The organism is Pedobacter chinensis, from assembly GCF_003339865.1.
GTDB classification, from domain to species: Bacteria; Bacteroidota; Bacteroidia; order Sphingobacteriales; family Sphingobacteriaceae; genus Pedobacter; species Pedobacter chinensis.
The window spans coordinates 1-115343 of the sequence record NZ_QPKV01000006.1 but is presented as its reverse complement, the minus strand read 5'-3'; the positions used below and the strand labels follow the sequence as shown (position 1 = coordinate 115343).

At 35.8% G+C, this 115343-nt stretch carries 110 protein-coding genes (1 of these 110 running past the window's edge); 58 read left to right on the top strand and 52 right to left on the bottom strand.

Translation table 11 applies throughout. The features are described 5' to 3' along the window. The 5 genes from DU508_RS14780 to DU508_RS14760 all read left to right on the top strand — a co-directional run. Nucleotides 1-591 carry the 3' end of a M28 family metallopeptidase gene (locus DU508_RS14780; RefSeq protein WP_115403585.1) on the top strand. The gene continues 759 nt to the left of window position 1, outside the view, so 591 of the gene's 1350 nt are visible here — the last part of the coding sequence; the start codon falls outside the window, past its left edge; it ends in the stop codon at nt 589-591. A 47-nt stretch (nt 592-638) separates the two neighbouring features. Then, nucleotides 639-1112 (top strand): TspO/MBR family protein, encoded by a 474-nt coding sequence (locus DU508_RS14775; protein ID WP_115403584.1) that lies wholly within the window; start codon nt 639-641, stop codon nt 1110-1112. 49 nt (nt 1113-1161) lie between these two features. Further along, entirely contained in the window at nt 1162-3459 is a 2298-nt protein-coding gene (locus DU508_RS14770; RefSeq protein ID WP_233509604.1) for a patatin-like phospholipase family protein, read from the top strand. Further along, nucleotides 3456-3986: a hypothetical protein gene (locus tag DU508_RS14765; protein ID WP_115403583.1), complete on the top strand. Its 531-nt coding sequence runs from the start codon at nt 3456-3458 to the stop codon at nt 3984-3986. The genes DU508_RS14770 and DU508_RS14765 overlap by 4 nt, the downstream gene beginning before the upstream one ends. Nucleotides 3987-4065: 79 nt before the next feature. Beyond that, nucleotides 4066-4980 carry a Ppx/GppA phosphatase family protein gene (locus DU508_RS14760; protein WP_115403582.1) on the top strand — a complete coding sequence of 305 codons (915 nt, stop codon included), beginning with the start codon at nt 4066-4068 and terminating at the stop codon, nt 4978-4980. On the opposite strand, the gene DU508_RS14755 is transcribed toward DU508_RS14760, so the two are convergent. The 10 genes from DU508_RS14755 to DU508_RS14710 form a co-directional block, all read right to left on the bottom strand. Further along, the gene (locus DU508_RS14755) at nt 4975-5661 is read right to left on the bottom strand and encodes a carboxypeptidase-like regulatory domain-containing protein (protein ID WP_115403581.1); all 687 of its coding nucleotides are present in this window, start codon (nt 5659-5661) and stop codon (nt 4975-4977) included. The genes DU508_RS14760 and DU508_RS14755 overlap by 6 nt on opposite strands. A 386-nt stretch (nt 5662-6047) precedes the next feature. Further along, nucleotides 6048-6617, bottom strand: coding sequence for a Maf family protein (locus tag DU508_RS14750; protein WP_115403580.1), 570 nt, complete (start codon nt 6615-6617; stop codon nt 6048-6050). Between the two features lie 84 nt (nt 6618-6701). Further along, a complete protein-coding gene (locus tag DU508_RS14745; RefSeq protein ID WP_115403579.1) occupies nt 6702-7091 on the bottom strand; it encodes a hypothetical protein in 390 nt (129 codons plus the stop codon). Between the two features lie 95 nt (nt 7092-7186). After that, on the bottom strand, nt 7187-8017 hold the full coding sequence (locus tag DU508_RS14740; protein ID WP_115403578.1) for a universal stress protein: 831 nt from the start codon (nt 8015-8017) through the stop codon (nt 7187-7189). 266 nt (nt 8018-8283) lie between these two features. Further along, nucleotides 8284-8811 (bottom strand): KdsC family phosphatase, encoded by a 528-nt coding sequence (locus DU508_RS14735; protein WP_115403577.1) that lies wholly within the window; start codon nt 8809-8811, stop codon nt 8284-8286. Between the two features lie 73 nt (nt 8812-8884). Next, nucleotides 8885-9127, bottom strand: a complete 243-nt coding sequence (gene iscX / locus DU508_RS14730; RefSeq protein ID WP_115403576.1) for a Fe-S cluster assembly protein IscX — start codon at nt 9125-9127, stop codon at nt 8885-8887. A gap of 105 nt (nt 9128-9232) precedes the next feature. Then, nucleotides 9233-9565, bottom strand: coding sequence for a 2Fe-2S iron-sulfur cluster-binding protein (locus tag DU508_RS14725; protein WP_039476720.1), 333 nt, complete (start codon nt 9563-9565; stop codon nt 9233-9235). A gap of 40 nt (nt 9566-9605) precedes the next feature. After that, the gene (locus tag DU508_RS14720) at nt 9606-10370 is read right to left on the bottom strand and encodes a Rossmann-like and DUF2520 domain-containing protein (protein WP_115403912.1); all 765 of its coding nucleotides are present in this window, start codon (nt 10368-10370) and stop codon (nt 9606-9608) included. A gap of 86 nt (nt 10371-10456) precedes the next feature. Then, nucleotides 10457-12922 (bottom strand): heme lyase CcmF/NrfE family subunit, encoded by a 2466-nt coding sequence (locus DU508_RS14715; RefSeq protein ID WP_115403575.1) that lies wholly within the window; start codon nt 12920-12922, stop codon nt 10457-10459. A 5-nt stretch (nt 12923-12927) separates the two neighbouring features. Next, nucleotides 12928-13362: a cytochrome c maturation protein CcmE domain-containing protein gene (locus DU508_RS14710; RefSeq protein ID WP_115403574.1), complete on the bottom strand. Its 435-nt coding sequence runs from the start codon at nt 13360-13362 to the stop codon at nt 12928-12930. A 394-nt stretch (nt 13363-13756) separates the two neighbouring features. Here DU508_RS14710 and DU508_RS14705 point away from each other — a divergent pair, with 394 nt between their 5' ends. Next, nucleotides 13757-15364 carry a Na+/H+ antiporter gene (locus DU508_RS14705; protein ID WP_115403573.1) on the top strand — a complete coding sequence of 536 codons (1608 nt, stop codon included), beginning with the start codon at nt 13757-13759 and terminating at the stop codon, nt 15362-15364. Nucleotides 15365-15972: 608 nt separating this feature from the next. Here DU508_RS14705 and DU508_RS14695 read toward each other — a convergent pair. From DU508_RS14695 to DU508_RS14680, 4 genes are all read right to left on the bottom strand, one after another. Continuing rightward, nucleotides 15973-17394 (bottom strand): Glu/Leu/Phe/Val family dehydrogenase, encoded by a 1422-nt coding sequence (locus tag DU508_RS14695; RefSeq protein ID WP_115403571.1) that lies wholly within the window; start codon nt 17392-17394, stop codon nt 15973-15975. Nucleotides 17395-17527: 133 nt separating this feature from the next. Beyond that, nucleotides 17528-17746, bottom strand: a complete 219-nt coding sequence (locus DU508_RS14690; protein ID WP_199562722.1) for a CcmD family protein — start codon at nt 17744-17746, stop codon at nt 17528-17530. Between the two features lies 1 nt (nt 17747). Next, nucleotides 17748-18410, bottom strand: a complete 663-nt coding sequence (gene ccsA / locus DU508_RS14685) for a cytochrome c biogenesis protein CcsA (RefSeq protein ID WP_115403570.1) — start codon at nt 18408-18410, stop codon at nt 17748-17750. Nucleotides 18411-18487: 77 nt separating this feature from the next. Further along, a complete protein-coding gene (locus DU508_RS14680) occupies nt 18488-19153 on the bottom strand; it encodes a heme exporter protein CcmB (RefSeq protein ID WP_115403910.1) in 666 nt (221 codons plus the stop codon). A 586-nt stretch (nt 19154-19739) separates the two neighbouring features. Here DU508_RS14680 and DU508_RS14670 point away from each other — a divergent pair. Further along, nucleotides 19740-20219, top strand: a complete 480-nt coding sequence (locus DU508_RS14670) for a methylated-DNA--[protein]-cysteine S-methyltransferase (protein WP_115403909.1) — start codon at nt 19740-19742, stop codon at nt 20217-20219. Nucleotide 20220: 1 nt separating this feature from the next. Then, nucleotides 20221-20613, top strand: a complete 393-nt coding sequence (locus tag DU508_RS14665; protein WP_115403568.1) for a cupin domain-containing protein — start codon at nt 20221-20223, stop codon at nt 20611-20613. Nucleotides 20614-20790: 177 nt separating this feature from the next. Here DU508_RS14665 and DU508_RS14660 read toward each other — a convergent pair whose 3' ends face one another. The 4 genes from DU508_RS14660 to DU508_RS14645 form a co-directional block, all read right to left on the bottom strand. Then, nucleotides 20791-21201 carry a hypothetical protein gene (locus DU508_RS14660; protein WP_115403567.1) on the bottom strand — a complete coding sequence of 137 codons (411 nt, stop codon included), beginning with the start codon at nt 21199-21201 and terminating at the stop codon, nt 20791-20793. A gap of 219 nt (nt 21202-21420) precedes the next feature. After that, entirely contained in the window at nt 21421-21756 is a 336-nt protein-coding gene (gene gldC, locus DU508_RS14655; RefSeq protein ID WP_115403566.1) for a gliding motility protein GldC, read from the bottom strand. A 102-nt stretch (nt 21757-21858) separates the two neighbouring features. Continuing rightward, nucleotides 21859-22131 carry a hypothetical protein gene (locus DU508_RS14650; RefSeq protein ID WP_115403565.1) on the bottom strand — a complete coding sequence of 91 codons (273 nt, stop codon included), beginning with the start codon at nt 22129-22131 and terminating at the stop codon, nt 21859-21861. After that, nucleotides 22131-23477: a DEAD/DEAH box helicase gene (locus DU508_RS14645; protein WP_115403564.1), complete on the bottom strand. Its 1347-nt coding sequence runs from the start codon at nt 23475-23477 to the stop codon at nt 22131-22133. Before DU508_RS14645 ends, DU508_RS14650 begins: the two co-directional genes overlap by 1 nt. A 340-nt stretch (nt 23478-23817) precedes the next feature. Here DU508_RS14645 and DU508_RS14640 point away from each other — a divergent pair, with 340 nt between their 5' ends. The 6 genes from DU508_RS14640 (at nt 23818) to DU508_RS14615 (ending at nt 27567) form a co-directional block, all read left to right on the top strand. Beyond that, the gene (locus tag DU508_RS14640; RefSeq protein ID WP_115403563.1) at nt 23818-25152 is read left to right on the top strand and encodes a dihydroorotase; all 1335 of its coding nucleotides are present in this window, start codon (nt 23818-23820) and stop codon (nt 25150-25152) included. A gap of 34 nt (nt 25153-25186) precedes the next feature. Continuing rightward, nucleotides 25187-25450 carry a DUF2281 domain-containing protein gene (locus DU508_RS14635; protein ID WP_115403562.1) on the top strand — a complete coding sequence of 88 codons (264 nt, stop codon included), beginning with the start codon at nt 25187-25189 and terminating at the stop codon, nt 25448-25450. A gap of 2 nt (nt 25451-25452) precedes the next feature. Next, nucleotides 25453-25836 carry a type II toxin-antitoxin system VapC family toxin gene (locus DU508_RS14630; protein WP_199562721.1) on the top strand — a complete coding sequence of 128 codons (384 nt, stop codon included), beginning with the start codon at nt 25453-25455 and terminating at the stop codon, nt 25834-25836. Nucleotides 25837-25969: 133 nt separating this feature from the next. Next, a complete protein-coding gene (locus tag DU508_RS14625; RefSeq protein WP_115403560.1) occupies nt 25970-26167 on the top strand; it encodes a DUF2683 family protein in 198 nt (65 codons plus the stop codon). Nucleotides 26168-26235: 68 nt separating this feature from the next. Continuing rightward, a complete protein-coding gene (locus tag DU508_RS14620) occupies nt 26236-26496 on the top strand; it encodes a Txe/YoeB family addiction module toxin (protein ID WP_115403559.1) in 261 nt (86 codons plus the stop codon). 3 nt (nt 26497-26499) lie between these two features. Continuing rightward, complete coding sequence (locus DU508_RS14615) at nt 26500-27567, top strand: DUF3810 domain-containing protein (protein WP_115403558.1); 1068 nt, start codon at nt 26500-26502, stop codon at nt 27565-27567. Nucleotides 27568-28234: 667 nt separating this feature from the next. Here DU508_RS14615 and DU508_RS14605 read toward each other — a convergent pair. Both DU508_RS14605 and miaE read right to left on the bottom strand, forming a co-directional pair. Beyond that, a complete protein-coding gene (locus DU508_RS14605) occupies nt 28235-28879 on the bottom strand; it encodes a DUF362 domain-containing protein (protein ID WP_158542182.1) in 645 nt (214 codons plus the stop codon). Between the two features lie 189 nt (nt 28880-29068). Then, on the bottom strand, nt 29069-29650 hold the full coding sequence (gene miaE / locus DU508_RS14600) for a tRNA-(ms[2]io[6]A)-hydroxylase (protein WP_115403555.1): 582 nt from the start codon (nt 29648-29650) through the stop codon (nt 29069-29071). 161 nt (nt 29651-29811) lie between these two features. Here miaE and DU508_RS14595 point away from each other — a divergent pair, with 161 nt between their 5' ends. From DU508_RS14595 to DU508_RS14585, 3 genes are all read left to right on the top strand, one after another. Further along, the gene (locus DU508_RS14595) at nt 29812-31035 is read left to right on the top strand and encodes a glycosyltransferase (RefSeq protein ID WP_115403554.1); all 1224 of its coding nucleotides are present in this window, start codon (nt 29812-29814) and stop codon (nt 31033-31035) included. Nucleotides 31036-31405: 370 nt separating this feature from the next. Further along, on the top strand, nt 31406-33262 hold the full coding sequence (gene dnaK, locus DU508_RS14590) for a molecular chaperone DnaK (protein WP_115403553.1): 1857 nt from the start codon (nt 31406-31408) through the stop codon (nt 33260-33262). Nucleotides 33263-33616: 354 nt separating this feature from the next. Continuing rightward, nucleotides 33617-34648: an Atu2307/SP_0267 family LLM class monooxygenase gene (locus DU508_RS14585; protein ID WP_115403552.1), complete on the top strand. Its 1032-nt coding sequence runs from the start codon at nt 33617-33619 to the stop codon at nt 34646-34648. Nucleotide 34649: 1 nt separating this feature from the next. Here DU508_RS14585 and DU508_RS14580 read toward each other — a convergent pair whose 3' ends face one another. Further along, nucleotides 34650-35093, bottom strand: a complete 444-nt coding sequence (locus DU508_RS14580) for a DUF4395 domain-containing protein (RefSeq protein ID WP_115403551.1) — start codon at nt 35091-35093, stop codon at nt 34650-34652. A 156-nt stretch (nt 35094-35249) separates the two neighbouring features. On the opposite strand from DU508_RS14580, the gene DU508_RS14575 reads away from it, so the two are divergent. From DU508_RS14575 to DU508_RS14560, 4 genes are all read left to right on the top strand, one after another. Further along, nucleotides 35250-37625, top strand: coding sequence for a DUF2339 domain-containing protein (locus DU508_RS14575; RefSeq protein ID WP_115403550.1), 2376 nt, complete (start codon nt 35250-35252; stop codon nt 37623-37625). Next, nucleotides 37615-38835 (top strand): DUF3999 family protein, encoded by a 1221-nt coding sequence (locus DU508_RS14570; RefSeq protein WP_147273637.1) that lies wholly within the window; start codon nt 37615-37617, stop codon nt 38833-38835. The genes DU508_RS14575 and DU508_RS14570 overlap by 11 nt, the downstream gene beginning before the upstream one ends. 170 nt (nt 38836-39005) lie before the next feature. Continuing rightward, a complete protein-coding gene (locus tag DU508_RS14565) occupies nt 39006-39359 on the top strand; it encodes a hypothetical protein (protein WP_115403548.1) in 354 nt (117 codons plus the stop codon). Nucleotides 39360-39385: 26 nt separating this feature from the next. Beyond that, entirely contained in the window at nt 39386-40342 is a 957-nt protein-coding gene (locus DU508_RS14560) for a zinc dependent phospholipase C family protein (protein ID WP_115403547.1), read from the top strand. Between the two features lie 106 nt (nt 40343-40448). On the opposite strand, the gene DU508_RS14555 is transcribed toward DU508_RS14560, so the two are convergent. The 10 genes from DU508_RS14555 to DU508_RS14505 form a co-directional block, all read right to left on the bottom strand. Further along, complete coding sequence (locus DU508_RS14555; RefSeq protein WP_115403546.1) at nt 40449-41135, bottom strand: DedA family protein; 687 nt, start codon at nt 41133-41135, stop codon at nt 40449-40451. A gap of 75 nt (nt 41136-41210) precedes the next feature. Beyond that, on the bottom strand, nt 41211-41912 hold the full coding sequence (locus DU508_RS14550; RefSeq protein WP_115403545.1) for a DUF4397 domain-containing protein: 702 nt from the start codon (nt 41910-41912) through the stop codon (nt 41211-41213). Between the two features lie 60 nt (nt 41913-41972). Beyond that, complete coding sequence (locus DU508_RS14545; RefSeq protein WP_115403544.1) at nt 41973-42644, bottom strand: DUF4397 domain-containing protein; 672 nt, start codon at nt 42642-42644, stop codon at nt 41973-41975. An 82-nt stretch (nt 42645-42726) separates the two neighbouring features. Continuing rightward, the gene (dnaN, locus tag DU508_RS14540) at nt 42727-43851 is read right to left on the bottom strand and encodes a DNA polymerase III subunit beta (protein WP_115403543.1); all 1125 of its coding nucleotides are present in this window, start codon (nt 43849-43851) and stop codon (nt 42727-42729) included. Nucleotides 43852-43884: 33 nt separating this feature from the next. Beyond that, nucleotides 43885-45570 (bottom strand): gliding motility-associated ABC transporter substrate-binding protein GldG, encoded by a 1686-nt coding sequence (gene gldG, locus DU508_RS14535; RefSeq protein ID WP_199562720.1) that lies wholly within the window; start codon nt 45568-45570, stop codon nt 43885-43887. Beyond that, nucleotides 45570-46295 carry a gliding motility-associated ABC transporter permease subunit GldF gene (gene gldF / locus DU508_RS14530; RefSeq protein ID WP_115403542.1) on the bottom strand — a complete coding sequence of 242 codons (726 nt, stop codon included), beginning with the start codon at nt 46293-46295 and terminating at the stop codon, nt 45570-45572. The genes gldG and gldF overlap by 1 nt, the downstream gene beginning before the upstream one ends. Nucleotides 46296-46336: 41 nt before the next feature. Continuing rightward, entirely contained in the window at nt 46337-47110 is a 774-nt protein-coding gene (locus DU508_RS14525; RefSeq protein WP_115403541.1) for a hypothetical protein, read from the bottom strand. 504 nt (nt 47111-47614) lie between these two features. Next, the gene (locus tag DU508_RS14515) at nt 47615-48157 is read right to left on the bottom strand and encodes a hypothetical protein (RefSeq protein ID WP_115403539.1); all 543 of its coding nucleotides are present in this window, start codon (nt 48155-48157) and stop codon (nt 47615-47617) included. Between the two features lie 3 nt (nt 48158-48160). After that, nucleotides 48161-48868: an ATP-binding cassette domain-containing protein gene (locus tag DU508_RS14510; protein ID WP_115403538.1), complete on the bottom strand. Its 708-nt coding sequence runs from the start codon at nt 48866-48868 to the stop codon at nt 48161-48163. A 138-nt stretch (nt 48869-49006) separates the two neighbouring features. Then, the gene (locus DU508_RS14505) at nt 49007-49927 is read right to left on the bottom strand and encodes a glycerophosphodiester phosphodiesterase family protein (RefSeq protein ID WP_115403537.1); all 921 of its coding nucleotides are present in this window, start codon (nt 49925-49927) and stop codon (nt 49007-49009) included. 570 nt (nt 49928-50497) lie between these two features. Between DU508_RS14505 and DU508_RS14495 the strand changes: the two genes are divergently transcribed. The 5 genes from DU508_RS14495 (at nt 50498) to DU508_RS14475 (ending at nt 55875) form a co-directional block, all read left to right on the top strand. After that, on the top strand, nt 50498-51979 hold the full coding sequence (locus DU508_RS14495; RefSeq protein WP_115403535.1) for a glycine--tRNA ligase: 1482 nt from the start codon (nt 50498-50500) through the stop codon (nt 51977-51979). A 166-nt stretch (nt 51980-52145) separates the two neighbouring features. Next, nucleotides 52146-52829 (top strand): 2'-5' RNA ligase family protein, encoded by a 684-nt coding sequence (locus DU508_RS14490; RefSeq protein ID WP_115403534.1) that lies wholly within the window; start codon nt 52146-52148, stop codon nt 52827-52829. Between the two features lie 868 nt (nt 52830-53697). Beyond that, complete coding sequence (locus DU508_RS14485) at nt 53698-54528, top strand: ThuA domain-containing protein (RefSeq protein ID WP_115403533.1); 831 nt, start codon at nt 53698-53700, stop codon at nt 54526-54528. Between the two features lie 91 nt (nt 54529-54619). Next, nucleotides 54620-55024: a helix-turn-helix transcriptional regulator gene (locus DU508_RS14480; RefSeq protein ID WP_115403532.1), complete on the top strand. Its 405-nt coding sequence runs from the start codon at nt 54620-54622 to the stop codon at nt 55022-55024. Between the two features lie 86 nt (nt 55025-55110). Continuing rightward, entirely contained in the window at nt 55111-55875 is a 765-nt protein-coding gene (locus tag DU508_RS14475; RefSeq protein WP_115403531.1) for an SDR family NAD(P)-dependent oxidoreductase, read from the top strand. A gap of 69 nt (nt 55876-55944) precedes the next feature. On the opposite strand, the gene DU508_RS14470 is transcribed toward DU508_RS14475, so the two are convergent. Then, complete coding sequence (locus tag DU508_RS14470) at nt 55945-57141, bottom strand: C40 family peptidase (RefSeq protein ID WP_115403530.1); 1197 nt, start codon at nt 57139-57141, stop codon at nt 55945-55947. 275 nt (nt 57142-57416) lie between these two features. Between DU508_RS14470 and DU508_RS14465 the strand changes: the two genes are divergently transcribed. The 8 genes from DU508_RS14465 to DU508_RS14430 all read left to right on the top strand — a co-directional run bounded on the left by DU508_RS14465 (nt 57417) and on the right by DU508_RS14430 (nt 65155). Continuing rightward, nucleotides 57417-58106 carry a CAP domain-containing protein gene (locus DU508_RS14465; RefSeq protein ID WP_115403529.1) on the top strand — a complete coding sequence of 230 codons (690 nt, stop codon included), beginning with the start codon at nt 57417-57419 and terminating at the stop codon, nt 58104-58106. A gap of 242 nt (nt 58107-58348) precedes the next feature. Next, a complete protein-coding gene (locus DU508_RS14460; protein WP_115403528.1) occupies nt 58349-60277 on the top strand; it encodes an LTA synthase family protein in 1929 nt (642 codons plus the stop codon). 75 nt (nt 60278-60352) lie between these two features. Continuing rightward, entirely contained in the window at nt 60353-60853 is a 501-nt protein-coding gene (locus DU508_RS14455) for a GtrA family protein (RefSeq protein WP_115403527.1), read from the top strand. A gap of 239 nt (nt 60854-61092) precedes the next feature. Further along, entirely contained in the window at nt 61093-62871 is a 1779-nt protein-coding gene (locus DU508_RS14450) for an aromatic amino acid hydroxylase (RefSeq protein ID WP_115403526.1), read from the top strand. Between the two features lie 28 nt (nt 62872-62899). Beyond that, nucleotides 62900-63142, top strand: a complete 243-nt coding sequence (locus DU508_RS14445) for a hypothetical protein (RefSeq protein WP_115403525.1) — start codon at nt 62900-62902, stop codon at nt 63140-63142. Continuing rightward, nucleotides 63132-63509, top strand: a complete 378-nt coding sequence (locus DU508_RS14440) for a type II toxin-antitoxin system VapC family toxin (protein ID WP_115403524.1) — start codon at nt 63132-63134, stop codon at nt 63507-63509. Before DU508_RS14445 ends, DU508_RS14440 begins: the two co-directional genes overlap by 11 nt. A 90-nt stretch (nt 63510-63599) precedes the next feature. After that, complete coding sequence (locus DU508_RS14435) at nt 63600-64301, top strand: SDR family oxidoreductase (RefSeq protein ID WP_115403523.1); 702 nt, start codon at nt 63600-63602, stop codon at nt 64299-64301. Nucleotides 64302-64606: 305 nt separating this feature from the next. After that, a complete protein-coding gene (locus DU508_RS14430) occupies nt 64607-65155 on the top strand; it encodes a C40 family peptidase (protein ID WP_115403522.1) in 549 nt (182 codons plus the stop codon). A gap of 4 nt (nt 65156-65159) precedes the next feature. Here DU508_RS14430 and DU508_RS14425 read toward each other — a convergent pair whose 3' ends face one another. Continuing rightward, nucleotides 65160-65765 (bottom strand): YdeI/OmpD-associated family protein, encoded by a 606-nt coding sequence (locus tag DU508_RS14425; RefSeq protein WP_115403521.1) that lies wholly within the window; start codon nt 65763-65765, stop codon nt 65160-65162. A 24-nt stretch (nt 65766-65789) separates the two neighbouring features. Further along, a complete protein-coding gene (locus tag DU508_RS14420; protein WP_115403520.1) occupies nt 65790-66677 on the bottom strand; it encodes a flavin reductase family protein in 888 nt (295 codons plus the stop codon). Nucleotides 66678-66925: 248 nt separating this feature from the next. On the opposite strand from DU508_RS14420, the gene DU508_RS23865 reads away from it, so the two are divergent. Further along, nucleotides 66926-67081, top strand: coding sequence for a hypothetical protein (locus tag DU508_RS23865; RefSeq protein ID WP_158542181.1), 156 nt, complete (start codon nt 66926-66928; stop codon nt 67079-67081). A gap of 8 nt (nt 67082-67089) precedes the next feature. On the opposite strand, the gene DU508_RS14415 is transcribed toward DU508_RS23865, so the two are convergent. After that, the gene (locus DU508_RS14415; RefSeq protein WP_115403519.1) at nt 67090-68085 is read right to left on the bottom strand and encodes a fumarylacetoacetate hydrolase family protein; all 996 of its coding nucleotides are present in this window, start codon (nt 68083-68085) and stop codon (nt 67090-67092) included. Between the two features lie 320 nt (nt 68086-68405). Between DU508_RS14415 and DU508_RS14410 the strand changes: the two genes are divergently transcribed. Both DU508_RS14410 and hppD read left to right on the top strand, forming a co-directional pair. Then, nucleotides 68406-69572 (top strand): homogentisate 1,2-dioxygenase, encoded by a 1167-nt coding sequence (locus tag DU508_RS14410; protein ID WP_115403518.1) that lies wholly within the window; start codon nt 68406-68408, stop codon nt 69570-69572. A 416-nt stretch (nt 69573-69988) separates the two neighbouring features. Further along, on the top strand, nt 69989-71119 hold the full coding sequence (hppD, locus tag DU508_RS14405) for a 4-hydroxyphenylpyruvate dioxygenase (protein ID WP_115403517.1): 1131 nt from the start codon (nt 69989-69991) through the stop codon (nt 71117-71119). Between the two features lie 210 nt (nt 71120-71329). Here hppD and DU508_RS14400 read toward each other — a convergent pair whose 3' ends face one another. From DU508_RS14400 to DU508_RS14380, 5 genes are all read right to left on the bottom strand, one after another. Further along, nucleotides 71330-71638, bottom strand: coding sequence for a helix-turn-helix domain-containing protein (locus DU508_RS14400; RefSeq protein ID WP_115403516.1), 309 nt, complete (start codon nt 71636-71638; stop codon nt 71330-71332). Further along, complete coding sequence (locus tag DU508_RS14395) at nt 71619-71966, bottom strand: type II toxin-antitoxin system RelE/ParE family toxin (protein ID WP_115403515.1); 348 nt, start codon at nt 71964-71966, stop codon at nt 71619-71621. Before DU508_RS14395 ends, DU508_RS14400 begins: the two co-directional genes overlap by 20 nt. 383 nt (nt 71967-72349) lie before the next feature. After that, nucleotides 72350-72868, bottom strand: a complete 519-nt coding sequence (locus DU508_RS14390; RefSeq protein WP_115403514.1) for a DsbA family protein — start codon at nt 72866-72868, stop codon at nt 72350-72352. 5 nt (nt 72869-72873) lie between these two features. After that, nucleotides 72874-73335, bottom strand: coding sequence for a redoxin domain-containing protein (locus DU508_RS14385; protein ID WP_115403513.1), 462 nt, complete (start codon nt 73333-73335; stop codon nt 72874-72876). 77 nt (nt 73336-73412) lie between these two features. Then, entirely contained in the window at nt 73413-74330 is a 918-nt protein-coding gene (locus tag DU508_RS14380) for a DUF58 domain-containing protein (RefSeq protein WP_115403512.1), read from the bottom strand. An 80-nt stretch (nt 74331-74410) separates the two neighbouring features. On the opposite strand from DU508_RS14380, the gene DU508_RS14375 reads away from it, so the two are divergent. Then, complete coding sequence (locus DU508_RS14375) at nt 74411-74842, top strand: hypothetical protein (RefSeq protein ID WP_115403511.1); 432 nt, start codon at nt 74411-74413, stop codon at nt 74840-74842. Between the two features lie 74 nt (nt 74843-74916). Here the strand turns inward: DU508_RS14375 and DU508_RS14370 are convergent, their stop codons facing one another. The 3 genes from DU508_RS14370 to dnaE form a co-directional block, all read right to left on the bottom strand. Then, the gene (locus DU508_RS14370; RefSeq protein ID WP_115403510.1) at nt 74917-76125 is read right to left on the bottom strand and encodes a PQQ-dependent sugar dehydrogenase; all 1209 of its coding nucleotides are present in this window, start codon (nt 76123-76125) and stop codon (nt 74917-74919) included. A gap of 149 nt (nt 76126-76274) precedes the next feature. Next, nucleotides 76275-76595 carry a thioredoxin gene (gene trxA, locus DU508_RS14365; protein WP_047797638.1) on the bottom strand — a complete coding sequence of 107 codons (321 nt, stop codon included), beginning with the start codon at nt 76593-76595 and terminating at the stop codon, nt 76275-76277. 157 nt (nt 76596-76752) lie between these two features. Beyond that, a complete protein-coding gene (dnaE, locus tag DU508_RS14360; protein WP_115403509.1) occupies nt 76753-81186 on the bottom strand; it encodes a DNA polymerase III subunit alpha in 4434 nt (1477 codons plus the stop codon). Between the two features lie 469 nt (nt 81187-81655). Here dnaE and mdh point away from each other — a divergent pair, with 469 nt between their 5' ends. The 9 genes from mdh (at nt 81656) to DU508_RS14315 (ending at nt 88520) form a co-directional block, all read left to right on the top strand. Next, the gene (gene mdh, locus DU508_RS14355; protein ID WP_115403508.1) at nt 81656-82594 is read left to right on the top strand and encodes a malate dehydrogenase; all 939 of its coding nucleotides are present in this window, start codon (nt 81656-81658) and stop codon (nt 82592-82594) included. Between the two features lie 82 nt (nt 82595-82676). Next, nucleotides 82677-83102 (top strand): aspartyl protease family protein, encoded by a 426-nt coding sequence (locus DU508_RS14350; RefSeq protein ID WP_115403507.1) that lies wholly within the window; start codon nt 82677-82679, stop codon nt 83100-83102. Between the two features lie 64 nt (nt 83103-83166). Next, complete coding sequence (locus DU508_RS14345; protein WP_115403506.1) at nt 83167-83607, top strand: hypothetical protein; 441 nt, start codon at nt 83167-83169, stop codon at nt 83605-83607. Then, nucleotides 83588-83986 (top strand): group III truncated hemoglobin, encoded by a 399-nt coding sequence (locus DU508_RS14340; RefSeq protein ID WP_233509597.1) that lies wholly within the window; start codon nt 83588-83590, stop codon nt 83984-83986. Before DU508_RS14345 ends, DU508_RS14340 begins: the two co-directional genes overlap by 20 nt. A gap of 58 nt (nt 83987-84044) precedes the next feature. After that, nucleotides 84045-84581: an SRPBCC family protein gene (locus tag DU508_RS14335; RefSeq protein WP_115403504.1), complete on the top strand. Its 537-nt coding sequence runs from the start codon at nt 84045-84047 to the stop codon at nt 84579-84581. A 276-nt stretch (nt 84582-84857) separates the two neighbouring features. Beyond that, nucleotides 84858-85535 (top strand): response regulator transcription factor, encoded by a 678-nt coding sequence (locus DU508_RS14330; protein WP_115403503.1) that lies wholly within the window; start codon nt 84858-84860, stop codon nt 85533-85535. Beyond that, nucleotides 85535-86884, top strand: a complete 1350-nt coding sequence (locus DU508_RS14325; protein ID WP_115403502.1) for a sensor histidine kinase — start codon at nt 85535-85537, stop codon at nt 86882-86884. The genes DU508_RS14330 and DU508_RS14325 overlap by 1 nt, the downstream gene beginning before the upstream one ends. Nucleotides 86885-87070: 186 nt before the next feature. Further along, a complete protein-coding gene (locus DU508_RS14320) occupies nt 87071-87568 on the top strand; it encodes a hypothetical protein (protein ID WP_115403501.1) in 498 nt (165 codons plus the stop codon). Between the two features lie 25 nt (nt 87569-87593). Next, nucleotides 87594-88520, top strand: coding sequence for a bestrophin family protein (locus DU508_RS14315; protein WP_115403500.1), 927 nt, complete (start codon nt 87594-87596; stop codon nt 88518-88520). An 89-nt stretch (nt 88521-88609) separates the two neighbouring features. Here the strand turns inward: DU508_RS14315 and DU508_RS14310 are convergent, their stop codons facing one another. Continuing rightward, complete coding sequence (locus DU508_RS14310) at nt 88610-89830, bottom strand: ABC transporter permease (RefSeq protein ID WP_115403499.1); 1221 nt, start codon at nt 89828-89830, stop codon at nt 88610-88612. Between the two features lie 425 nt (nt 89831-90255). Here DU508_RS14310 and DU508_RS14305 point away from each other — a divergent pair, with 425 nt between their 5' ends. Both DU508_RS14305 and DU508_RS14300 read left to right on the top strand, forming a co-directional pair. Further along, the gene (locus tag DU508_RS14305) at nt 90256-91527 is read left to right on the top strand and encodes an exo-beta-N-acetylmuramidase NamZ family protein (protein ID WP_115403907.1); all 1272 of its coding nucleotides are present in this window, start codon (nt 90256-90258) and stop codon (nt 91525-91527) included. Between the two features lie 184 nt (nt 91528-91711). Next, nucleotides 91712-91918: a hypothetical protein gene (locus DU508_RS14300; protein WP_115403498.1), complete on the top strand. Its 207-nt coding sequence runs from the start codon at nt 91712-91714 to the stop codon at nt 91916-91918. A 39-nt stretch (nt 91919-91957) separates the two neighbouring features. On the opposite strand, the gene DU508_RS14295 is transcribed toward DU508_RS14300, so the two are convergent. Then, complete coding sequence (locus DU508_RS14295; RefSeq protein ID WP_115403497.1) at nt 91958-93805, bottom strand: PAS domain-containing sensor histidine kinase; 1848 nt, start codon at nt 93803-93805, stop codon at nt 91958-91960. Nucleotides 93806-93828: 23 nt separating this feature from the next. Further along, a complete protein-coding gene (locus DU508_RS14290) occupies nt 93829-94875 on the bottom strand; it encodes a DNA topoisomerase IB (protein WP_115403496.1) in 1047 nt (348 codons plus the stop codon). A gap of 88 nt (nt 94876-94963) precedes the next feature. Between DU508_RS14290 and fmt the strand changes: the two genes are divergently transcribed. After that, entirely contained in the window at nt 94964-95872 is a 909-nt protein-coding gene (gene fmt / locus DU508_RS14285) for a methionyl-tRNA formyltransferase (protein ID WP_115403495.1), read from the top strand. A gap of 44 nt (nt 95873-95916) precedes the next feature. Here fmt and DU508_RS14280 read toward each other — a convergent pair whose 3' ends face one another. The 3 genes from DU508_RS14280 to DU508_RS14270 form a co-directional block, all read right to left on the bottom strand. Beyond that, nucleotides 95917-96666, bottom strand: coding sequence for a hypothetical protein (locus tag DU508_RS14280; protein ID WP_115403494.1), 750 nt, complete (start codon nt 96664-96666; stop codon nt 95917-95919). A 209-nt stretch (nt 96667-96875) separates the two neighbouring features. Beyond that, a complete protein-coding gene (locus DU508_RS14275; protein WP_115403493.1) occupies nt 96876-97718 on the bottom strand; it encodes an aminotransferase class IV in 843 nt (280 codons plus the stop codon). Nucleotides 97719-97721: 3 nt separating this feature from the next. Continuing rightward, nucleotides 97722-98750 (bottom strand): RluA family pseudouridine synthase, encoded by a 1029-nt coding sequence (locus tag DU508_RS14270; RefSeq protein WP_115403492.1) that lies wholly within the window; start codon nt 98748-98750, stop codon nt 97722-97724. Between the two features lie 101 nt (nt 98751-98851). Here DU508_RS14270 and DU508_RS14265 point away from each other — a divergent pair, with 101 nt between their 5' ends. Together DU508_RS14265 and DU508_RS14260 are read left to right on the top strand one after the other, a co-directional pair. Continuing rightward, nucleotides 98852-99883, top strand: a complete 1032-nt coding sequence (locus DU508_RS14265; RefSeq protein ID WP_115403491.1) for a DUF6588 family protein — start codon at nt 98852-98854, stop codon at nt 99881-99883. Between the two features lie 242 nt (nt 99884-100125). Further along, entirely contained in the window at nt 100126-101004 is an 879-nt protein-coding gene (locus DU508_RS14260; RefSeq protein WP_115403490.1) for a 1-aminocyclopropane-1-carboxylate deaminase/D-cysteine desulfhydrase, read from the top strand. 91 nt (nt 101005-101095) lie between these two features. Here the strand turns inward: DU508_RS14260 and DU508_RS14255 are convergent, their stop codons facing one another. The 3 genes from DU508_RS14255 to DU508_RS14245 all read right to left on the bottom strand — a co-directional run bounded on the left by DU508_RS14255 (nt 101096) and on the right by DU508_RS14245 (nt 106472). Further along, complete coding sequence (locus DU508_RS14255) at nt 101096-101557, bottom strand: SusF/SusE family outer membrane protein (RefSeq protein ID WP_115403489.1); 462 nt, start codon at nt 101555-101557, stop codon at nt 101096-101098. Nucleotides 101558-101694: 137 nt separating this feature from the next. After that, nucleotides 101695-103407 (bottom strand): RagB/SusD family nutrient uptake outer membrane protein, encoded by a 1713-nt coding sequence (locus DU508_RS14250; RefSeq protein ID WP_115403488.1) that lies wholly within the window; start codon nt 103405-103407, stop codon nt 101695-101697. Nucleotides 103408-103424: 17 nt separating this feature from the next. Further along, nucleotides 103425-106472 (bottom strand): SusC/RagA family TonB-linked outer membrane protein, encoded by a 3048-nt coding sequence (locus tag DU508_RS14245; RefSeq protein WP_199562719.1) that lies wholly within the window; start codon nt 106470-106472, stop codon nt 103425-103427. Between the two features lie 363 nt (nt 106473-106835). Here DU508_RS14245 and DU508_RS14240 point away from each other — a divergent pair, with 363 nt between their 5' ends. From DU508_RS14240 to DU508_RS14215, 6 genes are all read left to right on the top strand, one after another. Next, nucleotides 106836-110804: a hybrid sensor histidine kinase/response regulator transcription factor gene (locus tag DU508_RS14240; RefSeq protein WP_115403487.1), complete on the top strand. Its 3969-nt coding sequence runs from the start codon at nt 106836-106838 to the stop codon at nt 110802-110804. A 548-nt stretch (nt 110805-111352) separates the two neighbouring features. Continuing rightward, entirely contained in the window at nt 111353-112198 is an 846-nt protein-coding gene (locus DU508_RS14235) for an RteC domain-containing protein (protein WP_034735056.1), read from the top strand. 250 nt (nt 112199-112448) lie between these two features. Continuing rightward, nucleotides 112449-112802: a helix-turn-helix domain-containing protein gene (locus tag DU508_RS14230; protein ID WP_013632656.1), complete on the top strand. Its 354-nt coding sequence runs from the start codon at nt 112449-112451 to the stop codon at nt 112800-112802. Between the two features lie 12 nt (nt 112803-112814). Beyond that, nucleotides 112815-113123, top strand: coding sequence for a helix-turn-helix domain-containing protein (locus DU508_RS14225; RefSeq protein ID WP_002978404.1), 309 nt, complete (start codon nt 112815-112817; stop codon nt 113121-113123). Between the two features lie 85 nt (nt 113124-113208). Next, nucleotides 113209-114669, top strand: coding sequence for a DUF3945 domain-containing protein (locus tag DU508_RS14220; protein ID WP_115403486.1), 1461 nt, complete (start codon nt 113209-113211; stop codon nt 114667-114669). Between the two features lie 6 nt (nt 114670-114675). Next, nucleotides 114676-115305 (top strand): toprim domain-containing protein, encoded by a 630-nt coding sequence (locus DU508_RS14215; RefSeq protein WP_449415923.1) that lies wholly within the window; start codon nt 114676-114678, stop codon nt 115303-115305. Nucleotides 115306-115343 lie beyond the last annotated feature (38 nt).

The window sequence follows — 115343 nt, the reverse complement described above, 5'->3', positions numbered from 1 at the left end:
TTCGGTTTAGAAAACGATGGAAAAAGCCGTCAGTTAGCGCGTTATGTTAAAGAAATCGGAGAACGATATGTAGATCAGCTTGAAGTGAAACTAATTTACAGAAACGACAGATTTTTGCGTGGCGGCGATCATACTCCATTTGTAGAAAATGGCTTTACAGCTGTGAGAATTACAGAAATGAATGAAAATTTCGAACATCAGCATCAGGATTTGAGAACTGAAAAAGGCGTTCGCTATGGGGATTTGCAGGAGTTTATGGATTTTGAATATCTGCGTAAAAATACTGCAGTGAACATTGCCGTTTTAGCAAACCTTGCAAAGGCGCCTTCTGCTCCTACCGATGTTAAAATTGATGTTAAAAATTTAAGTAATTCTTCTCTATTGTACTGGAAAGCACCAATTAATGGATCTGTTAAGGGTTACTATGTTTTAATGCGTGAAACCATCAGCCCCGTTTGGGAGAAGAAATTTTTTACAACTGCCACGGAATTGAGGATTCCTTATAGTAAGGATAACTACTTGTTCGCAGTACAAAGTGTTGGGAAGGATGATCATGAAAGTTTACCTGTTGTTCCTGGCATCGGGCGTTAGTAAAAACATTTAGGTTTTGCCATTGTTTACCCTCAAAAATTAGTACAATGAAATTTAAACCTTTAGCATTCATTATCAACATTGCGATTACCTTAGGCATTGGTGCGTTGGGCGGATGGGCAACCGCTCAATCTGTTAAAACATGGTATCCTACACTGAATAAGCCTTCTTTTAATCCGCCAAATTGGTTATTTGCTCCAGTCTGGACAACCATATACATTTTAATTGGCATTTCAGCATATTTAATCTGGATAAAACGAGATCAAATTATCCATTTCCCAAGAACTTGTGCAATCTACTTCATTCAGCTGGTTTTGAACCTGGCCTGGTCGTTCATATTCTTCTACCTCCATGAAATTGGTTTCGCATTAGCTGAAATTATCCTGCTGCTCATTGTCGTTATAATCAATGCTGTAACGTTCTACCGAATTGACAAATGGGCGGGTTTGCTCTTCATTCCATATATTATCTGGGTAAGTTTTGCATCATTTTTAACTTATAACATATTCATATTGAACTAATTTTAAAAGAAAACACTATTTTAGAAGAGTGGTAACTTTTAAAAGATTTTTGCTGATACTGTTCGTTTTGTGCTGTACCAAACTGCATGCGCAAAAGGTTGGGCTTGTGCTTAGTGGAGGTGGCGCTAAAGGTCTTTCACATGTTGGCACATTGAAGGCTCTTGAAGAAAATCATATCCCTATAGATTACATTACGGGAACCTCAATGGGTGGTATTGTTGGAGCAATGTATGCCGCAGGTTACTCGCCAGCTCAAATTGAAGAAATAGCTTTGAGCAAAGAATTTCAGAACTGGGTAAATGGTCGTTATACCAGCGATTACACTTATTATTTTCAGAAAAATGCGCCAAATGCATCCATGTTAACTGCAAAAGTTGCTATAGATACTGGCTTTCATTTTAGTTTTCGGTCAAACCTGATCAATGATATTCCGCTGAATTTTGCTTTTCTGGAACTGTTCTCTCAAGCCTCAGCAGTTTCAAAAGATAATTTCGATAACTTATTTGTTCCTTTCAGGTGTATGGTTGCTGATGTGCTTTCGCAAAAAAGCATCACGGTAAGCAAAGGGAGTTTAGCCGAAGCTGTCCGGGCAACAATGACTGTTCCCATTATTTATCGTCCGATCAAATTAGATGGCAAATATGTTTTTGATGGTGGTTTATATAATAATTTCCCTGCAGATGTAATGGAAAAAGAATTTAAACCTGATTATGTAATCGGTGCCAATGTTTCTTCAAAAATTTATAATGAATATCCAAAAAACATCGATGATCGCCTGATGAACCGTTTTTTGGTTTATATGTTTTTATCTAAATCCGATTCAACGATGATTGGTAAAAACGGTGTTTATATTCAACCCGATTTAGGCGATTACAGCGTTACAAATTTTACCCCTGTTGAAGATTTAATAAAAAAAGGTTACAATGCAACAATGGCAGATATGCCAAGAATCAAAGAATTGATTAAAAGAAGGGTTGATCCGGTTGAATTGGAAAAGAAACGGGCTCAGTTTAATGCTAAAAAACCAGATCTGAAGTTCAGTAATATCATTGTATCTGGTGTAAATAGTCAGCAGAAAAAATATGTCGAACGTCTTTTCAAAAGTGATAAACCGACTTTTAACCTTCAGGATATTAAGCGTGGTTATTACAAATTGGTTGCCGATCAAACTTTTGAAACCGTTTATCCTAAAATATCTTATCAGGCCGTAACCGATAGTTACACCTTTGAAGTAGTTGCGCAACCTAAAAAAAGTTTCAAACTGGCTTTGGGAGGAAATATATCTACAAGGCCCATCAGCAATGTGTTTTTGGGCGCAGAGTATAATTACTTAAACAGAAAGGCTTATACCTTGGGAACAAGTTTTTATTCGGGCAGGTTTTACGAATCTGTGCAGATTAATGGCAGAGTAGATTATCCCACCAAACTACCACTTTTTTTGGCAGCAGAGTTAACTTACAATCACTGGAACTTCTATAATACCAGTAAAATTTTTATTGAAAATCCCAGGCCAATATATATAGAACAATCTGACCGGAAAATAGACCTGATGATGGGGGTTCCTTTGAATTATAATACCAAAATCGTCCTTCATTCCAGTTTCATTAATAACAACGACCGCTACAGTCCCAATAATACTTTTTCAGTAGGCGATTTATTAGACCAAACCATTTTTAATGGTTTCAGGGGTTCTGTAAACTTCGAGAAAAACTCCTTAAACAGAAAGCAATACGCCACAAGCGGACAAAGTTTTTCACTGAGTTTAAATTATACTACAGGAAGAGAAAATTATAATCCGGGAAATATTTTCCGAAACACACTTGGTTTTGTTAAAATACCGGGGAGCAGTAACCTGAGGCAATGGGGAACAATCAAACTTACTCAGGAAAATTACTTTTTGCACGTTAATAAGTATACTTTAGGGTATATTATGGAAGGTGTGATCTCCAATCAGCCCTTATTTAATAACTATTACTCAACACTATTGGTTTCTCCTGCATTTTATCCCTTGCAAGATAGCAGATCGCTCTTTCTTGATAAATTCAGGGCAACAACTTATGCGGCAGGCGGAATCAAAAATGTTTATAATTTTAAGAGAAATTTGGATTTTAGACTCGAAGGTTATTTATTTTTGCCTCACAAAGAGTTCGAGCTAAATAATTTTCAAGATGTAGATTATGCCAAAGCTATAAGCAAAATACGATATGCAGGCACCGCAGGCCTGGTTTATCACACGCCTGTTGGTCCTGTAAGCTTAAGTTATAATTTATATAATGATGCAGTTAAAAGAAATGGTGTATTATTGCACATCGGTTATTTAATTTACAATAAACGTTCTATCGAATGAAACGAATCTTCCTATTGCTATCGCTATGTTTAATCGGTTTTGTTGGTTCGGCTCAAACCGCATCGATTAATAATTTTCTGGTAAAAGAAAATCTGCTAAAAAACAACAAGCTTGCTATAATTGCGGCCGATTCATCAAATGTGCCGAATGAAAACATCAACGGAACATATACTTTCAGTGTGAGCGGTTTCACTCAGATTTTAAAATTTAATGATGGAATTGCTGTTTTGCCATTGCCAATAGATAAATCTACTTTTGTTTACATTAAGCACCAAAACGACTCTGGCACGCATAGTAAACTGGTTTATGTTTACAAGAAAGATACTGATTTAACTCCGTATGCCATTAATAGTTTATGGTTGTTCATCATTCCTATTGCTTTGGTAATTATCGCTTTTGCCTTTAGAAAACTGATCATTTTTGTTATAATTGCCTTTTTAGTGTTTGTTTATTTTAATCATAGCAGCGGACTGAATATTGGTACATTCTTCGAAAGTATATTCGATGGACTGAAAAATTTGTTTTGATTATTAGAATTGATCGCCTTCTTTTTAAACACTGTTTTATTTAAGATTTAGATTGCATCAATTCAATTATTAACTAAGTATGCGTATTGCTGTCATTGATTTAGGAACCAATACTTTTCATTTACTGATCGCAGAGATAGTAGACCAGCGCTTTGAAATTATTTACAAAACAAATGTTCCGGTTAAACTCGGCGAAGGACGAATTAATGAAAACATCATTATTCCTGCAGCTTTTGAAAGAGGGATAAAATGCCTGGAAAATTTCGCTCAAACCATTAATGAGTATGAAGTTGATCATATCAAAGCTACAGCAACTTCGGCAATTCGCAGCGCTCAAAACGGAACAGATTTCGTGGCTGTAGTGAAGGAAAAAACAGGATTAACTATCGAAATTATTAATGGCAACGAAGAGGCTGAACTCATTTACCTGGGTGTTAAATTAAGCGGAGCTATTCAGGATCGTTCCCTTATTATAGATATAGGCGGTGGCAGTGTGGAATTTATCCTCTGTGATACTGAAAAGTTAATCTGGAAGAAAAGTTACAATATTGGTGCAGCCCGGTTATTACAACAGTTTTTCAAATCAGATCCGATTAATGATATTGATAAGAATGCCATCCTTAATCACATTCAAACTCAATTGAGTGATCTTTTTGAGAAATGTGAAGAATATCAACCCAAAATTTTAATAGGTTCCGCTGGTGCATTCGAAACTTTTGCAGAACTCATCATTAACAAACAAAATGATCATGTTGATATTAAAAATGTTAAAACCTATCACTTCAATTTTGATGAATACATTGCTACTTCAATTGAACTTTTAAATAAAGATTATACAGAAAGAGCAGCAATGCCCGGAATGATTCCACTTAGGATAGATATGATTGTGATGGCTACGCTGATAACCAATTATGTACTGGGCAGATTGAAATTAAATAAACTCTCTTTATCTACCTACGATTTGAAAATGGGCTCACTTGCCGGCTTTTTATAATTTCGCATCATTCTTTTTTGGTGTATAGATCATTTTGCCCATGATCATGGAATCCTGTTTTTCTAAAATCAAATCCTGTTGCTTTTCTGCCGAATAATTTATGGGCATTTCAGCAGAGTATCTTATACTTTTAACTGAAAGTGCTTTATTTTTAATATCAATTCCATTAGTAAATCTGATTTCGTATTTACCATCCTGATCTGTTACTGCATAATACCGGGTATTCAGAATAACCAATCTTATGCCTTCTAAAGGCTTTTTATCAGCATCCAAAATGCGCCCTGTAATTTTCTTAATTTTAAATGGTTTTTTCTCGTCTGATTTAAGTTTCTTTGAAACCGTTGTAACAACAGATGGCTTTATTGCCTGAGCACTTGCACTTTGAGCGAAAATACTTACTCCAATGGCTAATACCCCCAAATACTTCATCCAGTTCCTATTTGCTGGTGCAATAACCAAATGATAATTTAACTGGGTTAATTGATTTTGTGTCAGTCTTCCACAAATTTCTGATGATGAGCTGGCAAGCGTTTTAATAATTTCGGCATTGCTGTAACCAGTAAAATCAATCACACATTTATTGCATGCCTGGCAGAAATTAAACCCTTCCCTTTTATCCATTTCATCCCAATTCTGAGAACAAGGTTCAGCAATTGTAATTTGTGCTTGTGAATTTTTCATTGTTGTATGTTTGGTTACATGATGAGAAAGACTTGATAATTCCACAAACGATTTAAAAAAACCATTAGATTTTATAGATAAGATTGCTTCACTCTAATACATAACCCTATCCTTCGGTTCGCAATGACGCTCATTTTTTCGTCTTTGCGAGGAGGCACGACGAAGCAATCTCTCCCGAAAATAGCTTTATAAGATTATTAAATTGAGGTTAATAACCTGAGTTCGAGATTATTTTTGAAATTTATAATAATAAGAAAAACCCTGAAATAATAGCGTAGCTTTCTTGAATTCCAATAAAAACTTAAAAAAAATGAAAAATTTAAGGTAACGACCGCCCTAACCCAAAAAATAATTTAAACGTTCCTTATAAGGATTTTATTCTCGATTTATCGGGTTAATAACTTTATAAGTTCATTATACAACTTTTCCGTTGGCAATCCCATCACATTAGTGTATGAGCCTTCTATTCGTTGCACAACCACAATTCCCCACCAATCTTGCACACCGTAACTCCCGGCTTTATCAAAAGGTTTGTAATGATCTATATAAAAATCAATTTCTTCGCTCGAAACCGATTTACAATAAACCTCGGTACGATCGAAAAAGGAATGCATTTCATTTCCTTTAACAATTGTTACTCCGGTATAAACCTCGTGTTTGTTACCTGATAATTTAGCAAGCATTTCCTGCGCATGAGCCCTGTCTTGCGGCTTTCCTAAAATCTCACCATTAAGCGCTACAATGGTATCAGCAGTGATCACAATTTCATGATCAGCAGTAAAAGCTTTAGCTTTTTTTTCGGAAATGTAAACCGCAATTTCTGCAGGACCTAAATCTTCAGGATAGCTTTCATCAACATCTTTGAGTTCAACTTTAAAATTTAATCCCATAAGCGTTAACAGCTCTTGTCTACGCGGAGATTTGGAAGCCAGTATAATTGGTATATTGTTTAGCATGAAGATTAATCCAATGATTTGAAAGCGCTAAAATAACAAAAGCGACCAATAAGCCGCTTTTGTTATTTGTTTTCTTGTTAAAAATTAGTTGTTTCCACCACGTTCCTGCATCCGTTTTTGCATTTCAGCACGTTGCTCATCTTGCCAGGTTTTATACAATTTTTTCTGATCTTCAGTTAGAACAGCATTTACCTTTTCATCGCTATCAGTGCGAAATTTTTGCATTTTTTCTCTCATTGCATCCCTGTCGCCACCTTGTGCTTCATCACGCATTTTTTTCATGGCATCTGCCTGTTCTGTAAAAACAACGGTTAATTTGGTTTTCTGCTCATCGCTCAACTTCAATTTTTCATCTAACTGTTTAACTCTGTCTTCAGGTTTAAGCATCGCACCACCACGGCCACCACCTTGCTGCGCATTTGCATAAGTTATTACTGAGAATAACAACGCACAAATCATCATTAATTTTTTCATGTTTTTATTGTTTGAAATTTTAGACTCATTTGAGTAAAAGCCCGATCAAAAGTTTAACAGGCAGATGTAACTTCGTTGTTGCAAATTAAATTCAACTAATCTTTCAATAGTAAAACAGGAACATGTGATTTGATGGTTAATTTTTGTGAAACGCTTTCATGAAGCAAACTTTCAAAAAAACTGTATTTCTTAGGAAGAGCAATAATGAGTTGGGCTCCTTCCGATTTAGCAAACTTAACAATGCCTTTTATGGTGTCGGGATGGCTGGAATAGTGATAAGTTGGAGAAAAATCTTTAAGCATATCATGCAGGAAATGTTCTTCCTCGGAATTTACTTTATGTCCGGCATCAATGTTCAATACCTGTAGGTTTAAAGAATGTTTGCTTAAAATATTCTTCAAAGCCTGCATCGGAATCACCTCTTTGACTTTCTTAAAATCACAAGCCAGAACTGCCTTTCTAATTGATTCATAATGCGCCTTTGGCGGTACAACCAAAACAGGCACAGGACTTGATTTGGAGATTTTAATCGCATTAGAACCTATGTCACTTTCCTCTTTTGCCTTTTTACCATTGCTCCCTATAATAATTAAATCGATCTTTTCTCTGTTGATCCGATCAATTATTGATCTTAAGATGGTTTGCCTGGTTAATGAAATTTCTATATCTGCATCAGCATTAATTTCCAAAAGTTTAAGCTTCAGTTTTTCCAATGCTTTGTTTCTTCTGGAAATTTCATCGGCAATATGCTCCTCAGTTGTAATGACCATATCAGGAGTTGGTAAAATGCTTTCATATTCAGATACATAATAGGCATTTAACAAAATTATTTTTGAGTTAGCCATTGCATAACTCAACCTCGCGGCATATTTAGCAGCATGTTCTGCTGTTTTGGAGAAATCGACTGGTACAAGATAAGTGCTCATTTACTAAAATAATATTTTTTCTGACAATATAATTAATCAATCGATTGATTAATTATATTGTAAATTTCGTTTATTATAAGGTATATAGCAAATTTTTATGTCTGAAGAATATAATTTTATGGGCAATAAAAAGATGTTGTTGGGTGATCAGCCCCTCAAACAGATGCTGAAATAAATTCAGCATGAAGACTTCCCTATCTAAACACCATCCGCTTTCCGTTCGTTTCAGGTCAGGATGATGATTATGTTAACGCATTTTAGCGCCCTTACTTACCAGAATCTGCAGCATTTGGATTTTCATCATGCCATCTTCCCTGCACTTTCATTACCTTTTCGATAATATCACGAACAGCAGTTTTGCCTCCATTGTAAGGAGAAATGAATGCTGAAATGGCTTTGATTTCTTCAACGGCATCCGCAGGGCATGTTGGTAGCCCAACCAGTTTCATTACTTTTAAATCAGGGATATCATCGCCCATATAAAGCACCTCTCCAGCAGTAATGTTTTTATCTAAAAGATATTGATTGAAGATAGATACCTTATCTCCTGCAGCTAAAAACACATCAGTTATGCCAAGGTTAAAAAAACGTTTCCCCATGGCAATACCATCTCCGCCAGAAATGATACAGATGTTATATCCTCTTTTAACGGCCAATTGCATGGCATACCCATCCTTAATATTAAAAGTGCGTAACGATTGACCATTGTCTGTAACCTGAACAGAGCCATCAGTTAATACACCATCAACATCAAAAATGAATGTGGTTATATCTTTTAGTTTTTGGAGAAACATACTTTAGTTTGGAATTGGAAGTTGAGAGTTTGGAGCCGACTTACGACTAAAAACTCCCGAACTCAAGACTGAATTACTGATTATCTCTCCATTCGTAAACCCATGCCGATTGGATTTGCTCCAAATGCCCTTCATTACTCTCTTCGCGGGTACCTTTGAAGTTCGGCAATGCCAATACCCATTCGAGTAAATCGGTAAAGCGAATCCGGTAGATTTTGGCTTCGCCAAATTCATCGCCAAATTTTTCATATAAAGATATTGCGATATCTTCATAATCATTCCAGTAGAAAGGTAAAGCAAATTTATCGTTATTCATGTTGTTAGTTGTTGTTTTGGTTAATTGTTTGAATTGGTGTTAATCGGTTAACTGTTATACATGGTTAATCGACTCTGGAATAAAGACTCTAGACTCAGGACTAAACTAGTGTCCCATAAACCCAGATTGATCTGGAATGGTCACTTCAATATCGCCATTGATTACTACACACTGGCAACCTAAACGAGACGTGATCTTTGGGCGAACAGCTCTGTCGATAAAATCTTCTTCTTTATCAGAGATTTCTTCGATATTATCCATGCCCTTGGTAACGTAAACATGACAGGTACTGCAACCGCAAACACCACCGCAGTTATGCTGAAGTTCAATCCCATTATCCAGGCAAACATCTAAAACAGATTCTCCGGCGGCTATAGGTAATTCTACAGGTTCGTGATCTGCTTCTTCAAAATTTATTTTTAGTTTAAAAATGCTCATAATTATTTTGCAAAAGTAAGAAGCAAAAGCGGTAATTATGCTATTTCAGCGTTAATTTTATGCTATTGCTCAATGTTTGATAAATGTTCTGCAATTCAGGCAGGTTTTCCAACATTCCCAAATGCTTATTCATGGTACTTTCATCCGCTCTCATTGCCGGGCCAGTTTGTACATTTTCAGGCAAATTAGCCATTACCTTATCGGCTGTTTCAGCAATTAATGGCCTGATGATGTTAAAATCCAAACCGTTTTGATCAAGTATTTGATTGGCCAAAGCATACAAATGATTAGGAAAATTACAGGCAAAAACAGCCGCAAGATGCAATACTTTCCGTTTCTTACCATCCATTTCATAAACCTGATTGCTTAATTCAGATGCCAGTTGTTTCAATATATCCAACTGATTTTCATCCGTCGCTTCAATGCAAAGCGGGATATTGTTAAATGAAACTTCTTTAGCCTTAGAAAATGTTTGGAGTGGATAAAATACCCCAGCTTGCTTTACATGGGCAGAAAGAACCTTAACATCGGTTGTTCCTGATGTATGAACCACCAAACCCTTTACTTTCTTTAAAGAAATGGCTATACTTTCAATAGCATCATCCTTAACAGAAATAATATATAAATCTGCTGTTTGGTTGACTTGCGACAAATCATCAATCGCTTCAGCTTCTATCTGATCGGCAAGTGATTTCGCATTTATTAAATTCGGGCTATAAACCTGCGCCACATTTTCTCCCTTGGCCTTTAAAGCTTTGGCCAAATGTGTTGCTACGTTTCCCGAACCTAATAAAACAATTTTCATCCGTTTATAATTTGTTATGAAGCTATCATGATTTTGATAATTATTGTCCTGTGGGTTTTGAAAAAAAATCATGATGGTTTCATGATCTATGCTACTTTCGCTTCTTTTCTTCTCCTAAAAATAGAGAGTAAGAAACCCACAACCATTACGATTGTACCAGCCCAATATAAATTGATGAAAGGAAATTCAATTGCTTTGAAAACAACCCAATCTTTTGCTTGCTGAGGTTTTTCAAAAATTTGAAGTTCAACTTTTTTCTCATCAGGCAAAACTTTAGAGAAACGGAATTTCAAATCCAGTTCTTCCACTTTACGGGCAAAATCGAAAGTGTTGTTCCCTTTAATTAAAAACATTGGTTCTGCTTTGTAAATTTTACCGGCAGAATTAATTTCCAAAGGCAAACCTACTGCATAATCACCTTGTGCCAGCACTAAATCTTTAGCAACTGGTTTATTGTTTAAAGCCTGTACAGTTACTATTCCACTTGAAGTATGAATGGTATCGCCTACAGAAACTTTTACTATTCTTGGTGCTTTATAGTTTTCATCATCAGAATGACCTTCGTGATCATCGTGTGATTCTTTCTTTATTGCAGCACTGGTAATGTGTGTGTACACATCATAAGTTAGATAGTGTTTGGTATCAGGAGAAGCAATTAAGCCCATTTTCTCGTTATCCTGTACGTGCGGATGTAAGTTGAAATCTTCCTTAACCTTACCTTCTTTATCTAAAACCTTAAAATTAAGCGTATAAATGGTGTTTGGCGCTTTAGTTGTATCACTTACATAAGTTACCGTATACTTACCCATTTGCTTGGGTTCGTTTTTGTATAACATGATGTTTTCGCCCGGTTTTTCTGTTTTCTCGAAATCTTTAACCGGAATGAAATTATTTGCATTAATAGAAAGTGGCTTATTGGTTGCCGCAGAAATTAAGGCGCCTAAAATCAAGAAAGCAAAGCCGATGTGGGCAATTGCCGAACCTGCTAATTTTGCTTTTCCACCAAAAGCCTGATATAATATGGTGGCATTTGAAAGTACAGCGAACAAACAGCTAAACGTAATTAAAATGTACATGGTATTGGTATAAATGTCTGCAACATATACCAAACCAGCCGTTAAAACGATAGAAAATAAAATGACCGAAATTAAGCTGCTGTAAAATTTACGCGGATCAGTTCTTTTATATTTTAAATATTGAGAAAACCCCGAAATTAAAGTGATTAATACTGCGAAAGGTGCCTGCCATTTATTGTAATATTTCACTGCATCAATTGGTGGCGAGAAATTAGTACCAAATGCTTTGTTAAATACCGGAACTGATGTTGAAAAAATCACCTGAATACAGGCAATGGTTACCACTAATGCACCAATAAACATCCAAAATTCACGCGAATAAGTCTCTTCATCTTTTGTAGTGATTGGCAGTTCTTTCCATCTTAAAATAACCAAAACAATAGCAATGGCAGCAAAAACAACGTTGTATAATATTAAATGACCAAACATTCCCATATCGGTAAATGAGTGGACAGATGTATCGCCCAAAATTCCGCTTCTGGTTAAAAAAGATGCGTAAAGCACCAGTAAAAAACTTAAAAAAACAAGTGCTATTGCAGTAAAATAAGCATGGCCGGTGTTTTTATAAGCGATCATTACGTGTACAGCACCAATTAAGGTTAGCCAAGGAATCAATGATGCGTTTTCAACAGGATCCCAAGCCCAGAAACCACCAAAATTCAGTGCTTCATAAGCCCAGAAAGAGCCCATGATGATACCCGTTCCTAGAACCATTACAGCAAAAAGCGTCCATGGCAGAGCAGGTTTAATCCAATCTTTGTATCGTTTTTGCCATAAAGCCGCAACTCCATAAGCAAAGGGAACAACCATGCTGGCAAAACCCAAGAATAAAGTTGGTGGATGAATAACCATCCAATAATTTTGTAATAACGGATTTAATCCTCTTCCATCAGTAATGAAAGTTAAATATTTTGCAAAGTTTTCGGGATTTGCGAAGACAACAGGAGCCATTGCTTTTAAATCAACTGCATCTCTTAATAAGATAAAAGGAGAACTTCCGATGCGTTCGCCGAAAATTTCAACCCCCAACATCATGGAGGTTAAAAAAACCTGAGAAAAAGCGACAACAGTCATTACCGGGCGTTCCCAGGTTTTAGCTTTCCATATTAATAATGTGCCTAAAAGCGATTGCCAGAAAGCCCACAACCAGAAACTACCTTCCTGTCCTTCCCAAAATGCAGAAACGATATAATAAATGGGAAGTTCTTTTGAGGAGTGGAAATAAACGTAATTATATTCGTTGTAGTGACCAAGAATAAGGTAAAATAGCGTAATACCAATACCGACAATACTTGCCCAGTTAACTAAAAACCCAATTCTGCCGAGATTTCTCCAGGATTTATCGTTTAAATTTTTCTCGCGACTGGCATAAAAATACGCTATTGTTGAAAGTAACGATGCACTAAACGCCAACACAATAAAAAACTGTCCGATTTTACCCGGTAACAGATTTTCGCCTACAAATTGAATGTCCATTAAAATTAGTTATATTTTTTCTCGCCGTACTTACCCACTGTATCCACTTTGCCATCTTTATTAACTTCAACCAGGTTGTCATTATATTTAGATGGGCACTTCATTAAAATTTTCGACGCATAGAATTTGTCCTGATCCATTTTACCGATAAGAACAAGCTTTTCAGATTTTTCAAAATCCTGTGGTTTGGTTCCGTTATAAATTACTTCGCGAACCTCGCCTTTTTCATCTTTCATGTGGAAAGAGAAATGATTGGCATCTTTTACAGCATCATAATACATGCCCATTGATTTTTCCCAATACCCCATCACATGCTCCTCTTTTTTAGATTCAGCAGCTTCTTTAAAATTTGAATAAGTATCGGTATTTGCATTTAAGCTAAACAAGATTCCCACAGAAATTGCAATGGTAATCAATCCAATTATTGCACTTTTTTTCATTTTATATGTTGTTGTAAAAGCTGGCAACAAAGATAGAAAAATCGGCTTAGCGAACATTCATTAACAATTTTCTTGTCTTTATATTGACAATTAGCTGATTATTGAAAAGTCTTATTGAAAGCGGTTTTAAACACTGAACCTTTATTCACAATAAGAAGATCTCATTGCTATTTATAAACAACAGGCTTAACCAAATCAATTAACTCATTTATTTTAGTACTTACTTAAAAATTAAAGCAAACAGACATCAAAGGAAATGAATAACGAAAGGCAGTTAAGATCACTGAGTAGTTTAGGATGATAAGCAAGCATATTACTGACCGTTATTAATATTTAGATAGTTTTTTGAGTGATATTTTACATCTTTATTCATCTTTATTAAAAATTGAGTAAAATGCTGCATGACAATCTAATTTTAATTCTCATATTACTGCTGGGCGTAACGTTACTGGTAATGGTTGGACAGAAATTAAAAATCTCTTATCCAATATTTCTTGTCCTGGCGGGTCTAATTATTGGGTTCATTCCAGGTACGCCACATATCAAAATAGATCCGAATATTGTTTTCCTATTATTTTTACCACCATTGCTTTATGAGGCGGCATGGTTCACATCATGGAAAGATTTTTGGGAGTATAAAGGAGCCATATTTTTAATGGCCGTAGGATTGGTTTTTATTACATCAGTGGCTGTTGCTTATGCTTCAGTTGCTTTTATACCGGGCTTCACTTTAGCACTCGGATTTTTATTAGGCGGAATTATCTCTCCGCCTGATGCTGTAGCCGCAGCCGCAGTGCTGAAGGGAATGAAAGTCCCAAAAATGGTAAGTTCACTTCTGGAAGGTGAAAGCCTGGTAAATGATGCATCAAGTTTAATTGTATTTAAATTCGCATTGGTTAGTGTATTGACAGGCACATTCGTGATTCAGGATGCAGCTGTTGATTTTGTTTCAGTAGCTGGTTGCGGTATTTTAATTGGTGTAGCGGTTGGGGGTATATTCTATGCGATACACCGTTGGCTACCCACAACTGAAAATATCGATACTGTATTAACATTACTAACTCCTTACTTTATGTACATTGTTGCTGAACATTTCGAGGCTTCAGGTGTAATGGCCGTGGTTTCAGGAGGTTTATTGTTATCAAGCCAATCACATGTGATTTTAACCTCAAATTCGAGAATTAAAACCGTTTCAGTTTGGTCTGCCCTTACGTTTATGCTTAATGGGGTTGTATTTATATTAATTGGCTTGGCATTACCGGATATTGTTGGCGATCTTGGCCCAGATTATCCCATACTAAAAGCGATAGGTTATGGCGTTGGCATAAGCATATTGGCTTTTCTGGTTCGTTTTGTATGGCTATTTTCTACCGCCAGGATAACCAGTTTCTTTAATAAAAAAACAAGATTACGCTATCAGGATATGACCTGGCATTCATCTGTTGTAATTGTTTACGCGGGCATGCGGGGTGTGGTATCATTGGCAGCAGCACTTTCAATTCCGGTTATGATTTCTGAACAAGTACATTTCCCTTTAAGAAATTTGATATTGTTCATCACTTTTGTAGTGATTTTTGTCACATTGGTTATTCAGGGCTTTACTTTACCACTTGTGATTAAATTATTGAAAATACCAGAGCCAAAACATAAACTTTCTGAGCAGGAACAGGCCAATCAAATCAAACTGAGATTAATTGATCTTTCTTTAGATAAACTGAAGACAGATTATCAGCATCAATGTACTCATAATGAGTTAATGGTTAATTTAAAGGCTGAACTTCAACATTCATTGATGGAGAAAAAAGATACATTAAAGGCTTTTAAAAATGGAGAGATTGATAAAGGTGAATTAAAAGCTTATCATGAAATCATGCTGAATTTAATTCATATTCAGCGTGATGAATTGCATCATCTTAAGAGTAACAAAAATTATGATGATGATATTATCAGAAAAGAAGAATGGAGACTTGATTTGGAAGAGTTAAGCATTACTTCTATCTAATCCGTTCTTGTAAGAGTATTCCTGATTTTTCTCGCAATGATAACAGCGAAAGCTTTAAGTTTTCTGCCTGCGCGGAAACGGACATTAGTGTATTACTTTTGGGCCAAGCCAACCTGCGCAGCAAGCTTAAAGACCTATAAAAACATAACTGATGCTGAAAAAGTAAGAGCCCTTTGGCGGTAAGGAAGTTCAGGGAACACTGCCAAATGACACAAATAAGATGTCCACGAAGCAGAGAAAAACCACTTCTTGCGTGACGAGCGTAATTAGCGTTATAGCCACGATGATAATATTAAACACTTTGCTAAACAACCCATTGTACCTAAACCCGATTGCAGTGGAAATACTTTTTAAATAGCAGCAACCTTGAATATCCTGTCATGCTGAGGCACGAAGCATCTGCAACCGATGAAACAAATGCTTCGTGCCTCAGTACAACAGAAGTTGTTTTGAAAAGATTGCAACGAAAAGCGGGGCCAGCCCTACCCTACAAAACACAGAACCGAACATTTCAAAAACAAAAAAATCCTTGCAAATTATACATCTGCAAGGATTTTTTTATGGTAAGGAGAAGCCCTAAACCTTTCGCCTTTCTGCCCTCTACCTTATTAAGGCCAAACGCCTAAGTTCATATAAGAAACTGCGATTTTATCAATTGAATTAACAAAAGCAGCTGTTCTTAATGTTTTTGTGCCAGGTTTTTGCATTCTGGTTTCACGAATTTCATGATAAGAATGAATCATGGTATCTTCTAAACCAGAGTTTACCAATTCTATTTCTGATGCACCTTTAACAATCATTAAGCGATGCTCAGGAAGGATGGTTTTACCGGTTAAGTTTTCTAAAGTGGCGATCAGATTAGCGTTTGAATTAGCCGCATAGCGGTTTTCCATACGTCCGAAAGCTACGTGAGAAAGATTTTTCAACCATTCGAAATAAGAAACGGTAACACCACCAGCATTGCAATACATATCTGGAATAATGATTCCACCCATTTCAGTGAAAATTGCTTCGGCTTCCGGAGTAGTTGGACCATTCGCACCTTCTGCAATAATTTTTGCTTTTACGTTACGGATGTTATGCTCTGTAAATTGATTTTCTAACGCTGCTGGGACTAAGATATCGCAATCTTGCTCTAATCCTTCCATTGAGTTTTTAAAATCTATAGCACCTGCAAAACCTAAAATTGACCCTGTGTTTTTACGATGAGCAAAAACCTCATCAACATTTAAGCCGTTTGCATTGTAAATTGCTCCTTCGTATTCGCACAAACCAACAATGGTTGCACCAAACTCAGCTAAGAATTTCGCCGAGTGATAACCTACATTACCTAAACCCTGAACAATTACTCTTTTACCATCTAAACCAGCAGTTAAGCCGATTTTCTGCATATCTTCTGCAACACCTACGCATTCGCGAACGGCATAAGCAACGCCACGACCAGTAGCTTCCTTACGACCACGGATACCGTGTAAAGCAATTGGCTTACCTGTAACACAGCCTAAAGCATCCAGCTGACCAGGATTCATAGTCATGTATGTATCAGCAATCCAACTCATTTCGCGTTCACCCGAACCATAATCAGGTGCAGGAACATCGATACCAGGGCCAATAAAGTTTTTCTTAATTAATTCTGTAGTATAACGACGGGTAATGGTTTCTAACTCGGCAACACTATATTGTTTGGTGTTAATTTTGATACCACCCTTTGCGCCCCCGAAAGGAACATTAACGATAGCACACTTGTATGTCATTAAAGCTGCAAGTGCCATAACTTCATCTTCGTTAACCATTTCGCTATAACGAATACCACCTTTGGTTGGGCTCATGTGATGCGAATGCTCTACCCGCCAGGCATCAATTACTTCGAAACCATTTCCACGGCGAATTGGGAATTGGAAACGATAAACACTGTTACACGCTTTAATCTGGTTCAATAAACCTTCCGGATGATTTGTAAATTGAGCCGCACTGTCAAAGTTCTTGCATACATCAGCAAAAAACTTGTTCTCGTCTGCTAGATTAGCCATTATTTATTTTTTATGAATTTAGTATGCCGCAAAATTGCCTAAAAAAACCGCATATATCCAAATGAAAAAACACTTAGTGTAAAGCCAACACCTATTGAAAATGTTTTAAAAAATGGCTCTAAACGATTTAAACTTAGTTTTTATGCTCATTTTCTTTTTCGATTTTTTTTAATCTTTTATCTATTGAGAAAAGGTAGGCCAGCAAACCAATCAAAATGATCACAATACAAACCACAACAAGGTAAATTTTACCATTACTGCGTAGTGCATCGGCCATTTCCACACCGTTGTCTTGCGCAAATAATTGCATGGTGGCAAGCATTAATATCAGCGAAAAAAATATCTTCTTCATGTTAGTGATGTTGTTGTTTGTTTTCTAATGAACGTAATCTAAAACGAATGGTGTAAACCCAGTAACCAATTAATATCCAGCCTAAACATGCCGGATAAAACACCATGCGCATACGGCTATCTAAATCATAACTATTAAAACCTGGATTACCACCATTGCCCGGGTGTAAAGAATCTTTTAAACGCGGCAGAACGAAAAGTAATACCACCATCATCGGGAAAGCGAAAATGTTATAGATAGCTGAAATTTTAGCTCTTTTTTGTTCTTCATCTATCGCATTGCGAAGAATTAAATAGGCAAAATAAAGTAATACAGAAATGGCCGCAAAGTTTTGTTTTGGATCAAAACTCCAGAATTGACCCCAGGTATATTTAGCCCAAAATGCGCCCGTAACCAATCCTAACAGACCGAAAATAATACCGGTATTTACACTTTCAACCGCTTTTATATCATCAATTTCACTTTTTGTGCTTAATGATTTTACACTATAAAAAACAGAAATGGAAAACAACACAATCATTGCAAACCACATGGGCACATGGAAATACAAATTTCGTATCGTTTCATTTAAAATCGGCAAACGAGGAACACCTAATAATAATCCTGCAATTGCAGTATAAATTACCAGAACTGAACCTAAAATTTTCCACCAGGTTTTATTCATACATATATAATTTTGAATGAGTGAATGTTATACATATTGCCTGTTCAAATCACTCATTCTATAATTCACTCATTAATTTAATCGCGCCAAAGGTAAGGAAATAACAATAACGACGTAGCTACAGTAAGTACATTTACCACCAGGAGCATTCCAATTTCATCATAACTATTCTCCCATGGTAAGCCATCAACAGCATTTTTTGCTAATTTAATTAAAAGTATAAGTACTGGAATTATGATTGGGAAACTTAAAATCGCCATTAACATTCCGCCGTTCCCTGCTTTACTTGCAATAGCAGAAACCATGGTAAAAACGGTTGAAAAACTAATGCTTCCCATTATAACTGCAACGTAATAAAGCAATAAATCTGGGGGTGTAAAAGAATCGAAAACGAGGGTATAAAAACCTAATGCTATGGTGGTTAATACCAGCATGAGTAGAGTGTTATAAACTGTTTTAGAGATTAATACTGCAGCAGGACTGGCTAAAACATAACTATATAATTGTTGTCCTTTGGTTTCCTGAAGAAAGCTTTTAGATACTCCGTTGATTGATGCGAACAACATGATTATCCAAAACAAAGCATTCCAGGTTAACTTATCGCCAAGACTTACAAACGAAAGATAGCATGTAAAAATAGTGGAAACAACATACAACAATACACCGTTGATGGTATATTTAGAACGCCATTCCAAAAGTACTTCTTTGTGGATTAAATATTTAACCTCTTTGGCCAGTTGCATAACGGCAAAGATACTTTTATTGCGAAATATTGTAAGGCCAAATTGTTGGATTGTTGTAATATTGTTTAAAGTTTTAGCCGCAGATGAGTGGCCACGGAAACACGGAATACACGGGAAAATTAAATTTACCATATGTGGAGTAAATGAGCTAAGATGTATTTTAACAAAAAAAATTCCGTGGATTTCGTGTTTCCGTGGCAAAAAAATTTTAGCCGCAGATTATGGGCCACGGAAACACAGAATACAAGGAAAATTAAATTTACCACATGAGTGATGAAGCATTTTAATAAAATTCCGTGGATTTCGTGTTTCCGTGGCAAAAAAATTTTAGCCGCAGATTATGGGCCACGGAAACACAGAATACACGGAAAAATTAAATTTACCATATGTGGGGTAAATGAGCTAAGATGTATTTTAACAAAGATAATTCCATGGATTTCGTGTCTCCGTGGCAAAAAAATTTTAGCCGCAGATTATGGGCCACGGAAACACAGAATACAAGGAAAAATAAATTTACCACATGAGTGATGAAGCATTTTAATAAAATTCCGTGGATTTCATGTTTCCGTGGCAAAAAAATAATTTTATGGATTACGCATCAGTTATAGAATCGCCAATTGGCAAAATAACCATTCTTACAGATGATGATTTTGTATATGCCATTACCTTTGCTGAAAAAGATATTGCTGATTTAGCAGAAAATGAGCTATCCAAAAAAGTCGCCAATCAGTTAATCGCTTATTTTAATGGGGATTTGAAAGATTTCGATTTTCCGATCAAACAAAAAGGAACTGATTTTCAACAGGTAGTTTGGCAGAATTTGTTATCGATTCCTTTTGGCGAAACCACATCTTACGCCAGGTTTTCGGCACATCATCCATTGGCAATCAGAGCTATTGCCGCAGCCAATGGAAAAAACAATATCGCAATTGTGGTTCCTTGTCACAGGGTAATTGGCAACAATGGAAAGTTGGTAGGTTATGCCGGCGGTTTATGGCGAAAGCAATGGCTGTTACAACATGAACGAGAAGTTGCACAAAAAGGGCAAACCGAATTAAAATTTTAGTATGAATATTATTACAGAACAAGCCGATACTCCGAATGATTTAAAAGCCATCCGTTTAATTAATATTGAAGATGGAAAATGTGATTTTGAAATCGGAAAGATCCCTGTCAGGCAACACATTAATGCCAGTTACTTCTTCGCCCAAACTGATGTTTCTACTCTTGAGAAAATTCCACATCCTGCTCCAAGACGACAATATGTGATTACACTTAAAGGAAAGTTAAAATTTACAGTAACCAATGGCAAAACTTTTATTATTGAACCTGGCATTATTTTAATTGCAGCAGATACTGTAGGATCAGGACACACCTGGGAAATTATAGATGGCAATGAATGGGAAAGATTATATATCCCATTGGAAGAAGATGCGAATGATTATTTTATATCAAATTAATTTGCAATCTACTTGTTTATTCAACTCCAAACAAACCACTTCATTATTGTACTTTGCCATTCATAACGACAATCCACTCATTACCGGCGCAGGTTCCAATCATTGATTATGATATATTTCCGGATAAAGGATAGCTTTAACCAGCCAATAATGCCTCAATCAATTAAATCTCTTTTTTTAAACGTTAGTTTGTGCAGTGATTTTTTCGCCACGTTTAGTGCTGAAAAGCATAAAAATCACTCCAACTAATAGTACGATCCATCCCCATTGAAAATGAACAACCTTACTGATTAATTTATTTGCGAAGCCATATTTTGTGTAATTATTTGCAGTGAAATAAACTGCAACAACAGCCAGCACGTACCAGATTGCCATTACAAAACTCATAAAACGAAATGCTCCAGCTTTTCTGATAAACAAGAAAAGAACAGAAATTGCGATGATGGTGTATGTAATAAAAAACAAACGCGCGTCTGATTGATATAGATTCCAATTGCCTTTGATTGGCACCTTTAATATTGGGCAAAAACCTGCTATAATGCATAACAAAATGCCTAACCATGCCCTGAATTTATTTAATATCAACATTTGTTTTGGTTAACTGGTTAATTGTTTGAATTGGTTAATTGCTGATAGTGATTAATTAAAGCTACCTTGCCTGGCATTTTTTAATGACTAATGACTAATGACTAATGACTAATGACTAATGACTAATGACTAATGACTAATGACTAATGACTAATGACTAATGACTAATGACTAATGACTAATGACTAATGACTAATGACTAATGACTAATGAACTAACCTACTGCCCCTCAACAATGCCCATTTTCTCAGCAAAGTGCGCACAATAATCACGTAAATCTTCCACTATTAAGGTTTCGTTGGTTGCTTTTAAAAAGCTGTCGCCCATGGTTTGCAAGGTTTCATAGAAGAAACGTTTCATTTCATCAACAGGCATATCTTTTGTCCAAAGATCTATTTTTAATGTGTTTTTATAGTTATGATCCCAAACGGCTAAAAACATAGCTTTCGCAGGCACTTTATCATTGTTTCCAGCATCAGTACTTTCCCAAAGAATGTTATCTGGATTGTTGCCCTCATCTAACTCAACAGTTAATTTTATTTCTGCTTTTCTCATTTTTTAAATTGATTCCATCGATAAAAGAATTACACAAATTTATCGACTATTTTTTTTTACGGTTGCAAAGATGCTGATTTTACTAAATACTTTGGCTTTGCTTTAAGCTACTTTTTGTAATATTACCATCAAGATTGTTGCGATGAAAATAAATACCAGTTCCACAATCCAAATTCTTTTAATATCCTTTAAAGTAAAACGAAAAATCAGGTCTGTAATAAATGTGACAACAATCAAACAGCCTAATATTAATATGTAAAACCCATTTACATCGATCTGTTTGGGTGCGTTAGTTTTTGCAGAAAACAGATTTACCGCCACCAAAGCCAAACTGGCAGCTCCAACAATATTTAAAGGAGTAATCCTAAGCTTCATTACTTTTTCTTATCGAATTTTTTTCCTTTTTTAAAGCTTTTAACTGCTTTTCCAGCTTTGGCTTTAGCCTTATCCCTTGCCTTTTTTTCTATTGCAGCGGCATGCTTCTTCTCATGGAAAGCACCCTTGAAATCAGGATCTTCCTTGCGTTTCTGCATATCAATTTCCCTGGCAATGTGCTGACGCTCCTCATAAGGCGTTTCATCAATGTAAACACCTTCAGGAATTTCAGCCACAGGGATGTACTGGCGAATCAGCTTTTCAATTTTACGGATGTAATATTTCTCAGCATCAGTAGCAAAAGTAATGGCATCACCTTTGGCAAATGCCCTACCTGTTCTTCCGATTCTGTGCACGTAATCTTCAATAATAATCGGCACATCGAAGTTGATTACATGGCTCACATCACTCACATCAATACCCCTGCTCGCTACATCGGTTGCCACTAAAACACGAATATTTCCTTCTTTGAAACTGTTAATGGAATTAATTCTGGTATTTTGTCCTTTATTTGCATGGATTACCCGAACATTATCGGCACCATATCTACGCTCAATAAAACTGAAAATATTATCGGCAACAGTTTTTGTTTTGCAAAAAATAATCAGGCGGTTAAAGGCTTCATCATTCTTTAATAAATGCTGCAGTAGATTAATTTTTGTTTTGAAATTCGGAACGTAATATAAAGTCTGCGTTACATTTGCTGCAGGTGTAGCCTGTTCTGATGCCTCAATAACGACAGGGTTTTTCAGGAAATCACCTGCAATTTTCTGTACCAAATCGCTCATTGTTGCAGAGAACAATAAATTCTGGCGTTTGCGTGGAACGATTTCCAAAATTCTATGAATGGAGCCGATAAAGCCCATGTCCATCATTTTATCTGCCTCATCCAGCACCAAAAATTTCAGACTTTGCGTGTTAATATCGCCAGCTAAATACAAATCCAGAAATCTTCCTGGTGTGGCAATTAAAATATCAACTCCTTTTGCAATCTGCTCTTTCTGTGTTTTAGGACCAATTCCACCGAAAATCACAAGCGAACGTAAATCAGTATAAGTAGAAAATAACTTCACTTGTTCTGCAATTTGCATTGCTAACTCGCGGGTTGGCGATAAAATCAAAGCTCTTGGATTTTCGCCTTGAGCGTATTTCAATTGCATTAAAATCGGCAAAACAAAAGCCGCAGTTTTTCCTGTTCCTGTTTCTGCAATACCGAAAATATCCTGCCCAGATAATACTGGCGCAATTGCTTTTTCCTGTATCGGCGTGGCAACGGTATAACCTGCATCGGCAACTGCATTTAAAATTTGCCTGTTTAACTTAAATTCTTCGAACGATTTTGCCATAGCGCACAAAGATAGTGATTAAGGTTGAGGGTTTGAAGATGTAAGGTAGAAGGTTTAAGAAGCATTGTAAATTACACCCGAAACATTTTAAAGACCCTAGACAAAATTCAAGATTAGGTATCTTCAGGTATCTTAGATGATAAAAATTATAAACAGTAGATCTAATTATCATAGAGTTGACAACTTTAATAGCAAGGAGGCAAGAAAGTTGTCAACTCTCAAAGTAATAACCTCAATATCAAACTCAATTCTCAGCTTTCATCCATCTAAATCTTTTTGATTCGTGGTAGTTATTTAAAAACAATTCAAACAATAAACCCAAATTACTACCTTTGAAACCATGAATGCTTACCTGATTAAAGCCGCCACTATTGTAAATGAGGGACAAAAAATTGTTGCTGATGTATTAGTAAAAGATGGATTTATAGAAAAGATTGGTCAAAATCTATCTGCCCAAAATGTACAGGAAATTAATGCAGAAGGACAATACCTTTTACCAGGAATGATTGATGATCAGGTTCATTTCCGTGAACCTGGTTTAACACATAAAGCCGATATTTTTACAGAAAGTATGGCAGCCGTGGCTGGTGGAATTACTTCTTTTATGGAAATGCCAAACACAGTTCCCAATACCTTAACACAAGACTTGCTTCAGGATAAATATAATATTGCTTCAGAAACATCATTGGCCAATTACTCTTTTTACATGGGTGCCAGCAACGATAATATTGATGAAGTTTTAAAAACCGACCCAAAAAATGTTTGCGGTGTTAAGGTTTTTATGGGTTCATCAACTGGAAATATGTTGGTTGACAATGAAAAAACATTAGAAAACATTTTCAGCAAAGCGCCAATGCTGGTTGCTACCCATTGTGAAGATGAAGCAACCATCCGCCACAACCTTGCAGAATTTAAAGCCAAATATGGCGATGATTTAACCATCGAAATGCACCCGTTAATCCGCAGTGCAGAGGCTTGTTATAAATCTTCTTCTTTAGCTGTTGAACTGGCAAAACGTTACCAAACCCGTTTGCATATTCTCCATATTTCAACTGCAAAGGAAATTGCTTTATTCGATAATACCATTCCATTAAAAGACAAGAAAATCACGGCTGAGGCTTGTGTCCATCACTTATGGTTCAATGATAAGGATTATGCTGCGAAAGGAAATTTCATTAAATGGAATCCTGCCGTTAAAACAGAAGAAGATCAAAAAGGGATTTTACAAGGAGTTTTAAATGATAATATCGATGTGATTGCAACCGACCATGCGCCTCATACGCTGGAAGAAAAACAGCAACCTTATTCACAAGCGCCGTCAGGTGGACCATTGGTTCAGCATGCTTTACCTGCACTATTAGAGATGCATTTGCAGGGTAAAATTTCACTAGAAAAAATCGTTGAAAAAACAGCCCACAATCTGGCAATCTGCTTTGATATCGAAAAACGAGGTTTCATTCGCGAGGGTTACTGGGCCGACTTGGTATTGGTTGATTTAAAAGATTCATGGAAGGTAACCAAACTTAATAATTTCTATAAATGTGGATGGAGCCCTTTTGATGGCGACACTTTCCAGGCAAGCATTACACATACTTTTGTATCAGGTAATCTGGCATACCAAAAAGGTAGATTTACAACCGATCAGATTGGTAAGCGATTAACTTTTGCGAGATAGAATTGTTATATTTGTTTTTATTAACAAGTTAAAGATGACAGATTTACAATTATATTCGGAAATCTCTTCACTTCCTTCTGATTTAAAACAGGAAGTTTTTGACTTTGTTGCCTTTTTAAAGCAGAAATCTAAAAAGAGAGCCAAGTCATCTCATTCGATTAATAAAGTTGAAGAACCTTTCGTTGCTTATAGTTCTAAATTTTCAGATATTTTGTTAACTGGTCCCGTTTTTTCAGAAGAGCAAATTCAAAAGGTTGAAGAAACCAGAAAATCAATAAATGAATGGCGGACCAAATAGTAATGGTTGATACTTCAATATTAATCGATTATTTTCGAAAAAAAGACAAATCAAAAACAAGGTTATTTGCTTTATCTAAAAAATTTGAAAATTTATGTATTTCAAGCATAACTGAATTTGAAATATTTACAGGAGCAAAAAGTGAGCAACTTGATTTCTGGAAAACAATTTTAACCAATTTTATAGTTTTTCCTTTTGATAGTGATGCTGCCTTAACTGCGGTTGAAATTCAAAACAAATTAAAGAAGCTAAGGAAAACAATTGATAAAGCTGATTTATTTATTGCTTCAACAGCTGTTGCTTACAACTTGGTTTTTGATACATCAAACCGAAAGCATTTCGAAAATATCGAGGATTTGAAATTGCTTAATGACGATAAGCTATAATTGAATAATATATAATTGGTTTACCAAAAACTATTTGGCATATCAAAAAGGTAGATTTACCACCGACCAGATTGGCAAGCGATTAACTTTTGCAAGATAGAATTGTTATATTTGTTTTATTATTGATTTAATCATGGAAACATTAATCGTACATCCTAAAAACAAAGAACAGTTAATGGCATTGAAAGCATTTGTTAAGGCTTTGAAAATTGATTTTACAACTGAAAAAAGCCCCTATAACCCTGAATTTGTTGCTAAAATAAAAAGAGGTGAGGCGCAAATAAAAGCAGGAAAAGGTGTTAAAATAGCTATTGAAGATTTGTGGAAATAATTTTTTAGCATATACAATTCACGCCGCTAATAAAGGCTTTTATATTTGTTCATAATAGTTCTATTAGTATGGAAATCGAATATGTTGACGATTCTTTATCAGACCTTAAATTTTGGAAAAAATCAGGCAACAAATCTATTCAAAAGAAAATTGAGCAATTGATTTCAGCTATTATTGAGAATCCTTTCGAAGGTATCGGAAAACCCGAAGCTTTAAAATATGAACTTTCTGGAAAATGGTCTAGGCGTATAAATGAAGAACATAGAATAGTCTATGAAGTAATGGATGATGTTCTTTATATATATTCATTAAAAGGTCATTATAAATAATTGATGATTACTCGCTCATTATTCATTAAAACAAGTATTTCAATCAGTCTAACCATCCTGATTTTCCTCGTCGGCTTCTTCCCCAACATAGTTCAAAAATATTACTCAACAGGAATATATCCTTACATTTCATCATCGCTTAGATTTATATCGTCTGTTTTTCCTTTCGCCATTGGCGATATCGTTTATGCTGTATTAATTGGCTTTGTACTATATAAAATCATCAGGTTTTACAAAAGGCGGAAATTATTAAAAAGAAAAGACAGGATCATTGTTTCGTTGCAAGTTTTAAATTTCTTTCTAATCCTTTACATTATTTTTAAAATAGTTTGGGGGTTAAATTACAGCAGGCCAAGCGTTAGCGAAGAATTAGGAATTGGAAATGAAAAGTACAGTGTAAAAGAATTAGTGCTGCTAGGCAATTATTTTGTTAAAAAAACAAATGATTTAAAGCTGAAACAAACCACAATTCCTGCTTATTCTGTTAAAGATTTAGAAATAAATTCTACCACCGCTTATGGTTTAATGGCGAAAAAACATCCATTGTTCCGATACTCAAATCCCTGCTTAAAATCGGTTTTAAGTCCCTGGATAATCAGTAAAGCTGGAATTGAGGGGTATTATGCACCTCTAACTGGAGAGGCTAATATGAATATCAATCTCCCTGATTTTATCAAGCCCTATGTTTCTTGTCATGAAATTGCGCATCAATTAGGGATAGCTTATGAAGATGAGGCTAATTTATTGGGTTATTTAACAGCAAGCAATAGTGCTGATCTGAATTATCAATATTCTGCCAATTATGAAATGCTGAGGTATATTTTATTTGAGATTGGAATAAAATCTCCTGAGGATTACAAAGTACTTCATGATGAATTATCACCAGGAGTTTTAGCCGATTTTAAGACTGAAAAAGAATTCTGGCGTAAATACAACGGCCAAATGTTTGCTTATATGGATGTGGCTTTTGATAGTTTCTTAAAACTTAACAATCAAAAGAAAGGAATTGATAGCTATCAGGATATTGTGATTTGGTTGTGGAATATACATAAGTTGGAGATAACCCCCTAGCCCCCTGAAGGGGGAACTCAAAGCATGATGGAAAAACATGGCTTATTTATTGAAGGTTGCATGAACTTTAGAAAGTCAAGCCCCTTTAGGGGTTGGGGTTTACCCATGTATTGCTTCTTTTGTCCTTCAATATGAGGTTATGTCTTTAAGTAAAAAGAGACTGCATCGACTTATGATACAACCTCTTTTTTTCATTCACATATCCCTCCTATAGGAGCATTTCTAATATTAAAACCTCAGAGGCACACAGTTTTATCATTGATACAGCTTATCAATTGCACTAGAGATGTATTTTTTTTCGGATAACCGCTAAAATGAAAAACAAAAGAAAATTTAATATGAAGATTATCCAAACTACTTTTTTTCGTCTATTCGATATATCAACTTTTACGCCGTGCTTTTTAATCTTAAATATTTTATAAAAAACGAAATAGCCTAAACAAGCAATAATACCTACTCCAACAAAGTTATTGAATTTATTATTATAGAATAAGAGGTCTTTGCCTGTGAATATTAAGCTTATTATTATTATGTTAAAAACAAAAACAAAACTAAATATAAAAACCGTGAGATAACCCATTAAGTTGGGCTTGCCTTCTTTCATTTTTAAAAAATGGTTGAAAGCAACCGCATACAGATCAAGCAAGTAATTTTTCATAACTATTTTCTAATGATCTCTTTTATATTCATATAATTCCCATGCAGCCAGTATGATTCCTCCTACAATTGCTGTGGCGGGATTCATAGCGCCAAAAGTAAGTGCGATACCTAGAACAGCTTGGCCTGCATCTTCCCAATTTGGATCTTGGGCAAATTCAATCACATTTGAAGCAATGTCAATAACACCAAATATTCTTGAAGCGGTTTTGAATCCTGACATCGCGGTTGCTTCTAAATTTGCTGCTGTTGCAGCAATCTCAGCATGGCTTGCTGACAGTCCAAATGCAGCTAGCATAAGCCCAGCGACATCATAAGCACTTGTGCCTTGTCCACTGGCAACAAAATGACTTGAGACAGAAGACCCAGGATTATTGCCACCTGGGCCTCCTACAGTACTACCTGATCCACCGCTTCCTGACCCATCCCATGGAGCAGGATAGCCACCATTTATTGCTGGCCATGTATCGTAAATTGCACCGTAAGGACAAACTGGTATACACTGTTTGCAATTTATGCAACTATTAGTATCAATTCTTACGTAGCCTTCAGTGAACCATGAATGTTCGCCATCTTGAAACTCTACACTGATTGTTCCATCAGGTGCATGAATAATGGCACTGGTTGGACAAACATCCAAGCAAAGTTTACACACCGTACAACTTGTAACAGGTAATAAAATTACGTCTTTTCATGAGTTCTGTTAAATATAAATTAGGCGGCAAATATAGAATGTTTGATGACTTTTCTGACAGAAAATCACTAACTGTTAAGTAGTAGTTATTACAACAATTTGTGAAATAATCTAATCTGCCAACTCTCCAAATTTTTCAATTACGCAATTCTACCCATGTATTGCTTCTTTTGTCCCGAAACTTTGGATCAATTCGCCTTCAAAATCCAACCATTCTTTCCAGCGTTTTTCTACATCAACATCGGTACTATATTTACGGGCAAAGTTTAGGAAAGTAGTATAATGCCCAGCCTCTGAAACCATTAATTCATGATAAAACTTAGCCAGTTCTTCATCTTTAATATTTAGAGAAAGTACACGGAAACGCTCACAGCTTCTGGCCTCAATCATTGCTGCAAACAAAAGCCGATCGATAAAAGCCTGATTGCGGCTTCCATCTTTTTTGCTGAATTTAACCAAACGGCCAACATAATCATCCTTACGTTCGCGACTAAGCGTGTAGCCACGTTGTTTAATGATATCAATTACCATTTGAAAATGCTGCATTTCTTCAATTGCAATGGCTGTTAATTCATCAACCAAATCCTGATGTTCGGAATTTTGAGTGATTAATGTAATAGCATTTGATGCTGCTTTTTGTTCGCACCAAGCATGATCAGATAAAATTTCCTCTAAATTCGATTCCGCAATATTTGCCCAACGTGGGTCTGTCAATAATTTTAATCCTAACATGTGGTACTTGTAATTGAGTTGCAAAATTAAAAATATTTAACATACGTTTAATATCTGCCGCAGATTTAAAAGATTAACGCAGATTTCAAATATTAATCAGCGAAAATCATTTTATTCGGCGGGAGCAGAAAAAACCACTTATTTTGCACAAATTTAAAACCATGAGTGCGAAGAAATTATTGATAATCGGATTAGTCTGGCCTGAACCCACTTCATCAGCAGCGGGGACAAGAATGATTCAACTTATTGATTTGTTTCTGAACATAGGCTATGAAATTACTTTTGCATCTGCGGCATCAAAAAGTGAATTCAGTTATGATTTCGCTGAAACAAGTGTGATTGAACAGGAAATAAAGCTGAATGACGAAAGTTTCAACTCATTTTTAAAAGCCTTAAATCCATCAATTGTACTGTTCGATCGCTTTATGATTGAGGAACAGTACGGTTGGAGGGTTCAACAGGAATGTCCAAACGCATTGCGGATTTTAGATACCGAAGACCTTCATTTTTTACGCAATGCCCGTCAGCAAAGTTCAAAAAAACAAGAAACAATAGATTTATTTTCTGATACCGCAAAGCGGGAAATCGCCTCTGTTTTACGTTGCGATTTATCATTGATTATCTCTGAAGTAGAAATGAAAATTTTGGAAGAAACTTTTAAAATTGATTCTTCCTTACTTCATTACCTGCCATTTTTAGAAAAAGAAATCACAGAAGAAACCATTCAAAACTGGATTCCATTTGAAAACAGAGCTGATTTTGTTTTTATCGGCAACTTTCTTCACGAGCCTAACTGGAATACTGTTCAGGTTCTGAAAACTAAAATCTGGCCAGTTCTAAGGAAAAAACTCCCAAATGTAAATCTGAATATCTATGGTTCTTATGCCTCACAAAAAGTACTGCAATTGAATAATAAAAATGAAAAGTTCTTAATCAAAGGAAGGGCTTTAAATGCTCAGGAAACAATTGCTAAACATCGGATTTTACTCGCCCCCATTCAGTTCGGTGCTGGCGTAAAAGGTAAATTTATAGATGCCATGCAGGTTGGAACACCATCTATTACCACTTCGGTTGGTGCAGAAGCAATGAAAGGTTCATTAGATTGGAATGGATTTTTTGAAGATGATTTGGATGCTTTTATTGATAAAGCTGTTGCCCTGTACTTAGATAAAGCTGCCTGGCTTTCAGCTCAACAAAATGGTGTAAGGATAATTAATGAACGATATGCATTCCAACATTTCGCTGATGCGTTTATTTCTGAGGCTGAAAATTTAGATTTAATAAAACATCGTCAGAAAAATTTTGTAGGACAGATTTTAAATCATCACACCATGCAGAGTACAAAGTATATGTCGTTGTGGATTGAAGAGAAGAATAGGAAGTAGTTTTGTCTTAGCCAGACAGGCTTTCCACTTTTTCTTGATAAAAAGTGGAGCAAAAATCAAGGCTTGCATCTGATTTTGTAAAAATATTATATATTTTCAAGTTGTCATTTCTCCCAAAAAGCATCGGCCCTTTGTTTATAAACCTGATTGACGGGGAAAGCCCAAACTTTTTCTGTTTGGCTTGTACCAAAAGCAGGACTACAGCTACCGAAGAATTACCTAACCGTTCATTTCCTGTCAGAATTTAGGATTAAAAGATGAAACAGAATTTGGGGACTATAATTTTCAGACTACAGACTTTAAGACTTTCTTTACAACATTAAAACATTTCAACCTCAAAACATTGCAACAATCTCCGTAAATTCGCACCATGGCAAAAATATCAATCAACCTGGCCACGGGTTCATTACAGAAAGAAGAAATTATAGTCGGAATCGATTTAGGCACAACCAATAGTCTGGTGGCTTTTATCAATCCTGAAAAAAAACCACAAGTGATTAATGATGCCGGAAAAGGAATTTTAGTTCCATCTGTTGTATATTTTAATAGCCAAAATGAAGCTGTTGTTGGTAATGAAGCAAAAGATTTTCTAACCACAGATCCTGCAAACACCATTTTTTCGGTAAAAAGATTATTAGGCCGCTCTTACAAAGATGTTGCCGAACACAAGGATATTTTCTCTTACAAAATTATTGACGACGATACCGATGCTTTGGTAAAAATTCAGGCTGGCAATCGTTTTTACACACCAATAGAATTATCGGCAGAAATTTTAAAAGAGTTAAAGGCCAGAGCTGAACATGCTTTGAAAACACCTGTGAATAGAGCTGTGATTACGGTTCCAGCATATTTTAATGATAGCCAGCGCCAGGCCACACGTGATGCAGGTAAACTTGCAGGCTTAGATGTGATGCGAATCGTAAATGAACCAACCGCGGCCAGTCTGGCCTATGGCATTGGTTTAGATCCAACTCAACAAAAAACCATTGCCGTTTACGATTTAGGCGGTGGAACTTTCGATGTTTCCATCCTGCAAATTCAAAACGGAATTTTTGAAGTTTTAGCCACAAACGGAAATACTTATTTGGGTGGCGATGATTTTGACAGGGCCATTTTAAACTATTGGATTGAGAAAAATAAGCTGGATATTGCTGTGGTTGCGCAAGATAACATCCTGATGCAAACTTTGCGGTTACAGGCTGAAGCGGCTAAAAAAGCATTATCAACTCAAAACCTATACAATGAACAGGTTGGCGAAATCTGGTGCACGCTTGATAAACAGACTTTCGAGCAATTGATTTCTGCTCCTGTTGAAGAAACCATAACTGCCTGCAAAAATGCACTAAAAGATGCTGATTTAACTGTTGCAGATATTGATGAAGTGATTTTAGTGGGCGGTTCTACCCGCACGCCTTTTGTTAAGCAAGCAGTTGAAAATTTCTTTGGCAAAAAACCACAAGACAATATTAATCCAGATGAAGTAGTGGCACTTGGTGCAGCTATTCAGGCAGATGTTTTGGCTGGAAATCGCTCTGATATTCTGTTGCTCGATGTTACACCACTTTCGCTCGGTATTGAAACCATGGGTGGTTTAATGGATGTGATTATTGCCCGCAATAGTAAAGTTCCAACAAAGGCTGGCCGCCAATATACCACTTCGATAGATGGACAGGTAAACATGAAAATTTCGGTTTACCAGGGCGAACGCGATTTGGTTAAAGAAAACCGCAAGCTTGCTGAATTTGATTTAAAGGGAATTCCTGCTATGCCAGCAGGTTTGCCTAAAGTAGATATTAACTTCTTATTAAATGCTGATGGCATTTTAACCGTTCAGGCAATAGAGTTACGCTCGGGTGTGAAACAGGAAATTGAAATTACGCCAAGCTATGGCTTAAGTGATGATACCGTTGAAAAAATGCTTTTAGATAGTATCGAACATGCTCAAAGTGATGTGCAGCAACGTATGCTAATTGAAGCCAGAAGTGAAGGCGAACAATTGCTTTATACCGCTGAACGTTTCATTGAAAAACATGCCGGTCATTTAAGTCAGGCAGAAATAAGAGATACTCAACTTTACATTAGCGCCCTGAAAAATGCCCTTACGCTTAATGATAAAGATTTAATTCTGAAAAAAGCTGATGAGCTGAATGAATTCACTCGTCCATTTGCAGAACGTGTGATGGATGCTGCTATTTCAACGGCTATGAAAGGCAAAAAGATAGAGTAGTGTTTTATTAATTTGCTGGAATAGTTTTGGAGCCATGAATTATAGCTGAAGTTGAATGATTCTAATAATGCCTGTTATTTTAAACTTGTTTCAGAAGCTTTCGAGTGTCTCGATTCCATATTATATTCCAGATGAAATAAATGGTTCGTGGGGACACGAACCATGGCCAGACGGTTATTCGAATATTAACAAATGACTTTGCATTATTAATAGTTCATGAACGCGATCGCCCGTCATTCTGAACTTGTTTCAGCTTTCCTGCTATTTGAACATCTACATCTTTTAATTTTCTTATCATACATCAAATCTTCTCAAACCCTAACCTGTTATTTTTGTTAAAATTATTTAGCAATTATGGAATTAGGTATTGGCATGTTCGGCGATTTGCAAATCAATGCAAAGGGAGAAATTCAACCCGCTCAACAAAGACTTCAGGAAATTATAGAAGAAATTAAACTCATGGACGAAGTGGGTTTGGATTTTTATGGAATAGGTGAACATCATCGTCCTGATTACGCCGTTTCAAGCCCCGAAATCATTTTGGCGGCTGCTGCCACGGTAACTAAAAATATTAAATTAAGCAGCGCCGTTTCTGTTTTAAGTTCTTCAGATCCTGTAAAACTTTATCAAAATTTCGCTACAATTGATTTAATCTCGAATGGCAGAGCAGAGTTAATGGCCGGTCGGGGGAGTTTTATTGAATCATTTCCATTATTCGGCTATAACCTTCAGGATTATGATGAACTTTACGAAGAGAAATTAGAGTTGCTCTTAAAAATAAACAAAGAACCTAAAATAAATTGGAAAGGTAAATTCAGGCCTGAATTGATTAATCAAGAAGTTTTGCCCCGTGCGGTCAACAACAATTTGAAAATTTGGGTGGCCATCGGTGGAACTCCAGAATCGGTTGAACGTGCAGGGAGATTAGGTTTACCAGTAATGTTCGCGATTATTGGTGGTCAACCGGTACAATTCAAACCACTTTTTGATTACTACAAAAAGGTTTACCAGGCTTATGGCCATGATATGGCTAAATTTGAAGTTGGTGTACATATGCACTCATTATTTGGCGAAAACAGTCAGGAAGTTTCTGATTATTACTTCCCATTATATTCTGCTCAAATGAATAGAATTGGTCGCACACGCGGATGGGCTCCCTTTCAAAGAAATCAATTTGAAGCTGGCCGAAGCAGTGAAGGTGCTTTAATTATTGGCGATGCAAATGAATCTGTAGATAAAATTTTAGCCATGGAAGAAACATTCGGTTTAACCCGTTTCTCTGCACACATGGATGTTGGTGGACCATCTCATGCTGCGATGATGAAATCAATAGAAATTTTCGGGACTAAGATTGCGCCGAAAGTTAGAGAGGCATTAAAGAAATAAATCAGGCTTTACTACTTTTGGTAATCATCTGCATAGCCGTGTAAACATAACATCCAACGCAAATTGCAAAAAGACTTTCAAGCAAAGCAAATAAAGCCATAACAGCACTAAATATTATGGTCAGGTTATAAAAATTCAACAAAAATGTTGCGGTAATGATGAGGCAAAATATAAAGCCCAACATTGCCGCGAATTTTTTTGGAGCTAAATCTGTCATTTTGGATTTTAAAGAAAGTTGTTTAGCCACATTGATGGCAACAAACTTCAAAATGCTGAATCTTCCGTTGGTAAAAGCCCTTAAAGCGAAATCCAGAATCAGAAAAACAATTGCCCAATAATTGGAAAAAACAATGCAGGTGATTACGATTAACGCTACAATAAATGCTATAATTCTTATTACATTTTCGTTTACTCTTTCAACTGAAATTGGGCAAGATAATTCCATTTAATATGATTTTTTTTTATAAATCTATTAAATTTAATAAAAAAACTTAACCCATTGTACCCAAAATTTTGCTGCCCCACTAAAAAAATTCTTAACCTTGTAAAATTTCATTCCTATATTTATTAAAGTAATAATTTATGCACTACAAAATATAGAATGGATAATTCCGAACGATTAAACCTGCTTTTGGTTAAGCTAGAGAATTTATTACTCAGACAACAAAGTTTTGAGGCTGAAATTGAAGCTTTAAAACAAGAAGTCAAAGCTTTACAAACACACGGCACAACTCCCGCTCCTCTTGTAAAACCTTTTGAGTCTGTAATTGCCCCTCCGCCAAGAAATACACCACCAAGCGTTGCAAATCAAAACGCATTAGAACCTCGTGTAATTCCAGGTCCTTTCCCACCAACATCAAATCAACCACAAAGCAATTTCACACACTGGTTTAAACGTGAGAATATGGTCAAATCAGATTTCGAAAAGTTTATCGGCGAAAATCTGATCAGCAAAATTGGCATTCTGATTTTAATTCTTGGTGTGGGTATCGGAGCAAAATATGCTATCGATCACGATATGGTTAGTCCTTTAACGAGAATTGTTTTGGGTTATGTTGTTGGAGCAGGCTTAATGGCTTTTGCAATAAAGCTGAAAGCAAAATATGAGAATTTTTCGGCTGTTTTAGTAAGCGGGGCAATTGCAATCATGTATTTTATCACTTATGCCGCTTATGATTTTTACGCCTTAATACCACAAGCTTTAGCCTTTGCATTAATGGTGGTGTTTACATCATTTACCATTATTGCGGCCATCAAATATAACAAGCAGGTAATTGCCCATATTGGCCTGGTTGGTGCTTATGCCGTTCCGTTTCTATTAAGCGATGGCTCAGGAAAAGTTGGAGTATTGTTTACTTACATGGCTATAATTAACATCGGAATTTTGATTCTGAGCTTCAAAAAATATTGGAAGCCATTATTTTATGCTTCTTTTACCCTGACATGGATCATATTTTTAGCTTGGAGATTAGATTTAAATCCCAACAACAACTTTTTCGGATTATCATTGCTATTCTCTTGTATATTCTTTATCACATTCTACATAACCAATTTGGCTTATAAAGTAACTAAAAGAGAAGTTTTCGGATTTAGTGATGCGGTCATTTTGCTGCTAAACTCTTTTATTTTTTATGGTATTGGCTACTTCATTCTATCAGAAAATAAGAATAGTACCGAACTATTAGGCTTATTTACCCTGGTAAACGCAGTCATCCACTTCATTATCAGTTTGATCATTTACAAAAGAAAACTTGCAGACAAGAATCTATTTTATTTGATTTTAGTCATGGTAATTACCTTTATCACTTTAGCTGTTCCTGTACAGTTAGATGGCGGCTGGGTAACCATTTTCTGGGCGGCAGAAGCCGCCATATTATTTTATTTGGGAAGAATTAAAACCATCGCTATTTATGAGGAACTATCATTTCCATTAATTTTTTTAGCTTTTTTCAGCTTATTGCAAGATTGGACAACTTATTATGATGTGTACTCAGGTGCGACAACAGTTACTCCAATATTCAATATTGGCTTTTTAACTGCTGCTATTTTTATTGCTTGCTTTGCATGGATATTCAGCATCGGCAAAAAAGAAATGGAAAAACCAGCAGAATGGATTTGGATGAGACAGATTTTAAGTTATTCTATTCCAACAATACTGCTTTTGGTCATTTACTTTTCATTTCGGATAGAGATAGCAAAACATTTCAACAACCTGTTCGAGTTGACAAAGGTTAACACTAATCCGGGTCAAAAGAAAGATTACAATTCCTATCAGTACAATTATAATTATGAAAATCTAAAAACCGCATGGATATATATTTATAGTTTATTTTTCGCTTCAGCATTAACACTAGTCAATATTAAAAGATTAAAAAACGAAGAACTTGCAATTGCTAATCTTGTTATAAATATTCTGATAGTCGTGCTGTTTTTAACCCATGGTCTATACAATTTAAGCGAATTAAGAGATTCTTATTTATTCAACGAAAACAAATATTTCATCATCAGCGCATTCAATATTGGCATTAGATACCTGGCACTGACATTTTTCGCATTACTGATTATTCAATGCTATCAATTGCAACGGTCAGGATTACTGAAAAGAGATTTCAAAACCATGTTCGATTACCTACTTTATATTTCTATTTTATGGGCAATCAGCAGTGAACTGATTAACATTTTAGAATTGTTGCATTCTGAAGGAAGCTACAAGTTAGGTTTGAGCATTTTGTGGGGCGTGTATTCGCTGTTTTTAATTGGAATGGGCCTGGCAAAAAACAAAAAACATTTGCGTATTGGTGCTATGGTTTTGTTTGGCCTTACCCTGATAAAGCTCTTCTTTTACGATATTTATTCATTAAGTACAATCTCAAAAACTATCGTTTTTGTATCGCTAGGTGTACTTCTGCTCATTATTTCTTTTCTTTACAATAAGTACAAACATTTAATTATTGATGATGCTAAGATTGAAGATTAACTTACTTTTGGTGTTGCTGCTTTTTGCTGTGTTTACAAAAGCACAAACGAATAGCTATAGGTTTAAACGAGGCATTACTGGTGTTAATTCAAATTGGCACAGTATAAAATTGCCCGATCAGTTATATAAAAATGCAAATTTTGGCTTTACAGATTTAAGGATTTTTGGCGTCAAAGGAAAAGATACTGTTGAGGTTCCGTATTTATTAAAACAAAGGGCAGATCAAATAAATACTCAGGAAATTACATTTAAACAAATCAATCAGAGCGCAAACGCGAATGGATATTTCTATACCTTTCAATTGCCTGCGGCAAGTATAATCAATGAAATCAATCTGAGTTTTAAGCAAGAAAACTTTGATTGGCAGGTTGCACTTGAAGGCAGTAATAATAATATAGAATGGTTTTCCATTTTAAACAATTCTCGTATTTTATCAATTAAAAATAGTAGTACGGACTACCAATTTACCAAGTTGAGTTTCCCTGATTCCAAATATCAGTATTTTAGAATAGCAGTTAAAAGCACTGTTCAGCCAGAATTATTAGAAGCGAAAACAGCAAAAATTGATACTATAAAAGGAACTTATGAAAATGTTAAGTATAAATCCTTTATCCTAAAGAACAATCAGAAAACTAAAGAAACAATAATTGATGTAGAATTAAAAAATACAGCTCCACTCTCCTATTTGAAATTAAATGCTCAAAGTGATTTCGATTTTTATCGTCCAATTAAAATTGAGCATGCAACGGATAGTTTCCAAACCGACAAAGGCATTCAGTATAATTTTTCAAATATTTATGATGGAACTATTAGTTCATTAGAAAAAGCGGAATATCATTTCCCAAATACCATTACTTCGCGGATAAAAATCACGATTCAAAACCATGATAATAAACCTTTAAAATTGAGCGATTTGGATTTGAAAGGAAATATTTATGAGCTCATTGCCAGATTTGATGATCAAAAACCAGAATATGCCTTATATTACGGCAATGAAAATGCAGATGCTCCGAGTTATGAAATAGAAAAATTTGAAAATAAAATTCCAACGGATTTAACAGCCTTAAATATTGGACAGGAACAGAAAAATCCAACTTACACAATCGAAATTGAAAAACCATTATTCAACAACAAAGCCTGGCTTTGGGCATTGATGGCTATTATTATTGTTTTACTGGGTTGGTTTTCTTTTAAAATGTTGAGGGATTAGAAATATAGCTTCTAATGATTATTTAATGTACGATAAACATGAAGAACATTTTCAACTTACAGAATCAAAAAGGTAATTTGAAAAATTAACATGAGGAAATCACGTTTTTTGACAAACAGAATGAAATAATATGTTTAGTGTAATTTGAAGTTTAAATATTCCACAGTAAAATGATTAGAAAAATTTTAGGCTTAATAGCAGGATATTTTGTTTTTGTAATAACCTCACTTGCTTTATTTAAAGCTTCAGGTAATAATCCGCATGCAGATCCAACAAACATTTTTGTAATATTTACGGCAATTTATGGCATTTTATTCTCAATTGTTTCGGGATTTGTGACACAGCTTATTGCCAAAACTAAAAGTTTAAATATCAATTACATACTCGCATTAATCATTGCCGGGTTTGCTGCCTTTTCACTTTTTAAATCTACCGGGAATCATTGGACACAAATTTTGGCCATTTTTATTTTTGCTCCCGTATCAATTTTAGGTGGATTGTTTCATATTAAGAAAATGAATTAAATCCTTTAATTTCCTTATATTACAGAATGAAAAGATTAACGATTTTAATGACGTTAATCATCCCGCTGTTTCTTTGTACCTCCTGGGGTTTCTTTGCGCATCAGAAAATTAACAATCTGGCCGTTTTTACCTTGCCTGCAGAAATGATTGGTTTCTATAAAAGGAATATTAAATACATTACTGAACATGCTGTTGATCCAGATAAACGAAGATATGCAGATACCCTTGAGGCTCCGCGTCATTATCTGGATGTAGAAAATTATGAAAAAAGTATCGATAGCATTCCTGAAAAGTGGAACGATGCCTTAACCAAATATGGATTGAAACACTTGAATGCAAATGGCATCGTTCCGTGGCAAATTCAACGCACTTATCTTAGCTTGGTTAAAGCTTTCAAAGCCCGCGATTCGGTTAAGATTTTAAGGTATTCGGCAGATTTAGGACACTATATCGGCGATGCACACGTTCCTTTACATACCACTTCAAATCATAACGGGCAATTAACCAATCAGATTGGCATTCATGCTTTTTGGGAAAGCAGACTACCTGAACTATTCTCAACCAATTACAACTTTGTGGTCGGCAAAGCGAGTTACATAGAAAATCCACTTAAAGAAGCCTGGAAAATACTTAAGCATACCAATAGTCTTGTTGATACGGTATTGACTTTTGAAGCGAAACTCGCGGCTTCTTTTCCATCAGATAAAAAATACAGTTTTTCTGAAAAAAACAACATTGTGTTGAAACAGTACTCTCTGGCTTATTCCAAAGCCTACCACGATCAAATGAACAATATGGTAGAGCGGCAAATGCGTTCTGCAATATTAAAGATCGGTTCTTTTTGGTATTCAGCCTGGGTTGATGCAGGACAACCTGAACTTAAAAATTTAACTAAAATTGAGATCAATCCTGAAGACAAAAAAGAAGCTATGGATGTTGAAAAAAAATATCAGAAAGGTATTTTAATTGGCCGAGAACTCTGATCATCTCTTAGAATTTTTACCTTCTATCGGCTGGTGTTTGATAAATGGCTCATGAGGGCACGAACCATGAATAAAAACAGAAAGATATTATTTGCAAGATCTCTGATTAATCTTTAGAATCTTCGCCTTCAATAATTTCTTCGATTTTTTTAGGTTGCAAACGGCTTCTGATAGCTGCCCAAATTGCAGGAACAAATGTAACCACAGCAATAAATATAATCACTAACTCAAAGTTATTTTTGATCACAGGAATCTGCCCTAATAAATAACCACCCATTAACAGCGAAAAAATCCAGGCCACGCCACCTACAATATTGTAATAGGTAAAACGACCAAATGGCATTTTTGCAATACCTGCCACGAAAGGCGCAATGGTTCTAAAAATAGGTAAGAAACGACTAAGCATAATTGCTTTACCACCGTGTTTTTCAAAAAACTCATGAGATTGGTGATAGTATTTTAGCTTCAAAATTTTATTGTTCTCTTTAAATACCCCAGCGCCCAATACACTTCCTAGTTTATAGTTAACTGTATTGCCCAATATTGCTGCTATCATTAAAATAATTAGCATCAGCCATATATTTAAACCTGTTTCATGTTCACCTGCTATTAAGGCGCCCATGGCAAATAATAATGAATCGCCTGGAAGAAAAGGCGTCACGACAAATCCGGTTTCAGCAAATATGATTAGAAATAGGATCAGGTAAGTCCAGGTACGATATTCATTAACAATTTCCGCTAAGTGAACGTCAATATGAAGTATAAAGTCTATAAGTTGTTGTAGTAATTCCAAGGTTATCTAATTTTGGGCAAAAATATGAATATGAAAGGGATAATTAATCTTTTCTAAAAATAATATCTGATTTAGTTAATTACTGCTAACTAAGCGTTTCTGAAGTTCTCCTGTTCTTGAACCATCAATTATTACCGTATATACCCTTCCATTGGAAATAGTGGTAGAATCTAACAGGGTAACAACCGGTTGAGGGTTAGTTGTAGTAGGCGTAGTAAGAACAAAGGAAATTTTGGTCGATTTATTTACCTTAATTTTCCGGGTTAACTTATTTCCGTAAACCATAGTTAATTTGGAAAATGCATTTCCCGAATCGGTAACAATAACAGGAGAACCTAAAGTATAACCTAAATTCCAAAACACAACTTTAGCACTATCAGGATTCGGCCTGACATCATCTTCATCATAAATTAATTCAGGAGCTGCTGTAGTTGACTTTCTGGTATAATAAACCGAATAATTTTTACCAATTGAGGGATGTACAGCTGCCAGGGTTGTTAAATCATTAGCAGAATTTATGTTTCTGGAAGTAATTTTATATGTAGAATCACCAGCAACAACAATATAACTACTATTTGTACCATAGGTTGCTGCAGAACCAAGCTGTCTTCCGTTTAAGAAAAAATTTTGGGTGGTATCAGTAGATGCGACGTGGAAAACTCGAATTTTTGCGTCGCCTTTTATAAAATTGTTATTTTTTATACACGAACTGACTAGCAACGTTATGGCAAATAATAAAAAAAATAGCTTCGAAGTCAAAAAATTACGTTTTTTCATAAAAGGATTACTACGCTAGTAAAACGTAAAGATAATAGAAAGCATATAAACTTACTGAAATTAATTATCTGTTATAACATGAGCCTCCAAAGCAACAGATGAGTTTCCGCTAAACCAGATGGTATAGATTTTACCTGCCTCAAGATTTACTCCATCAATGGTTTTAATGCTTCCAGATCCAACAACATTGTATCTCAAATTCATTCCTGCATCAACAGAAAAATAAGCAGATGCTTCTTTATAAAGCAATCCGTTAACAAATTGAGTACCTGCCTGCACACTAACATTAATTCCGGTGCTGAAATACGGGGTTAGATTAATCAGCTTAATTTTTGCTTTTCCTGATTCGGTATTGCTAAGATTATCTTCATAACTAACTATTTCTCTAACGCCATTTCTGTCATTTACTAAAAATGTAGAATATGTGATGGATGGGGTAAAATTAAGAGTAGCTTCTGTTTCCAGATTAGTTGAACCAATAAATTTAACTGATCTGCTGCCCGAAGAAATTTTCAGGTAATCTGTTGTTTCAGAGAATGCAAGCGCTGAGATTGAGCGTTTTTCTCCATCTATATAAACATCCTGATCTGTTTCTGTTTGAGCTGCATTAATCATTTTTACCCTGGCTTCTCCTTTAACTATAACATCCGGATCATGCTTTTTACAAGAAGAAAAGTAAATTATCACAGCAAAAAGAAAGAATAGTTTGGAGAGTTTGGTAAAGATTTTCATAGTTAGCGTATTGGTCAGTAAACAAAAATGGCCTGGTCAAAAACCAAGCCATTTTTTATATTTAAACTAAATGATTAGTAGTTTAATAGCTATTGTTTAGCATTACAGGCATAACCAACATTAAAACATCTTCATTTTCATCATTAGTTTGAGGAATTAAAAGACCTGCCCTGTTTGGTGTAGATAATTCTAAAGTAACTTCATCGCCACTTAAATTGCTTAACATTTCAATCAAAAAACGTGCATTAAAGCCAATTTCAAGGTCTTCTCCATCATATTGACAGCTTAAACGTTCGTGCGCTTCATTTGCGAAATCTAAATCTTCTGATGAGATATTGAGTTCACTTCCATTAATTTTTAACCGTACTTGATGTGTGGTCTTATTTGCAAAAATCACAACCCTACGGAGTGTATTTAAAAACAAACCTCTATCAATTACCAGTTTATTTGGATTATTCTGAGGGATCACTGCCTCATAATCCGGATAACGTTCGTCTATTAAACGACACACCAGATTAATGTTTTCAAATTTAAAAAAAGCACTTGTTGCATTATAATCAACTGATACGTTAATATCTGTTGATGGAAGCGCGGCTTTTAAAAGTGTTAAAGCTTTTTTAGGTAAAATGAATGATGTAGCCTTATCAGCTTTACTATCCGTTCTGCGGTAGCGCACCAATTTGTGCGCATCCGTTGCTACAAATGTAATGTGCTGAGGTGATAATTGGCAGAACACACCAGTCATCGCCGGGCGTAACTCATCATTACTTACTGCAAATATTGTTTTGGTTATAGCCTCAGTTAATACTGATGCTGGTAAATTTACTGATGATGCATTTTCAACTACAGGAATTTTCGGAAAATCATCTCCGTTTTCGCCACTTAGCTTATATTTTCCATCGCCCGCACTTATTTCAATTGCGAAAGTAGAATCATCAATGTTAAATGCAATGGGCTGATCTGGCAAAGTTTTAAGTGTATCTAACAAAATTTTAGATGGAACTGCAACTTTACCTTCTTCCTTTGATTCTACAGCCAAAGCAGTTGTCATGCTGGTTTGCAAATCGGTAGCAGAGATAGTTAAGTTTCCATCTTTAATTTCGAAAAGGAAATTTTCAAGTATAGGTAAAACTGTACTGCTGCTTGATGCGCCATTTACAGTTTGTAAATGTTTTAATAAAGTTGATGTGGATACAATAAATCTCATGATATCATTTAGTCTTCTTCAAAAATATAAAAATTATTTAGCGTACTTGTATTTGCGGTAATAATGTTGAAAAATTGCAAAGAATATTAACAATAACAAAGGAGCAACAACATTTATAAACTGCCATTTTGTTTTTTCCAGCTTAATTTTGGCTTTATCGAGTAATCTTATCTTTACTTCTTTGTTTCGAAGGCTGATTAAATTATCATCATCGGTAAAATAATCGATGATATTTAGCAATAACGTCTTATTTCCGAAGGTTCGCTGTGAATAACGATCAAAGCCCAGTGGAAATGCTGAACCATCTTTTTCTGAAACCTGATTTTTGAAAATATCCCCATCTCCAATCACGATCATTTTTGTTGGTTTACTGCTTTTGGCAGTGGTAAATGGCTGGTTGATCCCTGCAGGCAATGGTCTTCCGTCAAATACCGAGGGGAAGTTTCCTTCAAGCAATGCCCCCACATTCTGTGGGTTACTTTGAAATGCTCTTGGATCCAGCTCATCGGCAACCATTTGTAAGCTAAAGGGCTTAGGTAAATTATAAACCTTATTATAAGGCGATGTAGTTAAAATATAAGATTTGGTAACGTCTTTTACACCAATGGTATCTACGGTACTCGGAAATTCTGATTTTACACCATCTATTTTTTTAACTACACTATGCGCCGTATCGGGAAGTAAAATGGGGTAATAAATCCAGGGTACAAGTTGCATTTGATTTTGTGCGCCGACAACCCCGGTAGAAACCGGAATTTCTGCATTATTTGCCGGATCTGCAATAATGTTATAATTAATCCTGGCACCATACATAAACAGCATATCATCCAGGTTCAAGTCTCTGCTTGTCGCCATTTGACCACTCTGCCCCCGCAAATTCTCTAAATCTGCATTATTTTGGTCTATGCTCCAAAGTACGCGGCCGCCATTCATGACGAAATAATTAATTTTATACTTTTCGGTTTCTGTAAATGTTTTTTTAGGTTTAGCTATAATCATCACGTTTAGCTTATCCAAACCTTCTTTGGTAATAGAATTCAAATCAACACGACCAACAATGTAATGATTGGCTAAACTGATTCTTGCATCTTCGAGCTGTAAATCAGAAAGTTCTTCATTTGACTCTGTAAAACCAATTCGTGGGTTATACCCGTTCAACACCTTCTTCAAACTTGATGTAAAAGTATATTCCAAATTCTCAATCGATCGATTGATGTTCTCTTCGTATCCGCCTGCTACATTGAAATTTTGCAAAAGCTTTACCGGCATTTGCTTCCCGTCACTTTCTATCATCGCCATTGGCACAACCAGCTTTTCAGTCGTTCCACTTTCTGTTTTTAATGTTGTACGGGTCGCTTCAATCCCGTTCTGACTAAGGTTGTAAATCACTGTATCTTGTTCAGCAATCGTTAATCCTTCTAACGGATCAATATAAACCAGCTTCACATCAGCTTTTGAGTAGGCTTTATAATCAGCAAGCAAATCTTTTACTCCAGTTTGTAAACGTTTGAGTGCTGGCGGTAACTGACCTTCTAAAAATACAGTGATGATAATTGGCTTTTGATTTTTTTGCAATAAAGCCTTTGTCTTTTCACTCAACGTAAAACGTTTATCAGCAGTAAAATCAAAACGGTAAAATGTATATTGACCAGCGATATTTAAAATGATTAAGGCTAATGCCACAATAATGAAATCAGTCCATTTGCTTTTCTTGATCATTATCGTTTTCCTCCTGCAATTATTTTGGTAAACAATAAAAACATGCTCGAAAAAGTAATGAAATAGATTAGATCTCTGGTATCTAAAACCCCTCGGCTCATTGAATTATAATGTTGATTTATCCCCAGATTTGAAATCAATACTTCTACATTTTGCAAAGAAATAATTTGGCTGGTATAATCAAAACCCAAAAATGCAAAAGCACATAAACCTGCACAAATCACAAAGGCTATTACCTGATTTTTGGTCAGGGCTGAAGAAAATATTCCAATCGATGTAAAAGCTGCGCCTAATAAAAATAACCCGATATAAGATCCGATTACTGCTCCTGAATCGATATTGCCTTCAGGAAATCCTAATTTCGAGATGGAGTAATAATAGATCAGTGTTGGAATAAGCGCAAATAAAACCAACACCAGGCTTGCTAAATACTTTGCAAAAATAATTTGCCAAAGTGTTATGGGTTTGGTAATTAAGAGTTCATACGTTCCTTCTCTCCTTTCTTCAGCAAAAGATCTCATGGTAATTGCAGGAATCAAAAACATAAAGAGATAAGGTACCAGACTGAAGAAACCCGCTAAATCGGCATATCCATAATCGAGTATGGATGTATCTGGAAAAAACCAAAGTAAAAGCCCTGAAACCAATAAGAAAATACCAATGGTTATGTAAGCAACCATTGAACTTAAAAAACTGAATAACTCGCGTTTAAAAACTGCGTACATGTGCTAATAAAACGTCGAAGTTAACTAATTATTCCAGCAAATTAAATATGATTGCTAAGTAAATATGCCTTGAATAAATCACTAACATCAGTAATGCTTTGATAATTTGGCTTGATTAAACCAATCCCAGGATGATCTTGATCCCATATGGCACCAATCATCACAGAGCTTATGATTATAAATATAGTTGTAACCACAAAAGTTTGATTATTATGTATCTTTTTCATATAACCAATCAGGAAACCCATTAAAAAAGAGCACAGAATTAAAATGCTAATGATTAGCGTTGGTGTATTCTTGCCATAATTTTGGGTGAGGCGAATATATGCAGCGTGTAGTGCACTAGTATTTGAGGTTATTTCGGATATTTCAGATTTACTTTCTACATGGTTTTTCTGATAATTGATCAAAAAAATATCCAGTTGCTGATCGTTATGAAGGATTTGTTTAATAACGTGCTCGCTTTCCTTTGCATCGGCACTTAAATTATGGTTATGTATTGAAAAAAAGGTAATCAAATACTTTTGAACGCCGTGTTTCAATTCATTTTCGTAATATTTTGATTTTTTAATTACAAGTGAAAGCTTATCGGCTACAGCATAAATTTCGTCATTTCTCTGATTGGCATGGTTGCTCGATCCTGCAAGGGCAAATGATAATAACAGGGCGTAAATGCTCATCAAACTGGATTCAAGCCCAATATTTTTCCATGATTTGTTTAACCTGATTCGATGCGCTGCATAATGAGCACCAAAAAACACGCTCAACAAAAGTAAACCGGGGTAAATAACAAGAAAGAAAATGTATTGATACATGAGATAATTGGTTTTGAACTAAAATACTCAAATTAAATGCAAAAATAAAAGCTTCCTGAACCAAATCAGGAAGCCTTTAAGGTTTCTTATGGACTGAAAGCAAAGGCTGCACGGATTCATATGAAACCTGTAGAACCACCATTGCCTGACCAGTTTTCATAGCGTAAGCCAAAGCCCAAACTAGATTTATCAGCTACTGAAAATGATGCGCCTAAAGTTGGAGCCACGGCAAAAAGAGTACTGCCTCCACTTTCTGTGCTAAAACTGCATCTTCTATTTGTGCTGAAGCTGCAAACCTGCAACCATTAATAAAGAAAATAATACTTTTTTCATGTTTTAAGTTAATTTGTTGTGAATTATTTTGCTTTTATAGACAAACATTATTAAGCACTGATTTAGAGAGATAAAAAAATCAATGTTTATATAGATTAATCTTAAATAGATTTCGTTGAAACAGTTCAACAATTTGAGGAAAGAAATCTCATTGAGAATTTGGATTAAACCTTATAATCCAAAAACATAAGCAAATCTAATTCCCACAAAACCTTTAGTGTTTGAATTATTGATCCCGATAATCCCAGTTTCATTCTTCCCAGTCCATGCTTCATAGCGAACTCCTAAATCAAGCTTATTTTTACCTGATAACCTAAATTGATTCCCGATACCAGGTGACCAAATGAAAACTGTTTTCTGCCCATCGTTAACCGGCAAACCCGCGCCTAACTGACCTTCTGCATAAAAGCTTTCACTTAACAGGTATTTCAATCCTGCTTTTAAAGGAATATAAGTTAGATCCTGAACACGCAGCAATTGATTTCTTTTACCAAAGAAATTCATAAACCCACCGTTAACGGTTATTGCCAAAGCTGGTGCAATTGGAAAATCTGCTTTTACTGATGCGCCCAGGCCGATGCCTGATAAACTAACGAAATTGCCAGAAGGAAGGCCAAATTCTGCGCCTACCCCAATTTTGGTTGTATTTTGAGCTTTTAAATTGGATGCAGCTAAAAATATGATTATAACTAACGAAATCTGGATTTTGAACATGGTTTAAGCAGTAAGTTTCCTGAAAATATCTTCTAATGAGTTTTGGTTATGCGTTTTTTTAATGCCTTCGATGGTATCATTTGCTACAATTTTACCTTTATTGATGATGATAATGTCATCGCAAATGGCTTCAACCTCTTGCATGATGTGTGTAGAAATAATAACCGTTTTATCCTTTCCCAACGCTTTTATTAAAGCCCTGATCTCTACCAATTGATTTGGGTCAAGGCCTGAAGTGGGTTCATCCAAAATTAAAACTTCAGGATCATGAATAATAGCCTGAGCCAATCCTACCCTCTGGCGGTAACCTTTAGATAACATCCCGATTTTTTTATGTTGCTCAGGTATTAAACCAACCACTTTAATAACTTCATCAACACGGTTTGACAAATTTTTCAATTGGTAAGTTTGACCAACAAAATTAAGAAACTCCTTAATATACATATCAGTATAAAGGGGTGTATTTTCAGGTAAGTAACCAATATGGTTTTTGGCTGCTATTGCCTGATTGATCATGTTTTTACCTGAAATTTCAGCATTGCCGGATGTTGGCGCCAAATATCCTGTAAGCATACGCATGGTGGTAGATTTTCCTGCACCATTCGGCCCCAGGAAACCTAAAATACGACCAGGTTTAGCTTCAAAGCTAATCGAATCGACCGCTTTTTGCTTATCGTAATGCCTGGAAAGATTTTTAACAGAGATGCTCATTTTGTTTTATTGTTAACCGCAAAGAACACAAAGTTTTTCGCAAAGATTGTAAAGTTTTTTAAGTTGGTCGTAATCGCGGGGTAAGAAGCGATCCAATTGGCGAGAAAGATTGCTTCATGCTTCGAAATGACAGTAAGCTTAATTTATATGTGCCGAGCTTAACTTTTTATTATACCTGAACTTATCCAATTCTGCTGCTGCCTGGGGCAAATTATCTCCCGATAAAATATCAGCTCCATTATTTACCAAATGATAATAAACCATTTTAGCAGGACTGGTTTTTGCACTTTTATCGATATTTCCCATAGTCCCTAAAATAGTGGTAATCCCTTTATCGTGAAGATAATTATACAGTTCCTTGCCTGGAGCCGTTACACCAACAAAAGCTACAATTCTGTTATTTGGAATACCTAAATCGTTAAGACGTTTCAACTCCGATTTCTTTTGAACTGAAGCTGAGATCATTAAATCTGGAGCCAATTGATGCACTTCTTGCGCTTGTTTAGCCGTATAGGTAATAATAATCGAGTTACTTTCAACCCTGTACTGCCTTACCTTTTCAATTACTTTTTTATAAGAAACACCTTTTTTTAAATCAATCGTTAATAAAACTTTTCCTTTACTCCAGCTTAAAACACTATCCAAAGTCGGGATTTTGAAGTTTGTTTCCTTCCCTTCTTCATCTTTCAAATTAAATGCCTTTAACTCTTCGTAAGTATAATTTGCTATTGCGCCTTTTCCTGTCGATGTTCTGTCCAGTTGATCATCATGCATAATTACCATAACTGAATCTTTACTATAAGCGATATCGAATTCAATAATTACAGGATTATAAGTTGTGGCATGATCAAATGTTTCGATACAGTTTTCAGGATAGCCAGGCATCGGCCCTCCACGATGCGCACTGATTAACGGAAAACGATTTTCGGGCGTCCACTTTAAGAATTGATATAATTCTTCTGTGGTATTAAATTTAATGAAGTGATGAATTTTTTCTTCCTGTTTGCACGATATAAAAACCGTAATTAAAGTCAGGAAAATTAAATGATTAAATTTCATGGTTCAAAAGTAAGTTAAATTGCTTAATTGTTCAACGGTTCATTCGTCATCGGTTGATTGGTTACCAACACCTAATCACAAACCAGGTAACTGTTTTTGAAACTAAACCTTACAAAAATGAAATATTTTAAAATTGCAGCGACCCAGCATTTGTTGTCATCCTGAGGCACGAAGGATCTGCAACCGATGAAACAGATCCTTCGTGAAATCTGCGAAGCAAGCTTGAAGACCGATGAAAAACAAACAAAAACTGAAAAACAAAAAAGCCCGTCCTGCCAGGACAAAAAAACACCCCACCCTGCGGGCACCCCTCTAAAAGGGGGGAATTGCAAAATGCCTGATTTATCCATCATTAAAAACAACATCATTAAAGATTGGAGCACAAAGCAGGGCTGCTGTAACCGGTAAACGCTAAGCTTGTTTTTCTAAAAATTTCTGAACCATACAAGACATTTAAGTTCATTGTACTTTAACCAGAATCTAAAATTCTATAATCCTTAAAATCCTAGTCAAAAACCTTTTACCTTTTACCTCTTACCTTTTACCTTATTTATTATCTTTGCCTCCATTATGGCTCAAAAGAATAACGACGAACAATTTAAAAATGTAATATCACACGCTAAGGAATACGGTTTTGTATTTCAAAGTAGCGAAATATATGATGGCTTAAGCGCCGTATATGACTACGGCCAGTTGGGTGCCGAGTTGAAAAACAATATCAAAACTTATTGGTGGAAGGCCATGGTACAAATGCATGAGAACATTGTGGGAATTGATTCTGCAATTTTTATGCACCCGAAAGTTTGGAAAGCCAGTGGTCACGTTGATGGTTTCAACGATCCGATGATTGACAATAAGGATTCAAAAAAACGTTACCGTGCCGACCAGTTGCTGGAAGATAAAATTGCCAGATATGAAAAAGATGGCAAAACGGATAAAGCCGCAAAATTACAGGCCGATATGGATGCTGCTTTAACAGCTGAAAACCTGCCTCAACTTAAAGTTTTAATTGAAGAACATGAGATAGCGTGCCCCGTTAGCGGCACAAAAAACTGGACTGAAGTTCGTCAGTTTAACCTGATGTTTAGTACCCAATTTGGTGCAATGGCAGAAGGTAGTGATGAGGTTTATCTTCGTCCAGAAACGGCACAAGGTATTTTCGTCAACTTTCTGAATGTTCAAAAATCGGGAAGAATGAAAATTCCGTTCGGTATTGCACAAATTGGCAAAGCATTCAGAAATGAAGTTATTGCCCGCCAGTTCATTATGCGTATGCGTGAGTTTGAACAAATGGAAATGCAATTTTTTGTTCGCCCTGGCGAAGACAAAAAATGGTTCGAATACTGGAAAGAAGCTCGTTTAAAATGGCATCAGGCTTTGGGAACTGCACCTGAGAAATACCGTTACCACGATCACGTAAAATTGGCTCACTATGCCAATGCAGCAACTGATATTGAGTTCGAATTCCCATTCGGATTTAAAGAGGTTGAAGGGATTCATAGCCGTACAGATTTCGATTTAACACAACATCAGGAATATTCTGGCAAGAAAATGCAATATTTCGATAATGATTTAAATGAAGATGGTAAACCTTTTGGAAACTATGTTCCGTATGTGATCGAAACATCCATCGGCCTTGATCGTATGTTTTTATTAACCATGATCAATGCTTTTGAAGAGCAGGATTTAAGTACCGAAGATAAACAAGATAGTCGCACTTTATTACGCTTACATCCTGCTTTGGCTCCATATAAAGTTGCGGTTTTCCCTTTAACCAAGAAAGATGGTCTGCCTGAAAAAGCCCGTGAAATCATGAATACTTTGAAATTTGATTTCAATTGTATTTATGAAGAGAAGGATGCGATTGGCAAACGTTACCGTCGTCAGGATGCCATTGGTACGCCATTTTGTATCACGGTTGACCACCAAAGTTTAGAAGATCATACGGTTACCATCCGCCATCGCGATAGCATGGACCAGGAACGTGTGGCGATTGCTGATTTAGCAGACATTGTTGGTAAGGCTGTTAGCTGGAAAACTTTGTTGGCTTAATCATTATGAGGGCATCCAAAAAGTCTCGTTCGGGTATTCAACCTAACTGGACTACGAGAGTTTCCTGTTTTCACGGAAATGACGAAGTTGATTTATTGGACAGCCTCATTTTACCAATAGCATTCAGTCGCAGGTTTCAATCTGCGACTTTTTTGTACAGAAAGAAATGAATTTAGCAGAACATTACAACAAGCTCTACACTGAATCTATTACAAAAATTTCGACCGGCAATTATGAAATAGACCATTTAATTGATGATCAAACTGACAAACGGTTTGGAATTACTTTATTGATTAGGCCTGATGAAAGTACCAAAGCTAATATTCAACAATTTTTAGATAAGGCAAGAGCAATTGACCCAAACCAGTACTTCTACAAGAATTCTGATTTGCATATTACTGTAATGTCGGTTATTTCCTGTTACGATGGATTTGATTTAGCAGATATAAACACAGAAGAATACATACAACTCATCGACAAGGTTTTAGCAAAACATTCAACTTTTAAAATTCAGTTCAGAGGGTTAACAGCATCTCCATCCTGTATTCTGATTCAGGGATTTTTAACTGAAGCACTGAACGAAATTCGTAATGATTTACGATTTACGTTTAAAAATTCTGATCTCCAACAAAGTATAGATAAACGTTATGCCATACAAACCGCCCATTCTACCATCATAAGATTTAGAACAGAATTACAAAACAAAAATGCTTTACTCGAATTGATAGAAAAATACAGGGATTTTGATTTCGGAACTTTCGAAGTAAATAAAATAGAACTGGTTTACAATGATTGGTATCAGCGTGAGCAATTTGTAAAGAAATTGCATGAGTTTTCATTTAAAACTTAACCTCTTAATGGTCATTTAAAAATTAATCTGATTCTGGCTTCAATCACCATCAATTCAAGGTATAATAATTTACCATTAAGGAATTAAACCAGACTTAATGTTCTGAATTCCTTGATGGTCATCTAAAATTAATCTGATTCTGGCTCCGATCACTATCAATTCAAGGTATAATAATTTACCATTAAGGAATTAAACCAGACTTAATGTTCTGGAATTCCTCAATGGTCATTTAAAAATTATTTGATTGTGGCCGATCACGATCAATTCAACGTATAATAATTTACCATTAAGGAATTAAACCAGACTTAATGTTCTGGAATTCCTCAATGGTCATTTAAAAATTATTTGATTGTGGCCGATCACGATCAATTCAACGTATAATAATTTACCATTAAGGAATTAAACCAGACTTAATGTTCTTAATTCCTTAATGGTCATTTAAAAATTATTTGATTCTGGCTCCAATCACTATCAATTCAAGGTATAATAATTTACCATTAAGGAATTAAACCAGACTTAATGTTCTGAATTCCTTAATGGTCATTTAAAAATTAATCTGATTCTGGCTCCAATCACTATCAATTCAAGGTATAATAATTTTACCATTTAAGGAATTAAACCAGACTTAATGTTCTGAATTCCTCAATGGTCATTTAAAAATTATTTGATTTTGGCCGATCACGATCAATTCAACGTATAATAATTTACCATTAAGGAATTAAACCAGACTTAATGTTCTTAATTCCTTAATGGTCATTTAAAAATTAATTTGATTCCAGTTTGAAATTGATTTCGTTATCCCTAACTTAAATATTACTCACATGAGGCCTTTAATTTGTTATTTTTAACCAGGCAAATAAAGAACCACATGCACAAATTCTTGTTAATTTCTACCATCCTTTTACTCACTACATTTAATCTTTCTGCTCAAAAGCATAAATTCAATGTCATTGCCTTTTATACGGCTAAAAACGATCAGGCGCACATCAGTTTTGTACACGAAGCCAATAAATGGTTCCCTGAAATGGCCGAAAAATATAATTTCAGTTATGATTCAACCGATAATTGGGATAATCTTAATGCAGAGTTCCTTTCAAAATATCAGGTAGTTTTATTTTTAGACACCCGACCTGAAAAACCTGAACAACGCCTGGCTTTTCAGCAATACATGGAAAATGGAGGCGGGTGGATGGGATTTCACTTCTCGGCGTTTGCTTTAGCGAAATCAGCATTCGACCAAAACTGGAATTGGTACCACAACACCTTTTTAGGTTCAGGAGAATATGGAAGCAATACCTGGAGGCCAACATCTGCCATTTTAAAAGTAGAGGACGGTAAACATCCCGTAACTAAAAATCTTCCAAAAACTTTTAGTACACAACCCAATGAATGGTACCGTTGGCAAAACGATTTAAGGAAAAATCCAGACATTAAAATTTTGTTGGCGATTGATTCGGGTAGTTTTCCATTGGGTACAGGACCAAAGGCGCACGAAATATGGCATAGTGGGTATTATCCAGTCGTTTGGAGTAATAAAAACTATAAAATGGTTTATGTAAATATGGGGCATAACGATATTGATTATGAACATAAATACGATACAACCAATAAAACCCTTTCTTATACCTTTAATAATAAAATCCAAAACAAAATGATTTTGAATAGTTTAATGTGGCTGGGAAATAGCAAATTAAAATAATACTGTTGTCATAAACACCTGTCGTTGTAAAGCAAATTTCTTATTCATTTGTTGCAGTATTATATTTGTTCTAACATCAACTTATCTTAACATGAAAATTCCACAGAAATTCTTTGCCCGCCGACATGAAATTGCTGCAGATTATTTAAAAGAATTAGATAAACATCTTGATGATATTGTATCCGGAAGAGTAACGGAGATGTTTGAGGTTAGAGATTTTGCCGATTTAATTCATGTGCACCCAACTCATTTAAGCAACACCATAAAAGCTGCAACAGGACATTCTCCCTGCTTCTTTTTTGAAGAACGGTTAATGGAAATCTCTAAATCGATGTTACAAAATATAAGCACACCTATCGCAGAGATTGCCAGAATACTTACTTACGATCCGTCAAATTTTACCAAATTCTTTAAACACTTTTCTGGCCAAACGCCAAAACAATATCGCGAAGATTATTTCAAATCGCTATCAAATGCGGAAGTTATCACCATATAAAACTTAAACTGTCACCATTTTACCTTAAGCTATCACCATTTTCACAACAACCTTCCTGTTAATTTTGTTAATCAAATTAAAAGCAAATGGAAAGACAAAATAAAATTGCCCTGGTTACTGGTGGTAGTCGGGGATTAGGAAAAAATGCGGCTTTAAAAATCGCAGAAAAAGGGATTGATGTGATCGTAACTTATCAATCAAAAAAGGAAGAAGCAGAAAATACGGTTAAAGAAATTAAAAACCTGGGTGTTAATGCGGCTGCTTTACAATTAAATGTGGCTGATGCCACAACTTTCGAAAGTTTTCTTACTGGAGTTAAAACAATTTTAAAATCAACGTTCAATGCAGAGCGATTCGATTTCTTGGTTAATAATGCAGGCATTGGCATCCATGCACCTTTTGCCGAAACAACCGAAGATCAGTTTGACACATTACTTAATATCCAATTCAAAGGGCCATTTTTTTTAACACAAAAAGCGTTGCCAATTTTAAACGACGGAGGTGCCATCATTAATGTTTCTACGGGTTTGGCCCGTTTTGCTTTACCAGGTTATGCGGCCTATGCAGCCATGAAGGGCGCAATGGAAACATTAACAAAATATCAGGCAAAAGAATTGGGTTATAGAGGAATCAGATCAAACATTATTGCACCAGGAGCCATCGAAACTGATTTTGGTGGTGGTGTTGTTCGGGATAACGAACAGATGAATGCAGGCATTGCTTCACAAACAGCTTTGGGCCGTGTTGGTTTGCCCGATGATATTGGAGGTGTTGTAGCCTTTTTATGCACCGAAGAAGCGGGATGGATTAATGCACAACGCATTGAAGCATCAGGCGGCATGTTTTTGTAAGCTTACAAAACCACAAAGGCATAAGAACATAAATATAAGATTTTCTTATGCCTTTGTGGTTAATTTGAATTAATTCCCGTACCAATCGTGCTGATCTACCCTTGTAATTTCGGGTTTACCTATCTGATTAAGAATTCTTTTAGCACTGACCAGTGTCCTACTTTCATGCTCATCAAAATTTTTAGCTTCAGGTTTTAAGCTGTTAATCCGAACCATTCCTGCAGATTGAATAAATTCTCCATCGCCCATATAAATTGCTGTATGGGTAATTCTTCCACCAATGTTCCCCCGAAGTTTTGCAGCAGAAAAAAACAGCAAATCACCAGCTTTCAAATTTTTCAGACACTTGGCTAAACTGATCGAATCATTTTCCAAAACATCTACATCTTCGCCAACCAATGCTTGTTGAGAAGCATCTCTTGGAATGACTATTCCATTTAAAAAGTAACTTGTTTTGGTAAAACCACTGCAATCTACACCTTTTATAGATGTACCTCCCCATAAATAAGGAACACCTAATAAGGTTTTCGCTGTTGCTAATACCGTTTCCGCACCTGGATTGGCTCTTTTCTTCCAATTGGAAAACAGTTCAGCATCGCTTTTTTTAATGTAACCTGTTCGTTTATCGGGAAATGATACATGATAAAACAGTTTATCCTCCCCTATTGATTCTAAGATATTTCCCTTAACCAGGTCAGAAACACGAACCGATTTTTCATCGGCTTTGCTATAAGCATGGCCATAATCGGCCAGATAAATAATTCGTTTTGCGGTTTTCCAATAATCAAATGATGCTTTATCCATTAGCGTAACTGCAGTTCCATCCGTCCAGGAAATATAACCATCTGGTGTTTTTACCAGATAATAACCTCCTTGTTTTTTCAAAACCTGAACTGGAGTACCCAAAATCATTTGTGTCATCATCTCTGCCGAGTTTTGCGGTGTTGAACGATTATTACAAACAGATAGATTTGCTAAACCGTATTCCATCCCGTTTAATGATTTTGATGGTAATAACTGATTAACACTAACCAGCCCGTTAATATGATTGATTTGGTTGTTTAAACTCTGTAATGCTTTTTCTGAGGTACTTTCAGCAAAAACTGTATCTCCTCTGAATATAACGTTAAAATAAACTGATCGTTTATCTGGCGCAAATTCCTTTTTAACTGCATTGGCAAAGCCCCTAATAGCAGCTGTATCTACCTGAGCTTTTAAAGAAAAAGCAGCACTTAAAAATAAACCTAAAATGATCAGTTTTTTCATCCGTATAATTTGTTTTCAAAGGTAGTGAAGCTGTCATGATTTATTCATTCCACTGTGTGATTATTCGTTCTTAGTTATTGTTTTTATTGGTACTCATGAGCCCTGATGGGGTTTTGAAAATCATGACGGTTTCATCTTGTTAAAATTAATAATATTTCGATTTTAACAAGCCTCATTTGCTGTAACTAATTGCTTACTCATCATTATTTAAGCTTAATTCAATCATAAAAAAATAAATGTTTTGAATTGTCGTTATCATGATAATCGTCCCCCAAATGAACAAACTATTTTTATTTTTTATCCTAATTGGCTTTTTCTTGAGCAAGGCCAATGGTCAAAGCTGGACAGATGCCGAATTCCGTAAGGCAAATACCGCAGCCAATGCCACATATCTTACCAACGAAGAGAAAAATATCATCATGTACATGAATTTGATTCGGATTGATGGAGAGAAATTCTATTATACTTTTTTAGAGGATTATATCAACAATTATAATGCAATGGTTAAAAAGTATAGTAATTACAATCAACTTAAAATTACGAGAACAAATTCTTACTATACTTCACTGCTAAAGCATTTGCGTGTTGTTAAAAATTTACAAATGTTTTATCCTGATGAAAAATTATCAATACTCAGCAAAACTCATGCACAGGATTTAAATAAGAATAATATCGGCACTCACGAAAGCAGCAATGGAGATAGTTTTTCTAAACGATTATCAAAACATTTCCCAAATAAAACCATGAGTGAAAACATCGACTTTGGATATTCCAATAGCCTTGATATCGTCTGTCATTTATTGCTGGATTGCGGCGTGCCCTCTCTGGGGCATCGATTTAATATTTTAGATCAAAAAAACAAACTCAATACTGTTGGAGTGGGTATTCAAAGGCATCCATCATACACCTGGTGCGCTGTTATAGATTTTGTTGCACAGCCTATGTTTTACACCAGTAATCAATAAATTTATTTCAGGGCTTTTCGAATTATTTCTAAAAAAACAGAGGATATCTGACTCCTGCTCATAAAAACCTGAGCATTCCTGAAATCGCTTTTTTATTATGAACTGCATTCTGAGTAAAAGCATGAAGCTTTTAGATCTGTTAAGCTGCTACTTCATAGTACATTTACAGGCAACAAAATATTGTAACAAAAATATTATACAATTGTTATAATTTATTACATTTGCCGGCTATTAACTGATCAATGCCTAACCAAACATCACGTAATATTAATTTTTACGCGGCGCTTTGCTATCGTTTATTTTTAATATTATTTATTTACACTTTGTGCAGATTAGGGTTTTACGCCTTTAACCATGATCTGTTTAACATTCCAACCTTTGGAAAATTTGTTTACATCCTTTTTGGAGGTGTTAAGTTTGATGTTTCGGCATTACTCTATATTAATTCACTATACCTGATCCTGCAATTATTGCCTTTTGAGTTTAGATATAATCAAATGTATCAAACGATTTGCAAATGGATATTTATTGTTACCAACAGCATCGGAATTCTGGCAAATTTTATTGATTTTGCGTACTACAAATTCACGTTAAAACGAACAACTGCAGATTTTGCAGGCCAATTCAGACATGAACAAAATATACTGAAGTTAATTTTTGATTTTTTAATCGATTACTGGTACCTGCTTTTATTACTGATTTTAACGATATGGGTTTTTATCAGGCTTTACAGTTTCTTTAAGATTAAAAAACCAAAGTATTATGTTTGGCCAAACTATGTGCTAAATGCGATTATACTAGTTGTTTCTATTGCTTTGATAATTGTAGGAATGAGAGGTGGCTGGAGACATAGTACAAGGCCTATTACAATGAGCAATGCTGGCGAATTTGTTGATAGCCCCAATGAGATCAGCCTGGTTTTGAACACGCCCTTCTGCTTAATCAGATCTTTAACCAAGAAACCACTGAAAAAAGTAGACTATTATGATGAGACAACGCTGGCCACTATTTACAATCCCATTCATAAGCCAGATACCAGCAAGCAATTCAAAAAACTAAATGTAGTTTTTCTAATCATTGAAAGCCTAGGGAAAGAACATGTTGGGAGTTTAAACACTGATTTATTAAATGGGAAATATAAAGGTTTTACCCCATTTATTGATAGTTTGGTGGCCAATAGCTATACCTTTTCACATACTTATGCAAATGGACGCAAATCTATAGATGCGCTGCCATCTGTCATTTCAGGAATTCCATCGGTTTGTGGCCCATTTGTACTTTCCAATTACTCAGGAAACAAAACCACCAGTATAGCTAAGCTTTTAAACGAAAAAGGATATGAAACAGCCTTTTTTCACGGCGCGCCAAATGGATCAATGGGATTTAATTCTTATACGCACTTAGCAGGGATAGAACATTATTATGGTAAAACGGAGTACAATAATGATGATGATTTTGATGGGATCTGGGGAATTTGGGATGAACCATTTATGCAATACATGGCAAAAACAATGAACACTTTTAAACAGCCATTCTTTAGCGCTTTTTTCTCTCTTTCTTCACACCATCCATTTAAGGTACCAGAAAAATATAAAGGAAAGTTTCCAAAAGGTCCTTTAGAGGTACAGGAACCAATGGGTTATACCGATATGGCTTTGAAAAAATTCTTTGCTACGGCCTCCAAAATGCCCTGGTACAAAAACACGCTCTTTGTTTTGTGTGCTGATCATGCCACCGTTTCTTATTTACCAGAATATCAAACCACGGCAGGATATTTTTCTATTCCAATTTTATTTTACTACCCTGGAGGTGACCTGAAAGGCAAGGTCGATAAAAATGTGCAGCAAATAGATATTATGCCAACGGTTTTAAACTACTTAAATTACGACAAACCTTATTTAGCATTTGGCAACGATGCTTTTAAGGATAATCCCAATGATTTTGTTGTTAACCATAACGACGGCACCTTTAATCTTTACAAAGGAGATTATTTATTAAGCAGTGATGGTAAGATAAGTACCTCACTTTATAACCTAAAAACCGATCGGCTTAACAAAAATAATTTGCTTAATAAATTGCCCCTGGTACAAAGCGATTTGGAAAACCATCTTAAGGCCTTTATTCAGCAATACAACAACAGGATGATTGAAAATAAGCTAACGGTTAATTAAAAAAACTTATACGATTTTGGAATTAATTTAACATTTGCAGCAAATCTTTATATTTTTGTCAACTTAATTTCAATAATGCGTCAAGCCATTTTATCTTTTATAGATTTTTTTCATCCACCATTTAAAAGATTTATCTCCCTACACAACTTCAGGTATTTAGCCACAGGTGGAAGTACCTTTGTGCTTGGCCTTGTTATTTTTTATCTGGCTTACAATTATCTGTTTTTAAGTGAAGAAGTTAAAGTTTTAGCCATAACGTTAAAGCGGAACACTATGGCGTTGGCAGTTGAGTTTGCTATCGTAATTCCTTACAGTTTCATATTAAACAAATACGTCATTTTTACGCATAGCGAAGTAAAATCACGTATTCAATTATTTCGATTTTTGAACCTACAGTTCATTAATATGCTTTTGAATTACGTTTTATTGAAATTTTTCGTCGAAATCTTAGGTATTTATCCAACCATTTCTCGTTTAGTGGTTTCAGTAATCATAGCTGGCTTCAGCTATCTTTATCAACACTATTTCACTTTCAGTGTTAAAAAACTTGGAAATTCAAAATCTAAAAACCACTAGTTCTTTGCGCTGCCATCCAGCGGATAGTTTTTCAAACCAAAGTTAACAAACCTGATAATCACGAATGCCTATTCTTTTTCATCGCAGCAGTTATTGCGAGGCTGGAATTTCTCAACCTGCATGGTTTTGCTTTCCAAAAACCTTTATTACAGTGAGCTGTTAATTTATACAGTGGGTTTCTTGCGAAGATAAAAGCAAGAGCATAACTTAGCTCCCGACCAACTTATTTTCATAAAACCATGAGCCATTTTAATGACTTTAATAATGCACAGGTAGCTAAATTGCCCAGGCATTTAAAACAATTCATTGTAGCCCAAAACTACGAAAAGTATACACCAATAGATCAGGCTGTTTGGCGATATGTAATGCGTCAGAACTATAGTTACCTGAAAAATGTGGCTTACTATCCATATATTAAAGGTTTACAAAGAGCTGGCTTAAGCATTGAATATATTCCCGATTTGCAAACCATGAATGACAATTTGGGTAAAATTGGTTGGGGTGCTGTTACTGTAGATGGATTTATTCCGCCTGCCGCATTTATGGAATATCAGGCTTACAGGGTTTTGGTAATTGCTGCAGATATCAGGCAAATTAACCATATTGAATACACTCCTGCTCCTGATATTATTCATGAAAGTGCTGGTCATGCACCCATAATTGCTGATACAGATTACAATAATTATCTGAGTTATTTTGGTTCTATTGGTGCAAAAGCCATGTTTTCTGAAAAAGATTTTGAACTTTACGAAGCCATCAGGAAGCTTTCTATTTTGAAAGAAGCGGTTGATACAGACGAGTTACAAATAGCTAAGGCTGAAAAGGAGTTGCGCTACATTAGCGAAAACATGGGCGAACCTTCAGAAATGGCTTTACTTGGCCGACTCCATTGGTGGACTGTGGAATATGGCTTAATCGGAACGCTAGAAAATCCTAAAATATACGGCGCTGGTTTGTTATCATCCATTGGCGAAAGTGCATCTTGCATGCAGAGCGATGTGAAAAAACTTTGGTATAATATCGATACCATTAACTATTCTTATGATATTACAAAACCGCAACCTCAACTCTTTGTAACAGAGACTTTCCAAAATTTAATTGATGTACTTGAACAATTTGCAAATACCATGGCATTTAGAGTAGGTGGTGCAGAAAGTGTAATGAAAGCAATAGCCTGTAAAAATGTTGCAACTGCTGTTTATAGCTCAGGCTTACAAGTTAGCGGCGTATTTACTGATATCGGGATTAACGCTGATGATGAGGTTACTTTTATTAAAACCACTGGTCCATCGGCATTGGCTTTCAATGGAAAACAATTACCCGGCCACGGAAAGAACTATCATAAAGATGGATTTTCATCACCTGTTGGAAGGTTGAAAGATGCATCAAAACCTTTGGAAAACTTCAACAACGAAGAATTAAAAGCAGCGGGAATTATTTTGGAAAACAATGCTGAACTCGTTTTTGAAAGTGGAATAAAAGTAATGGGAAATGTGAACGAAATCCTTAAAGAGAACGATCAGCTTATTTTGGTCACTTTCATCGATTGTACTGTGATAGAAGGTAATGGAAATGTGCTTTTCAAACCAGAATGGGGCGTTTATGATATGGCTGTAGGAGAAAAAATAGTTTCTGTTTTTAATGGCGCTGCCGATAAGGATGCTTTTGAAGAAATTACATTAATAAGCCAGGAAAAAACGCACAAAATCACTTACGATGAAAAGACTTTAAAGCTTCATGCGCTTTATAAAAAAGTTAGAGAAATTAGAGAAAGTGGCGAAAACTTAGCTCAGCTTCCAGAGATTTTCAATCGGCTTAAAAATAATCACAGGCACGATTGGCTCTGCGCACTTGAAATTTTAGAAATCGTTCATCATAAAAAAATATACCATCAGCTTGAAAGAGAAATACAGATTTATCTTGAACTTAAGGCAGCAAGAGAGCCAGATCATAACAAATTGATTAATGATGGACTGTATGTAATTAAGAATCCTGTAAGCCAGCTGATTGTAGAATAATTAATGTATTATTATTAACTTTACTTCTATGACAACCTTAACCGTACAGGTCGATAATAAAGAAAATGCAGTCCTTTTAGAAAAAATTCTGAAGGAAATGTCATTCGTGGAAAAAGTAGATGTAAATATAGATACACCAAATATCGTTGAAGAACCTAAGGGCTCCTATCAGAAACTCAAAAAAGCGATTGATAAAACAGATAAAAGCTTAATGTTTCAGGATATTGATGATCCATCAAAATGGCAAAAAGACATAAGAGATGAATGGTAACATTGTATTCGATACCAACATCCTAATTTATTTATCTAAAAAGCTCATTGAGCCTGAAAAAATATTTGAAGAAAACATGGTTTATTCCATTTCAGTTATTTCCAAAATGGAATTATTAGGCTATTCCTTTCGCAATAAATTAGAAGAAGGTTTTTTGGTAGATTTAATAAATTCATTAAATGTTGTGCCATTAAACGATATTGTTGTTGAAACAACTATTGCAATAAGAAAAAACAACAAAATAAAACTGCCAGATGCAATTGTTTATGCAACTGCTCAGGTATTAAAAGGCAAACTTATAACAAACAATATTGAAGATTTTGATAAAATAATCGGAAGCGTTGAACTTGTAAATCCAATAGATTAAAATCTAAATCACTCAATAGCATTTAGAATAATTAGATTTGCCAATAAATTAACTGATGAATTTCTCTTCATTGATAGAAAAATCTCCTAAATGAACATTATAATTACAGGTGCCAGCAGTGGAATTGGCTTTGAAGCTGCTTTAGAATTTAGTTTACAAAACGATAATAAAATTGTAGCGATTGCCCGCTCCGCAGAAAAACTGCGTAAGCTTTTAGAAATAGCTAAAGGTATAAATCCAGCTTGTACTTTACTCCCTGTTGAATTTGACATTGTTAATGATGATTACGCGGCTTTGATACCATTCTTAAAAGAAAGGTTAGGCCATATAGATATTCTGGTCAATAATGCGGGAGCTTTGATTAATAAACCTTTTACAGATACCACCGAAATTGATTTGGGAGAAATGCTGCAAAGTAATGTAATCTCCCATTTCAGGATGATACAAAACACACTGCCATTAATGCAAAGTGATGGTCATATTGTTAATATTGGGAGCATGGGTGGCTTTCAAGGCAGCGTTAAATTCCCTGGCTTATCTGCATATTCTGCCAGTAAAGCAGCATTACATACTTTAACAGAATGTTTGGCCTTTGAGTTAGCAGAAACTGGAATAAAAGTAAATTGCCTGGCATTGGGTTCCGCTCAAACAGAAATGCTCGAAACTGCTTTTCCTGGCTATCAAAGTCCGGTGATGGCTTTTGAAATGGGAAAATATGTAGCTGATTTTGCTAAAACAGGACATAAATTCTTTAATGGCAAGATATTGCCTGTGGCTGTAACAACGCCATAAAAATTCATATTCTACTATACTATTTAGTTTAGCAGGAAACCAGATTGCTTATCCAAACCAAATTCAAGTCAATATTTTTAAATGACCATTAAGAAATTAAAAACATTATGTGTACCTCAATTTCTTAATGGTAAACTCTCTATAACATAGTTAAGTATTCGTACTTTGACTCTTCTTTTATACCAAAGTTGCCAAGCTAAATTCAATATAGCGAGCAGTTTTTCATTTAAGTTTTCTGTCATTTTAAACTCATTTTCAACATTTTAATTTGCCTTAAATAATTTTCATATCTTTGGCGCCAACATATGAAGAAAATAATAGCCGCGATTTTGTTTTTCATTTTGTCTGCAACAGCAGGAAAAGCCCAAACAACCTTACCACCACAATATCAGGAACTGGTAAAAAAACTGGTTGTTAATCTTCCTAAAGAAGCAAAACCAACCAATAACAACAGCCAGGAAACTAATTCTGAATCACTGATTGACTTTGCAAAAAGCATGTTAGGAATTCGCTACAGATATGCAACAAGCAATCCCAAACTCGGTTTTGACTGTTCGGGTTTTGTAAGCTATGTTTTTAGCAACTTTGGTTTTAAAGTACCCAGATCATCAAGAGAATTTAGTTCAACTGGAAAAGAAACCAATTTGGAAAATGCTAAGGTTGGTGATGTTTTAATATTCACAGGCAGCAATTCCAAAGTAAGAAGAATAGGTCATGTTGGTATAGTATATTCCATTACTGAAAATGGAATCAAATTTATCCACGCATCATCTGGCAAAGCAAAAGGAGTTACGATAACAGATTTAGACGGGCACTATAAAAGTCGTTTCCTGAAAGTGGTAAGCATTTTATAAGCGGTTACTTTTTATATTTCCACATTCTGGGCTTTCCTTCTGCAATCCATTCTATTGCAGTATCTAAACGTTTTTGTTTAGTAGATTCGGTTTTAGCTTCCTCCAGCCACATAACGTATTCCCGCTTGTTGGATTCACTGAAATTTTGAAAGATATTTAATGCTGTTGGATCTCCTTGCAAAGCATCAAGAAAATATTGAGGCAATATCAATGCAGGCTTTTCATTCGTTTTGGGCTTAGGCGGCAACTTTACACCATCTTCATTCAACTTTATAGCCTGCCGGATATAAGCAATAAGTACTTCATCTGGTGGTAAATCTTTAAATGATTTAATTTTCCCAAGCATTCCCATTGCCTGCTCACGATCTTTAAAAATATTAAATTCATCATTCAACAACGAGCCTTTCCAAAACCCAAAAGCACAATGATATTTGAATGCGGCCATGTGGCAAACTGTTCCTTTTAGTTCAAAGAAAGGCATGCTCCATTTCATTTTTTCTTCTATTCTGGCATCTGCTTTATGAACCAGATTTCTTAAATGATCCAAAATGGGGATAGCAAATTCCGCAGCATTTATGATGTACTGATCAACCTGAACAATGGTATGCATAACAAAAGAATTTTGATCTTAAATTTAAAGTAATACAACCTTTAAAGCAAGTGCTACTTCTCCTTGTTCCAGAAATTTTTTGGCCAGTTCATGAAGCTCGCGTTCTCGGTTGGTTGCATCCCCAATTGTGGCATCCAGTACTTCTTTCACTTCGGGATGAAAACTGATTAAATCAATTTCCTCTTCATGAGGCAAATGCTCAACATTCCCTAACATCCCTAAATCATTGCCCGTCAAAACTTTTGATAAGCGAACCGATTTTGGCAAACTATCCACCCCTATCCCAAGTTTGGCTAAAGGTTTGGCAACTTTGAATAAATTATCATTCGTAACCCTGCAATACCAGTCTCCGCCTAAGCGGGCAACCAAATCTATTTTTTGCTGATCGATTTTACCATTGCTATCTAAAATATCTTCGTTAATGTGAATTAACTTTACCTCTGCCAAAATTAAGTTCCCCGCTCCATGATTATCTCCTAAAGAAATGACCTCATTAACAATACATTCAAACTGAACAGGAGCTTCGGCAACTCTGGGTGGTTTAACAATAGCCGATGGCAGCATCGTAAAACCCACCTTTTCAAATTCATTTACGCCTTTTGCATATTCTGTACTGGCCAAACTCATTTGCTGAACCATATTGTAATTAACAATATTGATCACGCATTCTTTAACCTCCAATACATTTTCTAAAGTATGTTTTGTGGTATTATCCCGTACCCGCCTTGCTGGTGAAAAAATACAAATTGGCGGCTTGGTGCTAAACATGTTAAAAAAACTGAATGGACTTAAATTGATATTTCCTTCCGCATCAATTGTCGATGCAAAACAGATTGGCCGTGGTGCAATCGCATATTGCAAATAATCTTGTAACTGAACGGCCGATAAATTAGAGGTTTCTAGCGTAAGCACAATAATTGAGTTAGTTAATGTGAGTTATGGATTTAGAATAATGATTTTTCTTTAAAAGAATAGGGTTTAAGTATGTTTTTTGTCCTAGCCGGACAGGCCGGCTGAAAATTTTTGTATTAAAGTCAGTAGCTGGGCTTTAACAGTGCATACCCAAAAATTTGTTAGGCCGGAACAAAGTAGAACGAAGATGCGCTACTTTGGCTTAGCCAGTTGCAAATACATATTGTATATAAGAAAACGCATAATTCATGTTAGTTAGGTTTAAAATAATTTTATTACCAATGGTGGAATTAAAAAAATATGAATCGTCATTACCTTATCCAATTCAGAATCTTTATAATATAGAAGATGCTGATCACGAAGTAGCTACAAGAGGCACAGCTGCTGAAAACATTTTTTGGTAAAAATTAAATTATTTTTTTAACGCCAGGATAGAAAAATCAGTTTCTGCTTTGGTAATTGTATTCGTTAAAGCACCTAAACCTGTGATTTCCATTTCAACCACATCACCAGGCTGCAACCATTGAACCTTATAATCAGGGTCATTCAATAAACCAGTGCCATTAAGCTCTAAAAAACAGCCTGTACCAACAGTACCCGAGCCAATAACATCACCTGGAAGAATATCTACCCCGTAGGCACAGCGCTCAATTATTTCCGCAAATGTCCAATCCATATCTGCCGCATTACCTTTCGAAACCTCAATACCATTAACACGGCAAGTCATTTTCAAATCATAAGCATTACCAACATGACCATCTTTAGCAGGAACTTTATATTTTTCCAATTCATCTGGCGTAACTAACCAGGGGCCTATAACTGTAGAGAAATCCTTACCTTTTGCAGGCCCAAGATTCAATAACATTTCTTCCATTTGTAAGGTACGGGCACTCATGTCATTCATCACCATGTAACCCGCAATGTACTCATCTGCATCGGCAGCTTTTATATTCCGGCCCTTTTTTCCAATTACAATGGCCAGTTCCAATTCGAAATCCAATTTATCGAAATGGTCTGGCATACATTCTATATCTCCCGTACCCTGAATTGCATTATGATTGGTAAAATAAAAAATCGGATATTCATCAAACTGAGGAATCATGTCAACTTTCCTGTTCCGGCGGGCTGCAGCAACATGTTGCCTGAATGCATATCCATCTCTGCAACTTGTTGGGTGTGGAACAGGCGCCAAAATCTCATAAAAAATCTCTTCCTTAGCCTGTAAACTTCCATCCTTAATTTGTACATCAACTTTTTTCGCCCTTTCCATTAATACTTCTCCACCTTGCAAAAAATCGTTCATATTATCTGGCAACAGCTTATCGCAACTATTTAAATTGTAAATGTGGCCATTTATAAATATGCCCAGGTGTTCTCTATCTTCAGTTTTATAACTTACTAATTTCATATTAATTTGGTTAAAGTACGTGGTAAAGCTAGTAATTTAGGGCAGTAAATAAAAAATCATGAGGGTAGATTTAAGATAAAGAAATTTTATCTTAAAAATAAAATCATTACTTTAGCATCATCAAAACCATGATCTTAAAAGCATTACATATCAATTTAGTAAACGATGCCATTGCTGCACGTCGCTATAAAATGCTGTCTAAACTGATCATGGCTCAATATTCTCTATAATTCTGAAATCCCTTCTATTTAATTGAAACGCCTTTGCGTTTTAATTGTTTATTCTTTTAGATTTTATTTCTAACCACAACATAAATCATTATGCCTGTTTATCACAAATTGGGGCAAGTACCAGCAAAACGACATACGGTTTTTCGTAAACCCGACGGAAATCTTTATGCTGAAGAATTAGTTTCGACAGAAGGTTTCTCTAGTTTGTACTCACTTGTTTATCATTGCCACCCACCCACTATTGTAAAACATTTGGGCGAACCCTATAACGTTGAGCCAAAAATTGCCAGAGAGAAACATTTAAAACATACCAGTTTAATTGGTTTTAATATTAAGCCCGAAGATGACTTTTTGCAAAGCCGCAAGCCTGTTTTGGTTAACAGCGATCTGCATATCGTTTTGGCAGCTCCCCGAAAATCAATGACTGATTATTTCTATAAAAACAGTCAGGCTGATGAATTGATTTTCATACACGAAGGATCAGGGAAACTGAAAACTGGTTTTGGGGAAATCAAATTTGGATATGGTGATTATTTGATTATTCCGCAGGGTACCATTTATCAAATGGAGTTTGATAATGAACAAAACAGATTATTTATTGTAGAGAGTTTTAGTCCCTTAAGACCTCCAAAAAGATATCTAAACCAATACGGACAGTTGATGGAACATTCTCCGTATTGTGAACGTGATTTAAGATTGCCTGAAAATCTGCAAACGCATGATGAATATGGCGATTTTAAAGTATTGATTAAAAAACAAGGGCTCATATACCCATATACTTATGGAACACATCCTTTTGATTATGTAGGTTGGGATGGCTATCATTATCCGTATGCCTTTTCAATTCATGATTTTGAGCCTATAACCGGCCGTTTACATCAACCGCCACCAGTGCACCAAACCTTTGAAGGCCACAATTTTGTGGTTTGCTCTTTTGTGCCACGTAAATATGATTACCACCCGGATTCTATTCCAGCGCCATATAATCATAGCAATGTAGATAGTGATGAGGTGCTTTATTATGTGGATGGCGATTTTATGAGTCGCAAAAGTGTTGTAAAAGGTCAAATTACCTTACACCCGGGAGGAATTCCACATGGGCCGCACCCGGGAACGGTAGAAAAATCAATAGGTAAAGAAAAAACGGATGAATTAGCAGTGATGATTGACCCTTTTAAACCACTAATGCTTACACAAGAGGCACTGGATATTGAGGATGAAAATTATCACAAAAGCTGGCAGATTAATATTGAGTAAAAATTAGCCGGAGGTCGGGAGACCGGAGTCCGATGATATGAAATAAAAAATAGCAACGACACCAAAAGTCGAAGGTCGGGAGACTGGAGTCCGATGATATGAAATAAAAAATGGCAACGACACCAAAAGTCGGAGGTCGGGAGACTGGAGTCCGATGATATGAAATAAAAAATGGCAACGACACCAAAAGTCGGAGGTCGGGAGACTGGAGTCCGATGATATGAAATAAAAAATGGCAACGACACCAAAAGTCGGAGGTCGGGAAACCGGAGTCCGATGATATAAAGTTAAAATAACACATTGATTAACATTTGTATAATTTGAAATAAAATCTTCCGACTTCGGACACCCGACTTCGGACTTTAAAAACTTAATCTTCGGCCATCCGACTTCGGATTCCGAACTATCAAAAAAATATGGAAACACTAACATTCGCAGAAAAAATATCTAAAGCACAGGATTTTCTGCCTATAAACGGAACAGATTACATTGAATTTTATGTAGGAAATGCTAAACAGGCAGCTCATTATTATAAAACCGCATTTGGTTTTCAGAGTTTAGCCTATGCAGGCCCTGAAACCGGAGTTCGTGATCGGGCTTCGTATGTATTACAACAAGGAAAAATCAGATTAATTTTAACCACCGCTTTGAAATCAGACCATCCGATTTCAGAACATGTGAAAAAGCATGGAGATGGTGTTAAAGTACTGGCACTTTGGGTAGATGATGCTTACAGTGCATTTGAAGAAACAACAAAACGTGGTGCAAAACCTTATATGGAACCCAAAACCTTAACAGATGAAAATGGCGAGGTTAGGATGAGCGGGATTTATACCTATGGGGAAACGGTTCACATGTTCATTGAACGTAAAAACTACAACGGAACATTTATGCCTGGTTACCGTAATTGGGAGTGCGACTACAATCCTGCTGATGCAGGACTTCTTTATATTGATCATTGTGTTGGAAATGTGGGCTGGAATCGCATGAATGAAGCCGTACAGTGGTATGAAGATGTAATGGGCTTTGTAAATATCCTCTCTTTCGATGATAAACAAATCAACACTGAATATTCTGCATTGATGAGCAAAGTAATGAGCAATGGTAACGGCTATTCTAAATTTCCGATTAATGAACCCGCAGAGGGCAAAAAGAAATCGCAAATTGAAGAATACCTGGAATATTATGAAGGTGAAGGCGTACAGCATATTGCCGTAGCAACAAAAGACATCGTAAAAACCGTTAAGGAATTAAAATCCCGAGGTGTGGAATTTTTAAGTGCGCCACCCGAAGCTTATTATGATATGATGCCTGAGCGTGTTGGTAAAATTGATGAAGAAATCTCTTTATTGGAAAGTTTAGGAATTTTAGTTGATTGTGATGAAGAAGGTTATTTACTTCAAATATTTACCAAACCTGTTGAGGATCGCCCTACTTTATTCTTCGAAATTATTCAGCGTAAGGGTGCACAAAGTTTTGGAGCAGGGAATTTTAAAGCTTTATTTGAATCCTTAGAGCGTGAACAGGAATTGAGAGGGAATCTTTAATCTATTCAAATTAATGGAAAAGGTTATCGTAAAATGAGCACATTAAAATTTTTATCGAAATTTTATTTCTTATAATGGCAGGGGCTTTGTGAAGTTACGGATTTTTAGCGTTGATTGAAATTTAATAGAATTACTACTGGTCATTCCAGCACTTCTGTTCACTAGAAATCCGTGATCCATCATTTCACAAAGCCTTTTTAACAAAATGTATTATATTTTTATTGCTAATTCTAAATGTCCTCCAAACCCCTTTTCGATGATTCTTTGTAGTGTCGAAATGCGAATGTCTTTAATGTTGTTTTCAATTCGTGAAATGTAACCTTTGTTTGTACCGACTTTTTCGGCAAGTTCTTCTTGTGTCATCCCCATTTCAAGACGTGCCTGTTGCAAAATAAAACCAAGTTTAAACTCTTCGTATCCTTTTTCAAAGATATCACGTTTTTTAGTCCCCTTTTTACCATATTGTTCATCAACAAATTGGTCAAGAGATTTCAAGTCTTTATTTTTTACCGTTTTCATATTCTTCTTTTATTTTTAATGCTTTTTCAATTTCCTGTTTTGGCGTTTTCTGTGTTTTCTTCTGAAAACCATTTGCTAATACAACTAATTTTCCTTCATCAAAAAAACAAAAAATCCTAAAGATGTCGCGTCCTGACTGAACCCTGATTTCATACAAGCCATCCGTTCCTTCAAGATGTTTCAAGTATTCTGTAGGAACTTGTGATATCGTTTCAATTACTCTAAGTGTCCAAACGATTTTTTCTTTTACTTTCTGTTTTTGCTTTTCATAAAAATCAGAGAAATAATCTTTGTACAAAAATACCTGTCGTATTTTCTCATTTTTCATATTGGCATAAAGGTAATGAAGGTTGTCTTATAATACAACTTTTAAGGGCTGATTTTTTGAAACCAATGTTAATTGAAGTTATTCTATATTTCCAACATTTTGCAGTATAAACTTACTTTTGCCGTTACGTTGTTAACATCACATTTTCAGGAACTTTTTCCCTCTAAACGTAATCACAACAGTATTTGACTGTTTAGCAGAATACAGATATGAATCTTCTTCACTAAAACTTCATAATTGAAATGCACCTTTGAGATAACGAAACATAAGAAGCGATTTCCGTTTTGTTAAATTCTAAAAACTCATAATTAGTTTTTTAGTTTTCCGGTTACCCTTATCTGATACCTCATGTATTGCAAAATGCATGAGGTTTTTTTATGCTGTTATTCTGTACTTTCCTTTAACATTTGATAAAGATCGGTAGCGCCTCCATCAAATTTAGTTCCATTAACATAAAAAGATGGAGTGCCGTTTACGCCGCTTCTAACACCACTTTCAAAGTCATCTTCAACTTTTTGTTTAATTTCATCTGATAAAGAATCTTCTTGGAATTGTTCAGTATTCAAGCCAATTTTTTCAGCCAGTTCATTAAAAAGCTGATCAGTTAAACGGTATTGATTTTCATAGATTGCATCATGCATTTCCCAAAATTTATCTTGTAAAGCGGCGGCTTCAGCTGCAATTGCAGCCGGATAAGCCAGTTCGTGCGATTTTTGCAAAGGAAAATTGCGAAACACAAATTTGATCTGATTACCAAAAGCATCTTGAATTTCTTTTATTATTGGATAGGCATCTCCACAATATGGACATTGATAATCACCAAACTCAACAATAGTTATTGATGCAGAATCAGAACCTTGTACATGATCCTTACTATTTACCTCAGGTTTTAGTGTACTCATTGTTTTTATTTTTTATCCAACGCTTCTAATGCTTCCAAAATCCCATCAGCGCCAGGATTTACAGCAGTTGGAGACAGATAACTCCAGACGATTTTTCCTTCTTTATCAATGACGAAAAGCGCCCTTTTACTTTCGCCCAGCTTTTCATCATAAACGCCATAAGCTTTTGATACCGCTCCTTTTGGTTCAAAATCGGCCAGTAAAGGGAAATGTAGCTTTCTATCTTTTTCGAACGCCAGATGACACCAGACACTATCCACAGAAACTCCAAATATTTGAGCATCATGCTTAGTGAAGTATTTGAGCATTTCATTATAAAGTGCCATTTGGTCACTACAAACAGGGCTCCAATCTGCCGGATAAAAAGCAAGTATTACATTTTTACCAAGAAAATCTTTGAGTTTTATTTTTTGATCAGGAGTAGCATTCAATTCAAAATTGGGTGCTTTTACGCCTTTTTCTAACATATCTTCGGTTTTAAATTAAATCTTTTTACTTTAACAGTTAGGAGACGCTGGTTGTTTGTCATTAAGATATCAAAGACTTAACCTAATTTCTGTCGTTTAATTAAATATGATTGAAGAACCGGATAAAATCCTTCATTCATATCAGCATCAACGAGGTCAATTTTATACTGTGCACATTTCAATGCAATTTGTTGCCTGTACCTTGAAACTGCCGCTGTATAGTTATCTTTTACCTGATTGGTATGCACCTTAATCATATCGCCTGTTTCCATATCGATAAACTGATAAGGACGGTTTTCAAATTCGAAATTAACTTCTTTTGATTGATCAACTACATTAAAAACCACCACTTCGTGCTTGTTGAATTTCAAATGCTGCAGCGCATCAAAAAATTGATCCGTTTTTTCAGAACTGGTTTGTGTATTAAATAAATCGCTAAAAATAATCACAAGAGAACGCTTATGAATAAGCTCAGCAACCTGATGTAAAGCCTCACTCAAATTAGTTTGTGCATTAACTTTTGGCTTGTGCAATAAATCTTCAAGCTGCGTAAACAAATACTTTTGATGTGCCGTGGTAGATTTAGCCGGAGAATTGAGCAGAATTTCTTCTGTAAATAAGCTTAAGCCAAAAGCATCGCGTTGTTTTCTAAGCAAATACATTAACGATGCCACTGCCTGAATCGAGAAGGTAAGTTTATTGCTTTTAGGTTCAGGGAAATACATTGATGAAGAAACATCAATTACAAACTGGCAACGAAGATTGGTTTCTTCTTCGAATCTTTTACTGTAAAGTTTATCGGTTTTGGCGTAAAGCTTCCAATCGATATTTTTAACATTATCGCCATTGTTATACTGTCGATGTTCAGCAAATTCAACCGAAAAACCATGAAAAGGACTCTTATGTAATCCGGTAATAAATCCTTCAACCACTTGTTGGGCCAATAGCTCAAGGTTACCGTAGCTGGTTTCATTTCCGTAGTTTATAGTCTGCATAACGTAAATCTATAAAATATCTGTTCAATCTTTATTCTTTGAAACCCTTTTTATACTTTGCGGCTGCAAAATTAAACCTCATGAATAAAAAAAATTATCGCTTATTAAGTTTTATCGTATTTTTAAGTCTCATAACAACTACAGGAGCTTCAGCAACGCTGATTATAGAGATTATTAAAGTTTTTAAAACGGAAAATGTTACCAATCTTTTCAGCTTTATTTTTGTTTTGGTCATCTTCTTTATCCATGCCACCAGAAATTTACCAATGCAAAAACCAGAAGATATAGACTTACCTAAATTCAGGAAGTTTATTAATTCCATCCTGACATCAATAGGTATTTTTTTTTGTTTATTAACAATCTTACAAGTGGGGTATTTATTCGGATTTTATCAGAAGCCTGTTAATTCAGGTATTTATGTTGGAAGTATTTTATTTACCCTGCTATACATCTGGATGAACAGGATATTATCCAAATTTATCAGAATAAGCAGCATAGCTACTAAATACTAAGTAACTATCATAGCGTTATTAAGCAAGAAGCCCGGATTTGAAAATTCAAATCCGGGCTTCTTGTTAGGTTCTATTTACTTTTTCGCTATTCGGTAAAGATTTCCATTATCGGTTACCACATAAAAAACACCATCTTTCTCTACTAAATCGCGGAAACGTTCTCCTTTACCCGCTAATAACCGTTCTTCGCCAACAATTTTATTGTCTTTGATAACCAATCGGCTAATGTGCGAGCCACTTAATCCGGCAACAAACAAGTTGCCTTTCCATTCTGGAATAACATTGCTGTTATAAAATGCCATTGAACCTGGAGAAATTACCGGATTCCAGTAATAAACGGGTTGTTCCATTCCTTCCTTTTGTTGAATCCCATCGCCAACTTTTTTGCCACTATATTCTATTCCATAAGTAATAATTGGCCAGCCATAGTTTTTCCCAGGTTTAATGATATTAACTTCATCACCACCTCTTGGTCCAAATTCTGCTTCCCATAAATCACCGGTTTGTGGGTTGATCGCTAATCCATCAGGATTACGAAGTCCGTAAGCATAAATTTCCGGCCTTGCATCTGCCTTACCTGCAAAAGGTCCATTGGGAACAGGCTTCCCATCTGTTGTTAAATGAAGAATTTTTCCAAGTGATGAGTTTAAATATTGTGCCTGAATTCTGATTTCCCGATCTGAACGTTCGCCTGTGCTTACAAAAAGATTTCCGTTCTTATCAAAAACAATTCTGGAACCATATTGAAGCTTACCAGTATGCGCTGGCGTAGCTCGGTAAATAACTTTTTGGTTTTCTATCCTGGTTTCATCTGCAGATAACTTTCCTTTTGCTATTGCAAGTAAAACGCCTTTATCCTGTGGTTCTGAATAAGCCCAATAAACCATCCTGTTTTTAGCAAAATCAGGGTCTAAAGTAACATCCAGCAAGCCTCCTTGTCCGGAAGCATCAACTTTAGGCAATCCTGTTATTTTTTTACTCAACTTACCATCAGCTGTAAGAATTACCATAGTTCCTTGTTTTTGAGTAATTAAGAAACCTCCATTTGGAAGTACAGAAATTGCCCAGGGATTTTCTAATTTTCCATTTATAATGGAAATATCCAATGGAGTTTTAGTTTTAACACCTGCAACACGGGTTTGCCCTTCAAAAGCAGGTTTGAAATCGGCAGTTGGATCATTGGTTTCTACCGGACTTTGTCCTGAAACACAAACTATATTTGCACAGTTTATTGCAAATGCTGCTAATAAAATACCTAATGTTTTGTTAGTGAATAGGTTCATAGGAGTAAATTGATTTTAATTAAAGAAACAAAAATATTTCTGCATAAAAAAACCTGAATCCAATAATTGAACTCAGGTTTTGTAATATGTTAGTGAGGTTTATGTTTGGAATTGACCTTACACCTTCAACCTCTTAATCTATGCTCTTTTTAAGCAATTTGCTTATTTAATTTTTCTGCCAATACTGATTTTGGAACAGCGCCAACTTGCTTGTCAACAACCTGACCATCTTTAAAGTATAATAAAGCTGGAATGTTACGAATACCAAACTGCATAGAAATTTGAGGATTGTTATCAACATTCACTTTTCCTACAACTGCTTTACCATCATATTCTTTAGCGATTTCCTCTACAACTGGTCCTACCATGCGACAAGGGCCACACCACTCTGCCCAAAAATCTACTAATACGGGTTTATCTGATTTTAATACAAGCTCCTCGAAGTTTGCATCTGTGATTTCTAATGCCATAATTAATTTTTTTTATGTTCAAATATATGTATTCAATTGTAATGCCACTAACAGTGTAATGTCAATTTGACATTACTTTGAGGTTAAAGGCTTCAAGGTAGAAGGTTGGAAAATATAAGGGCAGAGGGTTTGGAGCTTTAACCTTTCGCCTTCTACCTTAATTAAGCTTATAATTTACAACATTCAATCCTACTAATTGTTCTAAGAACTTATTGTTGGGATTTATTTTTAAATTCTTTGATGGCAAATCTAACATAATTTGCTTTTCACTATCAAAAACCGCAAAGTTAAGTTGACAGTTTTGTTGGTCAGAATTTGCCTTATTGTCTGCTAATATGGTTTCAATCTCACGCATTAACTCATCATTAACACGTTCTATCGGCACCTGAATTGTTAAACTCTTTGCTAATTTATCCCTTAATTCAGACATTAAATTAATTGCTGTGATTTTGAATTCCCAATCTCCGGCCTTACCAAAACGTTCACCAACCCGGCCCCTGATCTGCAAGAAATATCCCTCTGTTAAAAACGATTTGAACTTCAAAAAATCTTCACCAAACAAAGCCATTTCACAGGCATCATCATAATCTTCAAAAACAAATGTGCCGAATGGTTTTCCTGTTTTCGTAATTCTTTGCGATGCTGAAACCACTAACCCACCTACACAAAGCTCACGGTTTTTCAGCTTATCAAATTCAGCTAAAATTTCTTCATTAGAATCGCCCATTCTCACTTTGTTAATGATACTGAGTTGTTTTACACTATGCGTACAGAATCGGTCGAGTTCTAGCTTATAATTATCTAATGGGTGGCCAGAAAGGAAAATTCCAATAGCATCCTTTTCGTATTTCAATCGATCCATTAATGCCCATTCTGGCGAAACAGGTAAAGTTGGCTCCAAAATTAAATCAGCTTTCGAACCCCCGAATAACGAAGCTTGTGAAGTACTTTCATTATTCTGAAAATCATTGGCGAATTTGATGATCTTCTCAATGCCGTTCATTTTATCGTTCGGACCGATATAAAAATATTGCGCTCTATGCCCACCAAAAGCATCAAAAGCACCGCTGTAAACAAAACTCTCGTAAGCTTTTTTATTTACAATACGGGTGTTAGAGCGTTTTGCAAAATCATAAACCGAAGCATATGGGCCGTTTTCCAATCTTTCTTCAATAATACTTTCTACCGCCTTTTCACCTACACCTTTAACTGCCGACATGCCAAAACGAACCTCGCCCTTTCCATTTACAGAAAACTTCAAATCAGATTCGTTAACATCAGGGCCCAGTACCACAACACCCATTTGGCGACATTCTTCCATGAAGAAAGCCACCTGTTTAATATCGCTCATGTTGTTGGAAAGCACAGCGGCCATGTATTCTGCCGGGTAATGTGCTTTCAGATATGCAGTTTGGTAAGCAATCCATGCATAACAAGTGGAGTGTGATTTGTTAAACGCATAAGAAGCAAATGCTTCCCAATCTTTCCAGATTTTCTCTAAAATTGATGCATCATGCCCTTTTTCAGCCGCCTGCTTTACAAATTTAGGTTTCATCTTATCCAGAACGTCTTTCTGTTTCTTACCCATTGCCTTACGCAAAACATCGGCCTCACCTTTGGTAAAACCAGCCAGCTTTTGCGATAAAAGCATTACCTGCTCCTGGTAAACCGTTATACCATAAGTTTCTTTCAGGTATTCTTCACAAGCATCTAAATCGTACTTGATCTCTTCTTCCCCATTTTTACGGCGCACGAAACTCGGAATATATTCCATCGGCCCGGGGCGATACAAAGCATTCATGGCAATTAAATCATCGAAAACCGTAGGCTTTAACTCTTTCATGTACTTCTGCATGCCCGGACTTTCATATTGAAAAATCCCTATGGTTTCGCCGCGTTGAAAGAGTTCATAAGTCATTACATCATCAATTGGAAAAGTATCGGGATCGAGCAAAATGCCATGTCTTTTCTTTACCAGTTTAACGGTATCCTTAATTAAGGTTAGGGTTTTTAAACCCAGGAAGTCCATTTTTAATAAACCGGCGCTTTCTACAACCGAGTTATCAAACTGGGTAACATATAAATCAGAATCCTTTGCGGTAGCTACAGGAACGAAGTTTGTAATATCATCAGGCGTAATAATCACACCACAGGCATGAATTCCGGTGTTTCTTAACGAACCCTCTAAAACCTGTGCCTGTTGAATGGTTTCGGCGCTTAAATCTTTTAAAGCGCCCATGGCTTTCAATTCCTGCACCCGCTCATATTCATCCGGGCGTAAAGCTTCTTTTAATGTTTTCTCATCAAGATTGAAGATTTTTGCCAGTTTCATGTTTGGAATCAACTTGGCAATTTTATCAGCCTCAAACAAAGGCAAATCCAATACTCTCGCCGTATCACGAATGGATGATTTCGCAGCCATCGTTCCGTAAGTAATGATTTGCGCTACCTGACTTGAACCGTATTTGTTAATAACGTATTCCATTACCCTTCCACGGCCCTCATCATCAAAATCGATATCAATATCGGGCATAGAAACACGATCTGGATTCAGGAAACGCTCAAAAAGGAGATCATATTTAATCGGATCGATATTGGTAATCCACAAACAATAGGCAACTACAGATCCTGCAGCCGAACCACGACCAGGGCCAACAGAAACATCTCTTCTACGCGCCTCGGCAATAAAATCCTGCACAATTAAGAAATAACCGGGGTAACCTGTTTTCTCAATTGTAGCCAATTCAAAATCCAAACGCTCTGTAACCTCTGGCGTTAATTCACCATACCTTATTTTTGCACCTTCATAAGTTAAGTGTCTTAAAAATTTATTTTCACCACGTTTTCCGCCATCAACCTCATCTTCAGCAACTAAAAATTCAGATGGGATTTCGAATTTAGGCAAGAGCACTTCACGGGCAAGTTTGTAAGTTTCAATTTTATCAACAATCTCTTGTATATTTAAAATCGCCTCGGGCAAATCAGTAAAAAGCGCCTTCATTTCGTCACCCGATTTGAAATAATATTCCTGATTTGGTAAGCCATAACGGTATCCGCGACCACGACCTATTGGTGTTGCCTGTTTCTCGCCATCCTTTACGCAAAGCAAAATATCGTGTGCATTTGCATCTTTTTTATTGATGTAATAAGTATTATTAGTGGCCACTAATTTTACCTCATGCTTTTTAGCCAAAGAAATTAAAGATTCATTTACACGATCTTCATCTTCCTGATGGTGACGCATAACCTCAATATAAAAATCATTACCAAACCGTGATTTCCACCAAAGCAAAGCCTCTTCGGCCTGATTTTCGCCCAGATTTAAAATTTTATTTGAAATTTCACCGGAAAGGTTTCCAGATAATACTATAATATCATCTTTATATTGCTCTATTACCTGTTTATCAATGCGGGGAACATAGTAAAAGCCTTTTGTATAAGCAATAGACGACATTTTTGCTAAATTGTGATAGCCTTTTTTGTTCTTTGCCAATAGCACCATCTGGTAACCATTATCTTTAGCCGTTCTATCCAAATGGTTATCGCAAACAAAAAACTCGACACCTACAATTGGTGTCATCACTACCTCGGTTGGACGTTGCCCTGCCTCAATCGCTTCCGCGTTTTTCGCCTCAGCAGCTTTATTATGATTTAAAACAGCGTTCACAAAATGAAAGGCTCCCATCATGTTGGCATGATCTGTCATGGCTACGGCTGGCATTTTCTGTGCTGCCGCGGCTTTTACCAGTGCCGGAATACTAATGGTACTTTGCAATACCGAAAATTGTGTATGGTTGTGCAGGTGAACGAAAGTTGCCGCAGCAAGTTCCTCTTTATTTTCAGCAAGTTCTTGTTTAGAAACGCCTCCACCTTCTGTTTTTTGCAGGCGTTTCCTAATCTCATCAGATGCTGATTTCAGATTAACATGAGGAATACCAAAAGCTGGAATTGAGCCTGGGTTAAATTCTCTAAAACGAGGAAAATATTCTGCATCTACTAGAAGCTCTTCCTTTTTGAAAACCTCCTTTTTAATCAACTCTAAAAAGCAACGTGTGGTAGCTTCCACATCGGCAGTAGCATTGTGTGCTTCATTAAAAGGCACACCGAATAAATAAGAGTGTAATTCGGTTAAGGTTGGTAATTTAAACTTTCCGCCCCTACCGCCCGGGAGCTTCAAAAGTTCTGCAGTAACTTCGGTACAAGTATCCAGAATTGGCATCTCTGCCATGCGATTTTCCACCCCGAAGCGATGAAATTCGCAACCCATGATGTTAACATCAAAGCCTACATTTTGTCCAACAATAAATTTGGATTTTGATAGAGCGATGTTGAATTTCTCCAATACCTCCTGAAGAGCAATTCCTTGTTCGGTAGCTAATTCGGTAGAAATCCCATGAATTCTTTCTGCATCGTAAGGGATGTTAAAGCCCTCAGGTTTAACCAGATAATCTTGATGTTCAACCATCCTGCCCATCTCATCGTGAAGTTGCCATGCGATTTGGATACAACGCGGCCAATTATCCGTATCGGTAATAGGGGCATTATAATTACGTGGCAAACCTGTGGTTTCAGTATCAAAAATTAAGTACATATTATGCGGTAAAGAATTAGCCGTTGAAGAATAATAACGGTTCTTCAAAAATAAGGAATTTGAGGCTTGAAGTTGTCAGGATTTTATCAACAATAAATAATGAGCGTGGCAATCTCCTTTTTGCAACAATGACGATCAGACTGACAAAGTTTGCTCAATCACAACCCAGCGAAACTTCGTAAGTCAGCATTAACATTTTGAAACGCTCGTCATTTTTAATAAAATTTGAAAATATGATAAACCTAGAATACGAACTGAAAGAGCCTGGAGAGGAAGTGAAGCAATCGTTCTGCAATTGGATCACATCGCTAAACAGATTGCTTCGTTGTTCCTCCCTGCAATTTTTACAGCATTAAATCAACAATGAGTGAATTTTGAATACATAAAGTTTGTAAAAGCGTTTCATAAGCTCATATTTGTTTTTATCTTCGATTGATAATTAACACAGCAAACCTTTAAATAAAAATATATGAAAGTAACGGTTGTAGGTGCAGGCGCAGTTGGCGCAACTTGTGCAGATAATATTGCCAGAAAAGAATTAGCAAACGAACTTGTTCTGTTAGATATCAAAGAAGGTTTTGCCGAAGGTAAAGCTATTGATATGATGCAAACCGCTACCCTTTTGGGCTTTGATACAAAAATTACTGGTGTAACTGGTGATTACAGTAAAACTGCAGGTTCTGATGTTGTCGTGATTACTTCTGGATTACCTCGCAAACCTGGCATGACGCGTGAAGAACTCATAGGCATTAATGCAGGCATTGTTAAAGGTGTTGCAGAAAATATTCTAAAATTTTCTCCGGAAGCGATTATTATTGTCATTAGTAATCCGATGGACACCATGACTTATTTAGCATTGAAATCTTTAGGATTGCCTAAAAACCGTATCATTGGTATGGGTGGCACTTTGGATAGTTCACGCTTTAAGTTCTACCTCTCACAGGCTTTAGATTGCAACCCGAATGATTTGCAGGGCTTCGTAATTGGTGGCCATGGCGACACCACCATGATTCCTTTAACTCGTTTAGCAACTTATCAAAGTTTACCGGTTAGTAATTTGTTAGATCAGGCTACCCTTGATAAAGTTGCTGCCGATACGATGGTAGGTGGTGCAACACTTACGGGATTAATCGGCACATCTGCCTGGTATGCACCTGGAGCAGCTGGAGCAGCTTTAGTGGAAGCAATTTTACGTGATGAGAAAAAATTATTTACCTGCTGCGTTTCTCTTGAAGGTGAATACGGCCAGGAAGATATTTGCTTGGGCGTTCCGGTAATTATTGGCCGCAGCGGCTGGGAAAAAATCATTGATTTTAAACTAACCGATGAAGAACAGGCTGCATTTAACAAAAGTGCCGATGCCGTTAGAAATATGAATAGTGTTTTAGCAGATATGAAATTGGTGTAAGCATAAACTTTGGTTAACTGTACAAACTGATTGATCGTTACCGTACAGCTAACCAATTGAACAATTAACCGATTAACCAATAATGAGAACAATCACTGTTCCTTTAAAATCAATCAATTTACAAGACGACGGCTTCCACCTTTTGGTAGAAGTTGTCGTTTTTAAAGAAAAGCATTTTGCTGTTTTGGATACAGGCGCATCGAGAAGCGTATTTGACAAATCACTTATTGAACAACACCTCTCAGAAACACTACAGGTATCAGAAGAAATAAATGCCGCAACATTATTTACCACTACCACAACTATCCAGGCAACTATCCCGGAAGTAGGGTTAGGATTGCTTAAAATTAAAAATTACGAAACCGTTGCTTTCGATTTGCAATCCGTTAGCGAAACCTATCAGCAATTTGGGCATCCACCAATTATGTGCATTATTGGTGGCGATATTTTAATGCAGTATAAGGCCATTATCGATTACGAGAACCTCACACTCAACCTTCATAAATAAGTTCAAACTATTTTATGATGATCATCATTTTTTGCAAAATCATTTTAAGTGATATTTGTACCAAATGAAGAAGAACATCACCGTTTTTTGCATTATTTTTTGGGCCGGATTAATTGCGGGAATCAGCTTTTTAGAAGCTCCGCTGAAATTTCAAGCTCCCGGAATTACCATTCCTTTAGGTTTGGGCATTGGCCAGTTGGTATTTCAGGCACTGAATAAAATTGAATTGGCATTACTTGCCATTATTCTATATTGCACCTATCCATTCCAACTCTCAAATCTAAAAAGATTTCTTCTGTTAATCATCCTGCTGTTGCTGTTAACCGACACCTTTTGGTTGTTGCCATTACTGGATGAACGGGCAAAACTGGTTTTAAGCGGCACAACTCCTCCAGAAAGCCATCATCATATCCTATATATCATTATTGAAATTATCAAATTCTTATCATTGGTTACCCTTGGCTTTTTAAATTTAAAAGATCTTAATGATGAAAAACGACATTAATTGCAGAGAAGATATTATTCTTCTGGTTGATACATTTTACAATAAAGTTCAGAAAAACAATAAAATTGGGCCAATTTTTACCGAAGTGGCAAAAGTAAACTGGGCTCATCACTTACCCAAAATGTACGATTTTTGGGAGAGCATTCTTTTCGGAAAGGCAATTTATAAAGGCAACCCTATGTTAACACATTTCGCATTGAATAATAAAACACCATTAAAAGAAACAGAATTCAATACCTGGAAAGAGATTTTTTTTGAAACTGTAGATGAATTATTTACGGGTCAAAATGCAGAAATCATCAAACAAAAAGCACAATCAATAGCTGATTTAATGCACTTTAAATTAAATTCTCCTAAACAAAGAATCAACATCGTTTAAATATTCATTTTGATATAAACTGGTTTCTTTATAAATTTAGTTAACCAAACTCATCAATATGAAATTTTTAAAAATCTTAATCGGAATCATTGTTGTACTGGCAATAGTATTTGTTGTAGGTTCATTCTTTTTACCGAAAACCTACTCCGTTTCCCGCTCAACAGTAATTAATGCCCCAGATAGTGTGGTGTATAAAAACATTGCAGATTTTAACGAATTCTACAAGTGGAATCCCTGGGTTAAAATGGAACCTACAGCCAAAACAACGTTTACAGGTACCCCAGCAACTCCGGGCCATGTATACGAATGGAAAGGTAAGGAAACAGGTTCAGGCTACATGAAGATAATCAAAGTAGAGCCTGGTAAATTGGTTGATATGGAATTGAAATTTATTGAGCCATTTGAAAGTTTAGCCAATACCAAATTTGATATTATACCAGAGGGAAGTAGCAATAAAGTGACCTGGACCATGAGCGGCGAAAATAACATGATCGGCAAATGGATGTGTGTTTTTGTTAGCATGGATAAAATGATTGGAAAAGATTTTGAAGACGGACTAAAATCTTTAAAAGAAAAATCAGAAAAAGAAATTTAACTTCAACATCTTTTTGACGAGGGCGTTCAAAAAAGCAATTTCTAGTGAACACAGGGGGATGGGAAATTATTGAAACAGATCGTTATGATCGGAATTTCTACATCGCATTGCACTGGTTCAATAACGAAACTGGATTTTTGATCGTCCTCTTTATTTTTAACTTATATTATGGCAGGCAAACATTTATGTCGTTATTGCGTTAAAAAAGCAATGATTTCTACAATCTATGATCAGTAGATTTTGTTATTTGCGAATTTTTAGATTATTTGCCTCTGCATGAATTTATTACTAGTAGAAGATGAGCCGAGTGTAGTTTCTGTTATTTCCAGGGGCTTAACTGATGAAGGCTTTACCGTTAGCATAGCACCAGATGGCTTGATAGGAAAGCAATTGGCGTTGGAAAATCAATTCGACCTTATTATACTAGATATTATGCTTCCAGGCATAAATGGATTAGAACTGTGCAAAATAATTAAAGCAGAAAAACCTAATGTTCCCGTCATTATGCTTACCGCACTGGGTACCACCGAAAATGTGGTTAATGGTTTAGATAATGGTGCTGATGATTATTTAATTAAGCCTTTTAAATTTGCAGAACTTTTTGCCCGGATAAGAATGTTGCTACGGCGGTATAACGGAGCGGCAACCCTCGATCAAATCATAAATATTGCCGATTTACAGATTAACCTGAGCGCAAAGACCGTTAAGAGGAACAATGAAGATGTTGTGTTAACAGCCACAGAATATCGCTTGCTTGAATATATGGCCAAGAATAAATCAAAAATCCTTTCGAGAATAGATATTTTGGAGAGCGTTTGGGATATTGATTTTAATTTAGGCACAAATGTAGTGGATGTTTATGTGAACTATCTTCGAAAAAAGATAGATAAAAATGCCAATCAAAAACTTATTCATACCGCTGTTGGCTTGGGTTATGTGTTAAAGGACAAATAATGGAGATAACCAAGAAAATCACTATACTTTTTGCTATACTTTCTGCAGTGATTATCTCATTACTGAGTGGTTTTGTTTGGTATTTTTCAAACGAATTTGCCTTTGAAGATTTTTATAAACGTTTGGAAGCAAGGGTAAATATTGCTGCTCAGATTAAGCTATATGAAGATGATAACAATAACGTTTACGCGAAAATGCGCAACCAGTATCTTGAGCGTTTACCATCAGAAAGAGAATTTATCATTGATGCCGATAAAGCAGGAAGCAATGTAAACAGAGAACTTCCGAGCAGTTTTTATAATCGGTTAAACAATGGGGTTATGGCCAGATATCGTGTAGAAAACCACTTCTACGCGGGAAAACTTTTCAAAAACAATAACAAAAAATATATAGTAATTATTTCAGCTAGCGACCCTTTTGGATTCAGGGAATTAAAAGAACTCCAAAAGATATTAATCATTGGATTTTTTCTCTCTGTAGTATTATCATTTGTTGTGGGCTGGAAGTTTTCTGATTATATGCTCACGCCTTTAAGAAATATAATTAAAAGCGTTAAAAAAATCAAAGCAGAGAATTTGCACATGCGCCTGGAGGTTAAGAATGGCAGTGATGAAATGTCACAATTGGCACAAACCTTTAACAATATGCTAAATCGTTTGGAAACCGCATTTGAAACACAGAATAATTTCATCAGCAATGCCTCTCATGAGCTGAGAACTCCACTAACCATTATCATCGGAGAAGTTGAACTGGCGATGAAAGCAAGCAGCGATCCGCAAAAACAACATCTTGCCCTGGCTAAAATAAAAGATGAAGCCGAACGATTAGAAAACATTTTAACAAGCTTACTTGGTTTGGCACAATCTGGTTTCAACGGAAAAAATCAACCCTGGGAAGAAGTAAGAATGGACGAATTGCTTTGGGAAATTAAACAATCTGTTAACCAGGTCCATCCGGAAAGTAAAATTGAGATTGATTTCAGTAAGCTTCCACAAGATGAACAATTGCTTACTTTGCGGGTAAATAAGAACTTAATTAAGCTGGCTCTTACTAATATTGTAAGTAATGCCTGTAAATATTCTGATGATAAACTAGTCAATATCAGCATTCAAACCACGGTAAATGCGTTATCTATCGCTGTTACCGATCAGGGAATTGGAATTCCACAAACTGATATTCAACATATTTTCGAACCTTTTTATCGTGCATCAAACACAAATGACTATAAAGGTTATGGTGTTGGATTGCCATTATCACTTAATATCGTCAGGTTACACCGGGGTAGCATTGCCATCAAATCACAAGAAGGCGTAGGTACTGAAATTAAAGTATTACTTCCAAATAAGTAATAATTGGATTTAAGATTCATCAACGTTTTTGATAAATTCACTAATCAAACATCCATAAATCATTGTTTTACAACCTGTATCTCTACGTTTTAAATATTCTAATCTCTTTCTAATCTTACTCTTATTCCGCTGTAATCTTACTGGGCTAAACTTGTATTAAATATTAATTACTTAAAAGATCAAGCCATGAAAACAGTATTAGTACCCACAGATTTTAATTTAGAAAGTACCAGAATTATCGATGGTTTAACGCAAACTCAGCCTGATGAAACGCTAAACATCATATTTGTACACGCATTTAAGTTATCAGATTCTATAACTGATATGTTAATGTTAAGCCGCAGAAGCAAAGATTATGAAAACATCAGCGATGAATTTTATCAGCTTCTAAATGAGTATAAAGGAAAATACTCTGATCAGATAAATACAATTGGAGTTGAATATTTTTACGGGAGCACAACAGCCGCTTTTAAAAATTTCATAGAAGCTTTTGATGTAGATTGCATTGCTTACCCTAAAGATTATAGCTTCAAACCAATTAACAAATTTAGCATCGATCCAAAATTTTTGACTGCACGTTCTGGTTGTGAAACAATAGAATTGAACATTATGACGGTTCATAACCAGGAGAATCTGATCGAAACTAAAATTCAGGAAAACGAATTACAAGTAGCAAATGCTTAATACTCACAAATAAAAATTTAATAATATGCTGTTACGAAATAATATTCCGCTCACCTATATATTTGGAAAGATCAAAAAAGAACTACTTTTTGTAATTGCTTACTCAATTGGAATTGTTGTTCTGTATCAAAATTTTCATGTTACCCGAATTTCAATCCCGGTCGCTGTGCCAGCTTTATTAGGAACAATAATTTCTCTTTTGCTGGCCTTTCGTTCCAACCAGGCTTACGATAGATGGTGGGAAGCAAGGATACTTTGGGGTTCCATAGTTAACGATTCCAGGTCTCTTTCCCGCCAGATATTGTCTTTCGTTGAAAACCCTTATGGTTTAGATGAAGTAGAAGCTTTTAAAGAACGTTTCATTAAAAGGCAAATAGCCTGGTGTTATGCGCTAAGTCAATCATTAAGAGGTTTTAATCCGCGTAAAGGCTTGGAAGAATATCTTAGTGCAGATGAACTTGCATTTATTAAAAAACGCAAAAATGTAACGACAACATTGTTAGAGTTGCATGCGATGGATTTAAAACGTGCCTTAAATGAAGGTTGGATCAATAAATATCAGCAGATTGAACTTGACAAAACACTTTGTGCCTTATGTAATCATATGGGTGGCTCTGAACGTATCAAAAACACAGTGTTTCCTGTTACCTACAGCAAATACATCAACATGTCCATTCATTTGTTTATCGTGTTATTACCTTTCGGATTAATTGAATATTTCGGTTACATGGAAGTACCATTGGTTGTTGCAATTGCTGCATTCTTTCTTCTGGTTGAGAAAATGGCTGTCCACCTTCAGGATCCATTTGAAAACAAACCGACCGATACCCCTACAACTACCATTTGCAGAAACATTGAGCGCGATCTTTGTCAAATGCTTGATGACAACAAGATATATGAAGATAAACCTCAAACGGAGTTAGCCCCGGTTGGTTCTTATTACATCTTATAAAAATCTTAATTCTTAGTTCTATTCCAGGTTTGGAATGGTTAGTTAATAAAATAAGTCTTCTCTCTGGATGGAGAGAAGCTTATTTGATTTTATTTAAACCTGATTGCTTTTAAAGGAGAAACCTTACTGATTAATAAAGAAGGAATAACAAGCACAGTTAAACAAACCACTACCGTAACTACATTTAAGGCCAATACGTCAATGAAATGGAGTTCAATTGGTGCATAAGATAAAAAATAAGATGACTGATTAAGTGTAAAGATATGCGTTGCCTGCTGAAAAAAACCTAAACCCAAGCCTAAAACATTACCTAACAATAAGCCAATACCGATTAAGTAAGCGGCATTATAGAGAAAAATCTGCATAATGCTCCAATTACTTGCTCCAAAAGATTTGAGCATCCCGATCATATTGGTGCGCTCTAAAATCATAATTAAAAGTGCGGTAACCATATTAATTACTCCAACAATAAGCATTAATATGAGTAATACCTTAGTATTAACATCCAATAGACCTAACCATGTAAAAATGTTGGGGAAGTTTTCTTTTATAGAGAAAGAACGTAAATTTTGAGGCAGGTTCTCGAAAATTCCTGCTGATACATCTCTTATTTTTTTAAAATCTTTAATTCTAATTTCAACACCACCAATTTCATTGGGTTTCCAGTTATTTAATCGTTTAATAATATTCAGGTTTCCAAGCACAAAACTTTTATCAATATCTTCAACTCCAATATCATAAATACCCACAATTTTGAACTTTCGGGGCCTCAATTGATTTTGAACAAAATACATGATGAAATCATCGCCTGTTTTAAGCTTTAATCTGTTTGCCGTATAATTGGAGATCAATAATTCCTGCATGGCAGCAGTGCTATCTGAAAAATCAATTATAGTTCCACTGATAATATGCTTTTTAATATAATCCCAATTATAACTTTTATCAACACCTTTAAAATTAATCCCTTCTATTTCATCATTGGCAGATAATATGGCTGGTTTCGTGGCAAAAGGATAAAAATATTCTACATCAGGATTTTGTTTTAGTGAGGTTGTCGTTTCATGATCCAAAACAAATGGTGAATGTTCAAAAGAATTGTTTAAATCGTAACGGGTAATCTGAACATCACCTAAATAACCCCGTACTTTATCCTGGATTTCAGTTTTAAATCCTTTAATAATAGCGACAGACAGAATCATAACGGCCAGGCTAAGCATTACACCTATAATGGCGATACGAACAATGAGCTTAGAAAAAGTTCGTTCTGATTTTACGGCAATTCGCCTTGCTATGAAATATTCGAAATTCAATTTAATTAATTTGTAACAGCAAAAATGCTTAAATCCTTTTTAAAAATGGCATATATTTGGAATAATAATGGCCAATACATGAGTAATAAATCATTAAAATATTTTACTGTAGATTTACTCATGCCAGAGACTTAAATTTATCTTTAAATATGAAACCATCATGATTTTCCCAACGTCATCAAGGAAATGATTAAACCGAGCCTTGCGAGTTCTTGAACACCAAAGCAAACCGAGTTTACGAGCTCATTAATACCATTGAAAACAATGGAGGAAATATTAATAAATTCAAAACCTGTAAAAAATCATGATAGCTTCATTACCAACGAAAACAATATAAACAAATGAAACCATCAGGTTTATTCATACCGCACAGCGGTATGAATAAACCTGACAGCTTCATCACAATTAAAAACAAACTTATACAGATGAAAAAACACATCAGCTTTGCTTTAACATGTCTAATTGCATTTTCCGCCTGCGGACAAAACCCTAAACCATTAGAACAAGAAATTGGAGGTAAAGCGCCAGGTAATCGCAAATTACTTATTAAAGACAACTTAAAATTGCCAACCGCTATTAAAACCGGTGCAGAGCAAACCGAAAAATATTTGTCACTTTTAAAGGGTAAACGAGTTGGCATGGTTGTAAACCCAACATCAATTATCGGCTCGCAAACATCGGTTGATAGTTTATTGAAACGTGGTGTTAAAATTCAAAAAATATTTGGTCCGGAGCATGGTTTTAGGGGTGATGCGAGTGCCGGGGTTAAAGTTGATGATGCTGTTGATGCGAAAACAGGCATTAAGGCCATTTCACTTTATGGAAAACACAGTACACCTACTGCCGAAGATCTGGCTGATATTGACATCATGGTTTTTGACATTCAAGATGTAGGTGTTCGTTTCTACACTTACATAAATACTTTACAACATGTAATGGAGGCTTGCGCTGTAAATAAAAAAGAGCTTTTAATTTTGGATCGTCCAAACCCTAACGGTTATTTAATTGATGGACCAATATTAGATCCTAAATTTAAATCAGGAATAGGGATTCAACCAATTCCCATTGCCCATGGCTTAACCATTGGAGAATATGCGCAAATGCTAAATGGCGAAGGTTGGTTAAAAGACAAAGTGAAGTGCAAAATTACCATCATTAAAAATGCCAATTATAACCACGATATGGAATATGTTTTACCTGTTAAACCATCTCCAAATCTTAACACCGCACAATCCATACTCTTGTATCCTTCAACCTGCCTATTTGAAGGCACTTATTTAAACCATGGCCGAGGAACCATGTTTCCCTTCACTATTGTAGGTGCTCCATATTTAAAAGGTAAATACGATTTTAATTTTACCCCAAAAAGCATTAAAGGAATGTCTGAAACTCCGTTGTTTCAAGATCAGGTTTGTTATGGTTTAGATCTGAGAAATTACAATACTTCAAAACTTAGAGAATCTAAACAGGTAAATATTTCCTGGCTAATTGAATTATATAATGCATCGCCAAGAAAAGAAGATTTCTTTAATACCAAATTAAGTAAAGAAATGGGAACCATTGAAAAACTGGTTGGCGTAGGTGATTTCAGGCAACAGGTAATTGACGGAAAAAGTGAAAAAGAAATCAGAGCAAGCTGGGAACCTGGATTGAGCGCGTATAAAACCATGCGTAAAAAATATCTGCTTTATGATTAATGAGTGAGTTACTGAATAAATGAATGGGGTAAATGAATATTTTCAATCAGGGGAGCTAATTTGAGAGTTGATGAGCATGATAATTTCAAACAATAGCTTATTAAATTTTGTTAACTATTAAATGATGGTCGATTTGCTTTTTGCCTGTTCAATCATCAAAATTCAATCATTCAACAATTAAATTATGAGCGGACCAAAAGTAAAAAATGACAAACCAGGTAGCAATTATGAGGAAGAAGTTCCGAAGGGAAGAGAGCCGCTTGACCATAAAACCGTTAGAAAACCCAATGACAGTTTACCTAATAAACCGCCAAAAACAAATAATCCTGCTAAGCAACGAGAGAACGAAGAACAGCCTGTACATGCAATAAAAAAGGCTCCGAAGGAATAAAAGATAAATTGATTTGATTACACTAAAGCAATAGTGTAATCAAATTTTTAAAGCAAAATAGAAAGTAGAACCTTTACCCTCTTCACTTTCCACCCAAATTCTACCGCCTTCGTTTTTCACAATTTCAGCAGAAATGTATAAGCCAAGTCCTAAGCCTGGGTAAGTGTGTTGAAGGTTTCCTCCAACACGATAGAATTGCTCGAAAACCAAGTGTTGCGATTCTTTTGAAATTCCAATTCCATAATCCTGTACGCTCAGAATCACTTCATTATCCTTTAGGAAACTTTTCACATCGATATTTTCTGCATCAGTAGAATATTTTATGGCGTTGGATAAGAAATTAGTAACTACCTGACCTATTCTTTCTTTATCTGCATAAACAACCGAACTGCTATTTAAATCTGCATTGATATAATGCTGCGAAGTGATATGCTGCATTTCATCAACGATCTCTTTTATATGCAGATCAAAATCGAATTTAACAGGGCTAAAAGTCATTTTCCCGGATTGTATTTTGGTTACATCCAATAAATCTCTAATTAAACCTGTTAAGCGATTAAGCTGAAAATCCATTTTCTGAACCATATTGGCCTTTTTCTCATCGCCTTCAATACGAATCATCCGCTCTAAAACCTGAGCATAAGCCTTTATACTGGTTACAGGCGTTTTTAATTCATGACTGGCAATCCCTAAAAACTCATCTTTTTGTTGTTGCAATTGAACCTGTTTAGTCACATCTATTGCTGCATGTAAAATTGCATAAACCTTACCTTCTGCATTTCTTAAAGGTTTATAAGTAAAGTTAAACCAAAATTGTTTCAGTTCACCATTTGCATACAAGTTAGCCGCCTGCTGATCTGCGTGATATGGGATTCCTGTTCGATACACCTCTTTCAAAATATCTATAAAAGGTTGATCTCTTAATTCAGGAATAGCATCTATCATTGGTTTACCAAGAATGCTTTTGTCTTTATCCCATAATTTAAGCATTTCATTATTGGCAATTTTGATAATAATATCTTCAGTTTCATATAGTGCTGTTGGCATTGGATTATCCAAAACCAGGTTCCTGAAACGTTCTTCACTGGCTTTAAAAGCATGACGGGATTTTACCTGGGCGGTAATCTCATTTGCCACTATCATTACGCCGGTAACGTTCTTGTCTTTATCACGAACAGGATCATAAACGAAGTTGAAATAATAATCACCTAAAACACCGTTACGTTCCAACCTGGCAAGGGTTTCGTATCCATAGTGCGGAACACCGGTTTGATAAACCTGCATTAAAAGTTCAGGAAAAGGCTGATCTATAAGTTCTGGTAATCCATCTATTAATTTTAACCCAATAATATTTTTGGTTTTGCCCCAAATCTTCAATAAATCATCATTGGCTTCCTCGATAATAAAATCCTTTCCTTTTAAAATCCCAATGGCTACAGGTGCATCATAAATCATTTGCCTGAAAAGTTCTTCACTTTCCTTCCATTTAAATTTAGCCTTTACCAATGCCGTAACATCAGTGGCATTATTTAAAATTGCCCAAACTTTTCCATTCTCATCCTTTAACGGTTTATAGATAAAATCGAAATAGAAAGTTTGTAATATGCCATTATTAATCAGTTGAACCTTATCCTCCTTAGCTTCGTAGGCTACACCAGTTTTAAAAACATCCTTTAAAATCTGGATGAATGGCTGTCCTTCCAATTCTGGAACTGCTTTTGCCAGTTCCATTCCAATTACGGTATTATCTTTGCCCCATGCTTTTAAAATGGCTTTATTGGCAACTTGAATAGTGAGCTCCTCTCCTACGTATAAACCGATAGGCATTTCAGATTCCTCTATCAGTATATTAAATAATGAAGTTTTATCTTTTAAATTTATTTGCATGAGGAAACAAATATAACTCGTTTTTATTTGCTGCCGGTAGATTTAAGAAAAGAGAGAAGCACTTTTTCATCATGCTCCAAACCTAATTTCCTAACCGTTTTATGGTTATTCATTTTCTTTAAATATTTTTCCAGCTTATTGTCTTCGTATGCTTTTAGCAGCATCGGATACACATAAGAGCTTTTACATACCGCCCTGGTATTGCCTAACTTTTCTGCCACACAATCTAACACATTAACAATGGTTTTCTTCGTATTCAGCTCCCAATTTTCATCGGCAGCACATTTGGAGAATTGACGCAATGCCTCCAAAGTACCACCCCAGGTACGAAAATCTTTAGCAGTGAAATCGCTGCCTGTAATCTCTCTGATATAATTGTTGATTTTGCCAGAATCTATGCTTCTATGTTCATTTTCATTAGTGTAAAATTGAAATAAATCTTGTCCGGGAATGTCTCTGCATTTTTTAACAAGTCTGGCCAGTGTCCGGTCATTTAGCTCAACATTTTGTTTAACACCTTTTTTGCCGACAAAATCAATGTTAATTTTGCTTCCGTTTATCTTAACATGTTTATCTCTCAAAGTGGTTAAGCCAAATGAACCATAAAGTTCTTTATAACTTTCATTTCCAATCCTGATCAGGGTTTTTTGAAGTACATCGACAGAAATAGCTAATACCTTTCGTTCATCAAACGCTTTGCGTTTCAAGTCTTTCGCCAACTTTTTTCTGGCCTCAGGCAATGCTTTTCCAAATTCGTACAACCTGAAATATTTATCATCAGAACGGCGACTTGTCCATTTTGGGTGGTATTTATACTGCTTCCTGCCTGCGACATCAATACCGGTAACCTGAAGGTAAGCATTTGGCTTATTGGCAATCCAAACATTTTGCCAGGCTGGAGGAATCACTAATGATTTTATTCTGTTCAGGTGCTTTTCATCTGTTATTTTCTGCCCATCCTTATCTTCATAATAAAACTTACCTGGCTTCCCTTTTCGATAAATGCCAGGCATCGAATCGGTTACATAAACTAATCCGTTCGCTTTAACAACATCTTTACCTTGTATCATTTTAACCTATAAGGATGATTAATTTTTAGTTATTTTGTAAAAACTTAATGTGTGCATTCACGTTATTTTAGAAACACAACACTTTCTTATGAAAATAGTTTTTATGGGTACGCCCGATTTTGCAGTTGCTTCTTTAGATGCGCTGGTTCAAGCTGATTTTGATGTAGTTGCTGTAATAACCGCTCCTGATAAACCTGCAGGCCGCGGACAAAAAATTAATGAAAGTGCAGTAAAAAAATATGCTGTCGAAAAAAACATACCTGTTTTACAACCCGAAAAGTTAAAAAACCCTGAATTCCTTGAAGAACTAAAATCTTATCAGGCAGATTTACAAGTGGTGGTTGCCTTTAGGATGTTGCCTGAAGTAGTTTGGAATATGCCACCAAAAGGCACAATAAACCTTCATGGATCGTTATTGCCCCAATATCGGGGCGCAGCTCCAATTAATCATGCGATTATTAATGGCGAAAAAGAAAGTGGTGTCACCACTTTTTTCTTAACCCATGAAATTGATACCGGATCCATTATTCAAAGTGATAGTACACCAATTGCTGATGATGAAACTGCTGGTGAATTACACGACAAACTGATGCATATCGGAGCAAATTTATTGGTTAAAACCGTTAAAGCCATTGAGGAAGGTAATTACACACAGCAACCGCAACCACAAAGTGAGGTTTTGAAACACGCACCAAAAATATTTAAAGATGATTGCAAAATAGATTGGAATAATCCCAGCCAACTAATTTACAATTTAATAAGAGGCTTAAGCCCATATCCTACCGCCTTCACTTTGTTAAACGACAAAACACTTAAAATTTTTAAAGCAGAAATGGAAGATAAGGAACCAGGTATTGTTGCAGGCGGGTTTTTAACTGATGGCAAAACCTATCTTAAATTTGCTACTAAAGATGGGTTTATCAAATTGTTGGATATTCAATACGAAGGAAAAAAACGCATGCTCATTGAAGATTTTCTACGCGGAATGAGATTATAAACAACAGGCAGATCGATAAAAATCTGCCTGTTGTTTGATATTGACTATCTATTATAAGCATCTATAGCGCGTTCGATATTTTTTGAGCCTGATGATTGTATCAAAAAACCACCAATACCTAATCCGCCGCCTAGTCCCATTAATAAGAAACTTCCGGTTGAAGAATCATTTTTATAAATTGGCATATTTCCAGTCCCTGTGCCGATTTGTTTAAAGCCGGAGTTAGCAAAAAGTGTAATTGCACTTGCAATAATTGCAGCGCCAGCCCCAATGTACATAGCGGTGCCAATTCTCATGCTTTTTCGATACCCCTTCAGTAAATCTATGCTCTCACTACGGTCAGCCATGTCAATAATTAAATTATTATAAGTTACTTTTTTCAAATCTGCGAAGTGTTTATTATAAAACATTCTTGTATTTACAGCTTGACGTCTCCTGGTTTGAAATCTATAAAATTCATCGTCAAAAGGATGAGAATTATAGCTTACCTCTTGATAAAGATTGATCTTCCCTTCAATAATTCTTTCAGCGAACGATACGCTGTTAAAAAAATCAACTTTCCTGGTATTTGCATAGAAACCATCTTCGTTATTGAAGAACTTTACTTGTTCTAAAGGTATTCGTCGAGAATCTGCCCGTAGAGACCAGGTGCCAGAAAAATCGGGTCGCATTGTGACCCTGTTGGCATAAATTGTAGAATCTGAATAGAGATACAGAAAATCTTTGGAGTCGTTCATTTGAGAACGAGCGTTCAGGCCATAGCAAGCCATGACCAAAATGAGTAGTTTTTTCATATTGATTTACATTTGTGTGTGTAATCAATATTACAAAACTTTTATGCTGAAAATTCTCTGTAAAGAATAAAATACAAAATTTAATCTTTGCTTTAGTGATAAGTGATCTAATTGATAACATTATTGCAACAGGAAATCGAGTATAACCTGATTAAAGGGCTTAAGCAACTTATTTCTTGTTTTATAAAACTGAACTTGCAATGTTTTAGTTATGATAACGCATTTAATTTATCAATCAAGAACTTAGAAACTTCATTAAAATAACGTTTTCTTCCATAACCCATTACCCACTGAATTCCTTGAGTGGCATTGGTAATGAAAACCTCCTCGGCTTCTTTCAAAATTTCAGGATTTATTTGGGCTTCAATTAACGATATATCATTCATTTTGCACAATTGCATAATAGCACTGCGCATTACCCCACCAACACAACCTTCAGTTAATGCTGGTGTATAAATCTGACTGTTGTAAACCACAAAAACATTTGCACTGATACTTTCGCATAAAAAACCATTTTGATTTAAAATCATGGCTTCATCCAGGCGGTTTTGGCTTTTGAAAATTCCTGCCATTACATAAAGTAATGCGTTGGACGTTTTGAAGTTGGAAAGTTTATTTATTGGTTTTGTTATTTCATCAAAAACATCAATAATTAAACCTTTGCTATTTAACTCATATTGATTGCTTTTTAGGGGAATGCCTTCCAAGATATAACCGGCCTTATTAATTTCTGGTGTATAAACACCTGCACCCTGACGATAAACCGATAACCGGAAACGCACATTCCCGTTCCATCTGTTTTTTTTAACAAGGTCGGCCGTCTTTTGACGAAGAAAATAATCATCCATCAACGCATGTCCATCCATTTTTAAAACTTTCATTCCTGCCACAAGCCTGTCTGCATGTAAATCTGCAAACTGGAGCTTATTGTCAATCATCCGCATACTTTCAAAAAGTCCATCGCCAAATTTAAAACTTCTGTTTGAAGCTGTTAAAACAGGAACATCAACCGCTTGAAATTCATCATTAAATAAAAGATATTGCTGAGACATATTTTAAGATGCGGAGATATAATTTTCCCATTTATTTAATGCAGCTTTAAAATCTGCTGGTAACGGCGATTCAAAATACATATACTCTTTTGTTGTTGGATGAATAAAACCTAAACTTTGTGCATGCAAAGCCTGTCTGGGCAGCAATTCGAAACAATTATCTACAAATTGTTTATATTTATTAAACGTAGTCCCTTTTAAAATCTTATCGCCCCCATACATGGCATCATTAAACAACGGATGCCCGATATGTTGCATGTGTGCCCTGATTTGATGGGTACGGCCAGTTTCAAGTTCACAACTGATTAAAGTAACATAACCTAAGCGTTTTAAAACCTTATAGTGCGTTACGGACCATTTTCCTTTTTCTTCTTCTTCATAAATATCCATTACCCGGCGATCTTTAACACTTCGGCCAATATAACCTTTTACAGTGCCATCATTTTCGAGATCGCCCCAAACCAGAGCAATGTATTTTCTTGTGATACTGTGATCAAAAAATTGTCTGGCCAGATGAGTTATCGATTTTTCATTTTTACTGATCAATAATAAACCAGAAGTGTCTTTATCAATCCGATGAACCAGGCCAGGTCTGCCATCATTTCCTGGCAATTGTGGTAATTGTTCGAAATGGAAAGCCAATGCATTTACCAATGTTCCGGTATAATTATTAAAGCCAGGATGCACAACCATTCCTGCAGCTTTATTCACTACGAGTAAATCACTGTCTTCGTAAACAATATCTAGCGGTAAATCTTCAGGATAAACTTCCGTATCACGAGGTGGATGAGGCAGAACAATCGAAATTTCATCAAAAGGTTTTACCTTATAACTGGATTTTATCTGTTTCTGGTTAACTAAAACATTCCCGGCATCAATAGCATTTTGAATGCGGTTACGTGAGGCATTTTCTACCCTAACCATCAAAAATTTATCGATACGCAATAAGGATTGTCCTTTATCGACTGTTATTTTTAAGTGTTCATATAATTCTTGTTCTTCTGATTCCTGCAATTCGACCACATTTTCCATGCTGCAAAAATAAACTTTTAAGCTCAAGATTTTTTGAATGATTTCAGTTTTACCAAAATGTCTTATTTTTACTGTCAATAATCATTTACAAGGCACATATTATGAATAAACACTACTCTTTTAAAGCTTTTCTAGCTTTAATTCTGCTTTTTTTTGTTCAAAAAGCCAGCGCACAACAAGATGTTGGAGATCTGTTTGTTTCCGGTCCGGCCGATGCAACAAAACTTATCAATGCATATTTTGATCCGCTTTATAAAGGATTAGGATTAGGGCTAAACGACGGCTGGAACAATACAGCAAAATCAAAAGGTTTTTTAAAATTTGATGTCAGGGTTTCAGTATCTGGCGTTTTTGTACCTCAATCGGCAAGAAGTTATGATGTAAACACACTTAATTTAACCGATATTAAGCCAGCACCCGGTTCTTCTTCTATCGGTCCAACGGCTTTTGGTAATGATCAGGTTGGAGGAAGAATGGAAGTGTATACAAACTCAGGAACTCCAACCGGAAAATTTTTCAACCTGCCACAAGGTGTAGGATTTCATACGGTTCCCTCTGCTCAAATTCAGGCTACTTTAGGCTTACCCAAAAACATTGATATCTCTCTGAGAGCAATGCCAAAAATTAAATTGAGTGACGATTTAGGAAGTTTATCTATGATTGGTGTGGGTGCGAAGGTTGAGTTGTTACCGCTGTTTATGGGGAAATCGGAGAAATTAATTCCTATAGATATCGCAATTTCTGGAGGTTTTACCCAGTATAAATATACTCTTGATCTAAATATTGAAAACCAGGCGAATTCCGATCAACGTATTGATGCAAAGTTCAACGGTGTAAACGTTGATGCCATCGTATCAAAAAAGATCTTATTCTTTACGCCTTTCGCCAGCGTAGGCTATCAAACTTCTAAAACAGATTTGAAAGCATTGGGAACATATCGTTTTGCTACAGGCGCGCTTACCTCTGCAACTTATGTAGACCCAATTTCGGTAAAACAAACTGACATTGATGGAGTAAGAGCCAGTATAGGTTTTCAGCTAAAATTTGGTTTCTTTAAATTTTACAGTTCATATACCGCAGCAAAATATCACATGATTAATGCAGGAATTGGATTGGGAATTGGAAATAATTAAGATTAAATTACTGTTAATAATTTATTTTTGATTAACCTAAAACTATATTGGCTTATTTTTTGTTCATAGTTAATACTATAAAATATCTAATCTGTAACACTATGAAAAATTTTACTCAAAACGTTAAGATTGTGCTTAATTTTTTCCCTTATCTGATCAGGGAAATATATTTTAGGTAGTAAGAATCTAAAGAAAACGCTAAAAAGACACTTGCAATTTGCAGGTGTTTTTTATTTTTACATGTGTTTCAAAAAATATACAGTCCTGTTCAAAAAATAGAAATTAATCCTTTTAGCAACTTTTTTGTTAAACGTGATGATTTAATTGATCCATATATTTCCGGAAATAAGTGGCGTAAGCTAAAATTCATTTTAGAACGGGCAAAATTTGAAGGCAAAAACCATTTGATCACATTTGGCGGTGCTTATTCAAATCATCTCGTTGCAACAGCAGCAGCGGCAGCAAGATTCGGACTAAAATCTTCAGCATTTGTTCGGGGCGAAGCAGTAAAAAATGAAATGCTCTTGCTTTGTTCTCTTTTCGGCATGAAACTCATTTTTGTAGATAGAGAACGTTATAAAAACAAGAAAGAATTATTTGAGCAAAATTTTAATACTGATCAAAATGCATTTTTCATTAATGAAGGTGGAGCTTCGGCTGAAGCAGTAACAGGTTGCGCTGAAATAATAGATGAACTGGAGGAAACTTACGACCATGTTTTTGTCGCAGCAGGAACAGGCACTACAGCTGCCGGATTATTAAAGGCTATTCAGGCAAAAGACCATAAAACGCAGCTACATGTAATTCCTGTTTTAAAAGGAGGAGAGTTTATCAGGGAAGAAATCTCCAGATATACCTCTCTTTCCACCCATTTAAATTTGCACAATGAATTCCACTTTGGGGGCTATGCCAAAACCACACCCGAACTGATTAGCTTTATTAAAAAATTCATTGCAGAAACAGGGTTATTGATTGATCCTGTTTATACCGCAAAAATGTTTTATGCAATTTTTGAATTGCAAAATCAAGGAAAGATTAGCAATAATGATAAAATTCTTGCCATCCATACTGGAGGCTTGCTTGGCTTTTTTGGAATGAAAGATAAATTCAACTCTTTTTAAGCTCTGCTTGAGATAGAAATTTAATAGAGGTTTTAAAAAAAAACACCCCGGTTGTTATAAAACCGAGGTGTTTAAGCGTGCAATAATTATTTTATAATTTTTGAAAGCTTACAGTAATAGCTTTCATGTCAACCGTAATTTTATAATTACCAGCTTCTGCAGCACTAAGCTTCCATTTTAAATCCGGATTGCCTCCAAGCGCTATCTGTGCCTTATTGTTGCTAATTGGTTGTGCCGCTGTAGCCGACATAAAGCAATCTGCAGTCCAGTTGCGTAATGTTGGAAACTTAATTTCACCAGCCACAAGCGGACCCGTCCAGGTAAATTCTGCAGAATTGGAAGGGTTTACAATCATAGGCAATGCCGCTGCTATATCCCATTTTGCAGCACTTGCATCACCTACAATGTAAACACTAGAATATATTAACGGAAGCGGATCAGATGCTTTCAGTTCCTTTTTGCATGAAACGCCTATTATCATTACCGTTAACAATAACATCATATATTCAGCATGAAATCCATTCATGCAGGTGTTTTTTATATTTTTTTTCATTTTTTTATATTTTTTGGAACGGTTTAAATTTCTTCGAAAGATTAAATTGGGTTGTGAATATACGCCCAGGGTTTAATACCGGGTGTGTCCACGCATCTTTAAAACTGTAAAAATTTAAATCATCTTTAAACAGTTTCTTAATATCCCGGGTTTTGTTTTAACTGAGGATTAATGTTAAGTATGTTTAAGCCAATTGGAAAAATTTCTGTATGATTATCTGCATCAGGCTGTTTGTCCCACCATGTTCCTTTAGAAAACACATCCCAGCGAATCATATCTGTTCTCCGTCTTCCTTCAACCACAAACTCTCGTCCCCATTCGTCCAACATTTCCTGATCATTCAGGCTACTGCCATCCGGATTATAAAGGCTTGGCGAACCATCGGGGTAATATCTTGCCCTAACCTTATTTAACAGGGCGCTCGCTCCTGCTTTATCTCCTGCCCTGTATTTACATTCTGCTAAACTATAATAAACCTCGGCAAGCCGGATCTCTGCATAAGCAGACATTAATGCGTTAGCATCACCAGTTGGATACCAGGGATATTTTACTACAGGTATGCCCGAATTTTGATCAGCATGGTTCATATTGGATTCTTTATCGGCAGGCGCTACGCCAGGAGGAGTATCAAGAAAATAACCAACGGCATCTCTGATGTAAATTGTATAACCTTTGGTTCCCTGAACGTTTACTGTTGCTCCCTGAGCATTTACATAAGGCAGATAACCAAAAAGAAACATGCCTTCTCTTTTACTGCCGCCTAAGTTTTTATATTTTTTTAATCGTACGTCATCAGCATACTTTTGAAATTTAACAAAAGGTTTGCCTAATGCATACGGTAACTCCACATCGTTTACATCTCTACCCGGTTGAAGTGAATATTTCGGATTCATTGTGGTGCCCACATCTGTATTACCAAAATATTGTGGCGTGTTAACAGGGTAACTCCAAAAGTACATACCACTGGAATAATGCCAGCGAGTGATATTAGATGCCGGGAAACCAAACATCATTTCTGCAGATGTTACATTAGAATAATCAAATGGTGCATCCCACCGGCTTTCAATGGCATAGGTACCATATTTTCCATCAATAATATCCTGGCATACGGTTGCACATTGTGCGAATTTATCCTGGCCTATATATACTTTAGCATTCAGATAAAGCCTGCTTAACAATGCCATTGCTGCACCTTTTGTCCAGCGGCCAATTCCTCTTGCACCAAGGGCAGTATTGGTTGGCAAACCAGGAAGTGCCTGCAGCAATTCGTTTTCTATAAAATTGAAGGTTTCTTGTGGCGTTGATTGAGGTTTGCCTTGATTTTCTCCCTTAACTTTGGTTATAATAACTATATTTCTATAGAGATCAAATAAACGAAGGTAGAACCACGCCCTGTGTACCCTTAATTCAGATACAAAATCTGCTTTTTCGGCAGCAGTCATATTGAATTTTGCAGGGTCAATGGCTTCTATATCTTCTAAAGAGTTTGTTGCCAGTGTTATGCCTTGATAAAGATCATTCCACATGGAGCTGGTATATCCATCGGCAGTAATCCAGGTATGGTTATGAAGCCTTTGATAAAGTCCGCCATCAAGCCAGTCACCCTGTCTGTTAGGCGTCATCATTTCATCTGATGAGTCTTCCTGTGCAGTATAAGTACTTTGAATGGTCCAATAACCATGTTCAAAAGATCTTAAAAAATCTCTGATCACATCATCCTTTGTTTGAAGGAAATTCTGTGAAGTAATTTTATCATATGGTTTTTCATCAAGCTTAGTACAACTATTTAAAGATAGTGCACCAATCAGCGTCATTACCATTACCGATTTATATTTTGAAATTAATTTCATTTTCGTAATTATTAGAATTAAAAACTAGCCTGTAAACCGCCCAATACCTGTAATGTAGACGGATAATAATTGATCCTTCCATTTGAACCCGGATAGAGGCCGTTTACAGAAGTACTTTCCGGATCTCCGCCTGTATATTTGGTAAAAGTGTACAGGTTTCTGCCCGTTAGAAAAAACCTTACAGATTTTAGATATTTAATTTTAACGTTATGGGTGTATCCAATACCAACATTATCTATTTTCACAAAATTTCCGTTTTCAAGAAAATAATCAGAAGCATAAGCAGATGTACTGTTTTGAGTTAATTTGGAGTATTTACCTCCATCATACGCTGATTTTAACACATTGGTACCTGCTGCAGCCGCCGGAGTGCCGATATAAAATGCAATTGTATTGAAAATACTATAACCAAAAGCCCCTCTTAAATAAACTGAGACATCAAAATTTTTATATCTGAATGTATTGCCTAAACTTAAGGTAAACTTGGGCAAGCCATTGCCCACAAATTGTTTATCAGCGGTTGTTGATGCCGTTGCAGGAATAATCTCGCCTGCCCGATTATAAACCAAAAGCCTTCCGAAAGAATCATAACCTGCAGATTTAAGCATATAGAAATTCCCTATGCGTTTCCCTTCCTGAAGCCTTTGAATGGTGCCGGGACTTCCAGGAGAAGGAAGGCCCACTGCATCTATATAAGGCTGGCCTTTAAAGATATCATTTGAAAAAGAGATAAACTTATTTTGAAGGGTTGCCGCTGCCAGGGATATTTCATAATTAAAACTATTGGTTTTAACAGCGGTTCCGGTTAACTGAAATTCGATACCTGAATTGTTCATTGAACCAACATTTGCATATATAGTAGGTTGAACATTTGGTGGAATCGGAACATCGTAAGATCCTAACAAATCCTGATTTTTGCGGATATAGTAATTTATACTTCCGGATAACCTGTTGCTAAATAGTGAAAAATCTAAGCCAATGTTATAATTTAAAGCTTTCTCCCACCTTAAATCATTATTCATATTTTGACTTGGCCCATATACCTGATAGAGAATTCCATTGAAAAGGTAGCGGCCTGCACCGGTATAGGTATCTAAAGATCGATAATTATCAAAATCCTGATTACCGGTTACACCATAATCAGCCCTTATTTTTAAATTATTAATCCAATTAAGCGATTTTATAAAGGGTCTCTGGCTCAAATCCCAGGCTGCAGATACCGCCGGAAAATTCCCCCACTTATGGCCGGCTCCGAATTTTGATGAACCTTCACGGCGTAAACTGGCTGAAACAAATACCTCATCATTAAAACTGTAATTTAACCTGCCAAAGAATGCAATAAGTCTTGAATCGTTTTGACTGCTGCCTACAGCATTTTGTGCATTTATATTAACATTATAAAGTCCGCTTCCAAGGTTATTATAGGTATAAACATCAGTTGGGAAATTTGAGTTTGAACCTGATAAATCCTGGTAATTGAAATAGGCATAAGAATAACCACCTAATAATTTCAGAGAATGGTGTTTGTAATCAAGTGAATAATTACTTGTCCATTCAAAATTCTTGGTATCGTTAACATTATATCTTCTATTTGCTGCACCCATTATGGTAGGTCCGGCCTGAATTGAAGTTGTATGGGTAGCTGGCCGGAAATAAAAATCAAAAAAACTTCTATTCGATTGGTTTACCATAACCTGTGTATTCCAGTTTTTAAGAATGTTTAATTTGAATGAACCATTCCAATCTAAATACTTTCCATCAGTACCTTGTTGCACGATGCGAGCCTGTTCAACCGGATTGTAAGGATTAGTTAAACCTTCAGTTACTCTGAAATACAGATTAGGGTTGGTTGGATCGAATACTGGTTGTGTTGGATTAAGACTTAATGCCTGGGCAAAACCATTATCACTGCCTGTTGGACTATCTGAATTGTTTGATTTAAGATAACGAGGTGAAACATTCAGCGCAATGGTGTAAAGATTGTTTTCTGGTGTATGTGTAATATTTATTCTTGCTCCGTATTCAATTCTTGATGAGCGGAAATCTACACCTTCACCATTTCTATAATCTCCTGATATATAATAGTTAGTTCGTGCACCACCGCCTGAAGCAGAAACAGTATGCCTTTGCGAATAAGCATATTTGCGGGTAATTTCTTCCATCCAGTTGGTTCTTGCACCTTTATCAATCCCTTTCTTATTAGCAAGAAATTCATCTGCCGATAACGCCTCAAGCCGGTTAGTAGGAAAATCTAAAGAAAAATAATTATTATAATTCATTTGTGCCTCTGAAGTCCCTTTTTTGGTTGTAATGAGAATCACTCCATTGCTTCCGCGTGTGCCATATATGGCTGATGCTGCCCCGCCCTTTAACACATCTATGGATGCGATATCATTCTGGTTAATATTATCAACATTGCCACCTGGTATTCCATCAACTACATAAAGCGGCCCTAAGCCTGCATTACGGGAAGATACACCACGAAGCTGAATACTTGGAGAAGAATTAGGATCACCTGTTGCCGTGTTAACAATACTTAAGCCGGCAACTTTTCCCTGTAACGACATTAAAGCATTGTTTCCCCCAACAGTAAGCAGATCTTTTGAGCCTATATGCGTAATGGTACTACTAATTTCTTTTTCGCGAAGCGTGCCATATCCAATAACAACTACCTCATTTAGCGATCTAACATCATCTGAAAGAGTAATGTTAACTGATGAATTATTGCCAACCTTAACTTCCTGGTTGTTAAAACCAACATAACTGAATACTAATACAGCTGCTCTACTGCTTACCTCTATTTTATATCTACCATTAGCATCAGTAATTACACGATTAGAGGTTTCTTTCTCTGTAACCACAACTCCGGGTATCGGCAAACCTTTTGCATCCGTTACCGTTCCCGTGACCGGTACTGTTGCACGAACTTCTGTTGATTGCCCTTTTGCAGATGAAGACATAGAATAACCAACATTACCTGCAATTAACAGGGCGGCCATAATCCATTTAAATTTAGGCATGGCTTCAAACCTTATTGGTTTGTGATTTAGTAAATTTACTTTCATATATTATTTGGTTAATTTTTAATAAGCACTTTGATTTGATACTATATCCGATTTGAATAGTGTTTAGTAAGTATAGCTCTACTTATTACAATTGGAGGATGTAGCTCCATAATTTATTTGGTTTAGTTACTCCGGATTCAGCCTATTTTAACAGGCTATTATTCGCTAATAATGAGTAGCTAAATAATGGTTTTTAATCCACACTGACTTATCTGTCCATTTCAATTTGTTATCAAAATGTATCAATTTGCATTATTATTTAATCATTCAATGGCAAAATATTTTCTTTTACATTGATAATAATTAACTATCTTAAATTGTACATTTAACAGAGTCTTTATATTAAAATCCGCAAGAAACACATTGAAAACAGCCGTAATATTTATCCTGTTTATTTTAATCTCCGGCATCTCCTTTGCACAGAGCGACTCATATTATTTTAAAAGTTATCAAATTAATGACGGGCTTTCCAGTAACACCGTTACTTCAATAATTCAGGATAAAAAAGGATTTATGTGGTTTGGTACCCGTAATGGCCTTAACCGTTTTGATGGAACTACCTTTAAAATATTTAAAACAAGCCTAAATGGCTCGGGCACTATTGGCAGTAATGCAGCATTAAGCTTGTATGAAGATAGCGATGAACAATTGTACGTGGGTACTTCAAAGGGAATTTATATTTATGACCCAATAAAAGAAAACTTTAAATTCTTTGTGAGAGGCCCAAAAACGGCAGTGCAAAAAATTATCGGTGACAGCCAAAATAATATATGGATTTTATCACAAGGTAAGCTTTACAAATACATTAAACATACAAGTAAGTTAATAACATTTGAATTTTCTGATAAATATTTTTCCACTGTTCATCTTGCTTCAGACGGAAAAATATGGGCCGTTTCAGGAACCAATAATATCAGGCAGTTTAATCCGAATAATAACAGCTATAAAACCTATACAATTCCTGAAAAAAATCAAAAAATTAAGGATTTGCAAATTAATAGCATCCAAACACTGGGCGATTCTGCCCTTATTATTGCTGAACAAACGAAGCTTGTAATCTTTAATTATAAAACCGGTCAATTAAGAGATGCTCTTTATCAGGATAAATCAATTAAGGATATACATGCTTTTTTTGTTTTCCATTATAAAGATGATGAGTATTGGGTTGGCACTGAAAAAGGCTTATGTATTTACAATATAAACACAGGCAAAATTATTACCATTCAAAAGCAATATGGCAACCCTTATTCTATTGCCGATAATTTAATATCGACTATTTACAGAGACAGGGAAAACGGCATTTGGTTAGGTTCTTATTTTGGTGGCATTAATTATTACTCTAAATATTACAACGGCTTTCAAAAATATTTTCCACAACCGGGAATAAACAGTATAAGCGGGAATATTGTTCATGAAATTGTTAAAGATAAATATGACCAGTTATGGGTTGGTACAGAAGATGCCGGCCTTAATAAAATAGATCTCAAATCAAATCATATCACAAAATATACACCCGATAAAATAAACAACATTTCTTATAATAATATTCATGGTTTATGTGCCGATGATGATAAATTATGGATAGGAACTTACGAACACGGGCTGGATGTGATGGATATAAAAACCGGTCGCGTTATAAAACACTATAACTCAGGTAGTGGTGCCGATTCCTTTAAAAGCAATTTTATCGTTTCCATTTATAAGAATCTTCAAGGTGAAATTTTAATAGGTACGTGGACAGGCTTGTTTAAATATAACAGAGTAAAAGACAATTTTGAGGCAATACCATTTTTTAAGATGCAGATTCAAACACTCTATCAAACTAAAGATGGCACATTATGGGCTGGAAGTTATGGTTCGGGGATAAGATATAATAATGTATTTACCGGAAAAAGCGGGAGCACAAATCAAAAAGACGGCCTTGTTAATAATTATGTAAACCATATATTTGAAGACAGCCGTCATCATTTATGGTTTGGTACTGAAAGTGGCCTGTCAGATTACGACATTGCAAAAAAACAATTTAAAAATTACACTTCAGAAAACGGCCTTCCCAGCGATCAGATTTTCAGAATTACCGAAGATAAAAATCAGGTATTATGGATTTCAACCGGCAAGGGATTGGCAACTTACAATCTAAAAACCAAAAAATTTGGAGCCTTCCATATCGCTAATGGATTACCAACAGAACAATTTAATTATAACTCATCTTACCAGGATACCGATGGCAGCATATATTTTGGAACAGTTAAAGGATTAATTCGCTTTAATCCAGCCAATTTGCTTAAAAACACTTACGTTCCTCCGGTTTACATAACAGGTTTGCAAGTAAATAACAGGGATGAAACGATCAGTAATCATTCGGCGTTAAAAAAATCAGCTATTTATTCCAGTTCGATTACCTTGCCGCATGATAGCGCTAACTTAAATTTCAATGTGGTGGCTTTGAGTTATGCCAGTCCGCAAATGAATCAATATCAGTACAAAATGGAAGGGTTAGATAAAAACTGGATTAGGTTAAGAAATAGCCAAAATATTTATTATACCAATTTACCACCGGGAGCATATACATTGAAAGTAAAAGGCTCTAACAATGATGGCGTTTGGAATGATAAGGAAACTAAAATAGATATTAAAATATTACCTCCGTGGTGGCTCTCCAAATGGGCATACTTGTTCTATTCCATTATTATTGGGGGCATCATTATAACAATATTAAAATACTATCATCAGGCAAACTCAGAAAAGAATAAACGTAAAATTGAAACCATACAAATTAATACTGAACGCGAATTATATAATGCAAAGATTGAATTTTTCACTAATGTTGCGCATGAAATCCGTACCCCTCTCACGCTCATCAAAATGCCGCTTGACAAGCTGAGTAATAACGTTTTATCGGCATCGCAAATCAAGGAAAGCATTAACATGATAAAGAAAAATACAAATCGATTAATTGATCTGACAAATCAGCTTCTTGATTTCCGTAAAACTGAAGCCAATAGTTTTAGTTTGAGTTTTACAGAAACGCATATTCAGGAAATTCTAAAAGATGTATATACCGATTTTAAACCGACTGCAGAACATAAAAACTTATCGTATCAACTTGATTTACCGCACCACCCTTTATTTGCATACGTTGACAAAGAAGCGTTAAAAAAGATATTAAACAATTTGGTTAATAATGCAATCAAATACGCAGTTAATAATGTAACCATACGTTTGCTTCCATTTAATAGTGAAGATTCACATTTTAATATCGAATTTAGAAACGATGGGCAACCTATTGAAAGCAAATATCACAGCAAAATTTTTGAACCATTTTTTAGAATAAAAGATACAGATAAGGAAATTGGCACCGGAATTGGTCTGCCTTTAGCCCGTTCATTAGCAATTCTCCATAAAGGAGATATCAAAGTTAAGGTATCAGAAAAAGGAATAAATATCTTTTTGCTTTCCCTCCCACTACATCAGGAAACCGAAATTAGTTTCCATGCAAAGCAAGAATCCGGAGTATTAAAAGAACCTGAACCAGATGAGGTTAATTTAGATTCCACAAAACCTGTTATTCTTGTAGTAGAAGACAATACCGATATATTAAATTATATAGGGAGGGAGTTAAAACCTAAATACAACATAATAAAAGCCTGCAATGGTCAGGAAGCACTTCATATGCTTGATAATGATAACATACAGCTGATCGTAAGCGATGTAATGATGCCTGTAATGGATGGAATAGAGTTATGTAAACGGGTAAAAGGCGATTTACAGCTCAGTCACATCCCGATCATTTTACTTACTGCAAAAAATTCAATTGGTGCCAAAACCGAAGGACTTGAGGTTGGTGCTGATGCATATATTGAAAAACCTTTTTCATTTGAACATTTGCTTGCTCAAATCCATAGCCTTTTAAATAACAGAAAATTAATTAAAGAATATTTTCGAAAGTCGCCTTTAACACATTTTAACGGAATTAATATTTCTAAATCGAACAAAGATTTTTTAGAATGCCTTAATAATCACATTTACGAACATATAACAGATGTTGACCTTGATGTAGATAAGCTCTCGGCAATGATGAACATGAGCAGGCCGACTTTATATCGTAAAATAAAGGGGCTTTCTGATCTATCCCCTAATGAATTAATAAACTTAACCAGATTAAAGAAAGCAGCAGAATTAATATCAAACGGACAATATAAAATAAATGAAGTTGCTTTTATGATTGGCTATAGTTCACATGCCAATTTTTCCAGAGATTTTCAGCGGCAGTTCGGATTAAGCCCGTCGGCTTATTTAAATAAACTAAAAACAAGCCGAATTAAGAGTTAAAGCAATTAATTGCACAATTGATGTTCTTATTAAACCAATAACAAACTTTAATCTTTAAAAAGTTTTCCACAATTTTAGCATGTAATTAACTTTTTCGCAAGAAAAATAGGTTTAAACTGTTTAAAAATTTCTCGATCAGCATATTTAAACGAATAAAAATCGATTGATTTACAATGAATTAACAAAATTTCGAAATTACTATTTTTGTACAAAAAGATTAATATAGCCCAAAGTGGCTAATAAAGAGTAGTTTACAAGAACCGAAAGTGCTATCGGTAACGATTTAGTAATGGTGCTTACTGCACTCGCTTTCATCTGATTACCTTGTAAATCATTACCGCAAATTTAATAAAAAAAAGGGTTAAGTCGTAGCGTACTTAACCCTTTTTTCTGCTTTTTCCAATATACATCATAAGGCGTTATAAAATAAATCTTCCCCAATATGGGGGCAACCTGTGATATTGGTTCCGATATTATTTCCAAGTTTTGACAAATAAACAAAAATGTAAATCCGAAACGTATGGTGTTAATCTCTAAAAATCTAAGCTATGGAAATCGTGTTGAACAAAATATTATCGGAAATTCAGCGTCAGGAAGATATGCTATCTTCTCAAATGATGCAAACTGCGGATGAGGCTTACCAAATGACCTTATTCTTAAAGGAAATGCTGTTTACTATAAAGATGAAAGTCTTGCAGACCGGATTTAAGGACGAACGGCAGGAAATCAATTTTTTCAAGAATATCAAACCGCAGATTTTAGGAAAACTTATTTATTACAATAAGGTATTCCGCATTGAAACTACCTGCCCCGTAAGTGCAGGGAGAATACACCAAAGTTATTTTGAAAACCAACTGAAAATTCTGAAATCCGAATACAAGGAAAGCATATCCAATGAGGATTTTTACAGGTACTATCGTGCAGGCAGAACTGACCGTGACCACAGTTATTTCAGGCTCGGAAAAATCAATTACCACGATGGTCTAAAAAGTAGTGTATTTGAAATTGACCTTAGCTTTTCTACTTATTACGATAACAAAGTTGCCCATATTATAGCCAATGAATTACTTTATACTTTCTTGCTTACCAAAATAAACCCTGAAAAAAATCCCGATACCATTTCAATAAACGGTGATGGAAACAAAGACATTTCGTGGACGAACTCGCAAAATGCACTGATAGAATTGATTTACGCCCTGTATGTTTCCAAATCTATTGCATACGGGAAAATAGGCATCAGGAAATTAGCATTGATTTTCCAAATCCTCTTCCGAACGCCCTTGAACGATATACATCATTCTTTCCACCGAATGAAAACAAGGGCAGGCTCCCGAACGGTGTTTTTAGACCAGCTCAAAATTTCCCTCGAAGAGTATATGGATAAAGACCTTTAGCAACATCAGCACGGGTGTTTGAAAGCAGTACACAAAATGTACTGCTTTTTCTTTGCCCATATATGCCAATTGGCATATATGGGCAAAAGGCTACTACAAAATAACCGAAACACGCTAAAACCCTTATTAAACAAGGGTTTTTCTCATTGCAAAAAATTTGAAAAAAAGTGCCAAACCAATGGGTACGCATTGGCAGACAAACACTGCCACACTTCTGAATTTTGTACTGTGAATATTAAACAATAGTGCAATGAACATTATAACAGTTGACGAAGAAGTGTGGAAGCACCTCAACGAACGGTTGAAAGCCATTAGCGAATATATCCTCAAACTGGAAGATACAAGCTACGATAGCTTATGGCTCAACAACCACGAAGTCTGCCAGTATCTCCACATCAGCGAAAAAACGTTGTGGCGTATGCGCACCAACGGGCAGATAGCTTTTTCAAAAATGTACGGGCAGTATTACTATACGATTGGTGCTATCAAGGAAATGCTCAACGCTAACGCCGTGCAGACGACCGATGAATATGTGGAGCAGCTTATGGCGAAAGGCAAAAGCTATATCGAGAAAGGCAGAAAGCTGAAATCAGGTAATCATTAAAAGCGTACCCGTATGAATATCGACAAAATGGAATTTGTGGCGTGGATGGAACGCATAATGGACAGGCTGGACATTCTTGGCAACCACATAGACGATTTACAAAAGAAGCGCAACAGCATAGACGGCGAAGAGTTACTGGATAATCAGGATTTATTGCAAATGCTGAAAATCAGTAACCGTTCCCTGCAACGGTATCGCTCCATAGGTAAGCTCCCTTATTATACCATTAGCGGAAAACTGTATTACAAGCTATCCGATGTGCATCAGTTCATCAGGGAAAGTTTTAACCCTCCGTTACCTAAACTGGATGCCAATAAGTGACAAACGCTGCCTTTGAGTGCCACATAAAGCAAATCAGTGAAGGCTTCCTTTACATTCGATCGTGAAATTTTGAAATTTTCAGATTATGAGCGAAGAAACAACTAATAAACAGGAAATGCCCGAACAGCTTTCGGACATCTTACTCGTACTGGATAAAGAGAAAATGAAAATCCAGGCAGTAAAGAGTATAGACGAAAACGGGAAAATGGAAACCGTTGACCCCACGAAGAAAAATCAAAACCAGTTTATGCGTGTGGATAAAAGCGGTGATTTCTTTTCCAACTTCTTTTCCAATTTTTTCAGCCAGTTAAAGAACCCTACAAACTTTACTTTCTTCAAAGTGCCTGCCTCGGTTGCTGCTGAAAAAGCAGAGGAATTACAAAAGCACGTAGATAAGCCCACTCCACAGGGCGAAAAAGTGCTGAAAGAACACGAAGTGAAAGCAGAACCCCAACCCGATAAAAAACAAGAAAATCAAAATAATATGGCAACAGCACAAACAACAACGGAAACAAGCGAATATCGCTACAAGCCGGAGCAGATTGATTGGGACACAATGAAAAACCTCGGATTGAGCAAAGAGTATCTTGAAAAAAGGAACCTGCTCGACCCTTTGTTACGAGGTTATAAAACCAATGAGCTTTTACCGATAGGTGTCAACCTCGGGGGCTCTATCCTCCGCACGGATGCCCGCCTGTCTTTACAGCAAGCGGAAGACGGCAATGTTATCGTGGCAATACACGGTATCAAAAGAGAACCTAACCTCCACTTTGAATTTTTCGGTCACAAGTTTACGGACGAAGACAAGAAAAACCTGCTCGAAACGGGTAATATGGGGCGTGTCGTCAATTTGGTAAACTCCAAAACAGGCGACCTGATGCCGTCCATTATAAGTATTGACAGGCTGACCAATGACGTGGTTGCACTGCGCACGGAGTTTATAAAAATTCCCGATGAAATTAAGGGCGTAAAGCTGAATGACGAACAAAAACAAACGCTGATGGAGGGCAAACCGCTCTATTTAGAGGGTATGATTTCCTCGAAAGGAACGGAGTTTTCGGCAACTGTACAATTCAATGCGGACAAACGGTATGTTGAGTTCCTGTTTGACAGAAGCAACAACAATCAGCAGGCGCAAACGAACCAACAGAATACCCAACAAAGCAATCAGCAAAGCCAACCGCAAGAAGCTCCAAGAACTTTCAGGGGCAAAGAACTGGATGATGAGCAGTACAACAAGTTCAAAGCCGGACAAACCATATACGTTGAACTGAAAGACAAAAAAGACCAACCGTATAAGGGTTATATCACGTTCGACAAAGATACCGGAAAGACCAATTTTGAGTTTCCCGGTCAGTACAAAGCACGGGTAGAACCTGCCGAAACTCATAAAACACAAACTGCCGTCAATTCGGAGGGTAAAACCAACGAAGCGACCAAGAACGTCCAAGAGCCTTTGAAGTCCGGGCAGCAAAGACCGAAAAACGAGAAGCAGCAGGAGCAACAGGATAACAAGCCTGAAAAATCCAAAGGCAGAAAAATGTAATACAGTATGAAAACAATCATTGCAGAAAAACCAAGCGTAGCAAGGGAAATAGCCGGACTTGTGGGAGCATCCGATAAAAAGGATGGCTACCTGACAGGTAACGGCTATTTTGTTACGTGGGCATTCGGTCATTTAATAGGACTGGGAATGCCCGAAGATTACGGCATTTCGGGATTTGACAAAGCATCCCTGCCGATATTGCCCAACCCCTTTTTATTGACCGTTCGCAAGGTCAAAAAAGACAAAGGGTACACCGCCGATACTGGCGCATTAAAGCAATTGAAAGTCATTGAGCAGCTTTTTAAGCAAAGCAACAGCATCATCGTTGCTACCGATGCAGGTCGTGAGGGCGAACTCATTTTCAGGTACATTTATGAATACCTGAAATGCAACAAACCTTTTGAACGCCTTTGGATAAGTTCGCTTACCGAAAAGGCAATAAAGCAAGGCTTCGACAACCTGAAAGACGGGGCAGCATTTGACGGGCTGTATCAAGCAGCGCAAGGCAGAAGCCGTGCCGACTGGCTTGTAGGTATCAATGCTACACTGGAGTTGCTATCTTTGAGTAGAGACATTTATGGAGCAGATTTGAAATGTAATTTTAAATTTGGCATATATGAAACACAGAGTATTTGACGATGAGTTCAAAAAGATGGCAGTAGAGCTGTCCAGGG

Coding starts and splice junctions, on each gene's coding strand:
- DU508_RS14225 (WP_002978404.1), top strand. CDS start 112,815: ATGAATATCGACAAAATGGAATTTGTGGCGTGGATGGAACGCATAATG.
- DU508_RS14430 (WP_115403522.1), top strand. CDS start 64,607: ATGAAGAAAATAATAGCCGCGATTTTGTTTTTCATTTTGTCTGCAACA.
- DU508_RS14645 (WP_115403564.1), bottom strand. CDS start 23,477: ATGGCAAAATCGTTCGAAGAATTTAAGTTAAACAGGCAAATTTTAAAT.
- DU508_RS14515 (WP_115403539.1), bottom strand. CDS start 48,157: ATGTTCAAAATCCAGATTTCGTTAGTTATAATCATATTTTTAGCTGCA.
- DU508_RS14370 (WP_115403510.1), bottom strand. CDS start 76,125: ATGAACCTATTCACTAACAAAACATTAGGTATTTTATTAGCAGCATTT.
- DU508_RS14245 (WP_199562719.1), bottom strand. CDS start 106,472: ATGAAAGTAAATTTACTAAATCACAAACCAATAAGGTTTGAAGCCATG.
- DU508_RS14265 (WP_115403491.1), top strand. CDS start 98,852: ATGAATAAACACTACTCTTTTAAAGCTTTTCTAGCTTTAATTCTGCTT.
- DU508_RS14395 (WP_115403515.1), bottom strand. CDS start 71,966: ATGAAAAATGAGAAAATACGACAGGTATTTTTGTACAAAGATTATTTC.
- DU508_RS14575 (WP_115403550.1), top strand. CDS start 35,250: ATGGATAATTCCGAACGATTAAACCTGCTTTTGGTTAAGCTAGAGAAT.
- DU508_RS14550 (WP_115403545.1), bottom strand. CDS start 41,912: ATGAAAAAACGTAATTTTTTGACTTCGAAGCTATTTTTTTTATTATTT.
- DU508_RS14640 (WP_115403563.1), top strand. CDS start 23,818: ATGAATGCTTACCTGATTAAAGCCGCCACTATTGTAAATGAGGGACAA.
- DU508_RS14350 (WP_115403507.1), top strand. CDS start 82,677: ATGAGAACAATCACTGTTCCTTTAAAATCAATCAATTTACAAGACGAC.
- DU508_RS14490 (WP_115403534.1), top strand. CDS start 52,146: ATGAATTTAGCAGAACATTACAACAAGCTCTACACTGAATCTATTACA.
- DU508_RS14680 (WP_115403910.1), bottom strand. CDS start 19,153: ATGCAACTGGCCAAAGAGGTTAAATATTTAATCCACAAAGAAGTACTT.
- DU508_RS14340 (WP_233509597.1), top strand. CDS start 83,588: ATGATGAAAAACGACATTAATTGCAGAGAAGATATTATTCTTCTGGTT.
- DU508_RS14450 (WP_115403526.1), top strand. CDS start 61,093: ATGAGCCATTTTAATGACTTTAATAATGCACAGGTAGCTAAATTGCCC.
- DU508_RS14650 (WP_115403565.1), bottom strand. CDS start 22,131: ATGAAGCTTAGGATTACTCCTTTAAATATTGTTGGAGCTGCCAGTTTG.
- DU508_RS14330 (WP_115403503.1), top strand. CDS start 84,858: ATGAATTTATTACTAGTAGAAGATGAGCCGAGTGTAGTTTCTGTTATT.
- DU508_RS14235 (WP_034735056.1), top strand. CDS start 111,353: ATGGAAATCGTGTTGAACAAAATATTATCGGAAATTCAGCGTCAGGAA.
- DU508_RS14300 (WP_115403498.1), top strand. CDS start 91,712: ATGAGCGGACCAAAAGTAAAAAATGACAAACCAGGTAGCAATTATGAG.
- DU508_RS14735 (WP_115403577.1), bottom strand. CDS start 8,811: ATGTTTCTCCAAAAACTAAAAGATATAACCACATTCATTTTTGATGTT.
- gldC (WP_115403566.1), bottom strand. CDS start 21,756: ATGAGAAAAGCAGAAATAAAATTAACTGTTGAGTTAGATGAGGGCAAC.
- DU508_RS14480 (WP_115403532.1), top strand. CDS start 54,620: ATGAAAATTCCACAGAAATTCTTTGCCCGCCGACATGAAATTGCTGCA.
- DU508_RS14710 (WP_115403574.1), bottom strand. CDS start 13,362: ATGAAAAAAAGTGCAATAATTGGATTGATTACCATTGCAATTTCTGTG.
- dnaN (WP_115403543.1), bottom strand. CDS start 43,851: ATGAGATTTATTGTATCCACATCAACTTTATTAAAACATTTACAAACT.
- DU508_RS14255 (WP_115403489.1), bottom strand. CDS start 101,557: ATGAAAAAAAATATAAAAAACACCTGCATGAATGGATTTCATGCTGAA.
- DU508_RS14660 (WP_115403567.1), bottom strand. CDS start 21,201: ATGTTGATATTAAATAAATTCAGGGCATGGTTAGGCATTTTGTTATGC.
- fmt (WP_115403495.1), top strand. CDS start 94,964: ATGAAAATAGTTTTTATGGGTACGCCCGATTTTGCAGTTGCTTCTTTA.
- DU508_RS14565 (WP_115403548.1), top strand. CDS start 39,006: ATGATTAGAAAAATTTTAGGCTTAATAGCAGGATATTTTGTTTTTGTA.
- DU508_RS14475 (WP_115403531.1), top strand. CDS start 55,111: ATGGAAAGACAAAATAAAATTGCCCTGGTTACTGGTGGTAGTCGGGGA.
- DU508_RS14750 (WP_115403580.1), bottom strand. CDS start 6,617: ATGCTAAACAATATACCAATTATACTGGCTTCCAAATCTCCGCGTAGA.
- DU508_RS14745 (WP_115403579.1), bottom strand. CDS start 7,091: ATGAAAAAATTAATGATGATTTGTGCGTTGTTATTCTCAGTAATAACT.
- DU508_RS14390 (WP_115403514.1), bottom strand. CDS start 72,868: ATGAGTACACTAAAACCTGAGGTAAATAGTAAGGATCATGTACAAGGT.
- DU508_RS14595 (WP_115403554.1), top strand. CDS start 29,812: ATGAGTGCGAAGAAATTATTGATAATCGGATTAGTCTGGCCTGAACCC.
- DU508_RS14670 (WP_115403909.1), top strand. CDS start 19,740: ATGGATTACGCATCAGTTATAGAATCGCCAATTGGCAAAATAACCATT.
- DU508_RS14545 (WP_115403544.1), bottom strand. CDS start 42,644: ATGAAAATCTTTACCAAACTCTCCAAACTATTCTTTCTTTTTGCTGTG.
- DU508_RS14505 (WP_115403537.1), bottom strand. CDS start 49,927: ATGAAATTTAATCATTTAATTTTCCTGACTTTAATTACGGTTTTTATA.
- gldG (WP_199562720.1), bottom strand. CDS start 45,570: ATGATCAAGAAAAGCAAATGGACTGATTTCATTATTGTGGCATTAGCC.
- DU508_RS14455 (WP_115403527.1), top strand. CDS start 60,353: ATGCGTCAAGCCATTTTATCTTTTATAGATTTTTTTCATCCACCATTT.
- DU508_RS14230 (WP_013632656.1), top strand. CDS start 112,449: ATGAACATTATAACAGTTGACGAAGAAGTGTGGAAGCACCTCAACGAA.
- DU508_RS14510 (WP_115403538.1), bottom strand. CDS start 48,868: ATGAGCATCTCTGTTAAAAATCTTTCCAGGCATTACGATAAGCAAAAA.
- mdh (WP_115403508.1), top strand. CDS start 81,656: ATGAAAGTAACGGTTGTAGGTGCAGGCGCAGTTGGCGCAACTTGTGCA.
- DU508_RS14320 (WP_115403501.1), top strand. CDS start 87,071: ATGAAAACAGTATTAGTACCCACAGATTTTAATTTAGAAAGTACCAGA.
- DU508_RS14295 (WP_115403497.1), bottom strand. CDS start 93,805: ATGCAAATAAATTTAAAAGATAAAACTTCATTATTTAATATACTGATA.
- miaE (WP_115403555.1), bottom strand. CDS start 29,650: ATGTTAGGATTAAAATTATTGACAGACCCACGTTGGGCAAATATTGCG.
- ccsA (WP_115403570.1), bottom strand. CDS start 18,410: ATGAATAAAACCTGGTGGAAAATTTTAGGTTCAGTTCTGGTAATTTAT.
- DU508_RS14290 (WP_115403496.1), bottom strand. CDS start 94,875: ATGATACAAGGTAAAGATGTTGTTAAAGCGAACGGATTAGTTTATGTA.
- DU508_RS14470 (WP_115403530.1), bottom strand. CDS start 57,141: ATGAAAAAACTGATCATTTTAGGTTTATTTTTAAGTGCTGCTTTTTCT.
- DU508_RS14400 (WP_115403516.1), bottom strand. CDS start 71,638: ATGAAAACGGTAAAAAATAAAGACTTGAAATCTCTTGACCAATTTGTT.
- DU508_RS14465 (WP_115403529.1), top strand. CDS start 57,417: ATGAACAAACTATTTTTATTTTTTATCCTAATTGGCTTTTTCTTGAGC.
- hppD (WP_115403517.1), top strand. CDS start 69,989: ATGGAAACACTAACATTCGCAGAAAAAATATCTAAAGCACAGGATTTT.
- DU508_RS14725 (WP_039476720.1), bottom strand. CDS start 9,565: ATGAGCATTTTTAAACTAAAAATAAATTTTGAAGAAGCAGATCACGAA.
- DU508_RS14275 (WP_115403493.1), bottom strand. CDS start 97,718: ATGTCTCAGCAATATCTTTTATTTAATGATGAATTTCAAGCGGTTGAT.
- DU508_RS14740 (WP_115403578.1), bottom strand. CDS start 8,017: ATGAGCACTTATCTTGTACCAGTCGATTTCTCCAAAACAGCAGAACAT.
- DU508_RS14690 (WP_199562722.1), bottom strand. CDS start 17,746: ATGAAGAAGATATTTTTTTCGCTGATATTAATGCTTGCCACCATGCAA.
- DU508_RS14270 (WP_115403492.1), bottom strand. CDS start 98,750: ATGGAAAATGTGGTCGAATTGCAGGAATCAGAAGAACAAGAATTATAT.
- DU508_RS14720 (WP_115403912.1), bottom strand. CDS start 10,370: ATGAAAATTGTTTTATTAGGTTCGGGAAACGTAGCAACACATTTGGCC.
- DU508_RS14250 (WP_115403488.1), bottom strand. CDS start 103,407: ATGAAATTAATTTCAAAATATAAATCGGTAATGGTAATGACGCTGATT.
- DU508_RS14315 (WP_115403500.1), top strand. CDS start 87,594: ATGCTGTTACGAAATAATATTCCGCTCACCTATATATTTGGAAAGATC.
- DU508_RS14440 (WP_115403524.1), top strand. CDS start 63,132: ATGAATGGTAACATTGTATTCGATACCAACATCCTAATTTATTTATCT.
- DU508_RS14495 (WP_115403535.1), top strand. CDS start 50,498: ATGGCTCAAAAGAATAACGACGAACAATTTAAAAATGTAATATCACAC.
- DU508_RS14560 (WP_115403547.1), top strand. CDS start 39,386: ATGAAAAGATTAACGATTTTAATGACGTTAATCATCCCGCTGTTTCTT.
- dnaE (WP_115403509.1), bottom strand. CDS start 81,186: ATGTACTTAATTTTTGATACTGAAACCACAGGTTTGCCACGTAATTAT.
- DU508_RS14220 (WP_115403486.1), top strand. CDS start 113,209: ATGAGCGAAGAAACAACTAATAAACAGGAAATGCCCGAACAGCTTTCG.
- DU508_RS14620 (WP_115403559.1), top strand. CDS start 26,236: ATGGAAATCGAATATGTTGACGATTCTTTATCAGACCTTAAATTTTGG.
- DU508_RS14385 (WP_115403513.1), bottom strand. CDS start 73,335: ATGTTAGAAAAAGGCGTAAAAGCACCCAATTTTGAATTGAATGCTACT.
- DU508_RS14715 (WP_115403575.1), bottom strand. CDS start 12,922: ATGGACATTCAATTTGTAGGCGAAAATCTGTTACCGGGTAAAATCGGA.
- DU508_RS14625 (WP_115403560.1), top strand. CDS start 25,970: ATGGAAACATTAATCGTACATCCTAAAAACAAAGAACAGTTAATGGCA.
- DU508_RS14775 (WP_115403584.1), top strand. CDS start 639: ATGAAATTTAAACCTTTAGCATTCATTATCAACATTGCGATTACCTTA.
- DU508_RS14630 (WP_199562721.1), top strand. CDS start 25,453: ATGGTTGATACTTCAATATTAATCGATTATTTTCGAAAAAAAGACAAA.
- DU508_RS14335 (WP_115403504.1), top strand. CDS start 84,045: ATGAAATTTTTAAAAATCTTAATCGGAATCATTGTTGTACTGGCAATA.
- DU508_RS14375 (WP_115403511.1), top strand. CDS start 74,411: ATGAATAAAAAAAATTATCGCTTATTAAGTTTTATCGTATTTTTAAGT.
- DU508_RS23865 (WP_158542181.1), top strand. CDS start 66,926: ATGTTAGTTAGGTTTAAAATAATTTTATTACCAATGGTGGAATTAAAA.
- DU508_RS14435 (WP_115403523.1), top strand. CDS start 63,600: ATGAACATTATAATTACAGGTGCCAGCAGTGGAATTGGCTTTGAAGCT.
- DU508_RS14765 (WP_115403583.1), top strand. CDS start 3,456: ATGAAACGAATCTTCCTATTGCTATCGCTATGTTTAATCGGTTTTGTT.
- DU508_RS14305 (WP_115403907.1), top strand. CDS start 90,256: ATGAAAAAACACATCAGCTTTGCTTTAACATGTCTAATTGCATTTTCC.
- DU508_RS14345 (WP_115403506.1), top strand. CDS start 83,167: ATGAAGAAGAACATCACCGTTTTTTGCATTATTTTTTGGGCCGGATTA.
- DU508_RS14280 (WP_115403494.1), bottom strand. CDS start 96,666: ATGAAAAAACTACTCATTTTGGTCATGGCTTGCTATGGCCTGAACGCT.
- DU508_RS14760 (WP_115403582.1), top strand. CDS start 4,066: ATGCGTATTGCTGTCATTGATTTAGGAACCAATACTTTTCATTTACTG.
- DU508_RS14380 (WP_115403512.1), bottom strand. CDS start 74,330: ATGCAGACTATAAACTACGGAAATGAAACCAGCTACGGTAACCTTGAG.
- DU508_RS14695 (WP_115403571.1), bottom strand. CDS start 17,394: ATGGCTAATCTAGCAGACGAGAACAAGTTTTTTGCTGATGTATGCAAG.
- DU508_RS14615 (WP_115403558.1), top strand. CDS start 26,500: ATGATTACTCGCTCATTATTCATTAAAACAAGTATTTCAATCAGTCTA.
- DU508_RS14410 (WP_115403518.1), top strand. CDS start 68,406: ATGCCTGTTTATCACAAATTGGGGCAAGTACCAGCAAAACGACATACG.
- gldF (WP_115403542.1), bottom strand. CDS start 46,295: ATGTACGCAGTTTTTAAACGCGAGTTATTCAGTTTTTTAAGTTCAATG.
- trxA (WP_047797638.1), bottom strand. CDS start 76,595: ATGGCATTAGAAATCACAGATGCAAACTTCGAGGAGCTTGTATTAAAA.
- DU508_RS14665 (WP_115403568.1), top strand. CDS start 20,221: ATGAATATTATTACAGAACAAGCCGATACTCCGAATGATTTAAAAGCC.
- DU508_RS14585 (WP_115403552.1), top strand. CDS start 33,617: ATGGAATTAGGTATTGGCATGTTCGGCGATTTGCAAATCAATGCAAAG.
- DU508_RS14755 (WP_115403581.1), bottom strand. CDS start 5,661: ATGAAAAATTCACAAGCACAAATTACAATTGCTGAACCTTGTTCTCAG.
- DU508_RS14425 (WP_115403521.1), bottom strand. CDS start 65,765: ATGCATACCATTGTTCAGGTTGATCAGTACATCATAAATGCTGCGGAA.
- DU508_RS14635 (WP_115403562.1), top strand. CDS start 25,187: ATGACAGATTTACAATTATATTCGGAAATCTCTTCACTTCCTTCTGAT.
- DU508_RS14580 (WP_115403551.1), bottom strand. CDS start 35,093: ATGGAATTATCTTGCCCAATTTCAGTTGAAAGAGTAAACGAAAATGTA.
- DU508_RS14445 (WP_115403525.1), top strand. CDS start 62,900: ATGACAACCTTAACCGTACAGGTCGATAATAAAGAAAATGCAGTCCTT.
- DU508_RS14215 (WP_449415923.1), top strand. CDS start 114,676: ATGAAAACAATCATTGCAGAAAAACCAAGCGTAGCAAGGGAAATAGCC.
- DU508_RS14525 (WP_115403541.1), bottom strand. CDS start 47,110: ATGTATCAATACATTTTCTTTCTTGTTATTTACCCCGGTTTACTTTTG.
- DU508_RS14460 (WP_115403528.1), top strand. CDS start 58,349: ATGCCTAACCAAACATCACGTAATATTAATTTTTACGCGGCGCTTTGC.
- DU508_RS14485 (WP_115403533.1), top strand. CDS start 53,698: ATGCACAAATTCTTGTTAATTTCTACCATCCTTTTACTCACTACATTT.
- DU508_RS14325 (WP_115403502.1), top strand. CDS start 85,535: ATGGAGATAACCAAGAAAATCACTATACTTTTTGCTATACTTTCTGCA.
- DU508_RS14705 (WP_115403573.1), top strand. CDS start 13,757: ATGCTGCATGACAATCTAATTTTAATTCTCATATTACTGCTGGGCGTA.
- dnaK (WP_115403553.1), top strand. CDS start 31,406: ATGGCAAAAATATCAATCAACCTGGCCACGGGTTCATTACAGAAAGAA.
- iscX (WP_115403576.1), bottom strand. CDS start 9,127: ATGAATAACGATAAATTTGCTTTACCTTTCTACTGGAATGATTATGAA.
- DU508_RS14415 (WP_115403519.1), bottom strand. CDS start 68,085: ATGAAATTAGTAAGTTATAAAACTGAAGATAGAGAACACCTGGGCATA.